The following is a 115,343-nucleotide window of genomic DNA, read 5'->3' as shown; positions in this document are numbered from 1 at the left end:
TTGCTCCTTCAAATCCTCAAGCAGCCCCGCAGACGGAGCGCCTCGTGCTTATTTTTACACTCATGACCGGCTTCGAACACTGGGTTACCCCTCATACGGCCGAAGTGATTCGGATCCTTGGGGAAAAGACTGGTGCCTACGAGAGTGTGGTGAGTGATGATCTGAGTCATTTCGAGGCAGAGAACATTGGTCGTTTCGATGCGATCATTCTCGTCAATAACTGTTCTAAGCGTCCGGAGCGCAACCTGTTTTACGACGCATTGGGGGATATGGAGAAGGCTAATGAGCTGGAGGAAAACCTTATCAGGTTCGTAGAAGAGGGGAATGGTTTGGTGCCGGTTCACGGCGCGATTGTCATGCAGAATAACTCCGAGCCGTTTTGCGAAATGATCGGAGGTGCCTTTGCATTTCACCCGAAGCAAACGATTGTCACCGGAAAGGTCGTGGACTCCTCCCACCCGATCACTTCGGCTTTCGAGGCCGGAGAGTTTCATCACAAGGACGAACCTTATCTCTTTAAGGGTGCTTATTATGACTTCGACTTTCGGCCTTTGCTTGAAATGGAATTGCCAGACGTAGACCAGGAGGTCCGAGATCAGGTCTTTCTCCGCAATGGAGAACCGATCAAGCGCTACATCTCCTGGATAAGAAGTCATGGCGAAGGGCGCGTCTTTTACTGTGGGCCAGCTCACAATGCTCAGAGCTTCGAGGATCCTGAGCTACTACAGTTTATCCTCAACGGTATCCAATACGCCCTTGGAGATCTCGAATGCGATGACTCTCCTCTGGCACAACAGGAATAAGATCACCAATTTCGCTCTCAAGTTACTAACCTACCCAGAATCATGAAAAGAAGAGAATTCATTAAAACCTCCCTCGCATCCGGTAGCGCAATGCTCATTCTACCCCCGCACGTATGGTCTGGTCCCTCGAAGAACGACACTATGCAAATCGGTCTCATCGGTTCGGGTCGAATGGGTTGCACCAACATGAATGCGGCGATGGCTCGAGGGTTGAAGAAGCAAGCCAATGCACGAATCGTCGCTGTTTGTGATCCAGATTCCAGTCGGATGGACAATGCATCTGCGATTTGCACCGATTTCTATGAGGGACGTGGAGAGTCGAACGTAGAGATCACGCAATACGAGGACTATCGCGATCTGCTTGCCGACGAGTCTTTGGATGCAGTCATCATCGCCACTCCAGATCGTTGGCATGCACTCCACGGGATCGCAGCGGCCAATGCGGGTAAACATATTTTCATGCAGAAGCCTTTGACTTACTCAATACCTGAAGGCCGGGCTCTTGTTGACGCCGTGCGCCGAAATGGAGTAACGCTCCAAGTGGGCTCGCAACAGCGGTCAAGTGTCTATTTTCGTAGAGTTTGCAACATTGTGAGGAACGAGTGGTTGGGGAAACTCAAGGAGGTCCTCGTCGAAGTCCCGACTGACAAAGGAAACCAACCTTTCGTCGAAATGCCTGTGCCGAGCCACTTGAACTACGATCTGTGGCTTGGTCCAGCATCCTATTCGCCCTACACCGAGCTAGGAGTTCACTCCCAGAATATCAACCCCCAGCGCAAATATGTGGGGCGCCCTGGATGGTTGCAGCGAGAAGATTTCTGCCTAGGGATGATCACTGGATGGGGTTCGCACATGTACGATATCGCTCAGTGGGCAATGGGAGTTGATATGGATGGAGGTCCAACTGAAATCAGTGCCACCGGAGACTTTCCGGATCGGGGTATTTTTGATGTGCACGTTGGCTATAATGGTGAAGCCCTTTATCCAAATGGTGTCATTGTGCGCTCAAAGAATGGCAGTGCTGGTGTGAAGTTTACTATGGAAGATGGCGTCGCCCGATGCTCGAGAGGCGGTATGAGCTGCAGTGATCCTGAAATGCTCCGACGCATTCCTACCGATGGCGAGGTTGCAGTTTACGAGAGTAAGGGTGGCCATGAACTTGACTGGATGGTTGCGGCGAGAGAGGGCCGGGATGGCGTCTGCCCGGTCGAAGGCGGACATCGCACGAACACGATCTGCGTGCTGCACCACATTTCGATGAAACTCGGTGGACGTAAAATCAATTGGGATCCGGAGACAGAGCAGATTGTTGGGGACTCCGAAGCTGCTCGGATGCTTGATGTTCCTGTCAGAGAAGAATGGAAAATCAAATCGGCGTAAGAGCTGAATCGAACTCCTCTTTTCTCTTCACTTTATAAACCAGACCCGAAACGAAAAGGGAGTTGTTTCTTATTTTTACACAATGAGGCGATCACTGAGACTGTTTTGTCTTGGCTTTCTTGCAGGAGTATTGATCGGAAATGCGACTCAAACAAACGTCCTCCTGATCTGTGTCGATGACTTGCGGCCCGAGCTCAATTGCTATGGCCGGAGCTACATACATTCGCCCAATATTGATCGACTCGCCAGCGAAGGGCATCTGTTCGTGAACCATTACGTAAACGCACCGAGCTGCGGACCGTCCCGATATACTCTTTTAACCGGTCGATATGGAGTCGCTAAGAATAGCGCACTATTTGAACGTGCACGAAGAATTGAAGACGGTTTGGATTCAGTCTACCCGAGTCTACCTGAGATTTTCAGGTCCAATGGTTATACCACGGTTTCCGTAGGAAAAGTCTCTCACCATCCAGGCGGGAGGGGCGGTCCGGATTGGGATAGTGCTGAACCCATTGAGATGCCGGGTGCGTGGGACAGGCACCTGATGCCCTCGGGTGAATGGCAACATCCCCGCGGTGCTATGCACGGGCTGGCATTTGGCGAGATCAGAGAGAATGCGAGTGAGATGGCAGTATTTCAGGCTGTTGATGGTTCCGATACTATCTACCCGGATGGGCTGATTACAGAAGAAGCTTTGCGTCAGTTGGATTTACTGATTGCCGATAAAACGAGCCCTTTCTTTTTGGCGGTCGGTATGATTCGTCCCCATTTGCCCTTTGGGGCTCCACAAGAGTATCTCGATTTGTATGCGGATGTTTCGATGCCCGAGGTATCCCATCCAAAACGTCCGAAAGGGAAAACGACGTGGCACAAGTCCGGCGAGTTTTATAAGTACCATCGCTGGGATAAAGATCCCAATAAAGATGAAGCTTTTTCCGAAGAAGTTCGTCGCCACTATGCCGCTTGCGTAAGCTATGCGGATGCTCAGATAGGCAAGATTTTGGACAGACTCGAAGCGACCGGTGAGGATGAAAATACTATTGTCATAGTCTGGGGTGACCATGGGTGGCATCTTGGGGAGCACGCGATTTGGGGGAAGCATAGCCTGTTTGAGGAGTCTCTTCATTCTCCGCTGATCGTAAAGTATCCGGGAATGGACCGCGTTGGAGGAAGGACTGACGCCATTGTTTCTACGGTAGATATTTTTCCTACGTTGCTCGATTTGGTTGGGCTCACTCTTCCGGACTTTCTTCAAGGAGATTCGCTGGTACCACACCTCGAGAATGGGTCGGACAAAGAAGGCAGTGCTTTCGGATACTCTCGATGGGCAGAAACAATTCGCACTAGGACTCATCGACTTACCGTTCATGACAGTGGCTTTGTTGAACTCTACGACCACACCAGCCCAGAGCGGGAAACGAAGAACGTGTCTAAGGATTTTCCGGAAGTAGTTTCTCAGTTGAAAGAGTTACTGGCTGAGAGGTCGGAGACGGTTGAACGCTGACTTGGCATATGTCTCCCTAGAACCGTTCCCGCGACTAGTAAGGAACGAAGCCCTCTAACGGGCACCCGGTTCTCTCATTTCTTCCCTCTACTGGGAGGGTATTTTCGGGAAGTCGTTTTCTCGTGGTTTGGCGAGGGGGTTGAGGAGAAACAATACGTAGCTGATCGTGTGGGTTGAAGGTTGTTGTTTTCGGTGTCAAAAGAGTCAAATCGTTGATGCCTATTCACTTGTATAGGCCGAGAAACTCTCTCTGTCCTTGCCCAATCTTTTGTGAAGTGATGCCATTGGGTCCGAGCAGATTCACCGAAAAGAAGCGATAACGTCTTCCTTCTTCCCTCGAAAAACTCCCTACCTCCCTCTCCCCAAACATGAATATTCTGGAAATAGTTCTTTTCGTCTCTGCCGTAGTTGGCGTAATTGCTTTAGGAATATGGAAGAGTCGAGACGAAGACACGAAGGGGGAAAAGGGAGCCTCGGATTACTTTCTTGCCGGTAGGGGTCTGACCTGGTGGCTGGTGGGCTTCTCCCTGATCGCCGCGAACATCTCAACGGAGCAGTTCGTGGGAATGTCCGGGGCGTCGGCGAACTGGCTGGGGATGGCGATTGCCTCCTATGAGTGGATGGCAGCGATCACCCTGGTTTTCGTTGCCTTCTGGTTCCTGCCCAAGTTCCTCAAAGCCGGCCTCTACACGATTCCCGAGTTTTTGGAGTATCGCTTCAACACGACCGCCCGCCTTACGATGGCGATCCCGATGATCGTCACCCTGGTCTTCGTGACGACTGCTTCGGTGATCTTTTCCGGTGCGAAGTTTGTTTCGGAGTATTACCACGAGGTGCCGGTCCTGAATAATCTTACCGCAGTTTGCTGGCTGATCGCCATCTTTGCAGCAGTTTATGTCTTCATCGGGGGATTGAAAGCCTGTGCATGGACCGACCTGATCTGGGGAGCCGCCCTCATCGTTGGTGGAGCAGTGGTCATGTATCTCGCGTTTAACGTGCTCGCTGAAAAGCCTGCCGACGAACTCATCCTGACCAAAGTGGAAAATTCGGATGCCACGGTAGAGCAAATTGACGAGGCCGGAGGCTGGGAGCGTTTCATGCTCCTGAATGATGGGGTGGACGGAGAAGCCGTTGCACAGAACGGGCCGAACGGCTCCGGAGGAAAGGTCCACATGATTCGACCCAAGGAGGATTCCGACATCCCGTGGACCGCTCTCCTGATCGGGTTGTGGATTCCCAACCTCTACTACTGGGGGCTCAACCAGTATATCGTGCAGCGAACGCTCGGCTCAAAGTCACTTGCTGAAGGGCAACGGGGGATCGTTTTTGCTGCAGGGCTGAAGCTTATCATCCCCTTTATCGTCGTGATCCCGGGAATCCTCGCCTTCAATCTTTTCAGCAGTGACCTGAGAGAGTCACAAGTGGAGACCAACCAAGAGATGGTTGAAGACGTGGAAGACAATGAGGTCTTTGAGGTGGACGATCAGTTTGTCGAGATCCACCCCGATCTCGCTCCGCGGGTTTTGGCGATAAATGCTAGCGCAGTTGGCGTCGTCCCTACAGGGCCTCTATCGGCCGAGCAGATCAACAGCCTTGCAGTGCAGGCAATGGAGGAAGGGGCTGAGAGTGCTGGCACGCTTTATTCCTATGACTATGATGCGGCTTTTCCGATTTTGGTTCGGAACCTGATTCAGCCGACGCCCTTGATCTCCTGGTTTGTCCTGGCAGCGCTGAGTGGTGCGGTGATTAGTTCGCTGGCCTCTATGCTGAATTCGGCATCAACCATTGCGACCATTGACCTGTATTCGAAGTTTACCGGACAGACGGATCCAGCATCCCTGGTGAAAGTAGGCCGTAGTTTTGTTGTGATCTTCGTAGTAGTGGCAGGGTTGATCGCACCGTCATTGGACAAGTTCGACAGCATTTTCTCTTATATTCAGGAGTTCCAAGGCTTTATCTCGCCGGGTATCCTGGCCGTCTTCATCTTCGGCTTCTTCTCTCCGAGAACTCCCCGGTATTTTGGGGTCCTCGGTATTGTTGCGAGCATCGCAATCTACGGGAGCCTACTGTTTCTCGGCGAAGAAATCGCCTTCTTGAATCGGATGGCAATCACGCTGGGCCTGGTGATCGTAGTGGGTATCCTCCTGACCCTCCTGCGACCCATGGCCAAACCGGTTGAGATGCCGGTGAATGACGAGATTGCCCTCGAATCCTCCTCGGGGGCCAAGATGGCCGGTGTCGGCGTCGTCGTTCTGACGATCATTCTCTACATCGTTTTCTGGTAAGGAACGCGATGCTCGGGGAAATGAAAGTATTTTTGCTCGCACTAGCGTGTCTGGCGTTGGGTTTTGGGTCAATTGAAGCCCGTAAGCCGAATGTCATCTACATCCTTGCTGATGATCTTGGATACGGCGATCTTGGCAGCTATGGGCAGGCCAAGGTGCCGACGCCGAATCTAGACCGTCTCGCGGAGAGTGGGATGCGCTTTACCGATCACTATTCGGGGAGTTCGGTCTGTGCTCCTGCCCGTAGTTCTCTGCTGACAGGTTTACATACGGGTAGGACACCAATTCGGGGGAATGCAGAAAGGCAACCGGAGGGACAAGTCCCCATGCCCGCCAACACCTACACCGTCGCTCACTACTTGCAACACTTCGGCTACCAAACGGCAGTCTTCGGCAAGTGGGGTCTAGGCTATCCGGGTAGTGTCAGTGATCCTCTGAAAATGGGTTTTGATCGGTTTTATGGATACAACTGTCAGAGGATGGCGCATAGCTATTATCCAGCTTGGCTTTGGGACGATGATCAACGCGAATTCCTTTCCGGAAACACCCGCTCGTTTCAAAATAGGGATTACGCACCTGACTTCATCCAACGTGAAGTGCTGTCCTTCATCAATCAGAACAAAGATCAACCCTTTTTTATCTACTACGCGATCATTCAACCCCATGCGGATATGGATGCGCCCGAAGAATATATGGAGAAGTTCCGTGGTAAGTTTCCGGAAGAACAACCATACGAAGAGGATTACTATCTTGGGCAGGAAGAACCCTATACGGCCTTTGCTGCGATGATTACGATTCTCGACGAATATGTCGGGGAATTGATGGAGGAAATCGACCGGTTGGGCTTGGCTGAGGACACTCTCATTCTTTTTTCCTCCGACAACGGTCCCCACGATGAAGGAGGTGCTAACCCTGAATACTTTAACTCGAGTGGGGATTTTCGAGGAATTAAGCGCGACCTCTACGAGGGTGGGATCCGTGTGCCTTTGATCGCGAGCTGGCCCGGCCATATCGCTCCCGGAAGCGTTTCCGATCATCCTTCAGCCTTCTGGGATTTCTTCCCGACGATGGTTGACCTTGTGAAGAAGCGTTCCTATGCGGCAACGGATGGAATTTCCTTTCTCCCAACTTTGCTTGGAGAAGAGGACCAAGAGCAGCACGAATATCTCTACTGGGAGTTTCCGCAGAAGGGCGGAAGGTTGGCGGTCCGTTCAGGGAAATGGAAGGGAGTACGCTACAATGTTCACAAAGACCCTTCCTCAACTCTTGAGTTGTATAACCTGGAAATAGACCCGGGCGAAACGACGAACGTTGCTGCCGACCATCCAGAAATAGTTGCTCGGCTAGGGGCATACATGAGGGAGGCTCATGAGGAGTCTGCTTACCCGACCTTTGCGATAGTTGTCGAGTGATTCGACCCCCTGTTTTCGATCAATGAAAAAACTGTTCCTGCTCCTTCTCTCTTCTGGTTTTGCGGCTAGTTCCCTCTGCGGGCGCGAAATCGTCAATCTGGACTTCGATTGGAAGTTCAAGGCCGGCGAGGTCGTTGATGGGCAGAGCCCTTCCTTGAGCGACAGTGGTTGGCGCACCCTTAACGTGCCTCACGATTGGTCGATCGAGGGTGAGTATCGAGCAGATTCGCCGGACAAGGGAAGGGGAGGCTATCTCCCGGCTGGGGTTCTCTGGTATCGTAAGGTGATCGACGTTCCTGCTGATTGGATGGAGAAAAAGGTCTCGATCGAGTTCGACAGCGTCTACATGGACAGCACGGTTTGGATCAATGGCGTTGAGCTGGGAAACCGGCCCTACGGCTACATTACTTTCGCCTATGACCTAACTCCACACCTCAAGGAGGGCGAGAACCTCATCGCCATCCGGGTGGACAATACTCTCCAACCTTCGGGCCGCTGGTATACCGGCACGGGAGTCTTTGGGAGCATAGAGCTTCTCGTCACCGATTCCGTTCACGTGAAACGGGGAAGCATCTTCTTCCAGACGCTTGACGCGAATTCACTGGAGGCCACCGTGCAAGCAGAGTCCGAAGTCGTCGGCGATCTCGAGGCTGAGGTTTTTTACGAGTTAATTGCAGCGGATGGAACGATCGTCGCGACCGCCAAAGGTTCGGGGAAGCGGAAACTGACGGTTATCGAACCGCAACTTTGGGGAATCGATGATCCAAACCTTTACACCCTGAGAACTTCGGTGAAATCCGGTGGACGGCTCGTCGACCAGGTCGATACGACGGTTGGCATCCGCACCCTGACCTTTAACCGGGAAGTGGGCTTCGCCCTCAATGGAGTGTCGATGAAAATGAAAGGAGTCTGCGAGCACCACGACGGAGGTCCTGTTGGCGGCGCCTTCCCGGAAAAAATTCTTCGCGAGCGTCTCGAACTTCTCAAAGCGATGGGAACCAATGCTATTCGTACCTCCCATAACCCCCGCACAAAGGAGTTTTATGATCTTTGCGACGAATTGGGGATCATGGTCATGGACGAAATTTTCGACGGTTGGCATCGGAAGGCCGAAGAGGATTACGGTGGCCGCTTCTTCGACGAATGGTGGAAGATAGACGTGGAGGAATGGATACGGGCGAAACGGAATCATCCGAGTATCGTTATGTATTCAATCGGAAACGAAACGGGCGAAGACGATGTCCACGACATAACTGGCTATATCAAGAAATTTGATACGACCCGCCCGACCACCGGAGGGACAATTTTCGAGGGCGTCGACATCCCCGGCTACAACGGTCCAGGGGGAATGCCCGGCGCGATGCAGCGTTTCAATCAGGACAATCCCGAGGCGATCACAGTGCGGACTGAGGTGCCGCATACGCTCCAGACTCGCGGATTTTACCGGGTGCGCACTTGGTGGCGCAATCCCGACCGGCCCCGTAACGAGATCCCCGATTACGGCACCGAGCAGATTTTCTTTGACGGGCACCCCCGCTACAGCTCCAGCTACGACAACGCCGGGGTCCGCATCTCGGCCCGGACCAGTTGGCGGGAGACCCGCGATATGCCTTGGGTGATCGGTGAGTTCCGCTGGACGGGATTCGACTATCTCGGAGAAGCCTCTTTCGGCGGGGGCAAGTTTCCGGCCCGTATCTGGAACTTCGGAATCATCGATCTCGCGGGATTACCGAAGGATCATTTCTGGTTTTATCAAAGCCAGTGGACGGACGAGCCGATGGTGCACATTCTTCCCCATTGGACCCATCGCTTTCTGGATCCTGGAACCGTCGTGCCGATTGTCGCTTATTCCAACTGCGATGAGGTGGAGCTCTTTCTCAATGGAGAGTCTCTCGGCCGCAAAACGGAAGATCCCGAGTGGTTGGAGTTCGTCTGGCAGGTGCCTTACGTTCCCGGTGAGCTCAAGGCCGTAGGATACGACAATGGAGAGCCGGTGGCTCAAATGATTTGGCATACCGCGGGTTCACCGGTTGCGCTCCGTTTGGAAACCAACAACGATCATTTGAAAGCGGATCGTCTCGATACGGCGACGATCACTTACCAAGCCATTGATGCGGACGGAAGCAACGTGCCTTGGACGATGAACCGCGTCGACTTCAAGTTCGACGGTCCGATCAAGAATCTCGGGCTGGAAAACGGCGATCCCGTCGATGTCAATCCCCACCGGATCAACCACCGCAATTTATTCTACGGTTACGGGCGGGGCTTTTTCCAAGCGACCGATGACGATTCCCCGGTCTCGATCACCGCGGCGTCCATCTTGGGCGATACTCTTTTTGAGACCTCCGAGTCCGTGGCGATTGACGTGCAAACCGTTGCCTTGCGCGGGAGCCTCCCCGATGACCTCTACGAAATCCGCTATTCCTTGGACGGGAGCGATCCAGCTACTGGAGTCCTATATGAGGAGCCTTTCGTTCTCGACGATTCGACGATGGTCAAAGCGGTCGTGCTCCGCAACGGAGAGGAATACCTGCATCTCGAGCAACAGTTCTTGAAGGGCGAAAGGCCGATCGTTACCGATCCCCGCTGGAGGCCCGGTTACGATCCCTCCAACTACCCTTTCCGGATAGGAGAGGGCTACTACGAAGGCCCGCAGGATCCGGAAATCCTCGGTCTCTGGGAACGCGAGGGTGACTTCATTGAGTTTCGGCGGGACGGTGTCGTGTATGAGAATCCGAATACACCCGATGAAAGGCCTCTCGCTTTCTGGGTCTATGACTATCCGCTCGATCCCTTCGAGGCCGGCTTTGATGACGCTGGAAAGGGTCAGCTCAGTTGGGAACCTCTCCACACGATGAACACAGAGATCCGGATAACGAACCAAGACCTCGAAGAGTTGAAGATTTTCCGAAAAAGGAACAATCCCGAGATCTACACGCGAGTTGTCCAGTAGGTGCGAATGGGCCGATTCGCGGAGATCGAGACGATGTCCCTCCAGTTTTTTTGGTAAGAGGGACGTGGTTTCGAAACCGTCCGGATTCGCACCGGCGATGCCTTCTCAAGGGCATTTTTAACGGATTACGATCAAACCTTACTGAATTTGTTGTAAGTCATCTTTTCGGGCATGGGAGTCGTTGCTTCTCGGTTTGCGGCCCATGAGTATTTTGGCGGTATATTATTTTGTTGGGATAAGTTTATTACTCCGCTAGGTCGAAATCAAAATCGAAATCGCTATCGAGATCCGATTTCGATCCCGATTTGGATTTCGGAGTTCGTATTCAAGAGGAAGCTTTGTTCTCGTGGGACATCCAACTTCTTAGTCCGTAAAGGGCTATGACCACGAAACAGGCTGCCGGAAGCCAAAAAGAGGTGCGCACTCCATAATCGGTGATAATGACGCCTTGCATCTTTGTGAGTACAGCACCTCCGACGATGGACATAATCAGAAAGGCGGAGCCGATCTTGGCCTCTTCGATTTTCAGTCCTTTCAAAGCGATTCCGTAGATGGTGGGGAACATCAGCGACATACAGGCCGAGATCAGGACGAGTGAGATGAGGCCGATCTGGCCGGGAAGATAAATCGCCCCGAGGGTGAAACAGAATCCCCCAACGGCCGCGCAGAGTAACATGAGACTGGGACGAATGTAGCGCATGAGAAAAGTACTGATGAACCGGCTGCTCACGAAGAAAACCATCGCGATAATGTTGTATCCTTGGGCTTCAGAGAGGCTAAGGCCGACTTGCTCCATTCCGTAATGGATGATGAAGGTCCAGCACATGATCTGAGCACCGACATAGAATAACTGGGCGAAAACTCCTTCGACAAAGCGCGGACGTTTTACGAGTCGGGGGAGAATTTCACTGAAGGGTGCATCGTCCTCGCCGCTTTCGCTCTTGAACGCAGGCATTTTAGAGAAGGCGAATAGAGCAAAGAAGACTGCCACGACGGCTGCGATCACCATGTAAGGTCCACGGACGTTGGCTAAGTCGGTTTGTTGAATCTCCTCGAAGGCTTCGGGATCGTTGGATCTTACCGCCTTTAAAACATCCGGCATTGCGACATCAAGGGCTCCCGATGTGTTTTTGAAATCGGGTATTCCAGAGTCATAGAGAGTCACCGTGGCACCATCCTGAAGGATCACCAATTCTCCGCTGGTGTCGAGAGAGGCTCCTTCTGGCAGATCACCTTTATCGGTAATCAAATACTGGATCTGATCGGGATTTTGCTCTTTAAGCTTCTCGCGAACGTCGGTCACCATGAGGCTGGGGGCTAGAATGAGCGAGGCAACGGACATGCCGATTAATGATCCGATTGGGTTGAAGGACTGAGCGAGGTTCAGGCGTTGGGTCGCCGTTTCCTCAGGTCCCATGGCGAGAATGTAGGGGTTACAAGCGGTTTCCAGGAAGGCCAAGCCGTAAGTTATGACGTAAGAGGCGATACAAAAGAGTACGAAGCTGGCCGCCAGGCTTGCCGGAATGGTGATTAGTGCACCGCAACTGTAAAGGGCTAGTCCGAGCATGATGGCGGCTTTATAGGAGAACCTTCGAATGAAGAAGACTGCTGGGAGAGCCATACAGAAATAGCCCGTGTAGAAGGCAAACTGTAGCCAGGAAGCCTGGGCGGTTGTGATGATAAAGACCTGCTCGAAAACTTTAACGAGAGGATTGGTAAAATCATTGGCAAAGCCCCAAAGCGAAAAGCAGCAGGTGGTCAGAATGAAAGAAAGCAGGTAATGGCGAGGGACTACGGGGGGGGTTGTCATATTTCAGAGGCTAAAAAGCTGAGCTTGATTTCGGGCAAAAGAGTTTTACAGGGACTGTGTTGATACAAGGTTGATCGTTTCCGATAGCAGCTTGTCACTGGTGACTTTGAGCTCGATTTCACCGGCGTCTTTTGTCGATTGGACAAGGATTACAAGCTTGCCGCTAAACAGCTTCATGGTGGGTTCGTGAAAGAGTTCGAGGGAAGTTGCATCTCCGTTGCAGGCTGCCCGGTAGCTTCCAGCACCGGTGACTTCAAAATGCAGCCGGTTGGTAGCAGTGGGGCAGGGCCGGCCGTTCCTGTCGACAACACTGGCGGTGATAAATGAAACATCTTCACCGTCGGCCTTAAGGGTAGTGCGGTCGGCTTCGAGAACGATCTGATGGGGTTCTCCAGCCGTGAAGACGGTTTTCTCCATCGCTGGTCGGCCGTTTTCGTCGAGGGCCACTACGCGAATTTCCCCCGGCTCGTAAACTACATCCATCCACATGAGGCGATAGCGGTGTAGGGGTGTGGAGCGGTACTTCTTTTTAACACCCATACTCTTGCCATTGATGAAAAGCTCGGCGCTTTCATAGCTGGTGTAAGCAAAGATCGGCGTTGTTTCTCCCTCGCGGCCTTCCCAGTTCCAGTGAGGGAGTACGTGGAGGGTCGGTGATTCTTTATTCCAGCGACTGCGGTATAGGTAGTAGCGGTCTTTAGGGATTCCGGCGAGGTCGCAAATCCCGAAGTAGGAGCTGCGTGAGGGCCACATTTGATCGTATGGCGTCGGCTCACCAAGATAATCGAAGCCAGTCCAGACGAATTCTCCGATGACCCACTCTTTGTCGTCTTGCATAACGAAATCATCATCGGGCAGGTTGGACCAGTTGCAGTATTCGAGGTCATAGGAAGAGCATTGGCGGTCCGGGTAGGTCTTCATTTTGAATTTCTCGACGGGGAACTTGTAAATACCACGCGAGCTGACGGTTGAGCCTGTCTCGGAGCCGAGAAGGAAGCCCTGTGGAAAGCGCTCGTAGGCTTCCTCGTAAAGATGGAGCCGGTAATTCAAGCCGGGGACATCCATGATCGCCCCAAATCCGTTTTCCATGACGGCGGCGACTTGATCCATTCCAACGGTGACCATGCGTGTTGGGTCTTCGCGATGAAAGATATCCTGAAGGCGTTTGGCGTTTTTTACCCCGTCACTGGTATGCTGATCGGGCACTTCATTACCAGAACTCCAGAGAATGATGCAGGGGTGATTACGCGTCGCGCGGACGAGGTTGACAATGTCTTTCTCAACATCCGTCGCGAAGTATCGATGGTAGCCATTTTGGACTTTTGGCCTTTCCCATTCATCGAAGCTTTCGGCGATAAAGAGCATGCCCATCTCATCGCAGAGCTCTAGTTGCTCAATGGAGGGCATATTATGGGCGCTTCGGATCGCGTCAGCACCCATTTCCTTCATGATGAGGATTTGGCGGCGCAGAGCGGCGGTGTTGATCGCGGCTCCGAGCGGGCCGAGGTCATGATGCAGGCAGACGCCCTTGAACTTGCGAACCTCTCCGTTGAGGCTGAACCCTTTTCCGGGCTCAAAGGAAAAAGTGCGAACGCCGAAAGTGGTGGTTAGTTCGTCGCGTAGATCGTCTCCCTGATAGATTCGGGATACAGCGCGGTAGAGGTAGGGGGTTTCAGGACTCCAAAGCCGCGGGTTTGGGAGGTGGATGTTCTGGTCAAATTCGTTGCCGAAGGGTGCTTCCGCTTCGTGACTGACGAGGAGATTCCCATTGGAGTCGAGTATATCGGTCACCAGCCGGAGGTTTTGGCCAGAGACTTGGGTCTTTACATTTACTTTTGCGAGTTCATCAGAGACTAGCGGGGTGGTGATGAATTGCCCCCATTGATCGATGCTCTCGGCATTTTTTACGATGATCCGGACCTTGCGAAAGAGTCCAGCCCCCGGATACCAACGGGAAGCTTGCTCCCGGTTCGTCAGGTGGACCGCAAGGGTATTGTCACCTTTGCCGTTAATAAAATCGGTAATGTCGAAGTAGAAGTAAGAGTATCCATAGTTCCACTCGCCGACTTTCCTTCCGTTGAGGTAAACTTTGGGTTCGGCCATGGCTCCGTCGAAAAGAATCAGGACTTTTTGGCCTTCGACGAAATTTGGTAATTCGAAAGTCTTGCGATACCAGCCCTCACCGACATGAGGTAAGGCACCTGTACGTCCGGTCTTGTCCGTTGGCTTTCTCTCCATATTTTGGGTGATGCGGACGATCTGCCGGTCGTTGTTCTTATCAAATGGCCCGCGGATGGCCCAGTCATGAGGCACGGATACACTTTCCCAAGTTGAATCATCGAAACCGATTTTTTCACCATCCGGCTGGGGGCCAAATTTGAACTTCCAGCCCTCCTTGAGAGTGATGACGTCGCGTGGTGATTCTTCGGCTTTGGCCGGAGAGAGGATGGCCGCTGCGAGTATGCAGCCTGACAAAAAAAGAGTATGTGTATTCATCCAATCAGAGCTTCAGTTTTTCTTCGGTGCGTTTAGGTATTCCTTCCAGGCTTGTGTCTGCATGAGTTCGCCTGCTTCGAGTCTCTCCCATAATTCGGGGGCTTTCTCTTTGACGGCCTGGCGGACGCGGACGGAGCGCAGGCCGGCTTCCGGTTCCCGTTGACCGAGATCCTCCAGGCCGAAGTCCTGATACTGTGATCGCCAGTCCTGTTCATAGGCTCTCATCTGCTCAAGGGTTTCGCGGTAAGCGGGATCTTCGGCCAGATTGACCATCTCGTTTGGATCGATCTCGAGATCGTAGAGTTCTTCGACAGGTTTTGTCTCATGAAAGAAGGTCATTTCGGGGTCTGTCAGCTTGCCCCCGGCTTTCAACTGCCGCATGACGTGGAGGGAGGGGCGGTTCAATTCGAGGTAGGCATGATCGGTATCCCAAGGCACTTCGGGCATGAGATTGAGGATGTACTTGTAGCGGTTTGTGGTGATGCTGCGGGAGGCTTCGTCTATCTCATCCCAAATGTCGCGTGCTGAACGCACGTAGGTCCGGTATTCCGGTTCGTCCACTCCCATGAAGGGGCGTGCGGTCATGTAGTCGGGGAGGGGGATGCCTGCGAGTTGTAGGATCGTCGCCGAGATATCGGTGGTGCTAACCAGTTCTTCGACGACCGTTCCACCCTGAAAATGATCCGGTGCCCAAATGATCATGGGGATGTGGATGCCGGGCTGGTGGAGGAATCCTTTTCCACGGAGATTGCAGCGGCCATTATCGGCGATGAAGATAATGATGGTGTTCTGCTCGATTCCCTCATCTTTCAAGCGTTGAAGAATCAGCCCGACCTCGTTATCCATGAACTCGATGGTGTCTAGGTAGGCTGCCCAATCGTAGCGGGTCTCCGGGGTGTCGGCCATGTAGGGAGGGAGCTCGATTTCGTCGAGAGAAACGGGGTTCTCCGAAGCTTCACGGACGGATTTCCACCAGTCTCCGCGATGGGTGATCTTGAGTTGGATCTGGTTGAAAAAGGGTTGGTCCGCTTGGGTGAAGTCGCCGATTTTGTCGAAGAGTCCGAATTCGGTAATGCCGTCGTAATCTCCGGTTGGCTCGTGGCGGAAATTGCAATCGATCTTCGTCCCCCGGTCGAAGACGAGATCACTGCCAAGAATGCAGGTGTATCCGGCTTGGCGAAGCCAGTAGGTGATCGGCTTGTAAGGCTCCGGAAGAGGGGTTTCGCGGTTGCTGCGGTGGTGCTGCGCGTTGATGCGGCTGGGATGAACTCCGACCATCATCCCGGATCGATTCGGCGAACAAATCGGGTTTTCACAATAGGCTCGGGTAAACAAGGCCCCTTCGTCGGCGAGTTTGTTTAGGTTTGGCGTTTGGACGCCGGCGGTTCCGTAGGTTTCGAGATCGGTGCCGATATCCTCCGTCATGAGCCAAATGATATTCGGATGCTCGGGCGGGGAGGGTGAAGCGGTTTCGGCGGCAAGAAATGACGAGGTGATGCCAAGGATCGCGGCGATGGCGGTTCGAGTGGTTTTTCTCATGTTTTCCCGGTCGATCAAAGGTTGACTCCCGTACCTTGGAGCGAGATGTCGTTGTCCCAAAGGATGAGCCACGGGTCGCGGGTCTCTTTTTGGAAGTCTTTTAGTTTGTTTTTCAGTTCGTCGAGCTTCGTCGAATACGCGGGGTCGGTGGCGAGGTTGACCAACTCGTCTGGATCGTCGGCCAGATCGTAGAGTTCGAATTCGGGACGGTAGAGGTAGTCTTCCACCTTGCGATTGCCAAAGTACTCCTTGCCCTTGCGATGGACTTCCTGCCAAGTCGAGGCCGCCCACAGATCGGAGGCGAAGGGGTAGGGAAGCCCGTGGGCGAGGTTCCAGATCAATTTGTAATCGCCGGAGCGGACCACCCGCATCGGGTAATACATGGTCAGTTCGTGAAAGTTGTGGGAGGCGTACATTTCATCCCGGGATTCGTCCGGTTCCTTCCCTTCGAGGATCGGCAGGAACGAGCGGCCGTGGAAAGAGGCGGGGTCGAACTCCACTCCGGCGAAGTCGAGGTTGGTGGGCGTCAGGTCGGCCCAAGTAATCATGGCCTCGCTGACCTCTCCCTGACGATCGCCCCTGGGATCCTTGACGATAAAGGGCAAGCGGATGCCGGGCTCATAGACGGTGGTCTTTGCGCCGGGGAATGCGACCCCGTTATCCGAAAGGTAGAAGATCACGGTGTTGTCCGCTTTTCCGGACGCTTCGAGGATCGCTAGTAGTTTGCCAAAGCCTTGGTCGATCCGGGACACGGATTGGTAGTATTGGGCGATTTCGAGACGTGATTCGGAACTATCGGGGAGAAAGGCGGGGACGAGGACTGCCGCGGGATCGTAGCGTACCTGGGTTTCGCCCGGATAAGGTTCGGGACGGTTTCCAAAGTTGTTCGGTTGGTCCCATTCTTCGGGGGTAAAGGGGTGGCCGCGGTGAGGGTCGTCAGGACAGAAATAGAGAAAGAACGGTTTGTCCTGCAAGATGACTTCTTCGCAGGCCTCGGCCATTTCGATGGTGCTACGGGGATCGGCTTTGAGAACGAGGTCGAAGCGATAGACGGATTCCGGGGCGAGGTGGTACTTACCGATACGGGCGGTCAAATAGCCGGCCTTTTCGAGGAGAACCGGAAGGGACTGGACGTCGTCGAAGGTGCGGAAGTGATGATAGTCGTGGACGTGTCCGTAGGATCCGGTGGCATGGCCGAATTTGCCGGTGAGGATAACCGAGCGGCTGGCGGCGCAACTGGCGCTCGTGCAGTAGGCGTTCGTGAAAAGGGTTCCCTCGGAGGCGAGCCTGTCGAGGTTCGGGGTCTGGATCACCGGATTGCCGTAGGCACCGAGGGCATCGGTCCCGTGGTCGTCCGAGACGAAGAGGATGATGTTGGGACTCTCCTGCCGGGCGGAGAGCTGAAGGCAAAGAAGAAAGAAAATGGAAAGGAATCGAGCAAGCATCGGATTAGAGAGTGATTTCGACTTGTTGGCCTGCGTATCCTCCCCGTGGAAGGGTGACTGCATGTTCGACCGAGTCGACGGTGACATCCAACTCTTCGAGGGTCTGGGTGGGGTCGGCCACGATCAGCTGATCTTCCCGGAGGATCATCATGCAGGGTTGGTCGCTGGAGAGGGTGGATCCCGATTCGGTCTTGAGTTGGCGGGGCGAATAGAAAACGGCCATTACGGCGTCCGCGGTCTCGATCGCTTGCAGATCCGGTGTATTCGCAAGGATAACATAGGGTGCGTCGGCGACGAGCGTCTCCAGATTGGCGGCAGTGGTCTTGGAGTAGATCGCGTAGGCATAGGATTCTTCCTCCGGATTTTTACCGTGGTCGAACCAGAGGGAAAACACGTCGCCCGTTCGAGGCTCGCTCGAGAACGTCGGGTAGAGGTCGAGCCAGTCTCCCGATTTCGACCCGCTCTCAAGCTTGGCTTCGTCGTGGAAATAGTAACCGATGTCGTCGTGATGAATCCACGAATCGGCGGGAATCTCCAGGACCGTGCCAGTCTTCACGATTCCATTTTCGCTTTCGACATCACCCTTGAGCCAGGATTGTTGGACGGTGGTATAAACGTTGTCGAGAGAGGGGCCGGTGATCCCGGAGCCGAGGCATAGGATCGAGTTTTCGAGAAAGAACCAGGATTTCCGCGCGAGGAGTCCTTCCCATTCGTAGGTCATCGTCGCAAGGCCTTCTTTGCCGTTGTTGATGGTTCCCACGAATTCATGGCCGAGATCCACCGCATGCTGGTTATAGCCCTTTGGAGTCAAGTCTTCGATGCCTTGGTCGGTGGTCGTTCCCGGCAAGCGGTGCCAGTCCCAGATCGGTTGAATGTCCAAGTATTCGTCGCCTTCGATGTAGACGAGCAGGACACCGTCCGCCTGGTGCAGACCAAGGGCGTTTTGGCTGTTCACGTACTCTGCGGCGGCGGTTCGGTTGGAGGTCATGCGTACCGAGGCGAACCACTCCGGGCGACGGTGAACGGCATAGTCCGAATTCCAGAAGGAGCGGTGGCCGGTCACCTGGTTGGGCCAAGCCAGGGCTTTCTCGTAGTTTTCCCGGTTTTCGGCGTCGATGCCGTAGAGTCGCTCCATCGCGTTCCTGTATTCCTCGAATCGGAGTGCAGGAAAGCCCGGATTGAAGATCCGGCCCATCACGTTGAAGTCGATCCGGCCATTCCAAAGGGTCCATCCGGCTCCGTTTAGCAGATATCCCCGCAAAAGCTCCAGTTTGTCCGCGGGCATTTCGAAGCTCAGGTTTTCCGAGAGATACGCGAGCATCGAGGTCCACTTCGCGAAGGTCTTGCCGTAGACTCCGAATTGCAGCATGGGCCCGTGCTGTTGGAAAGACCAATCCGGCTGCAAACCCTCGATGTAGCCCTCGGTCTTGGCAATGACTCCGAGAATCAATTCTATGGCCTCCCGTTGTTTGGTCTCGTCTCCCCTAATGATGGCGGTCCGGAACTGGCTGCTCCCAGTCCAGACGCGATTTGAACCGGTCATGATGTTCGGGTCTCTAAGACGGTCTAAACTCCAGGTGGCCTGCTTGAGGAGGGAAGGCGATAAGTCTTCTCCGAGAAGGAAGAGACCGATGCTGATATATTCGGGTGCGTGCGCCCGGAACGAGGCCCAATTGGAGTTCTTGTATCTTCCGTCAAACCAGTGCTGGTAACCCGATTCGATCCCCTCCAGTAGATCCGGATCCTTGAAGAAAGATGAGTCCTTATTCGCATAGGTCGCAGCCATCGTCTGGAGGCGAGTCAGGTGCTCCAGAGCGGGCCATTTCGCCCGCCGCCCGCTTTCGTAATCAATACCCGCCCAGGTTCCGTCATCTCGTAAAGTATTCAAGTATTCTCGAGTGGAAAGGTCGTCGGAATAGGAGTTGTAGAGCCGAGCAAACCTCTCTCGGAGCGTTTGCAGTTCCTGTTCTTTGTCCGTTTGGGCGGTTGACGCGTTTGCTCCTTGGAGGGCAAAGAGAAGAATCAAATACCTGAGGATATGAAAGTGCGGTTGCATGCTGGGGTTGAGAGACCGGGGAACGGAACCAAAACCCATGATATCAAGAGCAACCCGGACTCGTTACCTATTCGTATGGGTAGGACAAGGGTCCCCGGTAGTCCGTTGAGTCTGGTTTTGATCCGTAACTGGTGGTGCTTTGGAGGTCCCAGTGAACGTCCAACTTCGAACGTTGAACATCCAACGTTGAAAGTTCTAGATTAAGAGTTGAGCGTTTAAAGTTTAACGTTCGCCATCTCATTCCCCTGCGGGCGCGATGCCCTCCACAAGGAGAACGGCATCCTGGTAGTCGCCGTTTTTGGCTTCCTCGAAGCAGATGAGATAGGCGTTTTTCAACTCTCTTCCAGCGATCTTGCCGACGGGGTAGACGCGTGCCGTGTGTTTGATCTTGGCACCCTTCGCTTTGCCGGGATAGGTGAGGGCGGCGAAGTGCTTTCCCGTGAAGTAGAAGCCGAAACGATCAGGGCATTCTGAAGCGGGTATCCGGTAATTAGCGGCACCGAGAAAAGAAGCTTCTTCGTTTTTGGCCGGAGGGTAAATCCTTTGATGGGCGTCGGGGACCAGGCGGGAGGAGTTGGCCATGTGCCCGAAGGTTTGGAGACTCTCGCCTCCGTCCACCGCGAACCCGATCTCCGCTTCGCCTTTGGGAGAATACCTAGCCAGTAAAGTCACGGAGATTTCGTCCGCGCCTTCGGCAACGCGAAACTCGCTCGCCGGGATGGAGTCGCCGATCGTCTCCGATTTGGTGTTGAGCATCAGTTGGGTGCCTCCGGGATCGAGCGAAATGCCGAAAACGGTAAGAATCGAATTCAGTGGAGGTTCATTCTTTCCTTCCAGCTTGTCCGTGGCGAGTCCGTGCAGCGAATACAAAGGCTCGTCGTCGCCCATGGTGACTACTTGGGCTACATAGATTCCTCTTCCTTGCGATGGCATGAAGTCAATAACCCTTCCACCCCCATCGATTTTCCTGATGCGAAAGGCATCCGCTTGGTCACCAATGATAATAAGATTTTCGCTCGATTCTTCGGCAATTGGATAGGACTGGGTCGTCATTTCGCCGACGCGGCTGAAGGCAATGTGAACTTCGGCAAAGACCGGTTTTTGAAAAGAGAGTCCAACGCTGAATGCAAAGACTAATAGCGAGGGGAAAGGCAGAATCTTCATCGGCAAAGTTGGGATCGTTGGGAGGTGAAGGTGTTCCGGCTGCTGAGCTAAATTGTCAATGGTTATCCGGTCTTCCTATTCACTTGGAGAGGTGGCTGTGGAAGAGGTCCCGCGGTACTATTCAGGGGTTAAACCCCGCGATCTGAGAGTCTGGTTTCTCTCCTCACAGTTCCCGTCCAAATTTGGCAGACTGGCTTTGCAGGCCGACGACTTTTCATGAAAATCCATACCTGCTTTCTGTTTTTCCTGAGTTTGGTCCCGACGGTTCATCAAGCGACCGTTATCGACGTCTCGGAGCACGGAGTTTTGCCTGGTCTTGACTCAACCTTTGCCCTGAATCGATTGATCGAAGGAATTGGGGGCCAATCGGGAGTCACACTTTTCTTTCCGAAGGGGATTTACGAGTTCCACCCCGAGAATGCGAGGGAGGAGCACCGGGCGGTTTCCAACCACGACAACGGGATCAAGCGGATGATTTTTCCGCTTTTCGGGTTCGAAGACATCACAATAGACGGTGACGGATCGCTCTTTCTCTTTCACGGAGTCGTCAGCCCGTTTGTGGTCGAGGAGAGCAGCGGAGTTGCCCTGAAGAACTTCACGGTGGATTTTGTGAGGACGTTCCACGACGAATTACCTATCGTCGAGATAGACGAAGACGAAGGAAGCTTTGTCGTGGAAATCGACCCGGATAGGTATCCCCATGTTATTCGGCATGGCAGTCTCTACTCCGACCGGGGATATGGCTGGGAAGTGCCTATGGGTTTCAACATCCTCTTCGACCCCGAAACGCGATCCCCTATCTTCAACACGAGGGACTACATCATCAACTTCAACCAGCCTCACCGCGTAGAGCGTCTGGAAGGAAACCGGGTAAGAGTCTTCGCCAAGTTGCGCAAGGATTTACCTCCGGTGGGAAGCGTTCTGATCAGTTACGGTGTCAACCCCCTGAGCCGCCTCGCTCCAGCCATTCACCTTAGCGGATCCAGCGACGTTACGGTCGAAGGAGTGACGATCCTCGCGGCCGGTGGCATGGGAATTATTGCCGAACGCACCGAAAACGTGACGGTAAGGGACTATGCCTTGACGTCCGGTGAGGGCCGCCTTGTCGCTACACGGGCCGACGCGACCCACTTCATCGGCTGCAAGGGAACCATCCTAGTCGAGAACTCTCTTTTCGAGCACATGTTGGACGATGCCATCAATGTCCACGGAGCGTATGTGAAGGTGGTAGAGCGGGTAGGCGATAACCAGTTTCTCTGTGAGATCAGTCATTTTCAGCAATGGGGACTCGTTTTTGCGGAACCGGGAGATCAGATCGCATTGCTGTCGCGCAAGACCATCTTGCCGTTTCATGAGTCAACGGTAACGGGTTTTGAGATCCTCAACGAACATCGCTTCCTACTCACTTTGGAAGATGTTCCGGACTCGCTTCCCGACGGTCCACTCTCGGTAGAAAATTTGACCTGGAATCCCGACGTGATTTTTCGGAACAACATCATCCGAGAGAACCGGGCCCGAGGCCTTCTTTTGACGAGCAAGGGGAAGATTCTTATCGAGAACAATATCATCTCTCCGCAGATGCACGGTATCCTCGTGGAAGGGGACAACAACAAATGGTACGAATCGGGAGCGGTTCAGGACCTAACGATCCGGGGCAACACCTTCATCAATGTCGGTTTCGAGGGAACGAAGCGATACCCGCTCTACATTGCGCCCCTGCTGAACGAGACCCAGCATCTAGGGGAAGGCCACTATCACCGGAACATCCGATTCGTGGACAACGAGATCATCAGCTTCAACGGCCACTTCGTTTTCGCTCTTTCGGTGGATGGCTTGGAGGTCTCCGACAATACCGTTTCTTTCAGCGACGACTACCCGGAGATGGACGACTATCCCTCGGTGGACTTGCGCTATTCCGAAAACGTGACGATTCGCGGAAACGACGCCTCCGGTTTCAACCGACCGCTCAGAATCGTTTCTTCAGCGGATTGCGATCAAATCAAAGTGAGTGACAACTCAGGATTCACTGATCTTCAAGAGACGGGCGTTTCGAACGTTAAAAACGATTGAAACAGGGTCGGGATATGTTGGGGGATAGAGTGGAAACTGTCGGAAGACTGTCATTCGGAATTCTCCAATTTCTGATCCTTTCGTCGGTGCTGTTTTCTATGAACAGCATCTCTTGGGGTGGATCGACCCTTCTAGGGGGATTTGATGATTCTTCTGGCGTCGTTAGGCAGGATGCCGCTGTTGCTGGTCTTGTTGATCTTCAGTTGAGCGGAAATCGATTGCGGAACTTTACCGGGTCAACGGATGGACTCTGGGGGAGTCAGGGCTTTGGGATCAATTCTGCTCTTTCAGGTGAACCCATCAATCAAAACTACGGTAACTTTACTCTGGTTGTGACCGTAGAGAATCATTCTGGTGATCCTATTGAGATGAGTCAGTTGCACTTCCAGTCCTTCAGGGACCACTGGAAGTCCTCAACGGATGTGGATATCAGCCTGGATGGAAGCACGAAGACTTTTTCACTCGGCGGCACAGGTTCATGGAACGCATTTGATATCGACATATCGGAAATTGATCCGGACACGATATTGGAGCCGGGAGTTAGCCGGACCTTCACTCTCGAGTTTAATGGGGCTCAGGGAAACCGAACTTTGATGGTCGACAACCTAGGGATCTCGGGAGTTACCGATTCCTTTTACGTCGTCCGATGGGGACTTCCCGGCGGCAAGCGAGACATCGTTTCGCAGAGTATTTCTAACTCTAATAAATTGGACGCAACATTTGACCCGGATCAGGCGGCAAGCCCGGTGCAAGGCAGCAATTACTTTCCGGACCCGTCTGGTTTTTCACCGAGGTTTTTTGGTGCTTCTTCTGTTGAGAACGAAGAAGCACTGATCGCGAACGATAATTCGGGAGACCGGATTCAAATGGAACGGGAGATCGAGCCGAATCAGACCTATGCTGCAATGATCGTATGGAAGGACTTTCTCAACCCAGCAAACAACATCGATACTTTTTCGATTAAGAAGGATGATAGCCACTGGACCGCTGAGATCTATTTTCGTTGGGTCATTCAGGTGAATTCCGGTGAATGGTATGCAAGTTTTCCGATTGCCGAGACCGGGAGTTTGGTCACCGATAAAGTGACTGTCCTTAACTGGTATCCGTTTGAGCCTTTTGCAGATGGAGAGGTGACCTTCGGCACAATGCCGGTTGAAGTGGATTTGTCGGAGGCGGTCGTCTTTGGATTCTACTTTGAAGCGGAGAACGGCGATGACTTTTCCAGGGATACCGGTCTTGCGGTAAGCTATTTTGCCGTAAGTGCTACCGAGGAACCGACCACTGTAGACAGTGGGGTAAAGAGCGTTGATACGGGGTACACGGTTTTGATCGTTCGCAACGCAGTGTTGGACGGCGAGAGTATCATCGTTGGTTCAAGCTACGAAGGAACTGTGGTAGCGTATGACTACGCAGGAAATTTCCTGTGGGAGAATCCTTTGGTTGGCTTGATGGCACGGGATATCTGGTGCGATGATCTGAACAGTGATGGGAACGATGAGATCCTTGTAGCTTTGGCCGATGGCAGTATCCGCTGTCTCGATGGAGTCACCGGGAATGAAAACTGGTCCTTTTTCTCTCCAGATGAAGCAAATCCGGGCCAGCCCAATGGGGTGCCGATGAAGGCTGTCTGCACCATCCGCGGTTCAACAGGTCTCTACATTGCCTGTGGAGGCTTTGATAAAAACCTTTATTGGCTCGATGCAGAGGGAAACCTTCTTTCGACGGTCCCGTCCTCCAGGTACTCTGACTTGGAGCCTTGGGGAGTTGCTTCCGAATATCTTGGCCGTGAAATCGGTGAAGCTCACACTCCTAACTTCCTTCGCCCGGTTCCACAGAGTGACGGAACAGACAAGCTATTGATGCTAGGGTATATTCAACAGCAGTTTCGGGGACGTTATTACCTTTTTGATCCGTTGGGAAGCTCCGGAACTCGTCCTTCCCCTGGCCTGGATTCGAAGATAAACGACTCGATCGGGGCTCTTGAGATTTCTGATCCTGATGGTGATGGCGCTTACAGCCTTTATGCGGGTGGCAACGCATTCAGTATTCGAGTAGAATCGATCGATCTTTCAACAGGCGTTTCGACATTTCATGAAGAAGACTTCAATAGACCCTTTAAAACCTATCGATTCTCGACTCTGACGGATGTCCCCAACGGAAGCGGATACAAAATGTTCATCCTCTGCGGAAATAAAGTTGTTCTTCGATCAGCGGATCTCTCGGACGACTTAGGGAGTGTTTTAATGCCGCACGCTCCTCACAGTATGTGGCACGATCGGGATAAGAATCGCATTCTTTTTGCCAGTGCCCAAAGCGGAGGTAGCTCGATCCATATTGTGGATCTTTCCATGCCTTACTGGAAGCAGGCTCTCAGGGATCTCGATCCTCCCGGAAAATTGAGATCAATGAAAGCGAACTACACCGATATTAGAGAGAAGGTGAGGGGCTTTGTTAGGCCAGCTTGGGAGCGACTTCCTGATCAGATGATCGAAGTTTCAGGTGGAGCAACCCATGAAACGGCAGTTGCCCTTCGTGAGAAGTATGGGACCGTAAATCCGCTTTTCATGACATTCGCCCACACCACGAATGTAGAACAGCAAGGGTGGAAAAATTCAGTCGAAACCACAACAGTAGAGCCGGTTGTTACACCAGCCAACGAACCGTATCTCCAACGATTCGACAATGGGATCACTTATGGACGCACTCGTCAGCAGCTTCTTGACCAGCATTGGCAACCAAAGATCGACGAATCCTTGTTTGGGCTAAGTTTTCGGGCAGGACACGGCAACGACCCCTACTATTACAATCCGGACACTTTGAAAGCCGCTATCGATGCGAGCTACGCTAAAGGTCCAAACCAAAAAACCGTTCTTTCTTGGGCGGAGGTGCAGGCTACGGGTAGTGAGATGAAATATCCGATTGATCGTTTGTTTCGCGAAATAGCTAACCATTTGTCGACGAGGAACGGGATGATGGCTTTCAATAACAAACACTTGTTTTGGGGAAGCACTGTTCACAGGGAAGTCTGGAGCGATTTTATTTCCGGAGAGTTCAAGGAGGTCTTTTCGACTTGTATGGAAGAAAGCACCTCCAAGACTGGTGAGTTGAGTCTTTCACACCGCCTTGGTCTGTGGGCGAGCGGTTGTTTCGATATCTGGGGAATGCGGACTACCCGGGACAACACCAGTTTTGACAGGACCCGGGAGATCGCTGCTCAGATTGTACCCAATCACTTTCTGAGGCACATGGTCTATCGTTTAGCTTACGGAGCACGCTACTCCCACAGCAGTTACTCTGATATGGATTACCAGAGTCTAGTGTGGGAGTTGGTCGCTTCGGGAGCCCTTTACCTTCCTCGCCGAGAAGAAATTGTTAGTTTCTCTCCGGTTCATTTCGGAGTGAAGAGCGAGCCGGATGAGCGGTATGTGAAGGGTAACGTAATTTCTAAATGGAGCACGTATTACGATGCAGCCGAACAGTCGGCAAACCCGATGGTGATCGGGCGCTTGGAAGGCTGCTGGGTTGGGGCAAGAAACACTGAATGGGATTTTTCAACGTTTGCTGCTGGGGTCTTGGATCGAAGGCAGAATTTTATTCCTCCTTATCCGCATGGAATGGTTCTCACTACTCCGGTTGAAAATGGTCTCTACGCATCCCGGGCAGACAGTCGTGAGAGGCTGCGATATAACCTTCATCCGCTTTATCGGAACCGAATGACGGAGATCATCACCGACGGCCGCAACTACATTGAAGCCGATGGATCCGCCACCTACGCTGCTAACAGTGCTTACTTTTACAGCACAGTAAGGCCAGCTGTTGAAAATGCTAAGAGTCTCCTTCCGATTTATCTTTCGGGTGACGAGGTCGGCTGGGTCTGTGCTCAGTCTGCGCCCAACCGCTTACGGTTAACTCTGGTAGATAGTGGCTACTTGAATCCTGGTGATCGTTTGGTGACTATCCATTTCAATACGGTGAAGCCGGTCGCTGTAACCGATTTGTTGAGTAATGAAAGCATCGCCATCAACGGAGACTCTTCTGCAGTATTGGTTCCACTGGGTATGTTCACTTTTCTTGATATCGAGTTGAGTGAGCCGTTCTTTCCAGACAACGAGTGGGGCCGGTACGCAAGTGACTATGGTTTGAGTGGGCTTTCGACCGCGGATGCTGACAAAGATGGTGTAGTCGATCTTGCCGAGTTCGCTTTCCAGGGTCATCCTTGGAACGCTCGGGACCGTGGCCATTCACCAAACTTCTCCTACAACTCTCTTCAAAAACGGTTTGCCTTGGATTTTGTTCGGTTGGATTCAGAAAGACTTGGAATCAATTACATTGCAGAGTGGACAGACGACTTGCGGAACGAAATTTGGAGCACAGACTGGTCCGACTTTAGCGCAGAGTCGATGGGTAGCGGTTCGCGGACTGAGATTTACGGTTTGGACGTCACTGATATGGATCAAGCGTTTTTCCGGATCAGAATCGAGATCCTCAATGATTGAGTCGCTGATTTATCTTCATTTGGAGAGTGTAGATCCGAGTCAGCGTGTCGGTAGTTCATGTCTGGCGTCTATCTAGTCCTAGCAGGATTGCTATCCGGCTTCTCGGTGCAACGAGCCTTTTCCGCTGAGTCAAACGACGGGGGAAACGCACTTCGGACTCATGAACTACTTGGAATTGAGGTGTCGAGTTCAGGGCTCTCGCCTTCTCTGTCGACCAAGACTGGTGCCCAGTTAGGGGATAGCACGAGGTTTGAAGGTGATGAAGCTTTTTCCGAGGAAGAGAATGCGGTGTTTGTGGTTCGATGGGGCGATCCGGATGGTGCGACCGATATCGTTTATTCAAGTGAGGCTGGTTTGAATACTCTTGAGACAACCTACGACTCAACCCGCATCGCAAACCCGCCACAGGGATACCTATACTACATGTATCCTGAAGGATTCTCCCCAGCGTTTTACGGGGCAACTTCGCACGAGAACGAGACAGTCACGGTTGTCGATAGCGGAAATGGTGACCAAATTCGTTTGCACAGAGAAACTAGCCCAAATGAGTCCTTCTCGGCTATGGTCGTTTGGAGTGATTTTCTCAATCCGATCGGAAACCTCGAGAGTTTTGCCATCAAGAAGGACGATAGCCATTGGACTGCAGAAATCCATTTCCGTTGGGTAGTAGAAATGGAGAGTGGGGAATGGTTTGCGAGTTCTCCCATCGAGGAGACTGGTAGTCTCGTTACCGATAAGGCGGTTTTCCTGAACTGGTACAGATTCACGCCATTTCGGAATGGCGAAGTTTCGTTTTCTGTCCTCCCGACGGAAATCTCTTTATCCGAGGTCGCAGGGGTAGGATATTACTTTGAATCAAAAAATAAAAGCGACCTCGAACGGGATACTGGTCTATCCGTCACTTACTTTGCGGTTACCTCAGCGGATGATGTGACAAACGAATCTGGAGGCGTTCAGAGTTTTGACACCGGTTACACGATACTCACGGTTCGCAATGCGATTCTAAACGGAGAAAGCATCATTATCGGAGCAAGCTATGAGGGCACGGTTGTTGCATTTGATTACGACGGAAATCTCCTTTGGGAGAACCCTCTTTCCGGTTTAATGGTGCGCGACGTCTGGTGTGATGATTTGAACGGGGACGGCGACGAGGAGATTCTGGTGGCGGTTGCGGATGGTAGTGTGCGGTGCCTTGAAGCAGCGACGGGCGATCAGATGTGGGAATTTTATTCTCCAGACGAGTCGAATCCGGTTGAACCCAACGAAGTGCCCATGAATGCGGTATGCACAGTCCGTGGCGAGGGAACCAAATACATTGCGTGCGGGGGATTCGACAGAAATATGTACTGGCTCGACGTTAACGGTAACCTTCTTGCAACTGTCGATTCTGCCTTCTACTCCGACTTGGAACCTTGGGGATCAGCTTCGGAATACATGGGCCGGAACGTAGGAAAAGCTCACACCCCGAATTTTCTTCGCCCCGTTCCCCAAGGAGATGGTACAGATCAACTCTGGATGCTCGGTTTCATCCAGCAACAGTTTCGTGGACGCTTTTATGTTTTTGAACCTTTGGGGGAATTCGGGATGGCACCGATACCTAGTCTCGAATCCGAAATTCAGGATTCGATTGGGGCCCTGGAATTTTCCGATCCGGATGGTGATGGAAACTACCATCTCTACATGGGTGGCAACTCCTTTTCAATTAAGGTTGAGTCGATCGATCTTTCCTCTGGGGTATCGACTGCACACGAAGAGCGTTTTATACGGCCATTTAAGACGTACCGCTACTCCACGATGACAGATATTCCCGGTGATGGCGACCATAGGATGTTTATTCTCTGTGGGAACAAGGTGATCGTGCGCTCCGCGGATTTATCAAACGAGTTGGGAAGCGTTGTGATGCCTCACTCGCCTAACGGTATGTGGAATGACCGGGATAAGGGTCGAATTCTCTTCGCCAGCGCTCAAAGCGGAGGCAGTGCAATCCACGTCGTTGATACAATGTCACCGTATTGGATGCAGAATCTCCGCGACTTGGATCCGCCGGGAAAGATGAGAAAGATGAAGGCGAACTATGCGGACATCCGCAAGCAGGTGAACGAGTTTGTTCGACCCAGTTGGGAGCGTGTTCCTCAGACCATTATTGAAGTGTCAGGAGGAGTGAATCACCCAACCTCGGTGGCCCTCCGGGAGAAGTATGGAACGGTCAATCCCTTTTTTATGACATTTGCCCACACTACAAATGTTGAGAAACAAGACTGGAAGGATTCTGTCGCGATTACGAAAGTCGAACCGATTGTCGAGCCTGTTCGAGAACCCTACCTCCACCGATATGACAATGGTATAAAGTACAATCGCACGCGGGAGGAACTACTTGCCGAGCACTGGCAGCCGAAGATCGACAGCTCACCCTTCGGATTGAGCTTCCGTGCTGGTCATGGCAACGACCCTTATTATTACAGCCCTGAGAGTTTGAAGGCCGCGATTGACGCGAGCTTTGAAAAGGACCGTGGCCGCACCACCGTTCTGTCATGGGCTGAGGTTCAGTCGACTAGCGACGATATGAAATACCCCATTGGGCGCTTGTTCCTGGATATAGCCGACTATCTTTCCACGCGAAGAGGAATTATGGCTTTCAACAACAAGCATCTCTTCTGGGGTAGCACGGTTCATTTGGAGGTATGGAGTGACTTTATCGCCGGAGATTTGAAGAACGTCTTTTCCTCTTGTATGGAAGAAAGCACCTCCAAAACGGGTGAGTTGAGTCTTTCACACCGCCTTGGTTTGTGGGCTAGTGGCTGCTTTAATTTTTGGGGCATGCGGACCACACGCGATAATACTAGTTTTGATCGGACTCGGGAGTCCGCGGCTCAAATCGTCCCCAATCACTTCCTTCGTCACATGATCTACCGGTTGGCTTACGGAGCACGTTATTCTCACAGTACCTATTCCGACATGGATTACCAGAGCTTGATCTGGGAGTTGATTGCTTCGGGAGCCCTGTATCTTCCTCGTCGAGAAGAGATTGTGAGCTTCTCTCCAGTTCACTTTGGTATCAAAAGCGAACCGGATGAGCGTTACATTGAGAGTAATGTTATCTCTAAGTGGTCGACTTACTATGATGCGGCTGAACAGGCGGAAAACCCGATGGTTGTTGGAAGACTGGAAGGATCATGGATTGGAGCTAGGAATACGGAGTGGGATTTTTCAAGTTTTGCAGCGGGTGTTTTGGATCGACGCCAGAATTTTATCCCACCCTATCCTCATGGAATGGTCCTAACCACCCCCGTTGAGAATGGAGTCTTTGCCTCTCCCGCAGACAACCGCTTACGTATCTGGAATAATCTCCATCCGCTTTATCGGGATATTTTAACCGAGTTTATTACGGACGGTCGGAACTATATCGAAAGTGATGGATCAGAGACCCATCCAGCAAACGGTGATTTCTTCTACGGTACGGTTCTTCCAGCGGTTGAGGAGGGTAAGAATCTTTTACCAGTTTCCCTATCGGGGGATGATGTAGGGTGGGTATGCGCCCAGTCAGCGGTTGATCGTTTTCGCCTTACGCTGATCGATAGCGGTTACCTCAATCCGGATGACCGGACTGTTACGGTTCACTTCAACACGGTGAAGCCTCTTTCAATGACTAACGTGCTCACCGGTAGGGAGTTCGAGATAAAGGAAAACACGTCAACCGTTACGGTGCCTTTAGGGATGTTTCTTCTTCTGGACATCCGTTTGGACCAACCATTCTACTACGGTACGGACCGGTCTTAAATGACCGAGCAGCCCTGATAAGCACCGTTTGCATCAGTTTTGCCACTCCAAAACCTGACAGGGCTGTTGTGGAAAAGTGCTGTTGGAAGAGTCCTCTGCAGGTGTTGACCGAGAAGCGAATTTAAGGCGCTTCTGACCCGAGAAATCTCTCAGTGGTGCTAGTGGGTGTCATGGAGTTTCTCTGCCTGGTATTCGCTTTACATCCGCTACCCATAACCATCAACCCCTCTGGAGTTCGGTGAACACTATTCATCTGGAGAGGAGGCGGATTTCGATAAGTATATTATGATCGCCGCGCTCTGCTCTCCCTAATCCTACCGACTCCATACCTTACGCTCTGTTCCCATTGTGCTTCGGACTTTTTTATGAGAAAGCAATCGTTTCTATTGGTGGGCGTCCTAGTCTTGTTTTCCAAAGGACTTCCCGCAAATGACTTGATTGAGGGCGATGTCCTTTCGAACTTTGCACCGGCCAAAGGATGGTTCACGGCTTCCACTACCAGCGCGGTTCCCGGTGAAACGGAGCTTTCGGCCGAACCCCATGACGGGCCCGGAGGGATTTTGATCAATGCAACGACAAAGAAGAAAAAACACTCCCACCTCCGAACGAAGGAAGAGTACGGCGATGTTTCGGTTCACTTGGACTTCATGATTCCCGAAGGCTCAAACTCCGGAGTCTACCTGATGGGCCGTTATGAAATTCAAGTATTTGACAGCTATGGTGTTGGGAATCCGCAACACAGTGATCTGGGTGGACTCTACCAAAGATGGGACGGGCGGAAACAGGGCAGGGACAGGGGTTACGATGGTGTAGCTCCACTCGTGAATGCCGCGAAACCAGCAGGTGAATGGCAGACACTGGAGATTGTTTTTCGCGCACCGCGCTTTGATTCGGATGGAAGCAAGACCGAAAACGCCCGCTTTGTATCCGTCCACCTCAATGATCAGCTGGTTCAGGAGGAAGTCGAAGCGACGGGTCCGACTCGGTCCCACCAGATAGAGGGTGAGAGCGCGACGGGACCGATTGTGATTCAGGGTGACCATGGACCGATTGCAATTCGCAGCTTGAAGGTCGAGAGCCTCGATTTACAGGAGGTGAGCTCGGTTGGATCTGAGTGGATTGACTTGTTTAACGGGGAGAATTTGGAGGGGTGGACTGCCTACCGCGGGAAAAAAGGCGACGGGTCGTCTCTTCCTCTGGATGATATTTTTCGTGTGATTGACGGAGCGATTCGTGTCTATGCCGATGCGCCCGAGTATTCGCGGCAGTTTAGCGCGAACTTATTGCACGATGGATTGTTCTCAGAATTTCACTTGCAAGTAGAGTATCGTTGGCTGGGTAAGAAGTTTATCCCCCGCAGCAAAGCCGACCGCGATGCGGGCATCCTTTTCCATATCTACGAGGAGCAAAGTCTAGTCTGGCCTTCCTCGGTTGAGATGCAACTGGGGGACGGAATCCCGGAAGAGAATGGTAAATATGTGACGGGCGATCTGTTTGTTTTGGGTCGAAATACCCGAACGAAGACCCCGATCCATGATGGGGTCTTTCAGGAAGGAGCCGAGCTGGAGGAACGAGGAAGGTTTAGTCCCGGGAAGAACCTCAGAGGCGTTACGCCGATCTATGCCGAAAACCCAATTGGCGAATGGAATCTTGCCGAAGTGGTCGTGCACGGAAGCGAGAAAGCGGAATTTTACCTGAACGGAACCTTGGTCAATCAGGTGTTCGATATGGAATTCCTTGATGCGGACGAGCAATGGAAGCCTCTCGGGTCTGGCCAAATCTCCGTTCAGGCCGAATGGGCAGATCTAGAGTATCGGGTCATCCGTCTCAAAGATCTCGGCGAGTGACCATTTTCCTCTGCCTTTAGTGAAGCTATGTTCAATCCCAAAACTAACTCCTATGATCTCTAGAAGAAGATTTATCCAAAGTTCGTTGGCCAGTGCGCTGGTCGCACCCAATCTAATCGCATCATCCCTTGATGGTCCAAGAAAGCTACGGATCGCCGCGATTGGTGTTGGTAACCAAGGGTTTCGGAATATCAAAGGCATGCAAAGCGAGGACATGGTTGCCTTGTGTGACGTAGATTCCGGTTTTCTCGCCAAAGGCTCCCAAATGTTCCCAGAGGCGAAGACTTTTCAGGATTTCCGGATCATGCTCCGTGAGCTGCGGGGAGAAATCGACGCTGTTGCCATCAGCACACCGGACCACACTCATTTCCCGGCCGCCATCATGGCCTTGGGCATGGGTAAGCATGTCTTTCTCGAAAAGCCCATGGCCCATAGCGTCGCCGAGGTGAGGATGTTGATGGCCGAGGCGGAGAACAATGGTGTGGTCACTCAGATGGGCAATCAAGGACATGCTTTCGAGGGTACCCGACTCATTCGGGAGTGGTATGAGGCCGGATTGATTGGTGAGGTGCGGGAGGTCGCTGCTTGGACGAATCGCCCGGTCAATGGCGTAGGATTTATTTCCGAACAAATGGAGTATGCCGCTCCCTCACCTGTTCCGGGCAGTCTCGATTGGGACCTTTGGGTGGGGCCGGTCACGGATGCCCCGGAATTTTCAAAAGGTATGTATGCCCCGCGTGACTGGCGCGGATGGTGGAAGTTTGGAATGGGAGGTCTTGGCGATATTGGTTGCCACACCTTGGACTCACCTTTCTGGGCCCTTGACTTGGAGATTCCTCATAAAGTTGAAGTGGAGGTAGAGCACGTAAATCCAATTTTCACCCCTCCTGGTTCGGTGGTTAAGTTTCATTGCAGACAGAGGGGAACCGGGGAAGTGGTTCCGGTCAGTTGGTATGAAGGTCCAAGGATGCCCGCAAAACCCGGTTTTTTTGGAGAGGACGAGCTCGATAAACGCGGTGGTCTTATGATCGTCGGAAGCGAAGGCATTATTTACCACCCGAGCTTGCGTCCGAATAGTCCTCGTCTTTATCCCAAGTTGCTTTGGAGGGATTTCCGGAAGAACCCTTCGCTCCGCCCGGAAAAGAAATACCCTCGGATCAAGGGAGGTCACATTCAGGAATGGATTCGTGCCTGCAAAGGAGAAGGTCCGACCCCCGGATCCAGTTTTGACTACGCAGGGCAGCTATCCGAGATGATTGTGTTGGGAACCTTGGCAATTCGCACCGGACAAGATATCGACTATGATGCCGAAGAAATGAAGATCACAAATAATCCTGAAGCCGATGCGCTTCTAAGGACCGAAGCCCGACCTGGATTTCGCACCCAAGACTTGGTCGGATAGGAGAGGATAGAGAGTTTTGTGTCTATCGGATACCCGCGGTGTTTCGGTTCCTCTAGACCACCAAAGCCTATTGGGCATGTGGCGCGGATGATTCTCCATCGAGATACTCCTTGAGTAAAGCGGCCATCTCCTTGGCTTTTTCCTGATAGGTCTCATAGAGATTGTTTTGCTGCCCGATATCTTCCTTCAAGTTGTAAAGAAGTCTGCTGGTCTTCTCCCTTTTCTGTAGGCCCCGCTCATCCAAGAACCAGTCGGGCTCTCCGCCTTTGGGAGCGGCTTTGTGAGTGTTGATATAGAGCCAGTCTCCTTTGCGGATTGCGTAGGTGTGCCGGTAGGTGTTTTGGACGGTCGCTTCACGCAATGGTTGGGGGTAGGGCTCACCTAGCAAAACGGGGAGCAGGTTGTGGCTATCGACCGCCTCTTTTGGGCTCAGTTCGTAGCCGATGATGTCGGCAAATGTTGCCGCGAGATCGATTTGGCTGACAGTCTCGTCCGAAACACTTCCGGGAACCGTGTGTCCGGGCCAACGAATCAGAAATGGCACCCGGTGGCCTCCTTCCCAGAGATCGCGTTTCAAGCCGCGCAGGGGTCCGCTGCTCCAATGCCCGCATTCCTTGGCCCGGTCGTAGGCGTAAAGCTCGGGGCCGTTATCGGACGAGAAAAAAACCAAGGTATTTTCGGCGAAGCCGTTTTCATCCAGAGAGTCGAGAACGCGTCCGATCATCGCATCGGTTTCGTAAACGAAATCTCCATAGGGGCCCGCTTCCGATTTCCCCCGGAAATCCGTATTTGGGATGATTGGTGCGTGGGGGGAGGGTAGGGAAAAATAAAGAAAGAAAGGCTGGTCTTCATTTTGTTGGGCGATCCACTCGACGGCTTTGTCGGTAATCGTCGGCAAGACCTCGTAGGGATCCCAGCCGTCGACCATCGGACCATCCCGGAACTCCCATTTGCCTTCCGGGATTGGCGCGAACGTTGCGGTGTCCATGAGAACAGTCGGGGCACCGACAACGCGATCGTTTTCGATGTAGCAGTAGGGCGGAAAATTGATGGTGCCATCGCCAAAGTAATAGTCGAAGCCACGATCCAAGGGACCTCCTGAGATCGGCCGGGTCCAATCGATGTCCGCCGGCTGGATCGCTTTCAAGTTTTTCGGAAGCTTACCCTTGGAATCCGGGACCATGGAAGCTTTCCAGTTCCAACCCAGATGCCACTTGCCGATGGCCGCCGTACGATAGCCCATGGATTGAAACATCTTCGCCAAGGTAAAGTCGCCGGACCTGAAAACCGGAGGACCGAAGGAATCCACGATCCGGTGGAATCGTCGCCAATGGTACTGTCCCGTGAGTAATGCAAAGCGGCTCGGCGTACAAATTCCTGAGGAACTGTGCCCGTCGGTGAAGCGCATTCCCTCCGAGGCCAGTTGGTCGAGGTGCGGCGTGGGTATTTTGGAACCGGGATTGTTTGCCCCCAAGTCCCCGTAACCCATGTCATCCGCGTAGATGATGACGACATTCGGCAGCTCGACAGCATGAGTAAGAGAAAGACCGCAAAGGAAAAGGAGAGCAGTCTTCAATGGAGAAAAAAAGCTTCTCAAAGATCTTGGCTGTAGTAGCGCAACTAAATAGAAGGAACTATCCAGGGTTTCAGAGAAGACCTGTTTTTCTATTTCAGGACCAGTTCGCACGAACCGTTTGCAGTAAAAGACTCTCACCGGTTGAGTGGCTACGATCAGCCCTTTTTAGTTTTCTAAAAATGCGCATGGCGGATGTCTGTTAGTTTTCTGGCATTCTGTGTCGTGTGAAGCACGAAAATACTATCCACATGTATAGGTGAGGTCCTGGGCGCAGTTTACTATTATGTCTGCGTCGTTTACAAAGGTCCTTCTTTGTTGATTATCTATAACAAGTACCCTCTAAAAGATACTTTAGAACAATGAAAAATCCCCTTCTCTCGATTACCGCTCCGCTTGTTGGTTTCGCACTTGGCCTTCAAGGCCAGATTTACTTCGAAGACTTTTCCACCCCGCCTACCTTGGTTTCTGGTGGTGACGGTACAATCTTTTACACAACTGGGCCCCAGACGCCAACTTTTTCATTGGGCGAGTGGTCAGGTTCCTCATTGGCGACTTGGGAGGTTTCCGGGGGCGTTATGGACGTCGCTCTCCCATCATCATTTGGTTCGCGGTCGAGGGGCATGGGTATTCTCGTAGCATCCCCAACAGTAAACACAACAGATACCTACAGGGTCACTTTTGATGTCACCAATTTTTCAAACCCGAATGCAGTAGATGGCGACGGTATCCAGTTTAATTATTACGAGTTTTCCAACGTTGACGATGCAGTAGTAGATAGCCCATACTACATAGCGATTGATCAGTCTCAGAACAGCTCAATCCAAGTTCCCCAAACCATCATAACACGAGATCTTTCGGACGACTCAAACGTAGGCTTTGCGACCAACAAGATCGGTGAGATTTCGGTTACAGGAGATGGAACGTTCAGTGAAGACTTTCAGTTCACTTTCGAGGGGAATGGCTCGACATACTTCTATCTGAATTGGACTCTCTTCTCAACGTCATCGGAGTCGGTTAGCACTCAGGGCCCGTCATTTACCTTGGACAACGTAAGCGTAACTGTGGTTCCAGAGCCGGGCTCTGCTGGTTTGGTAGTCGGGTTATCCTCGTTTGCTGGTCTAATTCTTCTCCGTCGTCGTCGCAGGTCCTAAAGCTTGAACTGGGTTGGTTTCCCTACAGCGCGGATCTGAGTCTGAGAGCTGTCGCGAGTGCGGGATAAGATCTGTGGTTTCGAGTTGTGGGGGCTGACCTAAACTGCTTGCGCACTACCCATAGGGTTGAAGTAGTGGCGGCAGGGTAACCGTTGTCCCCGTTCCAAAACTAGCAAAAGTAGACATATCTTTCTCTAACGGGGAGGTTCAAACTAGGTTGGGCACTCGCGGCGAAAAGTTGACCTTCGAGTGTCTTTGCAGATGACTTTCGATGGAATGTCCTCGACCCTGCACCACCTCGCTGAAAACAGGATATCGACGACAGGCAGATGGGTCTCTGGCTCAGAGAAAGAGTAGATAGACATTGTTCTCGATGTCTGTGAATTTTTCCTCGAAGTCCTTCTGGTCTCTTTAGGATCCCTTCTGGGTCCGTCGGTCGCTTTGAGTAGTCGGTCTTGCCCGGCCTTCGACAAGGCTTCTGCGGGTAGGCTGATCGATACCACGCTCGTATCCACTGTTTTTCTTCTAAAACTAGTATCATTCGTGGCGGCTTCGCCCTACATGATGATAAAGATCACGTCCATCTCACCAAACTTGATGGAATTGCCGTGTATACCCTTAATGTTGATTTTTAAGTAGCGCCCACTGCTTTCTCTACTGAAGCCAATTTTGTTGTCTCTGCTAATCGCATCCGACGGTAGGCTAAGCGAGCTGCAATCATTGAAGGCATGATCCTTGAGCGTGACTCGTCTCAGGTTTTCAAGATCGTTGCCGTGGAAGACTTCCAGTTCCTTGATATTCGTTCGGGAGATGAGAATACCCTGGAGAGTGCGGTTTTTCCCAAGGTCAAAGATGATGTAGTCTTCCTTGCCCGTGAACTTGCCATTCCATCCCGTAGCGTTGTCGCCATCAATAGCCTGGCTACCACTTTTCTTCCATGCGTGGCTTACTTCTTCGACTGATGCTCCCAAGTTGAGCATAGTTGACGTGTTACTGGCATACTCGATGGCATCGGAAAGATCTCTGAGGGAAATTTTCACTTCCGGTTTGAAGGCGTCGCCGTTCATGTAGTCCAAGACGGAAGAGAGGAGCTGCTTAGCGGCAGGGTCTTTCTTCTGAAGTTCGGGAAGGTCCGCCATACAGACGAGGAGTTTGCCCGGACCGACCTTGTATTCGAAGATGAAGCCCAGCCGCCGGTTGCGGTTCCAGTCGTCGATGGGTTGGACGATCATCCCGCCGTCGGGGAGATTCTCCATCGCCAGCCCATACGAGGCGTTGAAGATGTTTTCCCAATTCCAAGTGCTGTGGTTTTCGGTCGGGAAGCGGTCAAAGATCGGGTGCTTGTCGTCAATCAAGGTCCCGAGGGTCACCCGGTCGTTGTTGTGGGAAAAGAGGAATCGATTCCAATAGACGGGTTGGAAGCTCATCTTGGGATGGGCAAGACTGTAGTCGTCCGGGATGAAGAGGACCGATTCGCCTCTTTGCAGTGCGTTCGCTAGTGCGTCATCGACTTTATGGGCGACGACCACTTTGCCGTAGTCGATCTCCGGATCATCCTCGCAGACGAGAAAATCCCAGTGGTTCTCCACGTTCGAGCCTTCGAGGCGCAAGGTCAAGGTATAGTTGGCAGGAGCGGGTAAATCCGCGAGTGGAATGGAGAGGTTGCCGACCGCATTCCGGCCACTCTTCAAACCAACGTTTTCGAAGCTCCCCGAAACCAAAACCGTTCCCCCGTGATCCGCGATCTCCCAGAGAAGGGTTTGATCGGTCAATTCCTCTTCACCGAAATATGCGTGGATAACCGGTGCCTCCAGAATATCCGAATTGCGATAAATGTAAGAGGACATCCTGGCCAAAGGGACACTCCAATTCCAGAATCTCTGGAACTGTTCTTTCGTAAAATACCCTTTCTCGTCGAGAAAAGCGTCCAGATAGCCGACCAGGGCGGTGCCTTGCCCGGAGAAGTCGGAGATCCCGAGGAGCTGGGTGCCGGCGATTCCTTCGGAGGCGAGGGCGGCTTCGCAGTCTTCCTTGTAGCAGAGCATCTGCAATTTGCCCGATGCGTAGAGGAAATCCTTCCACTGGGGGAGGACGCCGTTTTCCTCGGCTTGTTCGAGAAAGATCTCGAAGTTCTTGGGTTTGAGCGGACCCGTATACTTCACCATTTCGTCGAAGTTTGGGTAGGCGCACCATTGACCTGGCTCATGTTGGATAAAGGGCTTTTTGTGGTTCGGCTTATAGCCGCGCCCCTTCCATCCGGACGGTCCGCGCGGTTGGGTGGTGCAGATGAACTCGTCGTGCTCGGACTGGATGGTGTTGGCCGAAGCGGTATGGAGCATGCGCGAATCGTATGCCTTCATCTCCTTTGTCAGATCCGAGAGAAAGGAGGCGTTCGGTTCGCCGCGCCACGGCTCGTTGCCATGGGTAAAGAAACAGAAGGAAGGATGGTTTCCGTATTCGTCGATGATGCGCTTGCCCTCGTCGGATACCCAAGTCCCGAAAGCGGGATTGCTCGGATCGCCCCAGATGTGAATCTCGGGCATCAGATACATCCCCAACTCGTCGCCCGCTTCGAATGCGGCCTTTGGGGGGCACCAGGAGTGGAAGCGAACGTGGTTGATCCCGGAGGCCCTCATCTTGCCGAGATGCTCGAGCCAGCTCTCCTTGTCGGTCGGCGGGTATCCGGTCAACGGGAAGATACAGCAGTCCAAGGTGCCGCGCATAAAGGTCTCCCTTCCGTTGATTAAGATCTTGGTGCCCGAGGCCACGATATTGCGGATGCCGAGCCGTTCAACGTCGGTCTCGATACCCCAGTCTGATCGAAGTTGCACCTGGATCTCATGCAAAGCCGGGTTGAATTCGCTCCAAAGCTCGGCATCGGAAGGGAACTGGTATTGCGTTTCGTAGAGATTCTGTCCCTCGTCAGTTTCCAGCCACTCATAATTATCGCCTACCTTGACCGCAACGCGTTGCTCTGAGCCCGAATCATTCTGGATCAGGATAGCAACATCCGCCGTACGCGTGCGGTAGTCGGTGGCGATTTTGACGTTTTCGATAAAGACGGGATTGCGCCAGGAAAGGTTGATTTCGCCAATAATCCCGTTCCAAGCCCCTTGTGTTTCATCGGAGACGCTATGAGCGCGGGGGCCAACGGGCAGTAGCAAGGTATTGTTCACCTTGACGACGAGGTTGTGTTCGCCGGGTTCGAGGTCTCTTCCAAGATTGTAGACATGAGGCACGCCGAGCGAATCGTTGGTCCCGATTTCCCGGCCATCGAACCAGACCGTGGAGGACCAGTGAGGGCGTTCCATTGTCAGGATCAGATCCTTGTCGGCAGGTCGATCCTCTTCAATGGTTATCGTTTTCTGATACCAGGCATCGCCAATGAAACGGCGTTCCGGTTGGAGGAAAAACGGCACCTTAATGTTTCCCGGTTGCCGGTATTTCTCATAACGGTCCGTGAACCAAAGGTGGTAGCCGGAAACCCCCATCCACTCGGTGTCTACAGTGACCGGGCTTCCGAAACCCGCGTTTTGCAGGGCGTCGGGCAAATCGATCTTGTCGGCAAAAGGGCCCTCATCAAACCATTCTTCCTTTTCACCAATGGGTTTCTTCTCGTCGTCGAGCCTGACCGTCCAGGCACCGAAAAGTTCGGCGCCTCCTTCGCCGACGCTCACGATTGCGTCTCCGGTAGCCACCGGAGGAACGTAGGGCGGGGCATATTCGGGGCGTTCGAAAGCGGAGGCCGACAAGCAGATGCCGGCCAGACAGAGGTTAAGAACAAACTTTTTCATAAGACAGCTTCTCCAGTTCTTGGTCGGCCAAGTCGATCAGCCGGTTCATTTCCTTTTTACGCGTTTGATCCAGATCTTCCTCGAAAACCAAAAGAAGGGGTAGCGAGGTTGCGAAATAGTCGATCCGGGCGGGCTCGCGGAGCTTTTCTTCCGCGAAGGATTTTAACCCGGTAAACAGGTCACGGGCTTTCCCGGTGTCCCCCAATTCGAGGAGGGAGAGGCCGCGAAAATAGGATAATTCCGAATGCTCGGTTACGGCCATGGCTTCGAAGTCACCCTTTTCGCAGGCACTTTCCTGGAAGTGTTCCTGCGCTTCTTCTTCGCGAGCCAGCATCCGCAGGGCTTTGCCCTTCCAGTAGTTTACGTCCGCCTTAGACTGCAACAGGTGGTAGGCTTCGCCAAGGCTTTGCGGGGCCTCCATGGCACTTTCGAAATGCTCCAATGCTTTCGAACCGTTTCTCTCTTCGAGTGCCAGTTGGCCGAGAAGCAAATGGGCGCGGGTAAACTGCTTGAGGACTTTCCCTTCGCCGCCTTCCCAAGGATGGAAACGACGGTTCGCAATCAGCTCCAAGGCTTTGCCTGGTGTTCCGGTATCGTTGTACAGGGTGGCCAGGGCCACCGAACAGTCGTCGCGCAGCTCGACCAGTTCGGGGCGGCTCAAAAGGGCCGACAGTCGATCAACGGGCGGGTCTCCCAATTTTTCCCGGAGTTGATCGAACTCCGCGAAGATCCTGGCGTCGTTTGGATCGAGTTCGAGGGCTTTCTGGTAAGCCGCGCGTGCCGTCTCGCCGTCGGAACGGACGTTCCAGTAGGCGATCCCCAGGTTACGCTTGGCGGAGGCAAAGGGCGGAACGGCTTCCCAGGCTTGGATCGCGTCTTCGTGACGCTTGCGGTCGTAATAGTAGTTGCCTAACCCATACGCGGCGTTTCCATCTTTTCCTTCTTGGCCCATGGCCCATTCCAAAACGATCTGGTCGTGGATCCGGGAGGGAAAGAGATAGTCGGGGTCGAGTGCCTGGGCTTCGGAGAGAAGACCCGCTTCTTGCCGCAACCAAGCCAAGGCGTAGTGGGTGAGCTGAGACGTAGCGAGGGGATTGGGCACGGCGACGGGCGCTACTTCATTGGCGTGGTGCAGTTCGAGAAGGGCGATCGCCTTGTCCGCGAATCCGGCGTCGGCGTAATCGTAAACCAGATCAAGGACGGTTTGCGCGTCGTTGCGGCTCTTCTCGAGAAAGCCGTCGATGTCGTCCAGTTCGTAGCGCGTCCAGTGATCGAGCGGGTCGACTGCGAGGAGCTCTTTCAAGCCCGTCTGCCAGTCAGCGCCGATCTCCCGCAAAGCCATCGCGCGGAGAACCTGTGTTTTGTTGCTCTGGCGGTTGGTGTCGAGGGAGGCCTCGCAATGCTCCAGGGCTTTTCTCCAGTTCCTTTTCCGGCAATCGAGGGCCGCGAGTTCATAGTAGGCAGCGGCCCGCCACTCGTAGTTCCAAGTCGCCTTGTAGAAAAGGGCGTAGGCTTCGGCGAAACTTTCCTGAAAGCGGCGGACGAGTCCGAGAAAGTAATGGGCCTCGCCTGTGCAGGAGTTCGGATGCCGTTGAGTCAGGCGTTCAATCGCTTTTTCGAGCAGGATTCCCGCTTCTCCGAGCAATCCTTGGTTCAGCTTGCTGCGTCCGTAGGCGAGGTTCGCGCGGGCGTCCATCGGATCGCGCCGGAGGATTTCATCCCAGTAGAGTTCGGGGTAGCGGGTTGGGTGGCGGTATTGTTCGAGGTGCTCCGCGGTGAGGAAGAGTTCGTCGGTGGTTTTGATCTCCGCGGGCATGGGCGGTTCGGTTGCGACGGCGCGATTCCGCTCCAGCTTTGCGGTGCTGATCGGGCGATAGGAAAGGTAGTTCTCGATGCGGAGTTCGAGCGATTCTGGATCATCGCCCTCCAATTTGAGGTCTTGTCGCTGCCAAGGGTGTTCCGGCGATAGGTCCACCCGCTCATCCATCAGGACCTTGTCCCCGTCCGTGAGGAGAATGCGAGCGCCCTCGATCCTTCGGGAAGCGACGGCACCCAGATCGAGGGCGCGGTCTTCGTTGACGACGAGCCGTAGGGCTGCGTCTTCCGTCGCGTTCTGGACCGGGCCGATCTTTTGGTAGGGCCACCAGAACTGGGTAAAGGTCTTGGTCTCGTAGGGCAGGAGATAAGTGAAGTCGGGCTGATTGTCGGTATAGACCCCGGCCATTAATTCGACATAGGGGGCGGGGCGTCCGGTCGGGCCGACGCGGTCGGTCAATTCCCGGTCCCAGGCCCAGCCGAATTCATGATTGCCCCAGGTCCATTGCTTCTTGCCCGGTGCGATATGCCTGTTGGCGACGTGGATGAAGCCCCCTTCGGCATCATAATCATAACCACCGAAAAAGTTGAAAGAAGTATCGCAGACCATGTAGCTGGTAGGAACCTCGATGTTTTTGTAGCGACTCAGGTCATTGGCTCCGTTCCTCTCGGCGTAATCAACGCCGTAGTAGGTGTTGTTGGCGATTGGGAAGGAACTTTGGGCGCGAACGGCATGGTCGGCCACGTAGTGAACATCCGGCGGGAAAAAGCTCTGGAAGTGGTCATGCACCTCGGCGGCCACGTTAGCCCACCAGAGAAAGGTCCGGGTAAAGGGAGTCCGGTTGTAGAGCCGCACTTTCAGCTCGACGAGGGAGCTATCGGGACGAAGGCATACGCCGTGCATGCCCTTCAATCGGTTGAGCGGATCGTGCTCGGACATCCAGACGGTTTTCGAGCCGTCTTTCTTTTCTTCGATATGGGTATCGATGGGCAGGTAGGTGCCCGGACGGTGGTGTTGGGGCCAGTTGAACTCGACCCCGCCGGAAATCCAAGGACCAGCGAGACCGACGAGCGCCGGCTTGATTTCATCCTGCCGGTAGAAAAAGTCGTAGTCTCGATTGACCTTGTCTTGGCCGAGAAAGATCCTTCCCCCGATCTCAGGAAGCATGACGAGGCGGACGAAGTCGTTTTCCAAGCGAACCGAGTCGTACTCTTGCGGCTCCGGTGTGTCGTAGACCTTGTCAATGAAGGGAACCGGGTAGACCTTGCCGCAAGAACCTTGGTAAACCCGCTTCTCGAAGAAGAGCGGATTCTTCTCCGGCTTCCCCAGACCGTATGTGGGAAGTGTTAGTGGTTCCCGTTTTACTTCGAGTCGGCTCATTTTACGTTCTTGGAGTTTATGGGGTCGGCCATTTCGCCAGCCCAGGTGGCTTGTAATTGTAGTAATTCTTTCGTGACGTCGGGATACTCTTCGGCGAGGTTGGTGGTTTCGCCGATGTCGTTCTTCAAATTGTAGAGAAGAAGGCCACTTGGATACTGGACGGGTTCTCCCCGCACGACATCTCCATTGGGAAGTTGCTTGAATCCGCCGCGCTGCCAGCCTACGTCGTTCGCCAGTTTCCAATCTCCTTTGCGGAGAACCCAAGAGTCGCGGTTTTTCGCCCACGCGAGCCATTCGTGCTGCTGGTCAGTTTCGCCCGCGAGAACCGGGAGGAGGGTTTTTCCGTCGAGGTTGGCGGGAACGGGAAGGTCGGCGAGTGCAAGCACGGTGGGGAAGATATCCATGGTGGAAACAATGGCTTGCCCGTTTACGTATCCTTCGGGGAGGGTTCCGGGCATGCTGACGATCATGGGAACCCGAATACCGCCCTCGCCAAACATGAATTTGTAGCCGCGCAGGGGAGAATTGTTTGCGTAGGTATTGATCGTCCCTCCGTTGTCCGAGACGAAGAAGATTACCGTGTTTTCCCTTTGTCCGGTTTCATCCAAGGCTTCGAGAATTCGTGTGATGCTATGGTCGAGAGCGAGCAGGTTGGCGAGGTAACAGCGACGGCCTTCTACGTCGACCTCTCCCATGTGACCCCACCGTCTGTGAAACACTTCATTCGTTTCCGTGGACGGTTCCCAGTACGGATAACCCCATTGGGGTGCATCACGATCCCAAGGCACATAGCGGGCACCGGTTTTCTCCGCCCAGGATTCTTCCACCACGTAAGTCGGTTGGTGAACAGCATTGTAGGCGATGTGGAGATAAAAAGGTTTTCCGTCTTTGTTCTCGTGAATGAAATCCACCGCTTCGTCAGTAAAGATTTTGGTTGTAAACGAATTCTCGTAGGAAACTCTTTCTGCGTCCTCCCTCTTGGTCCCCCTGGTATCGGCCTTCACCAAAGGGCCGAGTATCTGGGCGCCGAATCCCGCAAATTCCTCGCGAGATTTATAGGCATCCACATCTTTCTGGCTTAACCGGATGTAGTCCCAGGTGTGGTGCATGAACCCGAGAAAACGGTCAAAGCCGTGCTCGGTGGGAAACTCCTTTGCTCCGCCGTTGAGATGGGTCTTTCCGAGCTTTACCGTCAGGTAGCCGTTGTCGTGCAGTTCTTCAGGGAGGGTTCTTTCTCCGCTGGGGAGTCCACCCTCGCCGTACCAGTAATTCCCCCAGCGCTGCTGGTAACGGCCAGTGATCAGTCCGGCCCTGGAAGGACTGCAAATGGGTGAAGTGCCGTAAGCGTTTTGAAAATAGGTTCCGGTTGCCGCCAGCTCGTCAAAGCCGGGGGTGCCAAAGCTTTTCACGTCTTCGGGAGCGTCCGGTAAGAAGGCCATGTCCGCGTAGCCGAGATCATCGACTATGATGATGATGGCATTCGGTTTCGGATCGGCAAAGGCCGTGGTGAAGACCGCGACAGTGGCGAGAAGGATGGAGGTGATTTTAGACGATGCGAAGGCACTCATGGATGGTTGTGGTTTCAAGTTTTATTCGGATTGGATCATGCAGTAGACTTCCGCTCCCGCGGCGACGAAAGCACCGGTCGCATAGATTTCGGTGTGACCGGGGTCGCTTGCGCCGGGGGCCGCTCCTACGCCCTGCACGTAGCCGGGCATGCCTTCCTCGTTCACGCAGTCGACCATAGCCTTCCACCCGTCGAGGATGACGGGCTCGTAAGTCTCGTGGTCGAGGAGCCCCTCGTTGACTCCCCAAGCCAAGCCGAAGACGAAGAAGGCCGTGCCACTGATTTCCTTGATCGGATAGTCGGCCTCGTTTCCGAGCATCCCCATCGACCAGGTGCCATCGCTTCGCTGGGTCCGTTTCAGCGCGAGCGACATCTCCTGGAACAAGTCGATGTAAAACTGGCGACCCTCCCAGTCCGGCGGCAGGTCGGGGATTAGGAACACCAGTCCTCCGTAAACCCAGCCGTTGCCGCGAGCCCAGAACTCTTGGGCACCGTTCTTTTCACGGTTCTTCATGAACTTCCCGCCCCGGTAAAAAAGCCCTTCCTCTGGGTTGTAAAGCCGGGAGTGGGAGAGGTGGTATTGACGATCCATGTAGTAAAGGTACTTCTCTTCTTCCGTGACGCGCGCCAACCGTGCCCAAGTGGCCGGTCCCATGAACAAGGCGTCGCACCAGAACCACGCCCGCTTTTGGCTTTCCTCGGGGTCTTCGAGGATGGCATCGAAACGTGATTGCAAGTCGGCGATCATAACCGGATCGCCGTATTCCTCGTATAAGTCGAGGTAAAGCTGCCCCATGGCGTGGTCGTCGGCGTGCTCAATTCCCTTGGGATTCCAGCGGAGTTTCCAATCGACTCCTTCACTCAGGGCTTTGAGCCACTCCATATAGCCCGGTTCGTCGATGGTTTCGGCGAAATGGAAGAGTCCCAAGTGGAAGGTCGCGGAGGTCCAATCGTTGTCGTCGTATTTCTTGGTGCGCCGCCACTTCTGGTGTTCGAGACCGAGGGGAAGGGCTCGGTATCTGGCCATGTCGATATAAGTTTCGATTTGCCAATCAGCTACCTTGCGCGTGACCGCTTCGACCTCGGACGGGTACGGTTTCTCCGGCCCTTGCCCATGTGCCGCAGCCATGCCGACCAAGGCGGTAACGGCGAAAGCAAGAATGGATTTTTGAAATAGGATTCGCATCATTCTTATTTCTCGTTGCTGAGTTCTTTTTCGATTTCTTCCAGCGACTTTCCTTTCGTTTCGGGAACAAACCGTTTGAGGAATAGAAACCCTACTAGGCAGATGGCTCCGTAGAGCCAAAAGGTGCCGGCCGCACCCATCGCTGCGTTGATCGGCTTGAACGTTACGGTAAGGGCAAAACAGGCGATCCAGAGGGCGGATACGCACACGCTCATCGCAGCTCCCCGAATTCGGTTAGGGAAGAGCTCGGAAAGTAGCACCCAGGTAATCGGTGCGAGGGTCATCGCATAGCAGGCGATGGCGGTTAGCACGACGATGAGGACGGCAAAGCCTTTGACCTGGAAGTAATAGCAGGCTCCGAGGATTGCGTAAGTTATCATTAGTCCGCCGGAACCGATGAGCATCAACGGCCGCCGTCCGATTCTATCGACGGTCTTGATGGCGACGAAAGTGAAGACGAGATTCACGATTCCCGTGATCACGATATTGAACATCATTCCGCTGACATCGTAGCCTGCGGCCTCGAAGATTTCCTGCGCGTAGTTGAAGATCACGTTGATCCCGCACCATTGCTGGAAGACCGCGATGAAGATACCGAGGCCGAGGATCTTCAACAGCTTCGGGCTGAAAAGCTGTCCGTAGTTTACGCCTGCGGAGGCGTCGTTGAGGGTCGAGCGGATTTCGGCGATCTCGGCGTCCGCGTAGGACTCCCTGCCGATCTTCGCGAGAATCGACCGAGCCCGTTCCGTCCGTCCTTTCTTGACCAACCAACGGGGCGATTCCGGAACCAAAAGTGCTAGGAGAAAAAACAGTCCGGCCGGAACGGTCTCCGCCGCGAACATCCAACGCCAGCCCGTTTGCCCGTTCCAGGAATTCAATATGACCTCCGTGGTTGCGTCATCGGCGACCGGATGGTGATTGTAGATCAGTAAGTTGACGATCTGGGCCGCAAGGACGCCGATGACGATCGTCAGTTGGTTAATCGAAACGAACTTGCCTCGCATGCGGGAAGGGGCTACCTCGGCGATGTACATTGGGGAAACGTTCGAGGCCAAACCGATACCGATACCACCCACGATACGCGCGGCGATAAACGTGTTGTAAGAGGTGGAGAGGGCGGTCCAGATGGCCGAAGCCGTGAAAAGGGCCGCGGCAAGTACGAGGACCTTTTTCCTTCCGATCCGGTCGGTGATAAAACCTGAGAGGAGGGCGCCCGCTAGACAACCAGCCAAGGCCGAGCTAATCGCCCATCCAGCGCGCCACACCTGATCATCGCCCGTCAGGTTGAAGTAGGCTTCGTAGAAAGGTTTGGCTCCCCCGATGACCACCCAGTCATAGCCGAAAAGCAGACCACCCATCGCGGCGACCATGCTGATCATCCAAATGAATTTTAGATTATAACGAGTTTGCATCGGGCAATGGGGTTGGGAAAGCCGAAGATGGGATGGGGTCCTAGTCTGCGGGAAACCGTAGCACATTGGCCTTGCATTGAACATGGGCGATCCAATGATAGCGCATGGACAATTCTATTGTATTTAAGAGGTTTTTTAAATGGGTGAAGAAAGGGGATTGGCCGAGGGGTTTCCGCACCAAAGATTGGTCCTTCTACCGACGGAAGCACTGGTCCGTTGCCAGGAGATTCCGGTCGTGGATCAGCTTTATCCAACGCACTTGGGTTCTTATCCCTCGGCTCCGCGCCACTATGTCAAGCGGGTAGGGGTCGAGCAGGTCATCATGATCTGCTGCCTGAAAGGGCGTGGTTCTCTTGAAATGGATGATCGTATCTTTAAAATCAAAAAAGGAAATGTCGGCTTTGTTCCGTCTGGGACTCCTCATATCTATCGTAGTTCCCGCAAGGATCCGTGGTCGATTTGCTGGATTCATTTCGATGGCACACAGAAAAACGCGGTTTTGCGAAATCTGGGGGTCGGAATGGGGAAACCTTTGCTTTTCGTTCCCGACACCTCGATAGTCCGAGACGCTTTCGAAGAAGTCTATGCGTGTTTGAATTACAACTACTCCGATGCAGGGCTGTTTGCGATGGCGACCGAATTCATGCGGATGATCGGTAAGATCCGTTTGCACAACAGCGCGTCGGAGGCCGAGAAACAACGGGTAGAAAGCCGTATCCTGAAGACCGTCGAGTTCATGGAACGACATACCGATCTGCGGCTTACGCTGGAAGGTCTGGCCTCGATGGCCGGCCTCTCGGTTCCCCACTATAGCAAACTCTTCAGAGAACGGACGGAGAAATCCCCAATGGCTTACTTCGCTCAACTCAAGATGAGAAAAGCGTGCGAACTGCTGCAAGGGACCGACGAACCCGTTCAACACGTGGCGAACCGGCTGGGCATTGAAGATCCGTTTTACTTCAGTCGCCAGTTCAAGAAGATCCAAGGAGTTTCGCCGGTAAAATACCGGGAGAATTTGAGTTTGTAAGGACTTACGAAAGAGGTCTTCGCTACTGCTTAACTGTTAGATTATGGAAGACCAAAGTGTCTTGGTTCATCATACCCATGTATTCACCCATGAGGGGATCTTCCATTGCTTTGGCTTGGGAAGCTCTTACGCTTTTCATTGAATCCCAGTGAACGAAGACGAACACAGTTCCATCTTTGCTTACCGTTGTGTACCGATTGATGTAGCCAGGCTGTTTGGCTACAAATTCTTCTTTCACACGAGCGTCCGTCGCTAGCAAATTCTCGATATCGATGCCATCCAGCGGCTTGTAAGAGAACATTTCAATCGCGCCAGTGCTGTTTGAAATGCCGGTGTTAGTACTGCCCGCGGAGCCATGGTTGGAACCTGTTAACAGGCCGACGAAAAGCAACGCGGCGATAGCTCGATATTCCTTGTAGTTTTTTTTGCTCATAATTTTTACGTTTATGTTGGTTAAATTCTAGCAAACAGAAAGACGGCCTTTGACTCCGATTATCGGAGGTCTCTAACCCGAGAACCGTAGTTGAACCAGTCTAGATTGTCGCAACTCGTTACCTATCCCATTGGATCTCAACTGTGTGATTTAGATTAATGGCGGCACCGCCTTCAGGGTGTCTGCTGTTTCATAGGTGACCTCATGGTGTGTAATCGGAGACAAGGTTCCCGTAGTTGAGAGCAGCTGGGGAAAAGAGAATTTCGGGTGTCCGGTCACGTATTTGAGGTTCGCTTTTGAGGTAGGGAAGAATTCGTCTTGAAAAGTCTATTCGGCGAGAATCGGCTTAATTTCGTAGAAGCCATTCCTGTCATCGATGTCGTTACCTTTTGTGACAATCCTCATGAATTGGACCTGGGGGCGGCTTTGGAAGGTGAAGTCCTGGGAATCCGCGTCCCGTTCGCTCCTTCCGTCGAAGACCGTGATCCACTCGGCTCCAGTGTTGGAGAGCTGGATCTCGAAGTCGTAGGTGCGTTTTTCCCCGTTGACGAAGAGCATTCGCATCCCGTTGACTTCAAAGGGCCGCCCGAGGTCGAGGTCGATTGTTTGTTCGCCCTCGCCTGCCCAGTAGGTCTCTGGATTACCGTCACTGAGATGGCTCGCCGGGTTCTCCACCTCAGCATCCGTTGCTTGGACAGTGAATTCACGCGAATCGGCCAAGACCGGGTGGATTTCTAAATAGCTGTTCCAGTTGCTTGTCGAGTTGCCGAGCGCGTCGATTCGCAGGTAGCGGACTTCCCCTTGCTCAGGGAACTCGAAGAATTGCATACCGTTCTTGGAAGAGCTCCTGCCGTCGACAAGGAGCGGGGTCCACTTGGTTCCGTCGACGGATCCGAAGACGTTGAAATCGTAGGTTCGCTTGTCGGCGAGGTGGAAGGCGATCTCGATGCCGTCGAGGAGACGGGTCTCGTTCATGTCGATGGCGATCTCCTGGGGATTCTTTGCGGCCCAGCGGGTTGACGGGTTGTCATCGACAAGATGGAAAGCAGGATTGTCCGCTTCGGCACCAGTGACTTCTATGAAGTAACCCTCGGGGCCTCGGTTGTCCGGGGCCTCTTGGTAGGATACGGTAAAGGTGTGTTTGAGTGTTTGCCGGTCCGCGTTCGTACCGATGGCCTCGAGGGTGTTCTCGCCCTCCACCAGATCAACTTCCCACACGAAGGCATCATCCAATGTTCCGAGAGACTCCCCGTTGTGGAAGAACTCGACTTCGTCCATGTTCGTGAAAACTCGGTAGTCTTTGGTCGAATCGCCGTGACGATTCGTCCAGAAGGGCGACTCGATGTAAACGACGGGATCGTCGCTGTAATACGACTTCATGAGGAAGAAAGAGTCCTTCTTGTCGCGGGTGAAAGTGGCGAGTCCTTTCTGATTGATATGCGGCATGGAGTCGCCCCGCTTCGCAGAACCGAAGTCGAACATCGACCACCAGTTGGCTCCGTTGAGCCACTCGATTTCCGCCATTTGCTTCAGGTGGGACTCGAGGAACTCGTTCTGATATTGGGTGCTGAAGTCCTGCTTGCCGGGGGACTCGGTATGAATACTCAGGTCCGATCCCGCGCCGTATTCGGTAATGATGATGGGGGTCTGCGGGCTGATGTCCCGCAAGCGGGTGACGCCCTCGGTGAAGGATTCGTGGACGGTCGAGCCATACCAACCGAAATAGAGGTTATAACCAATAACATCGATGAGATCGGCGATCTTGTAGCGGGCTGCTTTGTCTTTGTTGGTGACGAAGCCCGCTTTGCGCACCGTGTCTTCGGCATGAACGAGGTCTTGGAGGCTTTCGATCAAGTCGTAAATGTTTGCGTAACCGTCACCCCGGTCGTCGATCCACACTTCGTTACTCAATCCCCAGATGATGACCGAGGGATGGTTGAAGTGCTGTTCAATCATTTCGAGGAGCATGGAGTGAGCGTTTTCCCAGATTAGGTCGGGACGGCCGCCGTTGACGTAGGGAATTTCCTCCCAGACGAGCAAACCCATCCTGTCGCAGAGTTGGAGAACGTAGTCGTCCTGCTGGTAGTGGGCGAGGCGAAGCCAGTTGGCACCGACGTCCTTAATCAGCTTGAGATCCTCGTAGTGCTGACGTGGGGAGAGGGCGCTGCCAATACCTTCGAAGTCCTGGTGGCGGTTGACGCCTTTGAGCGGGTAGGGCTTTCCGTTGAGGAAGAAGCCCTTGTCGGGGTTGAACTGGAACCAGCGGAAGCCGTGGGTGAAGTCGCACTCTTCGACGAATTTTCCGTCGACGAAAAGTTTCAGCGAGACGTCATAGAGAAAAGGATCCTCTGGGCTCCAGAGGCGCGGACTGGCGACATCAGACATTGGAACTTCGGCTGCGGTGGCTTCCCCGGTTCCGAGGTCCAACGAGATTTCGCCGGTCGAGACGATCGAACCGTCTTCCGGATTCGAGAGGGTCGCTTCGAGGCGAATGGATCGCCGGGCGTCGGAGCCGTTGTCGACGTGGGCGGTCAGCCTGAGGTCGGAGAGGGTGTCGCTGACGTTCTCGCTCCAGACGCGGTAGCCGGGACCGCCGAGCCAGTCGCGGCGGATGGAGACTTCCGGTGCGGTCAGTAGCTGGACAGAACGGTAAAGGCCGCCATAGAAATTGAAGTCGCCGCTTTTCGGGATGGTGGTTCGGTCTTGTGCGTTGGAGACCCATACATCGATCCGGTTTTTACCGGGCACAAGCCCATCAGTCAGTTCACAGGTAAAGGCACTGTAACCGCCGACGTGGTCGCCGATTTCGACGCCATTGAGAAAGACCTTCGCGTCTTGCCCGGCCGCTCCGAAGCGAAGGTAGATCCGCTCGTCGAGATCGCCCTCGCCGATGAAAAGGTTCTTGCGATACCACGAAGACCCTCTGCGGTAATCGGCGACCTCGAGAACATCCTCGGCGTTCCAGGTGTGGGGTAGGGTGATTTCTTTGTAGGAAAAGTCTGGGTCCAACGGAAGTTCAACTGTATCGCGTTCAAGGTAGAGCCAATCCTCGTCGATGACTTTAGTCCCGGGCCAGTGAAAGGTAACCTCAGGCATGTCCTCGAGGTTTTTGGACATGAGTAGTGAGCCCGTGATGCCAGAACTCAGAAGAAGTAAAAGAGTTTTCCCAATCATCATTGATTGCATTTACGACTTCAAAGAAGTGGTGGTTATATCTTGGCGTAACCAAACAGAAGGTCACCCTCCGAGGTTTGGCCAAGTAACTTGGCCGCAAAATTCTCATCGGAAAGACCGGTTCTAGCACCGCCAAAAACGACTACGAGATCACCTCCGGATTCCTCGCTTCGCAGAGCCGAACTTCCTCTCCCGAAGTCGACTTCTTCGGATGCGCCAAAACGGAGACTCTGCAGGTCAACGTCCTTTGTTGGATCAAAGCCATCTTCTGCGAGAATCCTTAGATGGATCTCTTCGGTGGTAGTAGAGATTTTGCCGCTGTTTATAATTTCAAGGCGACACGGTATAGTGAGAGGGATGACTACGTTTTTTGAGCTGTGGTTGTCTCCGGCTAAGTCGTTGTCTTTGACCACATCAATTACTGCGAAATTCATGTGAGTCGCACGCCCATACGGATCCTGCACCACTTTCGGGCGTTCGAATTTGTACCAATTTTCCGGTGTCCCGTCTTCGTAACGCATGATCTGCGGGTCGTAGGCGATGCCAGGAGCCCATTTCCAACGTATGCCGTCGGGAGAGCGCATGTAGAAGGCGGTTCGACCAAGCCAATCATTCACGATCAGATGATACTGGACCTCGTCCCGCCAAATGACCGGATCCTCCAACTTTGCACCCGCTATGCTGGGATAGACCCTCTCAGTAGTGACTTGACGAAAGTTCTCGTCCCCGCGATCGCTAATCCAGATGTGCCCTTGCTTGTTGATCATGAGAACGCTCCCGTCCTCACGGGGCACGTAGCTCTTGTTTGAAATGTTCACGTAATCCATTTCAGAGTTTAAAGTCGCGTCGATTAGTTCCCATGGTCCATCAAGGGATTGTGAGCGGTAGGCCTTGCCGATGATCCCAATAAAGTAGGTGCCGTCCTTGGTTTTGTAGATCTCGGGATTGTGCCCCTTTCCAATGACTCCGATGACCTCGAAGGGTCCCAGCGGATTCTCGCTAATAGCATGCACCACCTCTGAGCGCGGCCAAAGTCGATGACCGCTCTTATCTCCGCGCCTCTCGTTCGACGACCAGCGGCATACGAATAGATGCTGTTTTCCGTCCTCTCCCTCGATCATATTTCCTCCCCAGTAGGAATAGGCTGGATCTTCAATCCCGTTCTTGATGTCGCGCGGGATCACGTTTTCCGCACCCCAGGTATCCGATCGTAGTTTACCGAGGAGCGGAACGGGCAAGAAAAGATCCTTGAATGCTGCTCCGTAAACCAACCCATCAGGGGGCTGGTAGGTGGACTCTCGATGCTTTGCCTGAGCGGTGAGGCAGGTTATGAGAAAGACTATAAAAAGCCGGAAAAAGACACTCTCTTGCACGGAGCAGTTTTCTTTGTTTTAAGAGCTGAGGTCTCCTTCGAACTCGATTTCTATGAAACGAAAGAGCCCAATTGGGATGTCGATAAAGGCACGGTTACTATCGCTCAGAGGGAATCTCTCTCCACTGATTACGTCGCGAATTGCGACCGGATTGATGGTATGAAACTGTACTTCAGCAATGCGTTCGTCCGGATTGAGGTAGCCACTGTCGATAAGAGTGAGCCGGAGGTGGTTAGGAGAGGACTGGGCCGTGACCCAGGCGACCTCCCCACTGACCGTTAACGGGAGGAGTTGACTACGTTCCTCAATTTCATCGCGGATGCTTTCGTAAACTCGCCCGTTCGCTGAAAAAGTCTCCAGTCCGTCCGGAGAGAGGTAGTCCTTACCGTTGGTATAGTACTCGACCATAATGTCCTGATAGAGGGGATGAATGTGGTCGGTGAGCTTCCCGCGAGGGGCATCCGATTCGGCAAGCGGTCCGTTCTGGGGTGGTGTAATCAAGACAACTCCATTCTCATAAGGAGGCAGAAAATTCTGGCGCCGGTCTTTGACCCCTGCTGCATAGGTCGAGAAATCCCATGGTGTGTTGGCGGCACCGGGCCACGTTCCATTCATACGCCCAAAGACCATCGGGTTGTCCTTATTCTTTTCTGGATCGTAGAATGTCGTCCACTTGAAGTTCGCTCCTTCCTCTAGAAACTCTTCGTTTGGTTGAGAGACACTAAGGTGAACGGGCGAAAAGCTGACGATTTCATCGCGTTTGGGTACGTAGAGGGCCCCTTTCGCGATCAGTTCCCAGAGAAGACTCGTGTATTCGTTTTCGGAGGTATTCAGTTCTGTAGCACCGGAGGCAACTGAGTAGACGTTGTTGCGCAGAAAATGATTGGCGAGACGCTGATGAGAGAATTGGCGGGTGCGGTCGAAGGATGGGTTATCCCAGGCGGTTCTTGTGCCAAGGCGATTGGTCACTCCGCTCGCCCAGATACCTAACTCGGCCGCGACAGAGATATCCATGGTTTTCGCGGAAGTCTCTTCCATGAGCGGCACGAAAACGTCAGCAAACTCACCTGAGATGAAAGGTTCCCAGTATTCCTCGTAGACGTTGCCGAACCAAAAGATGTTCTTTGTTCGGATGTAGATGGATACATCTTTTCCCTCTGCATACTTGGCAAGCGGAAGGAGCAGCTCGTCTACCACCACGTGTGCTTCCTCACTTCGATCTTCAAGCTCTGGAAAAACGATTGCGGTTCTCTTACCTTCGGCTGCGTCGATCATCTTCCTGCGGGTATCCATGCTGAAGAAGAATGGGTCGTTTCCATGCCCGCCCCAGTAACTGATTCCTTCGAATCCCTCGTATTGCTCTCGAATTCCGTCAAGGATTTCGTCTTGAGTTTTCACGTAGGATCTACGGGCGTCTCGTCGCTCTCGATATTTTTCGGACTCAATGGAGGACCGATCCCATTTTTCCGGTCGTAGTTCCCAGTAGTTAAGGTGAAATGTGGGCGAATCCGAGTGCTCGGCGATCTCTCCGAGTAGCTCTTGATTTGTTTCAAACGCAGTGCGATTGAGCCCGATGTGAACAGGCAGAGGATTTCTTTCAGTGGCGGGAGCGGTGAAATTCTTGAGCTGGTTACGCAAGATGTCCGTGTTATTCTTGATTCGTGCGATCTTTCCGGGGGGGTCAATTCTCTCGTATTCTTCCTTCCAGCTTTTGTTTGTTGTATCTATTATGTAGATACAGCTGCCACCACTCTGGACGCTGGCGAGAAGGAGAAGGTCACTATTGGGAACGTGCCAAATGTCGTTGAATGAATAAGTCCCTTCGAGGACTTCTACAGTCGAAGGATTCATCTCTCGGTCGTGAAGAACAATTGAAGACCCAACCAAGGTGAGGGTTTGTCCGTCGCTGCCTCCGATAAAAACGGTTTGCCAGACTCGGTAGCCGAAATTGTCAATTTCGTGACGCAGAATCTCTCCATCGTAAAGCATACTGGTCTCATCGAAGGGATGGATGTGTTCGATACCAGAATCCATGATCATATTGCTGGTGCCGAGGAAGATCTCTCCATTACCGTCGCCATCGCTGTCGGCCACCGAAAGATGTCCTATGGGCTTTACGAGTTTTGATTTGAGGCTCGCGAAAGGTTCTGTTGAGAGTGGCTCAAAGAGGTAAATCGTTCCGGTTCCAGCATGAGAGTTCATGATTCCATCCATAACGAGAACTTCGGTCCCATCGCTCCTTTTCAAAGGCCTTAGGAAGTTAATCGTGTGCGCATCGATTTGGGGAGGTTCAACGTCGCCTCCCCGCCCCCAAGGTACTTCCTTCGAATATGTTTCAGAATGAATGCTCTCTAACAATTCTCCATTCGAATCGAGATAGTACAGCCATAGATCGTATCCTCCACAGGCAATGAACGAGCGGTCTCCGTCTCTAATGATGCAAACTGCGTTCATCGGGACATCGTTTTTCTTGAAGCTCCAGAGGAGGTCGCCGGTTACGTTCAAACAATAGATTGAGCCATCGGCATTGGCGGCGAGAATTTCATCGATCCCGTCCCCGTCCAGGTCGCCGCACCAGAGGTCATGGTTCATGTATCCGGAAAGGGGATTCGTCCACGCGATCGATCCGTCAAACCTCATTCCGAGAATTGTGCCTTCATACGTGCTGCCAACGATAAAAGGGGTGCCGTGGCTGGAACCACTTCGAACTTTCATCACCGTGTAGCCTGTATCGAAAGCGCGAATTGCTGGCTCGCCCGCTTCACCTACGGAGAAGATTACCAGGAGACAGATGCAGAGTTTGTTCACGGGAAGTAGCGTGGAATTGAAGTGGAGCGGCAGTATTGCAATGTGGAGGTTTGTGACGTAGACACTGACGGCGACGCTCCAGCGAAATTGACCACTCCGGAAGTTAACCATGATCACAAACCCATTTCGACTATGTATGTGGATAGGTCGTTGGTGTTTGAGGATGTTGCCATCGGCGAAGGCCTGTAGATTCCTGTAATATCCTTGGTTTTTGATTCTCATTTCTGAACCTTTTTGCGCGATGCTCTTTCCCCTTATCCGGTTGGTTGTTTTGCTCAGTATCTCCACAGGTGTGACGAGCTATGCCTTCAACAACTATTCTGACCCTTTGTCTCCAGATGAACTGGACGAAGCTTCGGACGCTTCCAGACCCTGGATTTTTTCAATACCCGAGCGATTGAACGGAATCAACGCTGAGATAGAGGTGGCAGAGAGTGTCTTGTCTTCTTTGCCAGACTTGAAGAACGCCACTCAATATGACGCCTATGGATACCACAGCGATTACCTTCCCGCTCTTGAAGAAGCACCGGAGGAGCCTCGCTGGGTCATCGAGATGGAGACTGGCGCTGTTGGAGGGAGCCTAAATTTTGTTATGGTCCCGTCTGTAGATCGTCGTGGCGATATTTCGCAGAGCTACGGGTTTCCGCGTCGTTTCCGGTTGATCGAGATTTTGGTCAACGGAAAAGAAAAAATTCTAGTCGACTGGAGCAAGGAAGATTTTCCGAATCCTGGTATACGCCCTGTGTATTTCGATATACCGGAGCTGGTGAGTAAGCGACTGCGCTTGGAAGTCTTTCGTGGGCAACGTGAAAACGATATCGAGTTCTTTGCGCTCGCGAGAATTCTCTGTATTCGAAAGGGGGAGGTTCAAATAATTACGGACATAGAGGCTTCGTCCAGTTTCGAGGCATTTCCCTACTGGAGTATCAACTACTTGAGAGAAGGGCGGTCTGCCTTGGGTCCACCACTAGCCAGCAGAACTTCGATTCAAGACGATTTTGTTTTGCGATTGGAAAATCCGGAAGAGAACCACGAGATTGTGGTCGAGCTGGATTTTCAGGAAAACGTCAGAGATGGATGGATACATTTATATCCCGCGCAGTTTTCCTCGGGAGTGACGGTGCCGGGATTTGGGTTCCCCAGGCGGGTAGGGGTGGAGATTGTGGAAGACGACGGTCAGGGAGGTTATGGTCGGGTTTCTCAGTTGTTGGCGAAACGTGACTACATTAATCCTGGAGACAATTTGATGCGCTTACCGTGGCGAGGGTTAACTGGAAGGTGGTTGCGTGTCACTTTTTCGGACTTCCCGGTGTATCAGGGCCAGTCTTACTTCGCTCTTGGCGAAATCGTCGTTGAGCGCCGCGGCAATCGTGATTCCGCGGAAGGCGATGTGAAGGTGACTTTAGACGGTGAGCCCATAGCCGAAAATGTTGAGCGGTTAGCCGATGAGCTCGTAGGTGGCGTTCCGGTCATGTTGACGGAGAACTGGTTGAGAGGTTTAGCGGCTGCAAAACCGATTGAAGCAAATCTGTCTAGATTGCAGGCTGAGCAAAATGAACTGGAAGGGCGTTGGGCGTTTTTCTGGCGTTCGACGATTTTGGTTGCCGTTCTGCTACTGGTATTAGTGGTTTGTTTCCTCATTTTTTGGCAGATCCATATCCGAAGAAAAGAGATCAAGAGACTTCGTTTGAGAATCGCACGCGACCTACACGACGAGGTCGGCAGTAACCTTGGCAGCATATCGCTTACCGCGGAACGTTTAGAGTCGGATATCAAGGATCCAAGTTTACGGGAGGAATTAATGGATCTATTGCTGCTCTCCCGAGAGGCTGTGGTCTCGCTACGTGACGTGATCTGGGTGACCGACCAATCCACTCTCTATTTGGATGACCTCATTGATAAGCTGGTGGATCGGGCGCGAAAGGTTTTGTCCGCTGTTGAGTTGTCGGTGGATACAAAAATCCTTTATCCCCGTATGGTCCTGTCACTCAGGGCAAAGCGTCACTTGATCATGTTTTTCAAGGAAGTGATTCACAACTGTGCGAGACATTCGAAAGCCGAAAAGGTGTGGCTCAAAATTCATGCGTCCTCTGGAAACTTCAGTCTTACGGTTCTGGATAACGGGGTAGGATTTAAAGAATCTCGAGTTGAACAGGGTTGGGGGTTGGAGAGTCTTCGAAAGAGGGCGAGGGAGTTGGGCGGTTCGTTAAACTTGGAATCCGCCACTGGTAAAGGGACTACGATTTCTCTCGAATTGCCATTGCAAGCATTGCGAAAGAGCCGAAATCATGGATACAACACTTCAAACGAGTGATGATACCGATTAACGTATGGATCGTGGAAGACGATGCGGGCTACAGGCGCAATCTCCAGCGTTCGCTCAGTCGTCAGGAGAATGTTACCTGTGATCGGGTATTTCCCTCTTGCGTGGAATTCCTCGAAGCTGCGAAGGAGGGGCCGAGACCAGATATCATACTGATGGATCTCGGGTTGCCTGAGATGAGCGGGATAGAAGGTATTCGCCGCTTATTGTCAATCGTGCCTGATGCAACGGTGATCGTTTTGACGGTTGTCGAGGAAAAGGGTAAAGTTCTTGAAGCGTTGGATGCAGGGGCAACGGGGTATCTGTTGAAGACTTCATCTACGGTCGAGATTGTAAACGCATTGCGACAGGTTTTTATGGGTGGTGCTGCTCTCAGTCCGGGGATTGCCCGTTTGGTTCTAGAGGAGTTTCGCAAACCAGCTTCCAACGACTTCGAGCTCTCCCAACGGGAAATTGAAGTTCTTGAGTGGTTGTCTCAGGGGTTGGCGGTCAAGGAGATTGCGGCTCGGCTGGACATAAGTCGAGCGACAGCTGCTTTTCACCTCGGTAACATCTATCAAAAGCTTAATGTTCAGTCCCAGACTGGAGCAGTGGCAAAGGCCCTGCGTTCTGGGATCATTTGATCCAAGGAGAGATGGCGAACATCGAACGTTGAACACTGAACGTCCAACGTCGAAAGAGGTCCGTCGCTATTTCGATATTCAAAGTTGGACGTTCGATGTTCGCCATCTTCCCGGAGCAGTCAGGACATCGACCAAAGTCCCCTTCGCTTTCGGCTAGTCATCTGTATAGTAGTCCGAGTCAGGAGGAATTGGTAGGTTAGAGGCCCTGCACAAGCGACCCTTGGTTTGCCGCCATGCATTACCGGTAATCTTGCCGAATTTCGGGGGGGAGTATTTTTTCAGGACCCGAATAATGAGCCGTTTCCCCCCCTTTCTTATCCGTCTTAGTTTGCTCTTCCTATGCGCCCTTATGCCCCTACTGTCGTTCGGAAGCGAGCAACGTTTCTCGAGTGCTGGTTTTTATGCAGTCGAAGGAAGTTCGCGGATGGTGGAGAACTTTAATCCGGGCTGGCGCTTTCATCTTGGAGACGTAGAAGGAGCCGAAGAGGTTGACTTTGACGACAGCGATTGGGAAGCGGCCCGTCTTCCGCATGGACTGGAAACCCTGCCAGCCAATGGAAGCGGTGGGCGCAATTACCAAGGGATAGCTTGGTACCGAAAGGAATTCACGACCGAGCCAGTTCTGACAGGAGGGAGAGTCTTTCTCTACTTCGAAGCTGTGATGGGGGAGGCACGGGTGTGGGTCAACGGGCAGGAGGTAGTCGAGCATTTTGGGGGCTACCTCCCCTTTGCAGCGGATGTGACCGACGTTTTGAAACCTGTGGGAGAGACCAATGTTGTCGCTGTCATGGCGAACAACGAAGACAGCCGTCTCTATCCACCGGGACAGCCTCAGTCTCGTTTGGACTTTGCTTATCTGGGTGGCATTTACCGGGACGTTTACCTGATCCGAACTGGGCCGGTCCATGTCACCTTGACCGAGCTCAGCGATACTGTGGCCGGCGGAGGGATTTTTGTCGCAACGCTGGACGTGAATGGAAATGACGCCGACATGGAAGTGCGTACCGAGGTAGCCAATACAACGGACGAGGTTTTGCCGTTGACCGTTCGGACGACTTTAGAGAATGCCGAGCACGAGGAGTTGCAGGTAATGGAGGATGAGGTGACCTTGCAATCGGGCGAGACCCGTCAGTTGGCCCGCGAGTTCGAAGCGAGGGATGTCCGTTTGTGGCATCCCGATGACCCTTACCTCCATTTCATCCGCACGGATATTCTCTACCGTGGTCAGGTCGTCGACAGCTTGCGCACTCGGGTGGGAATCCGTTTGTACGAGATGCGTGGATCAGAAGGTTTCTTTATCAACAAAGAACCGGTCGATACCAAGTTCATAGGCGTCAACCGCCACCAGGACTATAATTACGTGGGCAATGCTCTGCCAAACTCTGGACAATGGCGGGATGTGAAACTCTTACGCGAGGGTGGAAGCCGTGCGATCCGAGCTGCGCACTACCCGAAGGATCCTGCTTTCTATGATGCCTGCGACGAGTTCGGGGTCATCACCACAACGGCGAATCCCGGGTGGCACTTTTACAATTTCGACGAACCGATTTTCAAGGAACGTCTTTTAGACGACACCCGGCAGTTGGTGCGTCGGGATCGAAATGTAGCTTCCATCGTGATGTGGGAGACGGTCATCAACGAGTATCCGAGCCAACCAACTGAGACTCTCATCGAAATGAATGGAATCGCCAAAACGGAATACCCGTTCCCTGGATTTTTCACGATTGGCGATCCTCATGAGGCGAAGCGAGGCGGTTTCGATATGTATTACCGGGGAAACGATCCAGACATCAACGCTTTCAATCGGGAGTTCGGAGATGGGAGCGAAGTCGACAACTGGCGTTCTCAAAACGCACGCCAGCGGATCAAGATGGAGTGGGGGGAGAATGCAATGATCCGCCAGGCATTGATCCAAGGCCGGACGACGGGTAACATCTGGGCGCGTCCCCCACATAGTATTGGCGGCGCGATGTGGTGCGGGATCGACCATGACCGCGGTTACCATCCCGACCCCTTCCACGGTGGCTTGCTCAACGGCTTCCGCATTCCACGCTACAATTACTACCTCTACCAAAGCCAATACGATCCGGATTACGAAATTCCAGGGATTGGCAAAAAACCTGTTCTTTTCATTACGAACGAGTTAACCCAGATCTCCGGCGAGGATGTTGTCGTTTTCTCCAATTGCGATGAGGTCACGCTCCGTTGGATGGATAAGGAGTTTACTGCCCAGAAGCCTGACGATGGTTATGGGGGCCTCCCAAACCCGCCGTTCACTTTTACGGGTGTTTTTGATTTCATCGAAGCCAAACAAAGGTTCGGAAAAGACTACGACGACGCGATCCTGGTTGCCGAAGGTCTCGTGGATGGTGAAGTCGTGATTACCACCGAAAAGCGGTATCCTCAAAGGACAACTGGAATCACTTTGGAAGTAGATGATGAAGGAATGCAATTGGTCGCAGATGGGTCAGACTTCCTTCCAGTTCGCGCTCATATCGTCGATCAGAACGGAACGAAGAAGGTACTAGCTTCCGAGTTCGTTTACTTCGAAGTTGAGGGACAGGGAGAATTGATTGGTGACGCCTCCACCTTTGCAAATCCTATGAAAACTGCTTTTGGCACGGCGACCGCACTCGTTCGCTCGACCCTCGAACCGGGGAAGATTCGGGTGGCTGCGCATGTGAATGGTCTGAAGTCCGACTCGATTGTATTGGAATCGATAGAGCCCTCCATGCCCCTGGCTTACGATGAGTCTTACTCCGCAGAGTCACGTGAGCCTGAGACGAATGAAGCTGTCGTCGTCCTATCGACTGCGGGTAGCGACGATTTGCCCACCGAAGTCCGCGACCTGCAGGAGATCGTGCGCAAGCTTCGCCTTGACGTGGTTGGCCGGGATCAGGAAATCCAAGAACTACGAGGTCAGCTAGGCACTTCATCGGAGTGATGTCGGTTTTAACGGTGCTTGGTTAAATCCAAATCAAAATCGCTATCGGAGTCGAAAAACTCTTCTGCTGGATGATTTGACCTATGACTATGGATTACCGACTTCGACCGCGACTTCGGTTTGGACAGCACAAAGGTCATCGACTGCCAACCCTCCTTTTTTCCACCGCCAATCCTTAGAAATCATGAAAAGTGTTATCCTGCTTGCAACCCTTCTCGCGACCGGAATTACCCAAGCCAACCCTCCGAATGTCGTCCTCATTATGGCAGATGATCTTGGCATGGGGGACATCTCCTTCTACCACCGTGAACGCACGGGAGAGGATTCTTCTCCGGTCCCGACTCCGAACATTGATCGCCTTATTGAGATGGGCATGCGTTTCAGCGATGCCCACTCTCCGAGCGCACTCTGTGCGCCCACCCGCTTTGCAATGCTTACTGGGAATTATCCCATCCGTAACGCGAAGCCGGACGGAGTATGGGGGGTTTTTGCCAATCCGCTCATCGATCCTGATTTCACAACCATCGCGAGGATCGCGAAAGAGGGAGGTTACCAGACTGCGTTTTTCGGCAAGTGGGGACTGGGCGGAAATTGGGAAAAGCGACCCGTTACGGCGGAGGACTTTTCCAGCTTTCCAGCTGGAGCGTTAAGCTACGGTTTCGACTACGCTCTTGAGCTGCCGGCTGGCATACAAGATCCGCCCTATGCTTTCTATGAGAACCGCCAGTTTTACCCCCTGGCGAAAGACTCCATTTTAACTCATATTCCAGTTGAGCAAACTGGTTATGATCTCGATCTGGCCCCGAAGGCTGCGAGTCGCGATGGAATGGGAGACTCTAATTGGGATCCTAGGCTTGTTGGGCCGCGTTTGGCAGGGAAGGCGGTAGTTTTCATGGAGAATCATGTGAAAAACCATCCAGACCAGCCCTTCTTTTTGTATTATTGCAGCCAGGCGGTTCATGTCCCTCACGTTGCCGCACCTTCTATCGATGGTCAGGAGATCGTAGGAAAGACACCGGGTATATTAGGAGATTTCATCTACGAATTTGACCTACAGATAGGAGAGCTTCTTTCTGCCCTAGAGTCGCTCGGCGTGATGGACGATACCCTGATCATTCTCACTTCTGACAACGGAGGATTGCCGCCGCGTTGGGACATGCAGCTGTATGCTTCGGGGCATCGCTCCAACGGCGGTCTGGACGGATACAAAGGGGGGATTTTGGAAGGAGGACACCGGGTGCCGTTCATCGCGGTCTGGAAGGACCACATCCCGGCGGGAAGCGTTTGCGACACACCCATTGTTTCCCTTGATGTAGTAGCAACCCTTTCGGATCTTATCGGGCTTCCGGTTGATCGAAATGTGATCAAAGATTCCGCCAGTTTGCTCCCGATCTTCAGGGGAGAGGATGTCGATGAGCAGCGACATTTCATCCACCAATCTGGAGGCATTCGGGATTTCGCGATTCGGCAAGGGGACTGGAAACTTACGATTGACGGAGATGCGATGAACCGTCCGAAGCCCCAGCGTTACGCCTTCAATCCAGATGACCATGAACCTAGTGGTCTTTTCAACTTGGGTGTGAGTCTTTCGGAAGACTCGAGCGAAAACTTGATTGAAAACCCTGAACACCGCGAGAGGGTCGAAGCAATGTTTGCAAAATACGTTGAAATCCGTTCGGAGCAGATCCCGACCGTTGACTAGGCCGGGAATTAACGAAAATCAGATCCTTCTCACGCTAGGATTTCTATACTAAAATTTGACGTATACGTTCCCTTCGATCAAGATTCCCTATTCAGATGTAGAGGTGATTGAGTGTGTCTACCGCAGTATACTATGGATCAGTTCTGTAATCGTCATCTTTGAAATTTGAATGGTAGTCTCTTATCCTCGAGACTAGACCGATTACCTCTTTCGGTTATGAAGTTACCCACAACCCCCACTTCCTCCAAATCGGGATTCGCCCTTGTGATCTCACTATCCTTGATGGCTCTGGTTCTTCTGTTATTGGTCAGCGTTGCGGCTCAATTTGGTGTGGAACAAAGGAGTGTCAGCCAAGATCTGACTTTGCTGAAAGCGCGCTTGAATGCAGAGCTGGGGGCTTCCGCCGCACTGGGTGATTTGCAGAAGTTTGCCGGTGCCGATCAACGGGTCACGGCCACTTCATCCATATTGGTAGATGAGGATGGTGGGAGCCAGTTACCCAAAGGAACTGCTCGTTGGACTGGTGTCTGGTCCAGTAAACTGAATTCTGGTGGTCAACCCCTGAACGATAGTGCCGACCGCGAACTAGGACTGGATGACAACAAGCCTCACTGGTTTGTAAGTGGTGAAGTAGATGCTTACCTGAATACTGGCGGAAACTACGAGCCAAGTTCTGCTTTACCAGCAGGTAAATCAGTGAACCTGTTCAGTGCGGAGGGCTTGGTCAATCCGACCGAAAACGCGGTTTCGGTTCTCACGGAAACGGTCGGAGCAGACGAAGGTAGGTTTGCGTTTTGGGTGTCTGACGATGGAGTAAAAGCGCGGATCGACTTGGATGATACTCATGCGTCTAGTGCATTTGCAGACTCGGACTACTTTAGAACAGCAATCGCTCAGCAGGCAGATCCTTCGGTAGTCTTGGACAGTGCACGCACGAGCCGTCCTTTTGAGCCGGCATCTGGGGAGTCCTTGTGGAAGGGCTCTTCGGCTCCTGTGAGTCGAGTAGTGAAGCCTTCTCAAATTCCGTTTCTGTCTCCAAGTGGAAACGGTGATGATATACGCAGAGAGTTTTTTCATGACTTCACCACTGGTTCTTCATCGGTTCTGTCCAATACGAAGGATGGTGGCCTCCAGCGAGACCTTTCAACCGCCCTCATTCAGCTCCCGAGCGACCTATCTGGTCGTCTGATGTTTCCGAGTGTCTCGGGTGAGACAGTTGCAGATGATGTGCTTCCCGGTGATCCGGGAGGACCGACCTGGGCGCAATTGGCAGATCATTACCGCGAAAGTCTAAGGAACGCAGACCTGTCTTTGAATGCTCCGATAAACATGCGTCAATCAAAACGGGACCAGGTTGGAATTCAACCGGTGATTACCCGTTCCAATTTTATAGTGCAACTGATGGCGCGTCGTATTGGCACCGATGTAGACGACGCTAGAGACTATGCTTTTTCTTTGGGTGTCTTTCCGATGGTCACTCTTTGGAACCCCTATGATCGAGATATGGTTTTGCCGGATATGGGTCTCTGGACGCACCTTCAGACAATCTTCATGTACCATGAAGATGATGACACGACTGAATTAGGTAAGTTTGAGATCAACCGACAGACTATAGGTAGGGCAGATGCAACCCGGAAGTTTGTCGGTTTTGTCATCGAAGCAACGACCATTAGGGCTGGAGAGGCGATTAATTTTTCGCCTCCCAACAATTCATTTTACGACACAGATAATCGGGCAAATAATGTTTTGAAACCTGGAGCGAGCGGTCAGCTGGTTCGTGGCTTTTTCTCAGACGAAATAACAATTTCCAAAACAGATTTCCCTGATCCTATCCCTATGTTCAAAGGGCCCACTGGACGCGATTTCTCCAAGATGAGAGCAGTCACCATTCTACCGTCCAGTTCGTCAAATCCTCCGGCTTTTCCCGCCCAATATACTTTTCTCGAAACGACTTTGAGTCGAGACATCGAAAACCGTATGATTTATTTTATGGGTGGTTCCTACGGCGATATCAACGATATCAGGTCAAGAGCAATTGCAGACACCCAATTGGGTGTTACGGTTTCTTACGGTGCTAAAGGGTCCAGTGTTGGAGCTGGTGCTAGCGATGACTCTCCTTTTGACATTCAGGAACTGCAGACACTTACATATGATCCAAGCGACGCCCATGATGGGTCTTTTACTGGTGATGCGACAGCTCTCGCCTTCGCGAAGTCGAGGACTTCTTCAGGAACCCGCCCTCACTTGCTAACACAACTCAACCCACGCGCGACGTTTTTTCGGAACACGATTCACCACAAGGACACTAATCCGACGTTCGACTATGAGTTTTTGAGAGGGGCCGGAATCGGAAGAGAGGAAGTCCAGCGCTACGAGAACTTCATTGATGGAACCGATTCCTTGAAGTCTTACGTAGGCCTCAGTAATAGGGCAGACGAAGGGAGTGATCGGATGGTTCTTTTCGAGGCCCCTTCGAGGGCACCTTTGGGAATCGGTCAGCTCATGCACGCGAATTTACAAAATACCTACTATCTTGCCTGGGACACCGGGACGGGTGGATGGCAAAAGGGCCACGAGACGATGATGGCGACCCCGGCGTACTCAATCGGGAATTCCTTTGCGAACATTCACTTGCCTTTGGATAGTCTCGGGATGGAAGTTGATGATGGTGATCTCCTGATCAAGGTAGGTTCAAAACCTAAGGTAGCAGGTATGCAGGGCACCTTTTATGATTATTCCTACCAACTCAACGATGTCCTCTGGGACGATTTCTTTTTTTCGACCATTCTTCCAGAAACTCCTGATACCCTTCCGACTACGGCTACCTTTCCTTTGCCCAACTCACGGATGGTCCTTGTCTCGCAGGGAGCAGCTCCAAACGATTTGTTTAGGGAAGACCGTTCGGCCGCTCAGCTAATGCTTGAGGGCGGTTTCAACATCAATTCGACTTCCACTGCTGCCTGGGAATCACTCCTTGGAGCCATGAGGGATATCGATCCCCTCGGGTCCGCCAACGTGCGGAGCTCTTCGCAGAAGCACGCATTCTCGCGTATTTCTACTCCGATTGTTGGTTCCAACAGGACTGTTCCGGGTTACGAGAGTTCGGAAAGGGATTCCCTCGTCGCGGGATTCCGCAGTTTGACGGATGATCAGATATCGGATTTGGCTGCTTCGATTGTCCGGGAGATTCGAACCAGAGGTCAGGCAATGGGTCGTCCTTTCCTCTCTCTGTCCGAATTCGTCAACCGCTCGATTCGGAGTCAAGACTTGCAGAATCCAGAAACCAGACGGTTTGCCTACACAGGTGCCTTGCAATTCGCTATCGACCAGTCGGAGATCAATGGTGCTCCGGCGCTTAACGAGGATTGGAACGCAGTTACCGGCAATGGTTTGTGGGAGGCGGGAAACATCACCTCTAACCTTCCCTCGAATACAGCTCCTTTTTTGGCCGATTCAGTAGAGGTGGTGAAAAACAGACCCCTTGCCGAGGGAGTTCCCGGATCGATTCTCCAAGCCGATATCCTTTCGAAGATTGGAGCGGTTCTCAGGCCCAGAAGTGATACCTTCACGATTCACGCCTACGGTGATACTTTGGACCCAACGACAGGTGCAGCTGAGGCTGAGGCTCGGTATGAGGTGGTGGTTCAACGCATGCCCGAATTTGTCGATTCCACTGACCAAGCCTACGATAATATCCTTGGTTTATCTAACTTGAATCAGGCTTTCGGGCGGGAGTTCCAGGTGGTTTCAACACGTTGGATTTCCGAAGACGAGAGCATATGAAGCATCAGTCGCTCTTTTTGCAGGTCTTCGGATTTCTAAGCCTTTCTCTTTTTAATTCGGTCTTCTCGCAGAGCTTGGACGAAGGAAAATTTGGAACCTACTTCTTCCAAGTATTATATCTAAACGATCAGGTTGAATATACAGACGACGGATTGGTGATTCCGGGGATATCCCTTTCGTTTCAGACCGAAGAGGAGACCTACAAGATTTCGGCTGTTCGAAACGGCCTTAGCCGCGTTTTCAAGTATGTCGGCCCCCCTGAGATCATCTTTTTTCAAGAAGACTCTTCTTCCGGAGGGGAAGTGGCGAAGAGACCTCTCGTTAAAGCGGCTTTGGGCAAGCCCGGCGATAAAATCCTTATTGTTGGAAAGTCTAGTAGCGGCCGACTTGTGTCCAGAACCCTCGATTTCAATCGGGCTGGCTTCGCTGGCAATTCTTTTCGAATCATCAACCTGAGTAATCAGACGATCCTAGCGGTTGTGGACGAAGAAAGGCACAAACTCGAAGGTATGAGCCTTTACGATTTTCAGCTCGAAGATAACGGTAAATCCCGTTTTTTGGTGCCGGTATCCATCGCCGCGATCTACGACGGTAATCCTTATTTGGTCGATAAACGCCGCATTTCTTCTAGGCGCGATGGCCGTAAGATAATCATCGTCCACAATGACGTTGCAAATCCGACGAAACTGACATACAAGACTTTTACGATCAATTATCGGGATGAGGTGACAAACGTTTCAGATAAAGAGTTCAAAAACATCGATACTAGAAAGTATTATGATATTTTTGATGGTGGTGAATAGGTTTACCTCTGAAAAGTGCCTCCTCATCTCATTGATTGATATGGTTTTATGAACACTTAGTCCCAAGCCTTTGATACGTGAAAACGTCTGGAGTTTTGAAGTCCACATGACGTTTTTGGCGGCCTGGTGGTATACGACGGCGGAGATAAGCTCCCAGAATTCCATTTTCAGGGAGACAGCCCCCCGTGTGGGGAATTCCATGGTATTGAATGTCTGAGCCGAGGAGAGGCTATCTGTTGAGGTAATCACGCCACTCTTCCGTTGAGGTGATTTCGCCTGCCTTCTTCCAGCCGTAGCCCGCTTCGTAGGCCAATCGGCCGTTTTCATCTGTGTGGGAGAGGAGGAAAATATGGCTTTCGTCCGGTTTTTTGGAGTCAATAATTTCGATACCGTCTAGCTGGTCGGGATCCATCCTCGCCCCAGTGCCGAGTTCACTTTCCCCGATTTTCTCCCAGGTGGCGATCCAGCCGTTTTCTTCGTTGAAGAAGGTTTCCGCTTTACCTTCGTGGGTGGTCAGGCCAACGCAAATGGGCAGGTTTGCAGCGATTTCACCATCTTTGTGGAAGACGCTCTCGACTTGGAAGAGGCGGTTGCCTAGCTCAATAGTAATAGTCTTCTCCTCGCGGTAGAGAGCACCTCCTACTTCACGTTCGTAGAAAAGTCTGAACCGGCTACGTTCCGGAGCGACTTCGATAATCTCGTATTCGATGAAAGCCTCGAGGGGTTCGCGCTTGCCTTTCAGCCAGAGTCCGGTGCCACCCACCCCGGCACTTGCTCCGACCTTGTAGTTGTCCAGCCCTTCTCCGTGATCCTTGTGGTAGGACTTTCCCGCAGCGTTTTGGGCGTACCATTTGTCTATGATCGGGTAGTCTACCCGCTTGAGCCAGGCGTCGAAGCCACTGTTCTCGACTCCCTGTCGTGAAGCCGGACCATACGCACGGAAGGCGATCTTGTCGTTCTCCCAAGCAAAGTCATCCTGCCGTTCTGGCACAAAGCGCGCATAGGTCTGTGGCTTAGTGGATGTTGTTGGCGGGACAGCGTTGGAAAGCGCATAGGGAGCAGCAAAGCTGCTGATTGAGAAGACAAACGTAAGGGAAAGGGCGGGGAATTTGTTCATTAGTTTTAGATCCTGTTAGGTGTTTTCAACGAATCCGACGGTATCAAGCTGATAGTTTGTAAAGTCGACGAAGTCGCCACGCTGCCACAGCGCGATCCGCCTATTGTCTTCGCGCAGGATCATCGGACGTATGTTGCGCACGGGAGAGTTTTCTGTGACTGCTTGCCACTCAATGGTAGAAATATTGTCCTCAGGCCCGATCTTGGCGCGGTAGATCTCGTGTTTCCCTCCGGTGTCTTCTCCAGTCGAAGGATCCACGTCGCTCGAGATGAAAACCAAGGTCGGGTCAACTGGGTCCATGGTTACGAGTCCGCTGTAACTCGACTCCCGCGCATAGAGGCAGTTTCCCCCGTAAGCGATCTCGCGATCGGTCCACTGATCGCCATCCCAAGAGGCGAGACGGTAACGGATATCTTCGTTACTGTTATGGACGGAATAGGCCATATGGGGATGCCCATCGGCGTCCAACTCGATGGCACTGGTCCAAGCGGCTCCGGGAAAACTATCCGCTCCTTCTGGTTTCCGATCTGGTCCCGTGCTTGCATAGACTACTTCTGCTTCGCTCGGCAATAATGGCCCGTCTTGCTCTAGGTCTTTGATGAAGGTGCCGTCGGCCTTGTAGAACTTTCCGTCCTTGAAGACCGCATGGTAGAGGTTGTTTCTGAAACTTCGCGGGTGAGCGTTGGTAGCACTGAGGTGTATGATGTCTTCGCCGTTTCCTGCGTAACGGAGGTACGGACGGTTTCGCTTGCTGCCTTCGCTGGCGAAGAAGTGGACCGGCTCGCTCCAAGTCTCGCCATAATCGGCAGAGGTAACAAAGGTCGGATTGTAGTCAATGCCACGGTAAAAGTTGTAGAGCAGTCCCTCGTTGGTCATCTCGTAGAGATTCATGTAAGTGACTCGGTCCTTTTTGTTGGGTGAGTTGCGTTTGTGCTTAAACTCCTCGCCCCAAGCCAGCGGGTTGTCTGAGTCGAGAATCCGCGAGTAGTGGAATTTGTCTTTGTGGTGTTTGGCATAGGTCGCCAAGAGGCTACCATCCGGCCTTCTGATAAAGACTGGGGAGTTGTGGTCGTCCCGCTGGAAGTGTTTTCGAGCGACGAAGATTCCGAGTGGTTTCCTGGCCTCGAGATCATAGACTCCGATCAGCGCGTCTCCGGTGCCACTGCCTTTGATCGAGCCGATGAAAAGATTGCCGCCGTGAATGATTGCCCGTGGATCTTGAAACCAGCACCACCCACCTTCTTCCATGAAAACAGTGAAATCATGCGGGTCGGCTGTGCGGTCATATTCGGCTTTGCGATCTGGATTCGGCGGGCGCTCCGCGGATAGGCCGCTTCCGAAAGCGAGGGCTAGGAGGACGATGTAAAAACTGCGGAGGTTCTTTTCCATGGGAAGAGAGAAAGGCATTCTTAGGGGTAGATTCAGAGGGTATCATCTGTCGGAGTCTCTGGACGCTGATCACTCAAAAGCATGAGGTAGACTTCGGTCCCGGCAGCGAGGAACGCACCCACACCGTAAACCTCTGTCCTATCGGGAAATGAATCTCCGGGTGCTGCTCCTACTGGCTGAACATAGCCGAGAAGTCCCTCGGGGGTCACGCATTCATCCAATGCGCTCCACGCTTTGAGGATAACCGGTTCATAAACCTCACGTTCCAGCAAACCGTTATTAACTCCCCACGCGAGTCCAAAGGTGATAAACGAGGTTCCACTGCTTTCCTTGATTGGGTAGTCTGTTTCGTCCCCGAGCAACCCCATGCTCCAGGTGCCGTCGGACCGCTGGGAATCCTTGAAACTCTCTGCCATCTGCTGAAAGAGTTCAGTGTAGAAGGTTCGGCCTTCCCACTCCTCGGGAAGGTCCGGCATCATCATTGCAAGCCCGCCGATCACCCAGCCGTTTCCCCGTGCCCAAAACAGCTTCTCCCCGTTCTTTTCTCGCCTGGGGAAGAATGAAGAGTCGCGCCAGAATAGCCCTTCCTCCTCATCCCAAAGAAGGTCATAGGTGGCGTGATACTCCTGGTCCATAAAATCAAGATACCCCTGTTGACCCGTCACCTTTGCAAGGCGGGCCCATACCGGAGGAGCCATGAAAAGAGCGTCGCACCATCCCCAACGACTGTGAGAGTCCGTGTAGCGTCCAGCCTTTTTGTCCTCCCTTGTCATCCAAAGCAGTGATCCGGTTTTTGGCCTTTGCAGAATCCGGTCGAAACTCTCGCGGGTTGGGCTAATCATCCCATCGTCTCCGAATTCTTCATACAGAGAAAGATACATTTGGCCCACAGCGTGGTCATCTGCGTGGTAGGGGCGGTTGTGGAGTCTCCATTGGTTGCGTTTGCCGATCTCCTTCAGGAAGTCGGTATAGGCTTCCGGATTGTCGGCGATCCTTCGAAAGTGGTTGAGACCCGCGTATAGAGCTGCGTTGTGCCACGTGAGGTCGTGCCACTTCTCTGGCTCGAGTCCCTTTTTTTCTAAAAAGCGTTTTCGACCCGCGGCAACAGCACGGAAATCTTGGGCATTTTCAAAAACCTCGATCTGCCAATCGGCTACCTTTCCTGTGAGGGCTTTCACGGATTCCGGAGTATGGCTTTCGGAATAGAGCAGAGTGGAGGCTACGAAGGCGAAAAGGCCGGAGATGAATAGGGTTTGGTTCATGGGGTTTTGCTGTCTCTTAGTTTGGGTCGGGCGATGGAGTATTCAGCCGCTGAGGCTCTTGGCTGTGGCCAGAACCAGCTTTGCCACCGCAGAAATGCGCTTTTTAGTCAGACGGTTGGTCGTTCCCGTGGTGCCGATCGCCGCAACTACGATTCCCGAGGAATCGGTGATGGGAGCGCCAACGCAACGAATCCCCTTGTGGTATTCTTCTTCATCGATTGCGTAGCCCCGCTTGCGGATCTGCCCGAGTGCTTCGTCGAAGGCCTCCCAGTCGATGATGGAATTCTCAGTGCGCGGAACGAGTTCCATGCTTTGCCGGAGGACCAGAAGTAGATCTCCGCGGAAAGCGAGAATGGACTTTCCGGTCGCTGAGCAATGGTAATCGATGAGCGTTCCAGGGCGGGAGGCTACGCGTACGAGCTGTGGGCTGTCGACCACTTCCTGCAAAAGACAGTGGGTTTCAAGTGGGATTGCCAAGTGGGTGGTTTCACCGACGGCCTGGGCCAACTTCTGGAGAGCAGGTATGGCACGTTCGCGTAGATCCGACTTGTTTTGCATCCGGCTTCCCAATACCCGCATAACCTCTCCGGGAATCAGCTTTCCCTCGTTGTTCCGACTCAGGAAACCGTTGTTGCAGAGGGAGGATGCGATCCGGATTGCGGTTGTCCGGGAGGTTTCGCATGGTGAAGTGAGCTCAGGAATGCTCATGGGTCGATCCGCTTCACAGACCGCTCTTAGCATTCGACAGGCACTTTCGACGCTCGGGACTTGGTATTTCTCGGAAAGCGGGGCACTCATAGACTGTTCAGATATGAACAAAACTGTTCGATAATGAACATTCAAGATTGACCATAGGATTTGTCAACGCAATTGTCCATGTCTTAACCAAACCCCATGAAGACTAAGCCAAGTTCCCGTATCGAAGATTTCGAAAACATGTCCACGCTAGTTTTGCGTGAGACTTTTCTCATCGATGATCTATTTGAGTTTGGCAAGTGCGGGTTGGTATATTGGGAGACCGATCGCACAATTGTCGGCTCGGCGATTCCGGTGGATGGGCCTCTCACCCTCAAGGGACCTCGCGAGATGCTGGGAGCGGACTTTTTCTGCCAGCGCCGCGAAGTAGGTGTAATCAATCTTGGCGGTAAAGGTAGGATTACCACGGACGGGGAGCAGTGGGGGTTGGATTCGTGCGACACGCTCTACGTCGGTCGTGGAACCAAAGAGGTAATTTTCGAAAGTATCGAAGGTAGCGAAGCAGCGATTTTCTACATCATCAGTTACCCGGCGCATACGGATTATCCGACGGCCTTGGCGACGGTCGCCGATGCAAATAAGGTCGAGTTAGGATCGCGGGAAACGGCAAACGAACGGGTGATTTACCAGCAAATCCACGAGGGAGGCATTCAAAGCTGTCAGTTGGTCATGGGGTTTACGGTCATGGCTCCGGGTTCGGTCTGGAACACCTTTCCGCCTCATACCCATGTTCGGCGATCAGAGGTCTACACTTATTTTGATTTGAGCGACGATAATCTCGTCATGCACTTCATGGGACCGGGCGAGGCCTCGCGCAATCTGGCCGTCCGCAATTTGCAGCCGGTGTTGTCGCCGCCTTGGTCCATGCATTGCGGGGCCGGAACGGCCGATTACCGATTTGTTTGGGCGATGGGTGGGGAAAACCAAGAGTTTACCGATATGGATCCCATTCCGATGGCTGAAATCCGTTAATCCGTCGTAAAGGAAGCACTATTTTGATCAATGTTTCAGAGGCCTTTGTTGGGATTCCGCCGTTTTTTGGGCAAAGGAGCGATTGCTTCAGCCTCGACTCTACTGAGCTCGCCGAGGTCCAAAAACGGAGGTTTACCGTGAAACAATATTCGGCAGCTAAAGCAGCCGCTCCCCATTGATTAGTTTCCTCATTTTCCCCATGAACAAACCTTCCTTCTTTTTCGGGTTCCTCATCGGTTTGCTGGCAGCCTCGCTTTTATTCGTGTTTATCGGTCCTAGCGGGAGCGTGTCGGGTTCCGGTGTGCGGGAAATGAAGATTGCCCACAACCTTCCGACATCCCATCCCGTCCACGCGGGTATCAAGCGTTTTGCAGAGCGTCTGGCGTTCTACTCGGACGGTCGTTTCCGGATGGAGGTCTTTCCCAATGGCCAGCTCGGCAACGAAACACAGACTCTTGAACAGATGCAGTCCGGCACCCTTGACGCAGCAAAAGTGGGAGGTGCCACGTTGGGGAGTTTTGTTCCCGAAGCGAAGGTTTTCAGTCTCCCGTATCTTTTTCGCGATTCTGATCATTACTGGGCTGTTTTGAACGGAGAACTTGGAGAGGAGATGCTTGAAATGCTGGCGACTAATGCTGCCGGAAATCCGAGCGGCTTTCGGGGAATCGGCTACTACGATGCGGGAAGCCGGAACTTTTACGCGAACAAACCCATCCTTCACCCCGACGACTTGGAAGGTCTTAAAATCCGGGTCATGAATGATCCTGTGGCGATTGACATGGTGGAAGCCCTCGGAGGGTCGCCGACTCCAATTTCCTGGGGGGAGCTTTATACGGCTCTCCAACAGGGGGTAGTGGACGGGGCTGAGAACAATCCACCGAGTTTTGTGTCATCCCGGCATTTTGAGGTGACGAAGGATTTCACCTTCGATCACCACTCTCGGATCCCCGATGTTTTGATGGTTTCGGAGCGAACCTGGGATTCGTTGGATGAGGAGGAGAGAAACTGGTTTCACCAAGCGGCTGCGGATTCAACTGAGTTTCAGCGCGAGGCTTGGAGAACGGGGGTGGATGAGGCCCTAGCGGTCATGCGGGAAGAAGGCGTCGAGATCTTCGAGGCTGACCTGACCCCTTTTGTCGATGCAACCGAATCCGTTCGCGAAAAGCACGCTGTTGGCCCTATGAAGGACCTAGTGGAACGCATCCAAGCGGTCGGGAACTAGGTTTATGTTGCGTACCCTTGGCAGATTGAACCGTGCTCTGGTCGCCCTTCTCCAAGTTCTTCTCGTAGCGGTCTTTCTCTTTTTAGTGGTGGACGTTCTCTGGGGGGTAGGGAGCCGCTACCTTTTTGGGAACCAAGCCGCTTGGTCCGAAGAGCTTGCCCGGTTGCTCATGGTTTGGCTCGTACTGCTTGGAGCGGCTCTTGCAAGCCGCGAAGAGCGCCATCTCGGGCTTGATGTGGTGGTTCGCTCTTGGTCGAAGGATCTGCAGCGCTGGGCCAAGGTCACAGTATGGATCGTCGTGACGGTCTTCGCCTTTCTCGTCATGCTCTGGGGTGGTTGGCAGCTGGTTGTTCAGCGCTTCGATTCCGGACAAACGATGCCGGCCCTCGGGATCGCAAAGGGTTGGTTCTACCTCGCCTTGCCGGTCAGCGGATTGCTGATCACACTTTTCTCTTTGGAGTCTTTGGGGTCCATCCTTGCCGCTGGACGCCGGATTGCGAAGGAGGCAGAATCGTGACTCAAGAGCTTGCGATTATGCTGGTCTGCTTTGTGACCTTGCTTTTTTTGCGGGTTCCAATCGCCTTCGTGCTTGGCCTGGTTACTCTGATCACTGCTTTCGCGCTGGACTACAATAGCGTTCCACTGGTCATTGCCAGCGACCTAGCCAACGGGATCGATAGCTTCGCTTTACTGGCTATCCCGTTCTTTATCCTCGCAGGAGAACTAATGGGGAGTGGGGGACTGGCCCGTCGATTGATCGAACTCGCTACGGTAATTGTCGGTCGACTTCCGGGTGGGCTGGCCCTTGTCAACACACTCACTTGTATGTTTTTCGGGGCGATCAGCGGATCAGCCGTAGCGGCAGTTTCCAGTATTGGGGGAACCCTGATTCCAGAGATGAATCGCAAGGGCTACGGACGCGACTTCAACATTGCGGTCACGGCCTCGGCGGCAACCACCGGATTGCTGATTCCTCCCAGCAACATCATGATCGTCTACGCTCTCGTCGCCGGGAACGTATCGGTCGCGGCCCTCTTTTTGGCAGGGATCTTGCCCGGAATCGTTATCGGTTTTGGGATCATGCTCGTCGCTTTCGTTCTCTGTAAAGTTCGCGGTTATGGGAAAATGGATACGGGCACAGCCGTTGTTACCTCATCTTTCACGAAGGCCTTTCTCGGAGCCTTTCCCAGCCTCCTTTTGATTCTGATTGTTCTCGGAGGGATTCTCGGCGGTATCTTCACCGCTACAGAAGCCTCGTCCATAGCTGTGCTTTGGGCCTTTTTGCTGGGAGTGGTTTTCTACCGAGAGATCAAACTGCGGGATCTGGCCGGGATCACCCTGCGCGCGGCAAAAACCACGGCTATCGTGCTTTTCCTGGTGGCCAGCAGTTATGCAATGAGCCGTTTGCTGACCCAGGAGCAAGTTCCGCAGCAGGTCAGCGAGGCTCTCCTGCTGCTTTCGGAGAATCCGCTTGTGATCTTACTGATCATCAACGTGACCCTGCTTTTCGTTGGGGTCTTTATGGATATGACCCCTGCGGTTTTGATTTTCACTCCGATCTTTTTGCCAATCGCTTTGTCGCTCGGAATCGATCCCGTCCATTTTGGGATCATCATGATCGCAAACCTCTGCATCGGGCTTTTGACTCCGCCCGTAGGAACCTGTCTCTTCGTCGGAGCGGGTGTAGGTGGGAGCGATATCGCGAAAGTATCCAGGGCCATGCTTCCCTTCTACGCCGTCATGATCACGGCTCTTTTGCTGATCACCTATTGGGCTCCATTGAGCACGGCTTTGCCCAGCCTTTTGAACGGGAAGCCTTGATCGAATTCTGTTCTTGGTCAGAAAGGAGAGTTTCTTGCGAGTAGTTTGCATGGAACTCTTATTCGGACTTTGAGTATTTCGTTTTCACCAAGAATTTGAAATGTCCGTAAAAGATCGCTGGCTGGGTGCCAATGGGAGCCGTAGAGGTAAGACTCAAATGTAGACTCGAAAGATGAAGGAAATTATATACGGAAAGGAAACCAAGGCAGTTTCATCAAATTGCCCCTGTTTGCTCGAAGAGATTAAAGCCAGATTTACCTCATCAGGATGATCCATTGATTCACAGGGCTGTGAGGGGGTCATTAAACTGCGCCTCACACAAAGCATGATCGCAAAAATCGAAATCGGTATCGCTATCGAAACCACTCGAGGCCCGATTTCGATCCCGATATCGAATCCCGAGTATGTTCTATTTAAGTAGCGAGTGATTAGAACTCGTTCATTAGCGTCCAGTTGTTACCTGAGTCGACAAGGGGGTAGAGGCATGGCTCGGTGTGCGTCCACCAGCGATTGGTAACAGGATCCTCTTTCATGAGAGCGTCGTCAGCGGCTTGATCCTTGCCCAGGTATTCGACGTGTGTGAACAGCATCAACTCGTCTCCAAATTCGAGCAGGAAAGTGGTCCAGTTCTGATAACTGCTTCGCCTCATTTGATCGGTTACGCCTGGCCAGTTGGTTTGGTGGAGAGTGCGATACCAAAGCTCTTTTTCCGGGTGTAGACCAGCAGTGAGTCCCATTGGCTTCCCGATCTCGCGGCTACGAGCAGTATTGTCGGCGACAACGTTGATGAATTCCGCCTGCTTCCACGGTGTGTCTCTTTCGGCTGCTCTCGGATGCGATTCCAAGAAAGGCTCTAGGTGGGTCCACCATGCCGAGCTTTTTTTAAAGATCGGAACGGCTTTTTCCTGATCGAGCTCGTCCATCTCGAAGTAAACGAAAAGGACCGAACGGCGTTTGAACACCTTTAGGTAGATGTGCAGGTGACTGATTCCAAAAGGCACTAGGTCAGCGGCCAGCGTGGGCGGCTTGGTGCGAAGAGTCCCCTCAAGAGATATTTTGTTCTCGGCGGGAACCTCGGCCAGGAGGGCAACCCTGCGGAAGTTTTCAGAGTTTAAGCGGTTTTCGTAAGGAGACATCTGGGATCAGGAGAATAGGAATGACTCTGAAAATGTCGCTAAGAATGATCCCTCAAGCTTCTTCTTTCGATCAAAAGAAGTCCTCAAAAGGCAAAGGTATTCTCTTTCTGTGGACCTCGGAAAGAACGCTGAGAAGGCTCACAGCCAAACTGGATCCTCTTCGATTTAGAACGCAGTTAGCGAAATTCTTCGGACGGCTAGCTAAAGATCGGCTTTATGTGTCTCTCCCAAAGGTTTGCCGTTACGTTCTTCGCGATAACCGATTCGTTGGCCTTGAGTGCGTCGGTGTAGTCTTCTTTCATCTCGGCAGCGACTTTAAAGCCAACGTGAATGAGTTGGCGAAAGTTCTGGTTGTAGGCGGGATTACTTTGGACGTGGCGCAGTGTGTCTGCGTATTCCTGGCTACTCCACTCTCTTACATCCTCCGGCTTTGGAAGAGCGGTTTTGTCTATATCGATTACGGTAGCATAAGGGCCTGTAAGTTCGTCGAAGCGGTTGTAGGCACCTGCGTAAACCTTTTTAGCAATATCCAGACCTTCTCCACCGGATTCAGCCAGTCCGATGACTTCTTCCAACCAAGTCGTTCCGGCGGTCTTCACATGTAACCCGGCGTCGTGCTTTTTGATCAGTGCATTGATCGTCGGGTAGAGAGCAAATTTATCGGAACCGGAATGCACGCTGAGCTTCAAAGTCTCCGGCAAGCCGAACTCCTGAATAGCATACGCGATCACGTAGAGGTCCTCATCAAATTCCTTCTCAAACTGGGTGAGATCACCCACGTAATCGACGCCTTTGTTGAAACGTCCGGTGAACTTTGGTGCCACGGTTTGAGCGGGGATTCCCTCGGCAGCGATCATCGAGAGAATCAGAAAAAGCTCGACTGGAGACTGGGGGAGGTTGGTTTCATCAATGGAAACTTCAGTAACGAAATTCTCAGCTCCCTTAACCGCTACAATATGATCGTAGATACTCTTCGCTCCATAAATAGCGACGAGGAATTTCTCCGCCACTTCACGAAGGGTGCTCTCCGAAATGTCCAGCGGTGTATCGATTCCGGGTATTTCAAGCGAACCGAGGTATCGATGGTTTTTCGCTACGAATTCATCGACATCGGCTGATTCAGGCGGCGCACCCACAAAATCGGCGACGTCCAGGGTGTAAAAATTACTGCCTGCGAGAAAGCTCTCTACGGTCTTCAATCCAATGTGGTCTGCGTCGACATAGTACTCCTTCTTCCATCCAAGTGATTCAACCGCCGCGTCCGCTTCTGCCCGTAGATCGTCGGGAGAGCTTTTGACGATTGAATGTTCGCGAAAGGATTTATTCCAAGTCGGGTAGACATCAATACCTTCCTCCTGGGCATGAATGATGGCCTTCAACTGTGCCTTGCCTTGATGGGCGAATCGGTCGCCCATACCCATTGTGTACTTCTTAATTTGCATAGCGTTGGGAGTTTGTGTTTAGGGTTTCCCGTAAGGGTCAAAATTGGACGTGTATCTTCGTGATCTCTCCTGGGTTTTCGCTCCAGGCTGCCAATGCCGCTGGAGCTTCGTCCAGTGCCACTGTTTTTGTGATGACCTCGTCCGATGGGAATTTGCCGCTTTCTAGGTGCGCAATCACGGCATTAAAGTCAGCGGGCAGTGCGTTGCGAGATCCACGGATGTCGAGTTCCTTCATGACAAAGTACTTCGTTTCGTAGTCCACTGGCGCTTTGGCGTAGCCAATGTAAACCACCCGACCCGCGAAACAGACCTCTTCAACACATGCTCGAAAGGTCTGGGGAAGGCCGACTGCCTCAATCATTACATTCGGTCCCTCTCCGTCGGTCATTTCAGTGAGTATTTGATGGAGATCCTGTTCCAGGGAATTGATGGTGTCGGTCGCGCCGCAACGTTTGGCCAGAGCGAGTTTATTGTCGTCGACATCGACTGCGACTACCCGTGCCTTTCGGGCAGAAGCACCTGCGATGACGCCAAGACCGATCGCTCCGCAGCCAAATACGACTACCACATCATCGTTCGTCACCTCGCCGCGGTCTACTGCGTGGAATCCTACTGTCAATGGTTCTACGAGAGCCATTTCTTCAAGGGTGAGGTTGTCTGAAGAAAAGAGTTTTTCGTGAGGAACGTTTACAAACTCCGTCATGGCACCGTCCCGCTGCACACCCATCGTTTGATTGTTCTTACATGCATTGTAGCGTCCCGCTCGGCATGCTGAGCAGTTGTTGCAATGGGTGTAGGGAGAGACGAGGACCTTTTGCCCTAAAGACCAATCCTCCGGCACATTAGCTCCGATGGATTCAATTGTGGCCCCGATTTCGTGCCCTGGGATACGTGGATAGGTCACTAAGGGGTTAAGACCTCGGAAAGAGGTCAAGTCCGAGCCGCAGTATCCGACTTGCCTGATTCTAAGTTGGACCTCTCCGGAAGCCGGATCCGGTGGTGGGCTCAGCTCAATGACTTCTGCTTGCTGGGGTTTTGTGATGCTAATTGCTTTCATGAGATTTTCTCTGTGCAGATGAATTGCAGATAAAGGGTGAAGGATCGTCTTGTGTGGGTGAGGCTACACGAACGAAATCCAGTAGTCTACAGGTAAGGATAGTCTGATTCGATCAGCCCCTGATTTTTCATTTCCGCCCAAAACGAAAGAGGAGCTTGGTTGTTCACAAGAGATACATTTTGCTCAACCCGTTCTGCGCGCGTAGTGTTGAGAGCAAGGCTTTGGATGCCTGGAGCAGAGAGTCCAAACTCACAGCATGCCAGGGCAGGCGGGACAGAATGAGCTTCGCAGAGTTTCAGGAAGCGGTCGCGCCACTCAAAGAGTTCAGGTTCTGAGTCTGGTGTGACTTCACGGTAGTTGAACCATTTCCCTCCGATTAGAAAGCCTGCGTTAAAGACCGCTGAGTTAATGATGGTGACTCCGGCCTCATTTAATTTTTTGATGAAATCAATGATCTCAGACGGGTGAGAGTAGATCGTAAAACTGTTGGCGAACATCACCCAGTCCAAGGGAACACCGTCGTCGTAAAGTCGTTTGATTATTGTCCAATCTTTCGAACCAACACCGACGCCTAAAGCTTTACCTTCCTCGCGTAACTCATTCAGAGCACGATAGCTGTCGAGGATATCCTGGTAGCGTTCGGTGGTTTCTTCTGGAGAGTCGGCACCCAAGAGATATTCATCCGGATCATGGACGGACAAGAGCTGTGCGTTGTAGCTGCCGAGCAATTCATTACCTTGTTCGTAGCAAGCCAGGATGCCATCGTAGCCGAAAGAGTGAGCTGCATCGTTTTCGAGGCCTAACCAGACTCCTTGCTCGAACGTTGGTTCGGGGGTGAGTAGGGGTGTCCGTTTCCAGCCAAGTTTGTTGCTGATCAACACTTCGTCGGGTCGCACACCCAGCGTCTTCAAGCATTTCCCGATGTTTTCGAGGGCGAGGCCAGCACCGTATTTACCCGCGGAATCGATGAGTGGGTTCTTCTGGTAGCGGATCCAATTCTCAACAATTTTCAGTTTGTTTTCGTCTGGAACCACTTCATAGAGATTTCCGAGAGCACTTGAGCCAAAAATGATTCTCGGGAGTTCTAGTTTGGCGGATGGTGTAGGCATAGGTTCGAATTGGATTAGCAGGCTGAATTGGTGAGGGAGGGGTGCACCAGCCCGTGTGTAGGAGAATAAGGTACCGCCGGCTGGTTTTGAATAGACACGTGTGGCGAAATCATGGATATCTGTGACATTCAAGAAAAGAGTGTACAGCAGTCCTGATTTTGTCTCGAAACAGGTCCTTCAGAGCGACTACCACTTTGTAGACCTAACCCCCTCGGAAGGTGAATCCCTGGTTTTGGTGGGTGCAGGGCGCGAACGCTGCGACTCCGGCTTTCATCTCAAACGAAATAGATTTAAGTATTTTGCAGTTGAGTTGATCGTATCCGGCAAGTGGGAGTTCGTTTGTGGAGGCATGGCCTACGAGTTGGGCCCGGGTAGCGTTTTTGCCTACAGTCCAGAGACGAGCTTCAATTTGCGATGTTGTTCCGACCAATCGTCCTTAAAATATTTTGTGGATTTTGCAGGTCGTCATGCCTCTCTTTTGATCAAGCGGGCTGGTCTGGTTCCCGGTGTTCCGAAAAGGGTTACTCCAGACGGAATTCGCGCACTGTTTGACCAGGTTTTGGATACGAATGGATACTCTTTGACCGTTGCTCGGGAGATGGGAAGTTTGATCATACGATTGATTCTGATGCGAATCGGACAGGATCAGATCGTCGATGATCGATCCGGCAGTCTTAGTTACGAGACGTACCTCCGCTGCAGGGGTTTCATACAGGCAGAGTTTCGCGTGTTGCGTTCGGTCGAGGAGGTGAGCTCTCGCTGTCATTTGGACCGCGCCTACTTATCCCGTTTGTTTAAGATCCATAGTAAAGAAAGCCCTTATCATTTTTTGACCCGAATGAAGATGGAGTATGCCGCCGAGCGCCTTCGCAACCAGCGTATCGCGGTTAAAGCGGTGGCTGCTGAAGTGGCCTACGACGACCCTTTTCACTTTTCTCGCTTGTTTAAGAAATTCTTTGGGCTATCACCAAAACACTATGCCACCGGGAATTCTTGAAATTTTCCAGGCAATATCTAAGTGCTTCCGATTTATGACTGAAAGCTATGGATTCAAGCGATTCCCTGTAGGACAATGAGGTATTCTGGAGCACGCCTTGGTTATCAAGTCGATCTTTCAAGGTTGTTGGAACGGCCTCTTGCGATTGCGCCGGATGCTGTTGGTCTTGTCACGGAAGAGGGTAGTTGGACTTGGCGTGAGCTTGAGCAGCTTTCGAATGACTATGCTGCCAATTTGATTGCGAGTGGTCTTTCTCCCGGAGATCGCGTAGCGTCTTACCTCCCAAACTGCAGCACCCTGATCATTCACTTTTTGGGCACACTAAAAGCGGGTCTTGTGGCGGTTCCGCTCAACTATCGATACACGGCGAGCGAGATTGATCACGCGCTTTCTGTGAGTGATGCCAAAGCTTTGGTCTACGATGCCGAGCGTGCGGAGCAGGTTAAGGAATCTTCGAATGCGAGTGAACTGCCGGTGCGCTTCATTCGGAGGGGGTCGGCCAATGGAGCGGTGGATGTTCGCACGCTCTTTGTCGAGTCGAATGGGCCAGTTGAGGTTCAGTGTGCGACGGATGATCCTGCTATGATCTTTTTCACCTCGGGAAGTACAGGACCAGCAAAAGGGGTCACTCACACCAGGGCATCCATTGGAGCGATCGCAATTAGCTATGGCCGGTCCATGCAGCTTTCTCCCGACGATCGGTTCATGAATGCCACCTCCTGCTCCCACATAGGTGGATCCATGAAATTCATTGGAGCGGTTTTGGAAGCGGCTCAATTCATCACCTTCGAGGTGGGTAAAATTGATGTTCAGGTCGACCTTCTACGAAAGTGTCGGCCGACTTTTCTCGCCATGCTTCCGGCCTCTCTTTTCGCCTTGGAACGGGACAAACGAACGTTGCCGGAGCACTTTTCATCACTCCGAACGGTTCTGATCGGCGGAGATAAGGTGTCGGCGCAACTCAAGCGCGAATTCTTTGAAAAGTCGGGGATCCACATTTCGGAAGCCTATGGGATGACAGAGGCAGGAATCTGTCACTTCAATGCCTTCCCAATGGAGTCGAAACCGGGCACCGTTGGACGAACCGCAGCGGGCTTTTTGGCGGAAATTCGGGACGATGCAGGCAACCCGCTCACGCACGGAAAGGAGGGACAGCTCTGGCTAAAAGCCCCGAATGTGATGCAGGGTTACTGGGGTCGACCGAAGGAGACCTCAGAAGTCTTTGACGAGGACGGATGGTTCAATACAGGCGATGTGATGGTGGTGGATCCAGACGGTTACCTCTACTTCCACGGACGGAGAAAGCGGATTATTGTTCATGACGGTTCCAATATTTTTCCGCAGGAAGTCGAGGACTCGCTTCTCGATCACGAGGCTGTAAATAGCGTTGGGGTCATCGGAATAAAGAATCCTATGCACGGCGAAAATGTCCGTGCCTACGTCGAGCTCAAAAAGGGAGTAAACCCGCCTTCGGAGTCCGAGCTGATCGAATTTTCGAGGGAGCGGGTAGGCTACAAGGTACCCGAGGAAATCGTCTATCTACCTCAAATGCCCATGAATGCGGGAGGTAAAGTCGACCGCGAGACGTTGAAGCAAATGGCAGAGGATGCAGTGCACGGGAATAACAGTTCTCTGGATCAACCACTGATGAATGGTGATAGAGAGTGGGGAGGTAACAAGAAGTGAACAAATTGACCGGACTCATTTGGATTTGAATAGAAGGAGCGGCGGCTTCAGCCGCCGATAGGGAAGGCACGAGTGAAAACCACTCGAGGGCTCGGAGTCGATAGTTCTGGAAGGATCGGAAGCCGTAGGCTCTTCGTTGAATGAGTTTCATTTTGCGATGGAAGCCCTCGGTAATGGCGTTGTTTTTGGTAAATCGCCACATACGTGCGATGGGCTCGATCCACTGGATGAGGGTTTTGGCGAGAGTAGCGAGATCAGGGAATCCCTGTTTGTTGAGGTCGTCGATATGATGATCGAGTTCTCTGGCGTTTATTTTGCAGGCTTTTGCTGAGCAGTGTTTTCTGCAGAGCAGCGAGTGTATTTGCCATCTCTTGTGATAGAGAGGTTCCAGGGCTGGATACTTTTGGAAGAGAAGAAGGAGTCTTTGTTTTTGTTTGTGTGAGAGTCTATCGGGTCTGGTTCGTATGGCCCCGAGAAGCCCGCTATGGCGGGTGATCTCGGGAGCGATGGATCTACAGAGGTGATTGAAGTGGATACCGAGGACCCGGACGACGTGGAAGCGGTCGGCAACGATCCGGGCGTTCGGGAACCATTTTCTGACCATGGAGCGGTAGGAGCTGGAGAGGTCGATACAGACGACCCTGACGCGCTCGCGCCCCTTGAGAGAGCGCAGGAAGGGGGCAAGTTCCTTCTCGCTTTTGCCTTCAGCGAGATCGAAGACCTTATTGTTTTTGAGGTCACAGAAGGTGGTCACGAAGCGGCTTTTACGGTGGAGGGTGTGTTCGTCGATGCCGAGGACAAGTGGGCAGTGCAGATCGCTGCGCTCACGGGCGATTCTCTCGGTCCACTGCCGGAAGATTCTTCCGGCAGTGGCGGCACTAACGAGTGATCTTCGTGAGATAGCCTTGAGGTCAACGCCATCCTCATGGTCCTGGTAGAGCTTGTGTCTAAGCCTCTCGGTCGATCTTCGCCAGGGGCGGATGCCCGGAGTATCCGGGACAAAGCTGCGCCCACACTCCAGACACTGCCAACGCCTGGTGTGCACGACCACGACACAACGGCTGTTTATCAAATCCAGGTGATTGGCCCGGCGCTCATACCGGCCCTTACTGTGGAGGCGGCCGCCTCCACAGTAAGGGCAACGCCTCGGAGGCTCCTTCGGAGCCAGATGAACCTCGCTGCAATCCGCAGCTATTGGTTCGACACCCAAAAACTCATACCCTTTTATGCCTATCTCTCTAATTATCATCGGGGGCAGGTTAGCACTTCGGGCTGCCTGTCCCCACTTTTTGATCAAGAGGGGCAGACCCTGCAGACCCCGAAGTGTCTGGCCGAAGGACAGAACGAAGGATGGTGCCCCCACCGAGACTCGAACTCGGATTAGCGGTTTAGGAAACCGCGGTTCTATCCATTGAACTATGGGGACGCCTAAACGCGCAGAATGCGCTTCGAAGGGTTCTGGGCAAGTTTGGAGTTGGCAAATGGTCGGGAGTCGTCTGTTACAAGCCGGGCAGATTGAGAAAAGATCCCCGTTTGGATTCATCAGCAGGGCTCCGTCGAAACGAAAGGTAATTGTCCGCAGATTGCACGGATTTGCGCCGGTTTTCTCAATGAGTAAGACGGGGTTGCAAAGATCGGGGCTGCAAGTGATGCACACGGGTTTAAGTAAGGCGGTTGTCCAAGGAGTCTCACTATAATGGGAGCAAATAATCAAGGGGCAGGGGATTTCATACCTCTTTTCTTCTCGAAGGGGATGTTTGCCTAGGTTATGCCGTTTCGTCGGTATGATGCGAAAACGAGAAATCTGGATTCAAGTCAGCTGCTATTTCCTCCTCTTATTCGTGTTCTCCTTTATTGGCGAACGGATCGAACAGGGCAGCTTCTCTATTCGTCAAGGGTTTGAGACTATGATCAGAGCCCTAAGCTTCGATCGGTTTTATTGTCCTTTGTTGCTTGTTCCCGCGATTTTACTGGTCGCGTACAACTCAATAGCAGGGGCGGTTTGGCTTGTTTCCCGGCTCTATCGGCACCGCACAACCTTCTCCTTCCGGTCGATTGCATTTTCCCCTTTGGGTCTTGTCATCATAGTTTTCGCTTTGACGATTGGATTGCTTTTTGGTCTCAACCGAATCAACGACAGCCAAACTCAGAAATTGATACATTCTTTCTTTCAGTCGGATCTAGAAGGACTGCATAGAGAGTATCGGGTCGACCTGATTACACCTCTGGATCACTCGGTGTTCTCAAAGGATGTGGTAGAACTACGGATCGACGGCGGTGCACCCTTAATTCGGTTGGCAGATGGAAGAATCCTCATCGCGGTCATTAATAAGGGTCAGAGGCGAATCGTCTTTTCCGAGAATTGAAGTGAATCGGTTTCAAAGTCATCGCCAAATGGATCGGCAATTGGGACGTTGGAGCCCTAGTCGCGCAAACGTTAAGGTAGCTTAGGGATGTGCATTCCTTTAGGATGGCTATGCTAAGGGAGGATTGATAGCAGCTTTGCAGCAATTCAGTATTTCTGTCGGACAGTAGTGATCCCAGTGGGAAAAAGAGGAAACCACTGAACAGGACCCCGTGTGGATTTTTCGATTCCATGCCGGTTGGAATCGGGGCTTAATTGGGAGCGGCTGCTTTAGCTGCCGAATGCGGTCAATGGGCATTTCTCTTTCGGCGGCTCAAGCCGCCGCTCCATTTTGACATCAACCAAAACTAAACCCGACAGAAACGTAGTCCTTGTCTCCCATGGGATTGGAACTCAACCGGGTATCGTCCGATGGGAGGAAATCTTCGATCCGAAGGAAGATTCCAGCATCCAGATCCAAGGAGAGAGGGTCACAAAGTATCCGGCGGAACCGGACTTCAAGGCAGTGACGCTCAAAGTGGGAAGCGTGCGGTTGTTCAAAGAGCAACTAACCGTTGGTCGATGCGAACTGGTCAATCGGACCTAAAGACCAAGTGAAATCGGGGCGGCCAGGGGCGACCGCGGAAGCGGTCCCCCCTACGGCCCCTTTTCCTTGTTTACAATGGAGAGTAACTGTCCAGTCTTAGAAGGCTAAGAGGTAGTAGTAAGAGCAAATGGTATCGTTACACATTCGAATGAGGAGACTTTGTTGATCTGATAAGCCTAGGGTAAATCGTCCTTAACAGCTTTAGATAGAATTGTCTCTGAGGGTTTGCTAGGTCTTCCAATAATTAATCGACTTCGAGGAATCATGATCAGATCAGAACGAATCACATTCGCGTTGAACAATATTCCGACAAGTGGCGGATGGGAATTTGAGACTTTTTGTAACGCATTCCTGTCTTCAGAAATCGAAAATCTTAGACCTGTTGGTGGACTACATGACGCGGGAAGGGACGCTTACATTCATAGGTCTGACGACCATCCCAATACCTATGCCCAGTATTCAGTGACCGAGAGCTGGGAGCGCAAAATAAAAGAAACCATCTCTACCATTAGAAGTAATGGATACTCACTCAGTGAGCTGGTCTACTGTACTAATAGGAGAGTAGTGGGGAAGGCTGATAACATTCGAAAATTTGCACGCAGAGAGGGTGTCGCGCTGGATATTCGCGACCAAGCATATTTTGTTTCACGGTCTAATTCTTCAGAGTCGACCCGATCAGCGTCTGAAGAGCTTGCGCTGAAGTTTTGTGATCCAATAACAGCCCAAAGAAAAACCGAAGACGGTATAGGAGCCATGCAAGCCGATCCGGAAAAGGTTGCAATTATCGCTTCACTTTCAGCTGAGTTGGAGGCGAGGGAGGATGGGAAATCACTTGAAAGCATTGGTCTTGAAGCCTTGCTTGAATATTCGCTCCGAGATGCGACTGGGGATGATCCGAAACCTCGTGCGGAGGTTTACGATGACTTTCTTAAGGTCATTCGAACATATCCACCTGAAATTGTGAAAAGTAAGGTCGACGGTCTTCTGGTTCGACTTTCGTCTAAGGGTGGAAGAATAAAACACCACAGATCAACCGATTCTTTCACATTGGAACACCGCGAGAGAATTCGGATTGCAGATAGGCACGCAATCTTTGCCGCACTACGCGAAGATGCCTGTGTAGACGTTGGAGTTCTACTAGATGAGTTAATCCCTACACTTGGCATAGATTATGACCATGACAGAGAAGCTTTCGTAGAAGATGCCTGCTCCCTTGCACGGGCATTGCTTTATGAAAGAGCTGAAAAGTCAATTAGAGCAGTCTCGGATGCTGATTTCTCGGGAGCCGAAGACCTTTCTGTCGCGGAATTCGTATTCAACAAAATCTCTGACCCCGCTTCCGAGTTGCGGACATCTCAAGTTCATGAACGTGTCGAGCAATTTGATATTCTTCCGCAGCTGGTTGAAAATGTTCTTAAGCGGCCCACTGGACTGATAAGAAAATATTTAAGTAAGGCATCACGGACCTACGAGTTTCTGTTTGCTATACAAGAGATTCAGAAAATAAGGGAAGCAATTTCATCAATTGTTAGCTCAAGTAAGATTCTTCTGGATACGAATATTCTTATACCCTGCTTTTGCGATTATCTTAAGGACGCTGAAGATCGAACAGTATCTCAAATGATAAAGCAGTGTAAGGAGCTAGACACTCAAGTCTATGCTACCGAGGAGACTATCTCTGAGCTTGCATCATCACTGTCGGCAGCGCGATCTATTTATAATTCAAATATTGGTCGCGAGGGTGGTCACACAAATAACGAGTTGGTTGACGCTTTCAATATGCATCACGGTTCAGAATTCAGAACTTTCTCAGAGTTCATTGATGTTTTTGCTGGAACAAACGACACGCACCTTGATCTCAAAGAGTTTCTAGAGGAAGAGCTGGGCGTGTTTGTCAAGAGTTTTGAAAAAGAGAGGGAGACAATTGATCAGCATTCGTATGAATCCCTTTGGCCAGTCTTGCTTGCTAGAAGGCATAATCCTAAACGGTACCCTCAAGATCTTTTGGAAGGACTTTCTAGGAATGATGCGAAGATTATTTTATTAACGGAGCAACTAAGAAAAGGGGAGGGAAGTAGCAAATCGTGGTGGTTACTTACAAGAGACAGGCGGTTGCAGGCTGTAGATCATGAACGGACGTTGCGCAACGAACCAAGCCTTACCATGAATCCTAACTATTTTGTGAAGTACTTAGGCCTCTATAATCGTAGGGAAGATGGTGCGCTCCCGTTAGTATTCGACCTCTCAGAAAAAGGTTATGTTCCAGATGAATTGGTGGAAGGGCTTAATTCGATAGAGGAGGAGACGAAGGACCTTCCTCCGTACAGGCAAAACCGGATGATACGTGATTACATGTCTAAAATTAAGCAATCATCGAAATGATGGAGGGAACGAAGCGAGAACTTGGAGATTCCTTCAACAGTGGATCTCACTCTGAGGGTCGATATTTTCCGGATTAGGTGCTGTTTCTTGGTCGGTTTCGGAGGGAAAATGGCAATGGATGGAGACTGGCAGCAGTTTGAGTCTGTAGTGGAGAACTTAGAAAAGTCCTTTTCTGGAAGCGGAACCGTTACGAGAAATGAGAGGATTATGGGAAAGATTTCAGGCCGAAAAAGACAAATAGATGTTTGCGTTCGAGTAAAGCTGGCTGGCGAGGACATCTTTTTTGCCGTAGAATGTAAAAACTGGAGTAGGAAAGTTGATGTTAAGGGGGTCGAGAGTTTCATCGGCCTGAAACGCGACGTTGGAGCTCATCTTGGAATCATGGTTTCCTCTCGCGGTTTTACGAAATCAGCCTACAGATTGGCGGATGCTCTTGGAATTAAATTATACCGATATGAAGACACTAAGCGGGATGGTTGGTTCAATGGAATTGAGACAATTATGGTTGTCGAAGCTTGGGAGCTTACGCCGACGATGCTTTATCTTAAGAGAAGTGATGGGACCATTGAATTTCTGGATTCTGATCGTGATTTGGACTTTTTCGATGGATCAGATCAGTTTTTAGGAACGGCGGCTACTTTGGTGAGGAAAGTTTGGGAAAAATATGGTCCGACTGAGATGAAAGAAGAGCTGTGGTCATGTGAGGTTCCTTGCAGCTCGCCAGACGCAAATGACATACGTTCAATTGGCATCGGAGCTAGGCCTCGGTTAATTCGTGGCTATCGGAACGGCAGACTACAATATGAGGGGCTGGTAGACGATTCTTCTGGAAAAGCAAAGGTTTCGGGATGGAAAATGCTGTTTTTTGAACCCTTCAATGAGATGAAACCAAAGGAGTCACCTAAGCAGGTAGAGACCCTATCTTTATTGCTGAGGACGACTCATGTGCGAACCTTGGATGTGAAAACAGAGAGTGTTTTTGAGAATCTGCTTAATGGTTATTTTGAGTTGCAAACTGAGTTGAAGAGCGTGACTGATCTTTGCGTTAGGTTTGTTTGAATAGGGATCGAAGATTGCAGAAATTGGGGTGTCGTTCGTTACGGGTCATAGAACTGGTGGCGAAAAAGCGTTTGGATCGAACCTTTGTCACTTTTCTCGCGGTACGGTCGGAAAAGCCAGTTTCCATTTTGTAACCCGAATTTTGTAACCTCATGCCGAAAATTGAGCGAATTTGGGCGGATTCAGGATGATGGTGGAATCTCCCGAGTTTCTCTGCATCAACAATTTGATGATTCCTGCAAATCACGAATAATCAGTGTTTTAGCGTTAGGAAACCGCGGTTCTATCCATTGAACTATGGGGACGTCCACGGAGGTTAGAATGTCGGTCGTCTGTATCTGGGCAAGTTTGGAGTTGGCAAAAGGGGGTAGGCTCTGGCAAGCCTCGCATTGGTTTATTCAAAACGGGGATCTATTTCCACTGTGACCGGCTTGCCTCAGCCTAGACCCAACCTTCATTGGACACTATTTGCCGCTTCGGTTCTAAAGGCCCTATCGATGAGTTTTGTTCCTATCCCTAGGACTACTTGTTTTTACCAACTGTCTCTTATTCACGTTTACTTGTGTCGACACGATTGACCTCGTTAGAGGCCAGTGGGTGTCGACCTACCAAAATCAACCTTACCGATCGGTTAACCTACCAGTAAGGTGCTCTATCCTAAAGATAGGGTGGGGAGGGTCGCGTAACGGTTTCACCAGACAATAATTTAAGCGATGAAGCTAATACCCCTCTTCCTTCTCTTTCCAATAACCGCGTATTGTATGGCTGTGATTCCATTGCCCCCAGTCGATCCACCCGAGGGTTATCAATGGATCCTTAACGAAGCCTACAGTGATGAGTTTGAAGGCACGGAGTTGGATCGTGAGAAATGGCATGATACCTATCCAGGATGGAAGGGAAGGGTGCCTGGTTTGTTTGTCCCTTCCGCGATCAGTGTGGCCGATGGATTCTTGCAGGTGAAATGCACTGTCATGGATCCACCGAAAGGAGACGACGGAGAATGGTGGATCGCTTGTGGGGCGATTCAAACCAAGGCGCAGGAGGCAGGCTACGGATACTATGAGACTCGGGTGAAGGCTTCCAGTCTGCGCACTTCAACAACGTTTTGGCTGATGAATCCCCGTGATGAGGCGAACGAGTCTCGCAAGCGGACCGAGCTAGACATTCAGGAGTGTATCGGCAACGCGAAGCGGTGGCCCGGTTTCAAACACCAATTTCGAAACAACACACACATTACCTACTACGACAAGAAGGATGAAAATGGCGAGAATCTGAATAGGAAGAAAGGTGCTTCGACCGATATTCGTTCGGATGTGAATGAGAATTTCCACCGTTACGGTTGTTGGTGGGAGAACGCGACGACCATGCACTTTTACCTCGACGGAGAGCATGTTCAAACGATCGAACTTCCGACCGATATTGATCCAGCACCGATGAATCAGAACATGTTCGTAAACCTCGTGTGCGAAATCTACGACTGGGAGTTTCTACCGGAGCGGGAACGACTTCTAGACGATTCTCTGAACACAAGTTACTACGACTATGTGCGGTCGTATGAGTTGGTGAAGGAGTAGCTTTTTGGAAATAGAGCCGTGACGGACTCGGCCTTGCCAAGTATGAAAACCGCGTTGATAACCGGCGCCAACCAGGGCATCGGCCTTGGACTCGTCCAACATTTTTTAAGGAATGGCTATCGGGTCTACGCAACCGCCCGTCAACCTACCGAGGCAGCTGTTTTCAGGAGGCTCGCAGTTGAATTCGGCGAGCGTTTTGTTCCTCTTGAGCTCGATCTTCAGAGCGACGAATTGATTGGGAAATTGGGAACAAACTTCGAGGGTCCCACTCTTGATCTCTTGATCAATAACGCCGGAGTAGCCGAACAGGAGAACCTTGGTGAATGGACGGGGCAGGAGTTTTCTTCTCATTTCCGAGTCAATGCTACGGCACCAGCGCTGGTGACACAGGTGCTGGAGCCGTATTTGGTTCATGGAGCGAAGGTCGTCAATATGACTTCTGGAATGGCGTCGTTGGAGCTCAACATTCGGCCGATCGATGGTCTTGAGGCCTATGCGATGAGTAAGGCTGCCTTGAATATGTTCTCGCGGCGTTTGGCGGAAAAGCTCCGTAGAAGAGAGATTGTGGTGGTGGCCCTGAGTCCTGGCTGGGTGAAGACCGTGATGGGTGGTGATCAGGCACCCACCAGTGTCGAGGAAGCAGTGAAGAGTTTGCACCGCGTAATTGACGGCCTGACAATGGATCAAAGTGGGAGTTTTCTCTCCGAATCGGGTGATCCACTCCCTTGGTAGTCTCGTTGATTGTCATTTTGAATAGGTTGATCTTTGTTTTCAAAAATGCCTCGCCCAGTTTCTAGAGTCTCCCTATTTGCTGGCCTCATGGGCATTCTGAGCTGGGCATCGGCAGAACCTTTGCAGTCGATTGAAGCGATCCGTGCGCTTGATGTTGAAACTGCTGCACAGCAGCTGCCGGTCGAGCTCGAGTCGCAGGTGGTCTGGGTCGATCCGATCCGTAATGCCTGCTTCCTTTACGACGGCAAAAATGGAATCTATGTCCGGGGCAAACGGCCCTATGACCATCACTTGGATCTGAAGCCGGGAAGTCTGGTTCGGGTGACGGGTTTTGCCGACGCCGGGAACTTCAGTTCATCGATTGTCGATGCTGACTTCGTGATTCTCGGTGAGGCACCTCTTCCCGAACCCAAGGCCTATAACAGCGAGCAACTTCTGAGCCCGCTTGTGGACTGTGATTGGGTCACTTTGTCGGCGAGGATTGTTGGGATGGAAGTAGTGACCCGTGATTTCTCGAACGAGCGATACATCATGGTCGAGGTGAGGCGAAACAATTACTCGCTGAACGTTCAGTTACCTTACACCAAGGAATCCGAGGAACGTATCTCGGAGATCATGTTTGCCTGGGTTCGTTTCAACGCGGTCGCGGGCACCGTTTACAATGACCAACGGCAGGCTGCGGGACGTCTGTTATTTGCGAGTTCTGCAGACGATTTTGTCCCAGCGATCTCTGACGAACTGTTAGCGCGTGCTGGAGAGACGCGCCCGCTCGCCGATTTCATGATCGATGACACCGAGTATCTCTATATCGTAAATAGCTCAGGCGTGGTGACCTTTGTTGGGGATCAGGAAGTCTTTCTTAGGGATGGGGATTCGGCGGTTCGGGTTCGGGTGCCATCGTCGGAAGGAATCGAAGTCGGGGAGCGGGTTTACATTGAGGGCTTCATCTCCCCCGGTGAAGTGAGTCCGGGTTTCCGGGCGCGTCTCGTTCTGAACTTGGAGAAGAACCTGTCTCCTGAACCAATCCCTTTCGACGGATCCGGGGAATTGTCGACCCGTTACAACTTTGAACTCGTCGAGGTCGAAGGAACACTGGTCGACCTTGTCAAAGTCATCGAAGAGTCCGAAAACGAGATTGGCCAAAATGTTCTGATTTGTCGGACCGGAGATCGCCTGTTTGAAACGAGAGTTCCGTTGGACGTAGATCTGCCGAAGAAAATCGAGCCTGGGGCTAGGTTGCGAATTGTGGGTATTTGTCACCTAATCCGCAATGAACACGTGCCTTTGAAGGTCGAGTTGGAGGGTTTTTGGCTACAAGTCCGCGGGGCTGAGGGTATCGAGATTATTGCAACAGCACCTTGGTGGACAGTAGCCAAGGTTCTATGGATCGCCGGAGGCGTGTTTGTGATAGCAATTTCCTTTTTTGTCTGGGTGATCCTGCTTCGACGCACGGTCGGGCAACAGACGAAAGTCATCGCCGATCAAGTAGAGCAGGAGACAATTCTCAACGAGCGTCAGAGGATGGCTCGCGAGCTACACGATAATCTTGATCAAGGCCTGACTGGCGCTGCGGTTCATTTGCAGGCAGGAAGAAAGTTTCTCGATACGAGTAATTTAATGCACCTTGAAGCAGTCGAAAGTGCGATTCAAATGGCAGGTGAGACCAACCCGGACTTAAAAGATCGGCTTCAGGAGCACATGGGAAGCCTGCGGGAGGACACGGGAAAGACTCTCACCAGTTTGCAGTCTGTCCAAGCAATGCTTCGCCATTGCGGTGAAGAGTCGCGCACTTCGATTCTCGAGTTGCGTGGTGGCTTGCTTGAGAGGATGGATTTGCCCTCGGCGCTTCGTGAAAGTTTGCAATTGCTGGCCGACGAATGCGGGGCTGAATGCAGAATCGACATTCTCGGGAACCCGCGGCGCTTGAAGCAGCGGGCCGAGCGTCATCTGCTGATGATCGCGCGTGAAGCGGTAACGAATGCAGTCCGTCATGCAGCTCCGGGCACTCTTACTGTAGAACTCGAATACCGGGACAATTCCCTTCGGCTCCTGATCCGCGATGACGGACGTGGATTTGAAAAGAAGAGTCTGTCGAAGTCGGGGCATTTCGGAATTCGGGGGATGGAAGAGCGTGTGAACCGTTTGGACGGTTCGATATCGATTGAGAGTCGGCCAGAGGCGGGCACCACGATTTCCGTTGAAATCGATAACCTTTCCCAATGGGAGCTGATCCATCATGAGTAGAGGCGAGACAAAGGTGATGGTCGTCGACGATAACGCGCTTCTTCGGTTTGGGTTGATTGGCGCGATCGATTTGGAGTCCGGTCTGACTTCGGTTGGTGGTGCGGCCAATTCGGAGGAAGCACTGACCGTTTATCGCGAAAACAATCCCGATGTCGTTGTAATGGACTACCGGATGCCGGGTCGAAGCGGTGTGGAATGCACGCGGGATATCTTGGAGGAATCACCGGATGCCAAGATTATCCTCTATTCGGTCTATGAGTCGGAAGAAGAAGTTTGGAAAGCGTTTCAAGCCGGTGTGAAGGGCTATCTTTCAAAGACGGCGGGTGCGGTTGAGGATGTAATGGAAGCGATTCATGAGGTGGCAGCAGGAGGGACGTTTTTTCCTGCCTCTATTCAGGAGAAAGTCGAATCCCGAAAGAAGCAGGAGGAGTTGACACCCCGTGAGCTTGAGGTGCTGAAGCTTCTAGGAGAAGGGAAGAGCAATAAGGAGCTGGCCGACTATTTCGACATCTCTCTCTCAACGGTCAAGATCCACATCACCAATATTCGCGAGAAACTGGGGGCAGCCGATCGGACACAGGCAGTCATCATCGCGTTCAAACGGGGGATTTTGAGGGTCTGAGGGTGGCATAGTTCTTTTGGTCGATTGGCTGGATTCGAGGCTACTGGTATCTTCCTCCTCATCCTCAATACTCGACTATGAAAATACCCATCTTCATCCGTGACGGGCTGCTTGTTGTACTCGTTCTAAAACTTTCCTCGGTTGCGTTTGCGAGCGACCCTGATGTCCGCGGCTATTGGCGTATGGATGACGGTAATGGTGTGGAACTTCTCGACAGCTCTTCCTACGAGAATCACGGCCAAGGTCGGTCGGTTCGCTGGGCGCAGGGTGTTCTGGAGTCTGGACTGCAGGTGAATACGGGTGGGAATGTCGACTTCGGTCGTGACGCCAGTCTGGATATCGAAGATAGCATTACGATTGATGCATGGTTGAAGCCCTGGAATCCGCGCTACCCGGATCGTCCGACAGTCCTCAACCGCGAGGGAGCCTACTCATTGCATCTCGGACCGGAGAAGGAGATTACGTTCAACCTTTGGCTGGACGGAAAAAAGGAGACCGTCTCAGCGCCAATTGGTGAATGGCCCGCAGGAAAGTGGGCTTATTTTGCTGGCACTTACGACGGGGAATTCATGAAGGTTTTCATCGATGGTAAACTTGCCAACGAAAAGGCTGTTGGTTCGGGAAAAAAGATCTCTAAAAGCAGGATGCCTCTCCAGCTAGGGTCCATTAAAGGCCGTAGCAAGTATGCGGGGACAATCGATGAGGTCCGCCTGATTGCGGATGCGTTGAGCGAATCCGAGATTCTCGAGACCTTCCGCAATGGCATGTTCAATGTGGAGCGCAACAACAACATGTTTACATCCTTCTACGAGAAGTGGGCAAAGCAAGACCCGGGTAATCTTGTACCGGGAACTCTGTGGATCGAGACCGAAGACTTTGACGATTACGGTGGCTGGTGGATGGATACCCAGTTTGTTCCGGAAATGGGTTCTCCCTACCTGATGGCTGCGGGTCTTCACAAGACGGTTGAAAACGCAAAAACAACAATCGAGGTGCCCGATGCCGGGGAGTATCGTATGTGGGTGCGCACCAAGAATTGGTTGGCTGGAGGCTATGCCCCGGGAACATTTAACGTCTTGGTCAACGGGCAGAAGGCGGATAAGACCTTCGGCGAATCTGACCAGCGTCTTTGGGTTTGGGAGGACGGAGGAGTGTTTGACCTAGACGGACCCACGACTATCGAGCTGGAGGATCTTACCGGTTTTTATGGCCGATGTGACGTGATTATCCTCACCAAAGACATGGATTTTGTTCCTAGTCGGGAGCAGGATGACTACATCGGCATGCGCCGTAAATTTGTTGGTCCGGAGCCTATCGAGGATATGGGACACTTTGACTTCATCGTTGTTGGTGGCGGTGCCGCAGGAACAAACGCAGCAATTGCCGCAGCCCGAAACGGTGTAAAAGTCGCGTTGATTCAAAACCGCCCGATGGTTGGTGGAAACAACAGCTCCGAAATGGGAGTGCCGATGTCGGGTGGCTCGAGTATGGGTCGAGGCCGAGAGTCGGGACTCAACGAGGAGTTTGGACGAATCGCTGCGTTTGGTTACAACCAAAAGTGGGCGGCTGGCTCCGAAGTGGGACTGGCAAACGAGCCTAATGTAACCGTCTTCCTAAACACTCACGTGTACGCGGCTTCAATCGATGAGGACAACAGAATCACTTCGGTTACTGCCTTCAATATGCTGGACGGTAGTCGCACCCGTTACCACGGAGACTTCTTTGCAGACTGCACGGGTGATGCGTGGCTGGGTTTCTATGCGGGAGCGCAGTATATGATCGGTCGCGAGACCAAGGAAAAGTGGGGTGAGAAAGACGCTAAAGATGTTGCCAGCAACATCACGATGAGTGGTTCGTTGATGCAACACTCGATACTTGGCTATCAGGCGATCGACATGGGTGAGCCGATTGCCCACAACGAAGAAGAGTGGTTCTACGACATGAGGGAGAACGAACCGGGTTACCTGAAGCGTCCTCGTTTTGAGAACGGCTACCGCGCGGGAAGCTGGTGGACGGAAAACCACGGTCGCAACGATGACCTTTGGGATCCGGAGTGGGCGCGCGATGACCTGCTGCTTGCCAGCATGTCCTACTACAACTGGATCAAGAACTACTCACCGCTGGCGGACAAGGCGGAGAACTATAAACTCTTCTACATTCCGGTCACCAATGCGAAACGTGAAACACGACGCTTGGTCGGTGACATTGTCGTCAACCAAAACCACCTCGTGAACCGCGAGATCTTCCCGGATCGTATCACCTACTTTACCTGGAAGCTCGATGTTCACCACCCGTTGGGAATTTTCTCACCAGAGAGTCCTTATGACTACGAAGACAACATTGAGCCCGCTTCCATGCCGCTTCGTATGTTGTACTCCAAGAATGTTCCCAATATGTTTATGGCTGGCCGCAATGTTTCAGTATCCGCTGTGGCACTAGGTAGCGCGCGGGTCCAACAAACTACAGGTCAAATGGGTCAGGTCATCGGCACTGCGGCAGCCATGTGTGTGAAGAGAGACCTTACACCACGGGAGATTGTCAACTCACCTCAAGACATGTCGGATCTCCAGCAGCAGTTGATGAAGGATGATTTGACCATTCTTCACATGGCGAATACCGACCCAAACGATTTGGCTCGGACTGCTAGTATCTCCGCGTCCAGTAGTATGAGCGAAGCGGACGGTCCTGAGAACGCAATTGACGGCTTTATCCGTCCGATGAATGACGAGATGCTCATGTACATAGGAAACGAGCACGTGCCAGACAATATGTGGAAGTCGGACCCTAGTCAAGCGATGCCGCAATGGCTCGAGTTGGACTTTGGTGAAAAGAAGGCGGTCAACTCTGTCTACCTTACCTTCGATACGGACCTTGATGTAAAGCGCTACATTACTTGGGAGTTCCTCGATGAGCATCGAATGCCACCGACTTGTGTGAGTGATTACCGGGTTCAATACTTCGACGGAAGTGATTGGGTAACCGTCGCCGAGAGAGAAGGGAATTACATGCGCCGGTGTATCGACCGTTTTGATACAGTCGAGACATCGAAGATTCGGGTGATGATTGATAAGACGAACGGGGATCCCTCGGCCCGGATCTACGAAATCAGAGCCTACAACGAGTAGTTTATGCGACTGGCGAGGGTAGGTCTGCTTCTGCCTTGTCTCATCTTGAGCGGGACGACCGCGAATGGTCTGGAAGGGAGCAGGCCGAACATCGTCCTCTACTTTGCAGACGACATCAGTCCGCGGGAGTTCGCGATCTACGGCACTCCGGAGTGGAGTCCGCCGGAACGTGGAGCCACCTCTGACCCTCAGTTCCGCGCCCGAACTCCTGTAATGGATCGATTGGCGAATGAAGGGGTCTGGATTGAAACGGCGTGGGCTGCGACGCTCTGTAAGCCGAGCCGGGCGATGATCCTGACAGGCCGCTATGCAAACCGTCACGGCTGGTGGAGCAACCGTGACATCAAACGTGTGCCACAACCGGGAGGCTGGAATGATGCCTGGCATATTTACGAAAGTTCACCGCTGCTTCTGAGCCACCTGGCAAGCGAGGAGGGTTACGGAACCTACTGGGTGGGGAAGTTTCATCTTTCGGGAGATTACGGGGAGTTTGGTTTCGATGAAGTCATGATCACTCCGGGTATGCTGCATGAGCCAGAGAATCCCCACAGCGACTTCCAGCTCGATCACATTGTGGAGGACGGAGAACGTGTCGGTCTAAGGAACAAGGATACGGGCGAAGCGATCTCGAAAAAGACTTACTCGCAGGACAGTTGGTACTGGCAACCAAACGTCCGGCTTTGGAATCATCCCTCCACTCCTGACGAGCTAGTCTGGTGGCCCAATACTCCTGAAGCCCAAGAGAATTTTGGTGTGAGCACTTACGGCCCAGACCTCGAGATGGAGTTCGTATTGGATTTCATCGAGCGCACCCACGCCGAAGGAAAGCCGTTCTTCATCTATCACGCTTCCCACCTTGGCCACGACCAATACGATTTCCTCAACATGCATCCTGAGTCGAGCTGGCCTGGCACGCCGATCATCGAATGGGATGGAGAGGCCTACACTTATAATCCAGCTAAGATAACTGGTGACCGCTGGAACTACGATACCCATGGAACCGTCACAGAACCGGGGATGGATTCTCATATCGAATACATGGATTTCCAGATTTGGCAGTATGTGGAGAAGTTCAAAGAGCTGGGCGTTCTCGACAACACCATCTTCATCATCACTGCGGACAACGGTTCGGGTGGTTACGGAAAAAACAGTGCAGACCGGCAGATGGGCTGCCACGTACCGATGATTATCTACGCGCCCGGAATGAGCAAAGAAGGTCAGCAGGAAGCTCTCGTGAGTATTGTCGATATGTGGCCAACGATCGCCGAGCTGGCTGGCTTTGAGATCCCTGAGGACTATGAATACGACGGGGTGAGCCTTGTGCCTTTCCTTTTTGGGGATGAAGCACGGCCTCGCGAATACATCTATTCCTATCGGGGCCGCGATCAGATTATCCGCGGGCAACATGTGATGCGGGATGGTAATGGCCGCTGGTGGGACGTATCGGAGGAGCCAGTCGACTATCATAATTACCCTCAGATCAAGGATTGGAGTTCGGTGCCGGATACTCATCGCGAGGAGCGTGAGAAGCTCTTGGAGATACTTCCCCGCTATCAGTAGGAAGATCTCCCCCAAAGGCCTACAGAGTTTCTTATCACTCCGGTGTTCTTTCTGGTGCGTTGTTGGCTCTGATGAGTTCGGGGAATCCTCAAGTAGTTCTTTTGGCTGATTGGATATTGCTCTCAAACTCCGTATTGTTCGGTGTGGTTCCGCTCGAGTTTGACGTTTGAGGCGACCATTTTTCATCTTCTCAATTTTCTCGCCCCTGAAGTCATTCGCTTATTCTCCGCCTCGATCGTCGTATTCCTGTGAAACTATTCTTCAATAGCTTCGTGAATGTCTCGCTGCTGTTCTTTTTCAGCACGCTGGTTTTCAGCGGACTGTCGCGATTTTTTCTTCCTTTTGATTTAGTCACGACACGGGTCCACATCATCTTTGGCTTTGGAATGCTGGTCTTTGTTGGCCTGCACTTGATGGGGAGGGGTAAATACTTTGCGGGGCTGATGAAGAACCGCGGGAGAAAGAAAAAGCCCTCGAGGAATCCGGTCCTGCTGCTTGCAGCAGTTCTCCTTTTTTGGGGGTTTTGGCTCGTGGGCTCAATTTACGATTGGGAGCCTGTCAAAACGATTGTGGATCGCAGCTATGAGTCGCGACACCAGCGTGAGATCTTTCGCAGTAACGCCCGGACGGCCTTTGAACCTTTGCAGAACGGCGTGCAGGTGAAACGGCTGACTGACGAAGATGCGAGCATCCGTCTGGAGCTCGAGTGGGGTCCTGAGTTTCCCGAAGGAGGTGGGAGCGGTCAACCGCTCGACGGTCGGTATCCGCAGATCGCGATTTGGGCTGAGGCTGAAGATGGCACCGTCCTTGAAACTTTTTTTGTTTCGCAGTCGGCGGCTTTCGCGAACGAGTTTGAATGGGGTGGGGAGACCTTCACCCGGGAAGAAGTGCTGCCGATTTGGTATTCACGGTATAAAGACATACTTGGGAAAGAACCACTTGCTGAGGACGTGGACGGAGTAAGTTCAGCAACTCCAATTCAGGACTTCTCGATGGAGACCTATTTAAAGTACCAGGGCATGCCGTTTTCCGTTTTTGTCGAAGTCAACGCGCCGGATGATCCGAATCAGATTTTTCATCATGAACAGTCTGAGAGTGGTGACTATTTCAACCGGGAGGGTATTGGGCAGCCCTCGATTGTTTACGAGGCCTACGTGTTTCCAGACGATGACCAGCGTTGGTTTCTGATGACGGCCGCAGGCCATAGTTCTACCAGCAACAATACTACGGGTGAGATAAACTATGACTTGAGCGATATGACGACGGCGAAACAGATCGTCGAAAAGATCTTGATGCAGGTCGATTTGCCGAAGCCACAGAATGAAGAGGAAGAGGAGTTCTCCCGTTACGAATCCGGACCGCTCTAAGACAGGACCTTTCTAGATTCGGGTGGTGCGATAAAATCCACGGGGTAATTCAATAGAGCTTCGGGAGGGAACACTTTCCTCCTCCGCTTTGAGAGCTTCGGACTTCGGCTCTTCGACTTGCTATGGGCGGTGAGTTTATCGAACCTCGAGCTCGGTGGAGTCGCGGACAGGCAGCGTGGTCCGCGCGGTGGAGTGGTCGTCCTACCGATACGATACGGACGGGACGGAGCCAGTCATTCACCTAAACACCTCGCAAAAAAAAACACACTTAATATCAGTGTGAGTATCTTCGTCTGCGGGTCCCTTAAACTGCAGCTGTTTGAGACTTGGTTGGTTCAATGAATTGTTTTGCGCAGAGATCACGATAGGCGGGTAGGGTCCGCATCAGTTCTTCGTGCGGCGCATAGCCGGCGAGTTGACCCTTTTCGATGAAGGCGATCTTGTCGCAGTTGACGATGGTCGAAAGTCGGTGGGCAACAACGAGGGAAGTCCTGCCCTTTAGCAGAGTGTCTAGAGTAGCCTGAATCTCCGATTCTGTCTTGGAGTCGAGAGCGCTGGTCGCCTCATCGAAGATCATGATAGACGGGTTTTTGAGGAATGCCGAGGCGATCGCCAAGCGTTGGCGCTGGCCCCCGGAGAGGCGCACGCCTCGTTCACCGATCTCGCAATCGAGTCCTTCTGGTAGGCTTTGGACAAATCGCCAAGCCTTGGCTTGTTGCAGACAATAGATCATCTCGTCTTCAGTCGCTTCGGGCCGTATGAACCTGAGATTCTCTCGGACAGTTCCGCTTAGAATAATTGGGTCTTGTAGGACCAGTGCGATATGCTCGTGGAGGTCGCTACGCTTTACGTGACGAATGTCGGTCTCGCCGATGCGGATTTGCCCTTCAATGGGATCGTAAAAGCGCATGATCAGGTTGGTCAGGGTCGATTTCCCAGCACCTGTCTGGCCAACCAGTCCAATGCTCTCGTTGGTTGGAATCGAAAGAGAGAAATTGCGGATGACCTTTCGGGACAAATTTGAGCTGTAGGCAAAGGTGACGTCCTCGAAGTGAATACTGCTGTCAACTTCGTCGAGAGGAACCGGTTTGTCACAGTCCTGAACCTGTGGCACCTCCTCGTAGAGACTCATGATCCGGTCGTAGGAGGCGAAGGCTGGCAAAATGAAATTGAAACGCTGGACAAGGAGTTTGATCGGCCCGGAAATGACCAGCCAGTAGGCAAAGAAAGCCGCAATAACCCCTGCAGTGACGCCATGTTTCTGGAGCATGAGGCCGGTAACGATGAGAATAGTTGGTGCGACGGCACCGATGAACCCGTTGATGCATCCGGAAAGGGTGACCATAAGTTTCGATGTCTTAAGGCGCATGCCCATGAAGGTGGTCATCTCCTCGCCCACTTGTTCGTAAGAAGAGTCCTCGCGCGAGTGGCTTTTTATCAGCACCATCGATTGGATGTGTTCGGTGACGAGGGCGTTGATTTTACCCTGCTGGTCCCGAATGGCTTTCTCTTTGCGTCGGAAGTAGGGAACGCAAATGGCTAGGGCAATGATGAGAGAGCCGCAGATTCCCAAGAAAACTCCGAAGAGCGCACGGTTGAGCAAAAACATGGCGATAGCTGAGGGAATGAAGAGTGCCATCGCCCAGATGATAAACTGGAGGGTTTCGAAAAGCGTCTTGGTAGCAATTTCGACGTCTTCGTTGAGGCGCGTCGTTAGGTCACCGACTTTGTTGCGGTGAAAGAAATCGAGCCCCATTTTTTGCAGGTGCGAGTAAAGATCGAGCCGGGTATGGATCGAAAGCACAGTGGTTAATTTAGTCGAACAGTAGCGTTGGATGATAGCCGATAGTATCCACCCGCATGAGATGATCAGGCCGAAGCGAATCGTGCTCCATACCTCCTGGTTGGGGGTTTCTCTTGCAACGAGGGTATCGATTGCATTGCGAAGCGCGATCGGAACGAGGGACTGAAATAGGCCGTCGAGGAGGAGAAATACGAGCATCAGGCCGAGCGTGACTTTTGCTGTACTGACTCCTTGAAGAAGGAACTGAAGGATGCTGGGGCGTGGAGCTTTCATCAATTGACGATTCCGCTGGATGGTAGTTAGTGAGGATACCGGATACCGCTTTGGACGGCTATTGTCCTTTTGGTCTATATTGCCAGAGTTTGTAACCCGTTAGGTTTACCGTTTCTTTCCGACTCATGCGTCTCACGGTGTCACTCACTGCCTCGATTCTCGGGTTCCTGGTCCTTGGTGGCTGCGGTCGGAAACCTGTGAACGATCCGGAAGTGATTTCGGGTGAGACTATGGGAACGACTTTTCGCGTTTTGGCTTTGGGCGTGGACTCAGACGTGAATGCGCGCCTGGGCATTTCAATTAAGGGTCTCTTGGATTCCATCGCGATGGAACTTTCGACATGGGAGAGCGATTCTTGGATTTCGGAATTCAATCGATTGCCGGCAGGCGTTTCCCTGCCAGTTCCTGCGCATGCTTCTTCGGTCCTCGCATGTTCGATCAAGGTGGCTGAGTTAAGTGAGGGAGCGCTTAATCCAGCGATTTATCCGCTGGTTAAGGCGTGGGGGTTTGCGTCGCCCAGAGGACAGAAGGTTGTTGCTCCAGAGCCAGCGGAAATCGACAGGTTTAAGGGGCTGGTGGATTATCGGAATGTTGTCTTCGATGAAAATGAGAAGCGGATTCGTAAGACAAAGGACGGCGTTGAGATAGACTGTTCTGCGGTCGCCAAAGGCTACGCAATCGATGCGATTGCTGAAGTGCTTACAAACGAAGGTGTAGAGAATTTTTTGATCGAGCTTGGAGGGGAGCTTAGAGCTCAAGGGCAAAATGGATCTGGAAACCCTTGGTCTGTTAGGATTGAGTCTGTGAGAGACGATGCGCAAGAGTTAGACCCGATCTCACTTACAGATGAATCGATAGCGACTAGTGGAGGAGGCTACTTGAGCAAGAGAATCGATGGTGAGTACCTTACGCATATTCTGGACCCGTCGACTGGGACGCCGATGGAGCGCGATGCGTCATTTTACAGTGTGAGTGTGATTGCACCGAGCTGTATGATGGCTGACGCGTTGGCTACGGCAGCTTTTGTCCTTGGGCCAAAAGGACTGGCTTCGCTAAGGGATGCGTATCCAGAGGCCGAGTTTATCTTTACCGGGAATGATGGGAGCCGAACAATCTTCCCCAGTGGTATCTAGTGTTTGTCGCGAGGCACTTATTCGAGAGTGTTATAAATCGCGATCAATGAAGGGAAAGAAAGATTATGGTTCGAATCGATTTCGATTCCCGCTCCACTGACTTCGATTTCGAAACCTCATCCTCCGGCACAATTACGCTTATCCCTTCACTGGGGGGTCTTCTGTGGAGGCTACGTAATCTGGGTTCCGAACTGGCATGTTGGCCTCTACGTCCTTAAGCCATTGTTGAAGATTTTTCTTGAGATGGTCCGAGAGTTCCGGATTGTCTCGCGAAACGTCGTTGGTTTCGCTGAAATCATCGACAATGTTGTAGAGCTCGACGGAATCGTCGTCATACCAATTGAGCAGTTTGTAATCGCCTTCGATGATCGCCCCACCAAGGCGGTTTTCTGCGTGCCAGGCGTAGTTGGGGTAGTGGAAGTAAAGTGTCTCTCTTTCCAGGTCGCCAGACTCGGTTAGCACGGGCATGATGCTGTAGCCGTCGAGGGGGATTTCTTCGGGGATTGAAATGCCTGCTGCCTCCATGAACGTAGGGAAGAAATCGACATGGGTGACTCGCGTATCGTTGACTGTGCCCGCAGGGATCTTTTCCGGCCAGCGAACGATGAGAGGTACCCGGAGTCCGCCTTCGTATAGCCAGCTTTTGGTTTTGCGGAGTCGTGGCTGGTCATTGGGGATGAAGTAGTTGAAGCCTCCGTTGTCGGAAGTAAGAAGCACGAGTGTATTTTCTGCTAGGCCGAGCTCATCGAGCTTTTCCAAAATGCTGCCGAGCACGCTGTCAGCCGCTTCGATCATTCCTGCATAGACGGGGTTGCTGATATCAGCACCTGCTTGCTTCCGAGCTTTATATTTTTCGGTCAATTCCTGGGTAGTCTCGATTGGTGAGTGCACCGTGTAGTTCCACATCGTGACCATAAAAGGCTGGTCTTTATTGGCTTCAATGAAGGCGACTGCTTCGCGGGCCAGTCGATCCGGGAGGTATTCGCCCTCTGGTCCGTTTTCGAGGTAGGCGTTTGCGTAGGGGGAGAACCAACCGCCGGCAGGGCCGCCGTTTCCGTTGCCCCCGATGTTGTTTTCAAAGCCCTGGTTGTCAGGAAGGGTGTCCTCGTCAACCACTTTGCCCTGACCCATTGGATCCTGAAGAGAAAGATGCCATTTGCCGAAGAAGCCGCAGGCATAGCCGGCGTCACGGAGCATCTCCGCGTAGGTGATTACTTCGGAAGGCAGTGCCATTACCTGAGGTGCGTTCAGTAGGTAAGGATTTTCCGGTTCGAAGTGCTGGGTAGAAATGTGATTGGTCAGATGCAACCGAGCGGGCGCTTGACCGCTTATTACTGCAGCCCGGGAAGGGGAACAAACGGGTGCCCCAGCGTAGGCGTTGGTAAATCGCATGCCTTCTGCCGCGAGACGATTCGAATGCGGCGTGTCGACGTCTTTGTATCCATAGCAATTGAGTTCGTAGAGGCCAAGATCGTCGACCATCATCATCACAATGTTCGGCATCTTTTGAGTGGGTTCAGCGCTTGTTCCCCCACTGACGCTCCCAGAGCAAATGAGAAGGCTGAGGACGAGCCCATGAAAGAGGCACAGGGGGACGGGCTTGGTCTTGCTCATGAAACTTGTCGGGGATAAAATCTGGGGCGTTGTGGTCAGGCCGATCTCGACGGCTCGGTTCCGTTAATTTACACGGCGAACCCTAGAAAAACGTGGGAGGACTCTGCAATAGATTCACATTCTATCTTTAGATATCCAGAATTGAATGTGCGCTTGCTTAGTTTTGGCTGATGCTAGATATAGTTAAGCGAGTGTGTGACTGGTCGCATTCCTGGTAAGCTAACCCCAACAATATTGTCCCTATAGTTTTATGTTGAAACAAAAGCAGACGCGTCGCGGCTTTTTGAAGGCTGGAGCCTCGTTGGGAGCCGCCCTCATTGGTGCTCCAACGATTTTGCGGGCGGAAACTCTCGGAATGAACGGAAGCATTGGCCCAAACAGCCGAATAAATCTCGCGATTATCGGATTCGGTAAGCAGGTCGGCTCACATGTCGGTCTGGTCGGACGGAATGACATCCAACCTCTTTACGTCTGCGATGTGAAGTCGTGGGCGTTAAAAAGCGCAGCCAATCAGATGAAACAACGTGGGTTTGCCGACGTAGTGGCGACTCCCGACTACGAAGACATTGTTAGCGATCCAGCCGTAGACGCAGTTGTCGTCGTCACGCCGGACCACTGGCACGCGGCCATCTCTACTGCGGCAATGCGGGCTGGAAAAGATGTTTATGTCGAAAAGCCGATGACCCTGACTATTGGTGAAGGTCAAGCGATGGTCGACGCAGAGCGTCGTTATGGCAGTATAGTTCAAGTCGGCTCACAGCAACGTTCCGACGGGACCTTCCGAAAAGCAGCGGAGATCGTTCGTAGCGGATGGATAGGCGACATCACTCACGTTCACGTCAACCTCGGTACCTTTCCTGATCCCGTTTTAAAACCGGAAGAACCTGTCCCCGAGGGATTCAATTACGACAAATGGCTGGGGCCAACCCCTTGGGAACCGTATTTCGCCGACCGTGTAAAAGGGGATTACAGTGGAGGCTGGCGGTCTTTCTGGGAGTATGGTTCAAAGAAGAACGGAGACTGGGGCGCGCACCACTACGACATTGTTCAATGGGCTCTTGGTCGTGATCACACAGGCCCGACCAGGTTTGTTCCAAAGGGCTACAACGGCGAGGAGTATGCTTATTACGAGTATTCCGATGGTATTCGAGTGATTCGCGACCATCCTGACCGCAAGGGTTACATGATTCGCTTTTTCGGAACCGATGGCGAGGTTTGCGTGAGTCGAGGGAATCGAATTGAAGCAACTCCAGCCGAGCTAGTAGGCCGTCCGTTGAGTTCAAGCGATGAACAGCTGTATCGTTCGCGCAACCAACACGAGAATTGGATCGAGGGCATTAAGACGCGCAAAAAGACGATTTGTCCCGCTACCGTTGGGCATAGGACAGGCACAATCTGCCAGCTCGCGGGAATCGCCGAGCGATTGGTCCGGCCGGTCCAATGGGATCCTGTGGATGAAAAGATCATCGGCGATGAGGAGGCCGCCGCATGGCAGGATCGTGCACGGCGCAAGGGCTACGAACTTCCGGTTTAAAACCGAGCAAACTCCAGGTGACGAATATTCGAACTATCTTTCTACTTTTGCTGTCAGTCACTTCGTTGTCTGCAGACGAGTTTGAGGGCTACCTTAAGGGTCTTTCCGGCGGGAACCATGCGGAACAAACTCAAGCCCGGAATTCGCTCAAATTTGCGTTTGCGAATGCAGAGGGGCTTGAGCGTTCCAATTTTGAGAACGATGTAATTAAACAAGTGGGCGTTGGCCTGCCGATTGAGCATAGGCTCTACATGATACGGCTCCTGGAGTGGTTTGGCTCTGCAGATGCAGTGCCTGTACTCACTGAGCTTTTGAACGATTCGGAAGAAGAGGTGCGAGATAGTGCGCTCCGCGCACTTTCGTCGATCGACGGAGACGAGGCCAGTTTCGCAATTGGCAATGCCTTGCGCAATGCTTCAGCAGAAGAAGCCCCTGCCTACATTGGCGCGTTGGCCTACCGAAAGGAGCCGCGAGCCATTGGTCTGATCTCGGGGTTTCTCGAATCAGGCAATGGTCCAACGGCAGGTGCTGCTGCTGTTGCGCTGATGAGAATCGGTTCAACAGAAGCGCTTCCGGCACTCTTGGAGGCATGGAGACAGGGTAGCGATGCGGAACCTGAACTGGAAAGGGCCATCCTTTCTCTAGGGCCGGATGCTTCGGTTGCGAAAGAGCTTTTTGAGGTTTCGAACGACCCTGCTATCCGGATTCAGGCTTTTAACGGATTGCTTGAAAGGGACAACGGCGATGCTGAATCCATTTTTAAGAGTTTGTTGGATAACGGCCCATCGCCGGGTCGTTCTCAGATCATTGGTATTGCTCTGGTGGAGGGTAATGAAGGAATGCGTTCTTACGCTGTTGATCGTCTCGCCACCTCCTCCGTGGCAGATCAGATTCTTATTGTCACGGCCATAGGGGAAGCGGGCCTGGACTCTTACGAGTCAGAAGTCATCGAGGTGATGCTTTCCTCGCAGGATGATCGCCTCAAGCAGTCTTGCATCGAAGTTCTTGGAAAAATAGGGAGTGACCAAAGCTTTGATCCGATCTTCCAGGCCATGCTGGCAGACTCGAAGAACACGGTAGTTCTAAATGCTCTCTCCAGACTCGATGCGCCTTCGGCAGACGAAAAAGCAATAGAAAACCTGCGAAACGACAGCCTACCTGTCTCTGATCGAGTGGCTTCGATGCGTTTGATGGAGCTCCGCAATAGTCCTGGTGCGCTAGAGGTTCTCAACGGTATCGCTAATGACCGCTCAGCGCCTAAGGAGATTCGTGAGGCAGCGTTTAAGACGCTCGAGACTATCGGAAATTTTGATACAGTTGAGATTTTTGTCTCCTCGATCAACGAAGGTGGCGCGGGACTTCGCCAAGCTCAGCTCAGCTTGAAACGCCTGAGCGTGAATTTACGTGCTCCTAAGGAGCTTTGGACAAGTTACTTTAAACCCGCTATTGAAAATGCGCCCGGGGACGAGGTGCGTGAACGATTTATTGCGATCCTCGATGGGGTAGGTTCAAAAGAGGCTGTCGATTATTTGACTGTCCACATTACCGACCCGGAATCGCCTCTGCAGGAGCCGTCGCGCAGGTCCCTCTCCCGCTGGTCGAATAGTCTCTCAGTCCCTGCTTGGGTCGAGATTGCGAAGACGCTTCCAGATGAACGGGAAAACTCGATCAAGCAAATTAGACGTGTGGTTGAAGGTGCCAACCTTCCCGCAACTGAACGGATTGATTCTCTCATCAAGGCAGTGAATGATTCGCCGGACGCAGAGTTTAAACTTGCTCTCCTCGAAGCGCTCTCGCCGCCTCCCAAGAACTCTGGGTGGGTTCTCCGGTCCAGGCTACCGAGACTGAAGAACGACCCGGATGTCTCCGATCGGGTCGAAGAGATCTTGGCGTCAATTTGATTGCACCGAGACCTCGCCGTGCGGCGTTAGAAAGGCATTGAGAATGCGGCACTGCAGGGCTCGCGGTTTCGGTCTAAGTCGTTGCATTTAAAAATTTTAGAGTCGTGGTCAGTGCGGCGTGACTAAAGACCAATATATGTAGAATTTGGCATTTATACTTTCTCTTGGATTTACGAGATCCTTTACTTTGCTCGAGTAAATATGGCTTAATGGCCATAAAAACGAGCATTTGAAGGGTGTTTCTTTAGTCTTCCTCTAGTAATGATGGTAGCGTCCTTGCCCATTTATCATGTATTAAATGGTAAAATGATACTTGATTTGGCTTGCAATCCACCGATCTCTGCACTTTCTTTACAGGCATGGATATCCCAACCCTACCTATCCGCCCTTCGCTATGTCCTCTTCAGAAGCGGAGTGGCTTTACACTGATCGAGCTTCTTACCGTCATTGCAATCATCGGTATTTTGGCGGCAATTATCGTCCCAATTTTGGGTGGCGTCCGAGAACGCTCGAACGGTGCAAAATCTACCAGCAATTTGCGCCAGATGGGCGCTGCGCTGTCGCTCTCTGTCAATGATCACCCGCCCCAAGCCAGTATCATCGGTGACGGTCGTTTTCCAGCCGCCTGGGGAACCTATGGAGCGGATGGTGGCTGGGGAGACTTTGGTTGGTATGATGTTCTTGCTGCACGGCTTGATCTGGCCGTTCTTGAGCGGACTGGAAATAAAGCCTACAAGTGGACGTCAACTCCCCACAAGACGATCTTTCAGGATCCTGGCAAAGAGGTAGACTTCGACCCTTACAATGCCGAAGTGACGTCAAGCTATGGATACAACCGCCCCGGGATCGGCGACGGTGCCGTTCACCCGAGTTCTGAGATTCGAGATGCGGATGAAGGCGAAGGTCCTATAAAGGTGATCAACATTACCAATCCGGCCAAGTTTGTGGTAATAGCGGAATCGAATGGTGATGGCGCTTTCGAGACAACTACTTGGGTTGGGCAAGGATGGCCGACAGCGGGTGCTCCGTCTCACTACAATGGAGGCGGGCATTATCTTTTCGCTGATGGCCACGTCCAGTGGATGTCGAAGGACGAGGTCGAGGAAAACCCGCAAGAGTTCTTCAGTCGCTAGGATCGGCGAAATTCGACGAAAGCCGGAGTCGGGATATCGATAGAGTGACCGGTTCGGTAAAGCTGACCGGTCAACGGGTCGCGTCTCAGGCTCACCACCTGGTCAGACTCTTGGTTTGCGACCAGTAAAAACTGCTCGTTAGGGCTCAAGGCGATGTGGCGCGGAATTTGCCCTCCGCAATCTGCATGGCTTAGTAAAGCCACCGTGCCGTTTCGATTCACTTCGAAGACGGCAACACTGTCGTGGCCCCGATTCGCGACGTAGATGTGCTGCCCGTTTGAAGTGATGCAAAGCTCCGAACAGTGGTTACGTGAACGGAAATCCGCTGGTACAGTCGAAAGGGTCTGCACGATCTCGATCTCCCCGGAGGTAAGATTCACCTGGCAAACGCTCAGCTCGGAGGTGAGTTCACTGACGAAGTAGGCAATCTCTCCGCTCGGATGAAAGATCATGTGCCGGGGTCCAGTTCCAGGGCCAGTTTTCAGAATGAATGGCTTATCTCCGAGTTTTCCTGTTTCGCTTTTGAATGGGTAGGTAATGATTTGATCGGTTCCAAGGTCTGCGACGTAGACAAACCGATTGTCTAGAGACGGAACGATGGCGTGGGGGTGGGGTCCGTCCTGTCGACTTCTATTGGGGCCCTTACCTGCCAGTTGGATCGTTTGGTTCGCCGGGCCGAGGAGGCCATTAGCCATAACCGGGAGGACTACAATGTTGCCTGCGACGTAATTCACACAAAAGAGCCATTGGCCACTTTGATCGAGGCTGATGTAAGAAGGACCTTCACCAGAGGAGCTACACACCTGTATTCTTGAGAGTTCCGGGGTGGTCGCAAATACTCCCAAGCAACCATCCCGTTTTCCCCCATAATCACAGATTTCCGCAATCGCATAGAGGGATCTACCGTCTCGCGATTGGCAGGCGTAGGATACGTTTTCGGAATGGACAACAGCGGCGCACTCACGAAGAGCCCCAGTTCGATGGTCCAATTCTACGCTGTGAATCCCCTCACCAGCACCATGCACATGAGAAAGCCGCTGAGTGTAGGTGCCGATGTGGACTAGGCTTTTGGTCATCACTTATTCGTTATCGTTTGAAACAAGTTTACACGTACAATGATACTCTTAGACTCTCTTAAATGCGCGCTTTTTTATTCCAGCTGGGTTTCTTGGCAGTCCTCGTGAATTCCTCTGTCGCGATTGCTGACCAGCGTCCCAACATCCTGTTCATCATGTCCGACGATCATGCGGCTGATGCGATTGGGGCCTATAGTAGTCATCTCGCTGATCTTGATCCAACTCCGAATATCGACCGATTGGCTGCTGAAGGCGTCCTTTTTGAGAATGCGTTTTGCAACAACTCGATCTGCACGCCTAGCCGAGCCAGTATCATTACTGGGCAGTACCCACAAACAAACGGTGTACTGGACCTCGATGATGAACTTGATGTCGAAAAGCAATACCTGCCGATAGAGCTGAGCAAGCTCGGTTACCAGACGGCGATGATCGGGAAGTGGCACTTGAAGACAGAACCCGTGCATTTCGATTACTACAAAGTTCTGCCCGGCCAGGGTCTCTATTTCGATCCGACCTTTCACGAAAAAGGGAAGGGTGACTGGCCGTGGAACATTGTGCAGACGGAAGGTCATTCAACCGATGTGATTACCGACATCACGATTGAATACCTCAAGCAGTTGGATCGTTCAAAACCGTTCTTCATTATGCATCATTATAAAGCGCCGCATGATGACTTTGAGTATGCGCCCCGATACGAATCCTACCTTGAGGATGTTGAGGTGCCGTTGCCACCGAATTTAGAAGTCGGCCCGGGGTTCGGGTCAGTCGCTACTCGCGGGGTGGATGATTCTTTACGCACAGTTATAGGCACTTCGGTTTCGTCGCGGCATGAGCGGCGAAACTACGTTGAGAAATTTGTTGATGATGAGAGCGGTTCGCCCGAAGAGCTGGATGCGCGTGCTTATCAGAATTACCTAAAATACTACCTAAGGTGTGTCCGCGGAATCGATGACAACCTCGGAAGGCTCTTTGATTTCCTGAAGGAAGAGGGTCTTTGGGAGAATACGATCGTCATCTACACCGGTGACCAGGGTTTCATGCTTGGTGCCCATGACTTGATCGATAAGCGATGGATGTTCGACGAATCCATGCAGATGCCGTTTATCGTTCATTTTCCTGCAGGGATTCAGGCTGGCGTTCGTAGCGAGCTGCTCATCAACAATACCGACTTTGCTCCGACCATGATCGATTTAGCCGGAGGAGCCGTTCCGGAATACATGCAGGGGAAGAGCTTTGCCCGGACACTGGTCGGGCTTCCTGAGGAGGACTGGCGCACTGCGACTTATTACCGCTACTGGATGCACATGATCCACCATTGGGTGCCCGCGCATTTCGGGATTCGGACCGAGGATCATAAATTGATTTTCTACTACGGTAAGAACTACCGGGATGAAAGTGAGTTCGGTGACTTCTATTGGGGAACGCCTGAGAGCGAGTACGATGGCTATCTCGGGCCTACTCCGGTTGCCTGGGAATTCTATGACCTTCGCAACGATCCGCACGAGCAGGTCAATCAATACGGCAACCCGGAGTATGCCCCAATCATTGCTCGTCTAAAACAGACTCTCGAGACTGAGCGGGTAGAGCTTAATGAGACAGATGCGGCCTATCCCGAGCTTGAGGCCATTATCGAGGAGAATTGGTGAAGAAAAGCTGAGTAGCTGGACTCGGAATAAGGAAGCCGGGGAGTGGGACGGCGGCGATAGCCGCGAGTGTTTTTCTTGAGTTCAACAAAGCCGAAAAACGTGCTTAAAAGGCCCGGTAAATACTAGGGTAGGCCTTGAATTTGGGTGTCCCGTTGCGAGAATCACCTCTTAATCCTAATCGTAATCGGCGTTTGAGCCTCCCCCGTTCTGGTTGTCAGGGGACTATCGTATTTTCGATTGTTAGTGTGGTTGATGGTTAAAGTGTTTTTCTGCGGATGGGAAGGCGTTTGTTTGCGCCGCTCCCGAGAATGGGCCTAACTCGCTCGTCGGAGG

General features: G+C 52.3%; 71 protein-coding genes and 1 tRNA gene (1 of these 72 running past the window's edge). 44 read left to right on the top strand and 28 right to left on the bottom strand.

Translation table 11 applies throughout. The features are described from left to right. The 6 genes from AAGJ81_06930 to AAGJ81_06905 form a co-directional block, all read left to right on the top strand. A protein-coding gene (locus AAGJ81_06930; GenBank protein ID MEM0965864.1) for a ThuA domain-containing protein crosses the window boundary here: on the top strand, positions 1–803 show its 3' portion. The gene continues 49 nt to the left of window position 1, outside the view; 803 of the gene's 852 nt are visible here — the last part of the coding sequence; its start codon lies off the left edge, out of view; it ends in the stop codon at positions 801–803. Positions 804–845: 42 nt separating this feature from the next. Further along, positions 846–2,183 carry a Gfo/Idh/MocA family oxidoreductase gene (locus tag AAGJ81_06925; GenBank protein MEM0965863.1) on the top strand — a complete coding sequence of 446 codons (1,338 nt, stop codon included), beginning with the start codon at positions 846–848 and terminating at the stop codon, positions 2,181–2,183. Between the two features lie 82 nt (positions 2,184–2,265). Further along, positions 2,266–3,687 (top strand): sulfatase, encoded by a 1,422-nt coding sequence (locus tag AAGJ81_06920; protein ID MEM0965862.1) that lies wholly within the window; start codon positions 2,266–2,268, stop codon positions 3,685–3,687. A 368-nt stretch (positions 3,688–4,055) separates the two neighbouring features. Further along, a complete protein-coding gene (locus AAGJ81_06915) occupies positions 4,056–5,972 on the top strand; it encodes a sodium/solute symporter (protein MEM0965861.1) in 1,917 nt (638 codons plus the stop codon). A gap of 20 nt (positions 5,973–5,992) precedes the next feature. Then, the gene (locus AAGJ81_06910; GenBank protein MEM0965860.1) at positions 5,993–7,384 is read left to right on the top strand and encodes an arylsulfatase; all 1,392 of its coding nucleotides are present in this window, start codon (positions 5,993–5,995) and stop codon (positions 7,382–7,384) included. 22 nt (positions 7,385–7,406) lie between these two features. Then, a complete protein-coding gene (locus AAGJ81_06905) occupies positions 7,407–10,337 on the top strand; it encodes a glycoside hydrolase family 2 TIM barrel-domain containing protein (protein ID MEM0965859.1) in 2,931 nt (976 codons plus the stop codon). A 325-nt stretch (positions 10,338–10,662) separates the two neighbouring features. Here the strand turns inward: AAGJ81_06905 and AAGJ81_06900 are convergent, their stop codons facing one another. From AAGJ81_06900 to AAGJ81_06875, 6 genes are all read right to left on the bottom strand, one after another. After that, entirely contained in the window at positions 10,663–12,147 is a 1,485-nt protein-coding gene (locus tag AAGJ81_06900; GenBank protein MEM0965858.1) for an MFS transporter, read from the bottom strand. A 45-nt stretch (positions 12,148–12,192) separates the two neighbouring features. Further along, positions 12,193–14,643 carry a glycoside hydrolase family 2 TIM barrel-domain containing protein gene (locus AAGJ81_06895; GenBank protein ID MEM0965857.1) on the bottom strand — a complete coding sequence of 817 codons (2,451 nt, stop codon included), beginning with the start codon at positions 14,641–14,643 and terminating at the stop codon, positions 12,193–12,195. Positions 14,644–14,655: 12 nt separating this feature from the next. Next, positions 14,656–16,182: a sulfatase gene (locus AAGJ81_06890; protein MEM0965856.1), complete on the bottom strand. Its 1,527-nt coding sequence runs from the start codon at positions 16,180–16,182 to the stop codon at positions 14,656–14,658. 14 nt (positions 16,183–16,196) lie between these two features. Next, positions 16,197–17,690, bottom strand: coding sequence for a sulfatase (locus tag AAGJ81_06885; GenBank protein ID MEM0965855.1), 1,494 nt, complete (start codon positions 17,688–17,690; stop codon positions 16,197–16,199). Next, complete coding sequence (locus AAGJ81_06880; GenBank protein ID MEM0965854.1) at positions 17,632–19,683, bottom strand: polysaccharide lyase family 8 super-sandwich domain-containing protein; 2,052 nt, start codon at positions 19,681–19,683, stop codon at positions 17,632–17,634. Before AAGJ81_06880 ends, AAGJ81_06885 begins: the two co-directional genes overlap by 59 nt. Positions 19,684–19,920: 237 nt before the next feature. After that, entirely contained in the window at positions 19,921–20,847 is a 927-nt protein-coding gene (locus tag AAGJ81_06875) for a hypothetical protein (GenBank protein ID MEM0965853.1), read from the bottom strand. Positions 20,848–21,063: 216 nt separating this feature from the next. Here AAGJ81_06875 and AAGJ81_06870 point away from each other — a divergent pair, with 216 nt between their 5' ends. From AAGJ81_06870 to AAGJ81_06850, 5 genes are all read left to right on the top strand, one after another. Continuing rightward, positions 21,064–22,917: a right-handed parallel beta-helix repeat-containing protein gene (locus tag AAGJ81_06870; protein ID MEM0965852.1), complete on the top strand. Its 1,854-nt coding sequence runs from the start codon at positions 21,064–21,066 to the stop codon at positions 22,915–22,917. 98 nt (positions 22,918–23,015) lie between these two features. Then, positions 23,016–27,413 carry a hypothetical protein gene (locus AAGJ81_06865; GenBank protein ID MEM0965851.1) on the top strand — a complete coding sequence of 1,466 codons (4,398 nt, stop codon included), beginning with the start codon at positions 23,016–23,018 and terminating at the stop codon, positions 27,411–27,413. A gap of 57 nt (positions 27,414–27,470) precedes the next feature. Beyond that, the gene (locus AAGJ81_06860; GenBank protein MEM0965850.1) at positions 27,471–31,190 is read left to right on the top strand and encodes a PQQ-binding-like beta-propeller repeat protein; all 3,720 of its coding nucleotides are present in this window, start codon (positions 27,471–27,473) and stop codon (positions 31,188–31,190) included. A gap of 365 nt (positions 31,191–31,555) precedes the next feature. Further along, on the top strand, positions 31,556–33,037 hold the full coding sequence (locus AAGJ81_06855; GenBank protein ID MEM0965849.1) for a DUF1080 domain-containing protein: 1,482 nt from the start codon (positions 31,556–31,558) through the stop codon (positions 33,035–33,037). Between the two features lie 52 nt (positions 33,038–33,089). After that, positions 33,090–34,439 carry a Gfo/Idh/MocA family oxidoreductase gene (locus tag AAGJ81_06850; protein MEM0965848.1) on the top strand — a complete coding sequence of 450 codons (1,350 nt, stop codon included), beginning with the start codon at positions 33,090–33,092 and terminating at the stop codon, positions 34,437–34,439. Between the two features lie 67 nt (positions 34,440–34,506). On the opposite strand, the gene AAGJ81_06845 is transcribed toward AAGJ81_06850, so the two are convergent. Beyond that, a complete protein-coding gene (locus AAGJ81_06845; protein ID MEM0965847.1) occupies positions 34,507–36,015 on the bottom strand; it encodes an arylsulfatase in 1,509 nt (502 codons plus the stop codon). Positions 36,016–36,374: 359 nt separating this feature from the next. On the opposite strand from AAGJ81_06845, the gene AAGJ81_06840 reads away from it, so the two are divergent. Next, entirely contained in the window at positions 36,375–37,166 is a 792-nt protein-coding gene (locus tag AAGJ81_06840) for a PEP-CTERM sorting domain-containing protein (protein MEM0965846.1), read from the top strand. A gap of 557 nt (positions 37,167–37,723) precedes the next feature. Here AAGJ81_06840 and AAGJ81_06835 read toward each other — a convergent pair. From AAGJ81_06835 to AAGJ81_06815, 5 genes are read right to left on the bottom strand one after another with little or no spacing between them, the layout of a single operon-like run. After that, positions 37,724–40,960, bottom strand: coding sequence for a hypothetical protein (locus AAGJ81_06835; protein MEM0965845.1), 3,237 nt, complete (start codon positions 40,958–40,960; stop codon positions 37,724–37,726). Continuing rightward, a complete protein-coding gene (locus AAGJ81_06830) occupies positions 40,941–44,156 on the bottom strand; it encodes a DUF5107 domain-containing protein (protein ID MEM0965844.1) in 3,216 nt (1,071 codons plus the stop codon). Before AAGJ81_06830 ends, AAGJ81_06835 begins: the two co-directional genes overlap by 20 nt. Continuing rightward, positions 44,153–45,724: a sulfatase-like hydrolase/transferase gene (locus AAGJ81_06825; protein ID MEM0965843.1), complete on the bottom strand. Its 1,572-nt coding sequence runs from the start codon at positions 45,722–45,724 to the stop codon at positions 44,153–44,155. The genes AAGJ81_06830 and AAGJ81_06825 overlap by 4 nt, the downstream gene beginning before the upstream one ends. Positions 45,725–45,745: 21 nt before the next feature. Further along, the gene (locus tag AAGJ81_06820) at positions 45,746–46,912 is read right to left on the bottom strand and encodes a glycoside hydrolase family 88 protein (protein ID MEM0965842.1); all 1,167 of its coding nucleotides are present in this window, start codon (positions 46,910–46,912) and stop codon (positions 45,746–45,748) included. A gap of 2 nt (positions 46,913–46,914) precedes the next feature. Beyond that, positions 46,915–48,321: a sugar porter family MFS transporter gene (locus AAGJ81_06815; protein MEM0965841.1), complete on the bottom strand. Its 1,407-nt coding sequence runs from the start codon at positions 48,319–48,321 to the stop codon at positions 46,915–46,917. A gap of 139 nt (positions 48,322–48,460) precedes the next feature. Here AAGJ81_06815 and AAGJ81_06810 point away from each other — a divergent pair, with 139 nt between their 5' ends. Next, positions 48,461–49,348: an AraC family transcriptional regulator gene (locus AAGJ81_06810; protein ID MEM0965840.1), complete on the top strand. Its 888-nt coding sequence runs from the start codon at positions 48,461–48,463 to the stop codon at positions 49,346–49,348. 22 nt (positions 49,349–49,370) lie between these two features. On the opposite strand, the gene AAGJ81_06805 is transcribed toward AAGJ81_06810, so the two are convergent. The 4 genes from AAGJ81_06805 to AAGJ81_06790 form a co-directional block, all read right to left on the bottom strand. Further along, positions 49,371–49,781 carry a hypothetical protein gene (locus AAGJ81_06805; GenBank protein ID MEM0965839.1) on the bottom strand — a complete coding sequence of 137 codons (411 nt, stop codon included), beginning with the start codon at positions 49,779–49,781 and terminating at the stop codon, positions 49,371–49,373. Positions 49,782–50,108: 327 nt separating this feature from the next. Beyond that, entirely contained in the window at positions 50,109–52,898 is a 2,790-nt protein-coding gene (locus AAGJ81_06800; protein ID MEM0965838.1) for a glycoside hydrolase family 2 TIM barrel-domain containing protein, read from the bottom strand. Positions 52,899–52,990: 92 nt separating this feature from the next. Next, entirely contained in the window at positions 52,991–54,328 is a 1,338-nt protein-coding gene (locus tag AAGJ81_06795) for a glycoside hydrolase family protein (protein ID MEM0965837.1), read from the bottom strand. Between the two features lie 18 nt (positions 54,329–54,346). After that, positions 54,347–57,358, bottom strand: a complete 3,012-nt coding sequence (locus AAGJ81_06790; protein MEM0965836.1) for a hypothetical protein — start codon at positions 57,356–57,358, stop codon at positions 54,347–54,349. Between the two features lie 19 nt (positions 57,359–57,377). On the opposite strand from AAGJ81_06790, the gene AAGJ81_06785 reads away from it, so the two are divergent. From AAGJ81_06785 to AAGJ81_06760, 6 genes are all read left to right on the top strand, one after another. Then, positions 57,378–59,450 (top strand): sensor histidine kinase, encoded by a 2,073-nt coding sequence (locus AAGJ81_06785; protein MEM0965835.1) that lies wholly within the window; start codon positions 57,378–57,380, stop codon positions 59,448–59,450. Beyond that, complete coding sequence (locus tag AAGJ81_06780; protein ID MEM0965834.1) at positions 59,450–60,082, top strand: response regulator transcription factor; 633 nt, start codon at positions 59,450–59,452, stop codon at positions 60,080–60,082. Before AAGJ81_06785 ends, AAGJ81_06780 begins: the two co-directional genes overlap by 1 nt. Before the next feature lie 292 nt (positions 60,083–60,374). Then, positions 60,375–63,026: a glycoside hydrolase family 2 TIM barrel-domain containing protein gene (locus AAGJ81_06775; protein MEM0965833.1), complete on the top strand. Its 2,652-nt coding sequence runs from the start codon at positions 60,375–60,377 to the stop codon at positions 63,024–63,026. Between the two features lie 184 nt (positions 63,027–63,210). Continuing rightward, on the top strand, positions 63,211–64,728 hold the full coding sequence (locus AAGJ81_06770; protein ID MEM0965832.1) for an arylsulfatase: 1,518 nt from the start codon (positions 63,211–63,213) through the stop codon (positions 64,726–64,728). A 264-nt stretch (positions 64,729–64,992) separates the two neighbouring features. Then, positions 64,993–68,511, top strand: coding sequence for a hypothetical protein (locus AAGJ81_06765; GenBank protein MEM0965831.1), 3,519 nt, complete (start codon positions 64,993–64,995; stop codon positions 68,509–68,511). After that, positions 68,508–69,314, top strand: coding sequence for a hypothetical protein (locus AAGJ81_06760; protein ID MEM0965830.1), 807 nt, complete (start codon positions 68,508–68,510; stop codon positions 69,312–69,314). The genes AAGJ81_06765 and AAGJ81_06760 overlap by 4 nt, the downstream gene beginning before the upstream one ends. 229 nt (positions 69,315–69,543) lie before the next feature. Here the strand turns inward: AAGJ81_06760 and AAGJ81_06755 are convergent, their stop codons facing one another. From AAGJ81_06755 to AAGJ81_06740, 4 genes are read right to left on the bottom strand one after another with little or no spacing between them, the layout of a single operon-like run. Beyond that, positions 69,544–70,431, bottom strand: coding sequence for a DUF4861 family protein (locus AAGJ81_06755; protein MEM0965829.1), 888 nt, complete (start codon positions 70,429–70,431; stop codon positions 69,544–69,546). A gap of 15 nt (positions 70,432–70,446) precedes the next feature. Continuing rightward, positions 70,447–71,838 (bottom strand): BNR-4 repeat-containing protein, encoded by a 1,392-nt coding sequence (locus AAGJ81_06750; GenBank protein ID MEM0965828.1) that lies wholly within the window; start codon positions 71,836–71,838, stop codon positions 70,447–70,449. A 14-nt stretch (positions 71,839–71,852) separates the two neighbouring features. Beyond that, on the bottom strand, positions 71,853–73,082 hold the full coding sequence (locus tag AAGJ81_06745; GenBank protein MEM0965827.1) for a glycoside hydrolase family 88 protein: 1,230 nt from the start codon (positions 73,080–73,082) through the stop codon (positions 71,853–71,855). 42 nt (positions 73,083–73,124) lie between these two features. Beyond that, positions 73,125–73,880: an IclR family transcriptional regulator gene (locus AAGJ81_06740; protein ID MEM0965826.1), complete on the bottom strand. Its 756-nt coding sequence runs from the start codon at positions 73,878–73,880 to the stop codon at positions 73,125–73,127. A gap of 96 nt (positions 73,881–73,976) precedes the next feature. Here AAGJ81_06740 and kduI point away from each other — a divergent pair, with 96 nt between their 5' ends. The 4 genes from kduI (at position 73,977) to AAGJ81_06720 (ending at position 77,853) form a co-directional block, all read left to right on the top strand. After that, on the top strand, positions 73,977–74,810 hold the full coding sequence (gene kduI, locus AAGJ81_06735; protein ID MEM0965825.1) for a 5-dehydro-4-deoxy-D-glucuronate isomerase: 834 nt from the start codon (positions 73,977–73,979) through the stop codon (positions 74,808–74,810). A gap of 199 nt (positions 74,811–75,009) precedes the next feature. Then, positions 75,010–76,032 (top strand): TRAP transporter substrate-binding protein, encoded by a 1,023-nt coding sequence (locus AAGJ81_06730; GenBank protein MEM0965824.1) that lies wholly within the window; start codon positions 75,010–75,012, stop codon positions 76,030–76,032. A gap of 4 nt (positions 76,033–76,036) precedes the next feature. Further along, positions 76,037–76,549 carry a TRAP transporter small permease gene (locus AAGJ81_06725; GenBank protein ID MEM0965823.1) on the top strand — a complete coding sequence of 171 codons (513 nt, stop codon included), beginning with the start codon at positions 76,037–76,039 and terminating at the stop codon, positions 76,547–76,549. Continuing rightward, positions 76,546–77,853, top strand: a complete 1,308-nt coding sequence (locus AAGJ81_06720; GenBank protein MEM0965822.1) for a TRAP transporter large permease — start codon at positions 76,546–76,548, stop codon at positions 77,851–77,853. The genes AAGJ81_06725 and AAGJ81_06720 overlap by 4 nt, the downstream gene beginning before the upstream one ends. A gap of 428 nt (positions 77,854–78,281) precedes the next feature. Here the strand turns inward: AAGJ81_06720 and AAGJ81_06715 are convergent, their stop codons facing one another. The 4 genes from AAGJ81_06715 to AAGJ81_06700 form a co-directional block, all read right to left on the bottom strand. Then, on the bottom strand, positions 78,282–78,989 hold the full coding sequence (locus tag AAGJ81_06715; protein ID MEM0965821.1) for an L-rhamnose mutarotase: 708 nt from the start codon (positions 78,987–78,989) through the stop codon (positions 78,282–78,284). A gap of 197 nt (positions 78,990–79,186) precedes the next feature. Further along, positions 79,187–80,431, bottom strand: coding sequence for a tagaturonate epimerase family protein (locus AAGJ81_06710; protein MEM0965820.1), 1,245 nt, complete (start codon positions 80,429–80,431; stop codon positions 79,187–79,189). Between the two features lie 37 nt (positions 80,432–80,468). Beyond that, the gene (locus AAGJ81_06705) at positions 80,469–81,488 is read right to left on the bottom strand and encodes a zinc-binding alcohol dehydrogenase family protein (GenBank protein MEM0965819.1); all 1,020 of its coding nucleotides are present in this window, start codon (positions 81,486–81,488) and stop codon (positions 80,469–80,471) included. An 86-nt stretch (positions 81,489–81,574) separates the two neighbouring features. Beyond that, positions 81,575–82,597 carry an aldo/keto reductase gene (locus AAGJ81_06700; GenBank protein ID MEM0965818.1) on the bottom strand — a complete coding sequence of 341 codons (1,023 nt, stop codon included), beginning with the start codon at positions 82,595–82,597 and terminating at the stop codon, positions 81,575–81,577. A 121-nt stretch (positions 82,598–82,718) separates the two neighbouring features. On the opposite strand from AAGJ81_06700, the gene AAGJ81_06695 reads away from it, so the two are divergent. From AAGJ81_06695 to AAGJ81_06675, 5 genes are all read left to right on the top strand, one after another. Next, complete coding sequence (locus tag AAGJ81_06695; GenBank protein MEM0965817.1) at positions 82,719–83,594, top strand: AraC family transcriptional regulator; 876 nt, start codon at positions 82,719–82,721, stop codon at positions 83,592–83,594. Between the two features lie 75 nt (positions 83,595–83,669). Next, a complete protein-coding gene (locus AAGJ81_06690) occupies positions 83,670–85,280 on the top strand; it encodes a class I adenylate-forming enzyme family protein (GenBank protein MEM0965816.1) in 1,611 nt (536 codons plus the stop codon). Between the two features lie 136 nt (positions 85,281–85,416). Continuing rightward, positions 85,417–85,611 (top strand): hypothetical protein, encoded by a 195-nt coding sequence (locus AAGJ81_06685; protein MEM0965815.1) that lies wholly within the window; start codon positions 85,417–85,419, stop codon positions 85,609–85,611. 153 nt (positions 85,612–85,764) lie between these two features. Beyond that, positions 85,765–86,169: a hypothetical protein gene (locus tag AAGJ81_06680; protein MEM0965814.1), complete on the top strand. Its 405-nt coding sequence runs from the start codon at positions 85,765–85,767 to the stop codon at positions 86,167–86,169. A 54-nt stretch (positions 86,170–86,223) separates the two neighbouring features. Further along, a complete protein-coding gene (locus tag AAGJ81_06675) occupies positions 86,224–86,664 on the top strand; it encodes a hypothetical protein (protein MEM0965813.1) in 441 nt (146 codons plus the stop codon). Here AAGJ81_06675 and AAGJ81_06670 read toward each other — a convergent pair. Further along, positions 86,632–86,706: transfer RNA gene (locus AAGJ81_06670), tRNA-Arg, on the bottom strand. The two genes, AAGJ81_06675 and AAGJ81_06670, sit on opposite strands and share 33 nt — an antisense overlap. 481 nt (positions 86,707–87,187) lie before the next feature. Here AAGJ81_06670 and AAGJ81_06665 point away from each other — a divergent pair. The 11 genes from AAGJ81_06665 (at position 87,188) to AAGJ81_06615 (ending at position 102,896) form a co-directional block, all read left to right on the top strand. Then, positions 87,188–87,646: a hypothetical protein gene (locus tag AAGJ81_06665; GenBank protein MEM0965812.1), complete on the top strand. Its 459-nt coding sequence runs from the start codon at positions 87,188–87,190 to the stop codon at positions 87,644–87,646. 330 nt (positions 87,647–87,976) lie between these two features. Beyond that, positions 87,977–88,231 (top strand): hypothetical protein, encoded by a 255-nt coding sequence (locus tag AAGJ81_06660; protein ID MEM0965811.1) that lies wholly within the window; start codon positions 87,977–87,979, stop codon positions 88,229–88,231. Positions 88,232–88,495: 264 nt separating this feature from the next. Next, the gene (locus AAGJ81_06655; protein MEM0965810.1) at positions 88,496–90,613 is read left to right on the top strand and encodes a hypothetical protein; all 2,118 of its coding nucleotides are present in this window, start codon (positions 88,496–88,498) and stop codon (positions 90,611–90,613) included. A 39-nt stretch (positions 90,614–90,652) separates the two neighbouring features. Next, positions 90,653–91,672, top strand: a complete 1,020-nt coding sequence (locus AAGJ81_06650) for a restriction endonuclease (GenBank protein ID MEM0965809.1) — start codon at positions 90,653–90,655, stop codon at positions 91,670–91,672. Between the two features lie 713 nt (positions 91,673–92,385). Further along, on the top strand, positions 92,386–93,246 hold the full coding sequence (locus tag AAGJ81_06645) for a family 16 glycosylhydrolase (protein MEM0965808.1): 861 nt from the start codon (positions 92,386–92,388) through the stop codon (positions 93,244–93,246). 42 nt (positions 93,247–93,288) lie between these two features. Continuing rightward, the gene (locus AAGJ81_06640; GenBank protein ID MEM0965807.1) at positions 93,289–93,978 is read left to right on the top strand and encodes an SDR family oxidoreductase; all 690 of its coding nucleotides are present in this window, start codon (positions 93,289–93,291) and stop codon (positions 93,976–93,978) included. Between the two features lie 45 nt (positions 93,979–94,023). Continuing rightward, positions 94,024–96,222 (top strand): sensor histidine kinase, encoded by a 2,199-nt coding sequence (locus tag AAGJ81_06635; GenBank protein MEM0965806.1) that lies wholly within the window; start codon positions 94,024–94,026, stop codon positions 96,220–96,222. Further along, entirely contained in the window at positions 96,215–96,844 is a 630-nt protein-coding gene (locus tag AAGJ81_06630) for a response regulator transcription factor (GenBank protein ID MEM0965805.1), read from the top strand. Before AAGJ81_06635 ends, AAGJ81_06630 begins: the two co-directional genes overlap by 8 nt. Positions 96,845–96,921: 77 nt before the next feature. After that, positions 96,922–99,969 (top strand): FAD-dependent oxidoreductase, encoded by a 3,048-nt coding sequence (locus tag AAGJ81_06625; protein MEM0965804.1) that lies wholly within the window; start codon positions 96,922–96,924, stop codon positions 99,967–99,969. Between the two features lie 3 nt (positions 99,970–99,972). After that, on the top strand, positions 99,973–101,529 hold the full coding sequence (locus AAGJ81_06620; GenBank protein MEM0965803.1) for a sulfatase-like hydrolase/transferase: 1,557 nt from the start codon (positions 99,973–99,975) through the stop codon (positions 101,527–101,529). A gap of 248 nt (positions 101,530–101,777) precedes the next feature. Then, entirely contained in the window at positions 101,778–102,896 is a 1,119-nt protein-coding gene (locus AAGJ81_06615) for a hypothetical protein (GenBank protein ID MEM0965802.1), read from the top strand. Positions 102,897–103,200: 304 nt separating this feature from the next. Here the strand turns inward: AAGJ81_06615 and AAGJ81_06610 are convergent, their stop codons facing one another. After that, positions 103,201–104,973: an ABC transporter ATP-binding protein gene (locus tag AAGJ81_06610; protein ID MEM0965801.1), complete on the bottom strand. Its 1,773-nt coding sequence runs from the start codon at positions 104,971–104,973 to the stop codon at positions 103,201–103,203. A gap of 125 nt (positions 104,974–105,098) precedes the next feature. On the opposite strand from AAGJ81_06610, the gene AAGJ81_06605 reads away from it, so the two are divergent. Further along, positions 105,099–106,106, top strand: a complete 1,008-nt coding sequence (locus AAGJ81_06605) for an FAD:protein FMN transferase (GenBank protein ID MEM0965800.1) — start codon at positions 105,099–105,101, stop codon at positions 106,104–106,106. A gap of 138 nt (positions 106,107–106,244) precedes the next feature. Here the strand turns inward: AAGJ81_06605 and AAGJ81_06600 are convergent, their stop codons facing one another. Then, positions 106,245–107,720, bottom strand: coding sequence for a sulfatase (locus tag AAGJ81_06600; GenBank protein ID MEM0965799.1), 1,476 nt, complete (start codon positions 107,718–107,720; stop codon positions 106,245–106,247). A 250-nt stretch (positions 107,721–107,970) separates the two neighbouring features. On the opposite strand from AAGJ81_06600, the gene AAGJ81_06595 reads away from it, so the two are divergent. From AAGJ81_06595 to AAGJ81_06585, 3 genes are all read left to right on the top strand, one after another. Next, complete coding sequence (locus AAGJ81_06595) at positions 107,971–109,254, top strand: Gfo/Idh/MocA family oxidoreductase (protein ID MEM0965798.1); 1,284 nt, start codon at positions 107,971–107,973, stop codon at positions 109,252–109,254. A gap of 17 nt (positions 109,255–109,271) precedes the next feature. Further along, positions 109,272–111,155: a HEAT repeat domain-containing protein gene (locus tag AAGJ81_06590; GenBank protein MEM0965797.1), complete on the top strand. Its 1,884-nt coding sequence runs from the start codon at positions 109,272–109,274 to the stop codon at positions 111,153–111,155. 359 nt (positions 111,156–111,514) lie between these two features. Then, positions 111,515–112,288, top strand: a complete 774-nt coding sequence (locus AAGJ81_06585) for a prepilin-type N-terminal cleavage/methylation domain-containing protein (GenBank protein MEM0965796.1) — start codon at positions 111,515–111,517, stop codon at positions 112,286–112,288. Here the strand turns inward: AAGJ81_06585 and AAGJ81_06580 are convergent. Beyond that, positions 112,285–113,364 (bottom strand): lactonase family protein, encoded by a 1,080-nt coding sequence (locus AAGJ81_06580; protein MEM0965795.1) that lies wholly within the window; start codon positions 113,362–113,364, stop codon positions 112,285–112,287. The genes AAGJ81_06585 and AAGJ81_06580 overlap by 4 nt on opposite strands. Before the next feature lie 62 nt (positions 113,365–113,426). On the opposite strand from AAGJ81_06580, the gene AAGJ81_06575 reads away from it, so the two are divergent. Then, positions 113,427–115,010 carry a sulfatase gene (locus AAGJ81_06575; protein ID MEM0965794.1) on the top strand — a complete coding sequence of 528 codons (1,584 nt, stop codon included), beginning with the start codon at positions 113,427–113,429 and terminating at the stop codon, positions 115,008–115,010. The last annotated feature ends 333 nt before the right edge of the window (positions 115,011–115,343 follow it).

This window comes from Verrucomicrobiota bacterium, from assembly GCA_038744685.1.
Lineage (GTDB): Bacteria > Verrucomicrobiota > Verrucomicrobiia > Opitutales > Puniceicoccaceae > Puniceicoccus.
Note: the sequence above shows the minus strand (reverse complement) of the source record. Positions and strands in the feature narration are given on the sequence as shown.

Bases quoted from the DNA above. Each gene is read 5' to 3' on its own strand.
- AAGJ81_06925 (MEM0965863.1), top strand. From the start codon at position 846: ATGAAAAGAAGAGAATTCATTAAAACCTCCCTCGCATCCGGTAGCGCA.
- AAGJ81_06920 (MEM0965862.1), top strand. From the start codon at position 2,266: ATGAGGCGATCACTGAGACTGTTTTGTCTTGGCTTTCTTGCAGGAGTA.
- AAGJ81_06915 (MEM0965861.1), top strand. From the start codon at position 4,056: ATGAATATTCTGGAAATAGTTCTTTTCGTCTCTGCCGTAGTTGGCGTA.
- AAGJ81_06910 (MEM0965860.1), top strand. From the start codon at position 5,993: ATGAAAGTATTTTTGCTCGCACTAGCGTGTCTGGCGTTGGGTTTTGGG.
- AAGJ81_06905 (MEM0965859.1), top strand. From the start codon at position 7,407: ATGAAAAAACTGTTCCTGCTCCTTCTCTCTTCTGGTTTTGCGGCTAGT.
- AAGJ81_06900 (MEM0965858.1), bottom strand. From the start codon at position 12,147: ATGACAACCCCCCCCGTAGTCCCTCGCCATTACCTGCTTTCTTTCATT.
- AAGJ81_06895 (MEM0965857.1), bottom strand. From the start codon at position 14,643: ATGAATACACATACTCTTTTTTTGTCAGGCTGCATACTCGCAGCGGCC.
- AAGJ81_06890 (MEM0965856.1), bottom strand. From the start codon at position 16,182: ATGAGAAAAACCACTCGAACCGCCATCGCCGCGATCCTTGGCATCACC.
- AAGJ81_06885 (MEM0965855.1), bottom strand. From the start codon at position 17,690: ATGCAGTCACCCTTCCACGGGGAGGATACGCAGGCCAACAAGTCGAAA.
- AAGJ81_06880 (MEM0965854.1), bottom strand. From the start codon at position 19,683: ATGCAACCGCACTTTCATATCCTCAGGTATTTGATTCTTCTCTTTGCC.
- AAGJ81_06875 (MEM0965853.1), bottom strand. From the start codon at position 20,847: ATGAAGATTCTGCCTTTCCCCTCGCTATTAGTCTTTGCATTCAGCGTT.
- AAGJ81_06870 (MEM0965852.1), top strand. From the start codon at position 21,064: ATGAAAATCCATACCTGCTTTCTGTTTTTCCTGAGTTTGGTCCCGACG.
- AAGJ81_06865 (MEM0965851.1), top strand. From the start codon at position 23,016: ATGAACAGCATCTCTTGGGGTGGATCGACCCTTCTAGGGGGATTTGAT.
- AAGJ81_06860 (MEM0965850.1), top strand. From the start codon at position 27,471: ATGTCTGGCGTCTATCTAGTCCTAGCAGGATTGCTATCCGGCTTCTCG.
- AAGJ81_06855 (MEM0965849.1), top strand. From the start codon at position 31,556: ATGAGAAAGCAATCGTTTCTATTGGTGGGCGTCCTAGTCTTGTTTTCC.
- AAGJ81_06850 (MEM0965848.1), top strand. From the start codon at position 33,090: ATGATCTCTAGAAGAAGATTTATCCAAAGTTCGTTGGCCAGTGCGCTG.
- AAGJ81_06840 (MEM0965846.1), top strand. From the start codon at position 36,375: ATGAAAAATCCCCTTCTCTCGATTACCGCTCCGCTTGTTGGTTTCGCA.
- AAGJ81_06835 (MEM0965845.1), bottom strand. From the start codon at position 40,960: ATGAAAAAGTTTGTTCTTAACCTCTGTCTGGCCGGCATCTGCTTGTCG.
- AAGJ81_06830 (MEM0965844.1), bottom strand. From the start codon at position 44,156: ATGAGCCGACTCGAAGTAAAACGGGAACCACTAACACTTCCCACATAC.
- AAGJ81_06825 (MEM0965843.1), bottom strand. From the start codon at position 45,724: ATGAGTGCCTTCGCATCGTCTAAAATCACCTCCATCCTTCTCGCCACT.
- AAGJ81_06820 (MEM0965842.1), bottom strand. From the start codon at position 46,912: ATGATGCGAATCCTATTTCAAAAATCCATTCTTGCTTTCGCCGTTACC.
- AAGJ81_06815 (MEM0965841.1), bottom strand. From the start codon at position 48,321: ATGCAAACTCGTTATAATCTAAAATTCATTTGGATGATCAGCATGGTC.
- AAGJ81_06810 (MEM0965840.1), top strand. From the start codon at position 48,461: ATGGGTGAAGAAAGGGGATTGGCCGAGGGGTTTCCGCACCAAAGATTG.
- AAGJ81_06805 (MEM0965839.1), bottom strand. From the start codon at position 49,781: ATGAGCAAAAAAAACTACAAGGAATATCGAGCTATCGCCGCGTTGCTT.
- AAGJ81_06800 (MEM0965838.1), bottom strand. From the start codon at position 52,898: ATGTCCAAAAACCTCGAGGACATGCCTGAGGTTACCTTTCACTGGCCC.
- AAGJ81_06790 (MEM0965836.1), bottom strand. From the start codon at position 57,358: ATGAGAATCAAAAACCAAGGATATTACAGGAATCTACAGGCCTTCGCC.
- AAGJ81_06785 (MEM0965835.1), top strand. From the start codon at position 57,378: ATGCTCTTTCCCCTTATCCGGTTGGTTGTTTTGCTCAGTATCTCCACA.
- AAGJ81_06780 (MEM0965834.1), top strand. From the start codon at position 59,450: ATGATACCGATTAACGTATGGATCGTGGAAGACGATGCGGGCTACAGG.
- AAGJ81_06775 (MEM0965833.1), top strand. From the start codon at position 60,375: ATGAGCCGTTTCCCCCCCTTTCTTATCCGTCTTAGTTTGCTCTTCCTA.
- AAGJ81_06770 (MEM0965832.1), top strand. From the start codon at position 63,211: ATGAAAAGTGTTATCCTGCTTGCAACCCTTCTCGCGACCGGAATTACC.
- AAGJ81_06760 (MEM0965830.1), top strand. From the start codon at position 68,508: ATGAAGCATCAGTCGCTCTTTTTGCAGGTCTTCGGATTTCTAAGCCTT.
- AAGJ81_06755 (MEM0965829.1), bottom strand. From the start codon at position 70,431: ATGAACAAATTCCCCGCCCTTTCCCTTACGTTTGTCTTCTCAATCAGC.
- AAGJ81_06750 (MEM0965828.1), bottom strand. From the start codon at position 71,838: ATGCCTTTCTCTCTTCCCATGGAAAAGAACCTCCGCAGTTTTTACATC.
- AAGJ81_06745 (MEM0965827.1), bottom strand. From the start codon at position 73,082: ATGAACCAAACCCTATTCATCTCCGGCCTTTTCGCCTTCGTAGCCTCC.
- AAGJ81_06740 (MEM0965826.1), bottom strand. From the start codon at position 73,880: ATGAGTGCCCCGCTTTCCGAGAAATACCAAGTCCCGAGCGTCGAAAGT.
- kduI (MEM0965825.1), top strand. From the start codon at position 73,977: ATGAAGACTAAGCCAAGTTCCCGTATCGAAGATTTCGAAAACATGTCC.
- AAGJ81_06730 (MEM0965824.1), top strand. From the start codon at position 75,010: ATGAACAAACCTTCCTTCTTTTTCGGGTTCCTCATCGGTTTGCTGGCA.
- AAGJ81_06725 (MEM0965823.1), top strand. From the start codon at position 76,037: ATGTTGCGTACCCTTGGCAGATTGAACCGTGCTCTGGTCGCCCTTCTC.
- AAGJ81_06715 (MEM0965821.1), bottom strand. From the start codon at position 78,989: ATGTCTCCTTACGAAAACCGCTTAAACTCTGAAAACTTCCGCAGGGTT.
- AAGJ81_06710 (MEM0965820.1), bottom strand. From the start codon at position 80,431: ATGCAAATTAAGAAGTACACAATGGGTATGGGCGACCGATTCGCCCAT.
- AAGJ81_06705 (MEM0965819.1), bottom strand. From the start codon at position 81,488: ATGAAAGCAATTAGCATCACAAAACCCCAGCAAGCAGAAGTCATTGAG.
- AAGJ81_06700 (MEM0965818.1), bottom strand. From the start codon at position 82,597: ATGCCTACACCATCCGCCAAACTAGAACTCCCGAGAATCATTTTTGGC.
- AAGJ81_06690 (MEM0965816.1), top strand. From the start codon at position 83,670: ATGAGGTATTCTGGAGCACGCCTTGGTTATCAAGTCGATCTTTCAAGG.
- AAGJ81_06680 (MEM0965814.1), top strand. From the start codon at position 85,765: ATGGCGGGTGATCTCGGGAGCGATGGATCTACAGAGGTGATTGAAGTG.
- AAGJ81_06665 (MEM0965812.1), top strand. From the start codon at position 87,188: ATGATCAGAGCCCTAAGCTTCGATCGGTTTTATTGTCCTTTGTTGCTT.
- AAGJ81_06655 (MEM0965810.1), top strand. From the start codon at position 88,496: ATGATCAGATCAGAACGAATCACATTCGCGTTGAACAATATTCCGACA.
- AAGJ81_06645 (MEM0965808.1), top strand. From the start codon at position 92,386: ATGAAGCTAATACCCCTCTTCCTTCTCTTTCCAATAACCGCGTATTGT.
- AAGJ81_06640 (MEM0965807.1), top strand. From the start codon at position 93,289: ATGAAAACCGCGTTGATAACCGGCGCCAACCAGGGCATCGGCCTTGGA.
- AAGJ81_06635 (MEM0965806.1), top strand. From the start codon at position 94,024: ATGCCTCGCCCAGTTTCTAGAGTCTCCCTATTTGCTGGCCTCATGGGC.
- AAGJ81_06630 (MEM0965805.1), top strand. From the start codon at position 96,215: ATGAGTAGAGGCGAGACAAAGGTGATGGTCGTCGACGATAACGCGCTT.
- AAGJ81_06625 (MEM0965804.1), top strand. From the start codon at position 96,922: ATGAAAATACCCATCTTCATCCGTGACGGGCTGCTTGTTGTACTCGTT.
- AAGJ81_06620 (MEM0965803.1), top strand. From the start codon at position 99,973: ATGCGACTGGCGAGGGTAGGTCTGCTTCTGCCTTGTCTCATCTTGAGC.
- AAGJ81_06610 (MEM0965801.1), bottom strand. From the start codon at position 104,973: ATGAAAGCTCCACGCCCCAGCATCCTTCAGTTCCTTCTTCAAGGAGTC.
- AAGJ81_06605 (MEM0965800.1), top strand. From the start codon at position 105,099: ATGCGTCTCACGGTGTCACTCACTGCCTCGATTCTCGGGTTCCTGGTC.
- AAGJ81_06600 (MEM0965799.1), bottom strand. From the start codon at position 107,720: ATGAGCAAGACCAAGCCCGTCCCCCTGTGCCTCTTTCATGGGCTCGTC.
- AAGJ81_06595 (MEM0965798.1), top strand. From the start codon at position 107,971: ATGTTGAAACAAAAGCAGACGCGTCGCGGCTTTTTGAAGGCTGGAGCC.
- AAGJ81_06585 (MEM0965796.1), top strand. From the start codon at position 111,515: ATGGATATCCCAACCCTACCTATCCGCCCTTCGCTATGTCCTCTTCAG.
- AAGJ81_06580 (MEM0965795.1), bottom strand. From the start codon at position 113,364: ATGACCAAAAGCCTAGTCCACATCGGCACCTACACTCAGCGGCTTTCT.
- AAGJ81_06575 (MEM0965794.1), top strand. From the start codon at position 113,427: ATGCGCGCTTTTTTATTCCAGCTGGGTTTCTTGGCAGTCCTCGTGAAT.